The 109,743-nt window shown below is 27.2% G+C and carries 100 protein-coding genes and 1 tRNA gene; 52 read left to right on the top strand and 49 right to left on the bottom strand.

From position 1 onward, the window contains the following. Window positions 1-167: 167 nt before the first annotated feature. Complete coding sequence (gene mutS, locus A966_RS04815) at window positions 168-2,852, top strand: DNA mismatch repair protein MutS (protein WP_008723090.1); 2,685 nt, start codon at window positions 168-170, stop codon at window positions 2,850-2,852. A 90-nt stretch (window positions 2,853-2,942) separates the two neighbouring features. Further along, entirely contained in the window at window positions 2,943-3,266 is a 324-nt protein-coding gene (locus tag A966_RS04810) for a cupin domain-containing protein (protein ID WP_008723089.1), read from the top strand. 651 nt (window positions 3,267-3,917) lie between these two features. Here A966_RS04810 and dcd read toward each other — a convergent pair. After that, window positions 3,918-4,436: a dCTP deaminase gene (gene dcd / locus A966_RS04805; RefSeq protein WP_008723088.1), complete on the bottom strand. Its 519-nt coding sequence runs from the start codon at window positions 4,434-4,436 to the stop codon at window positions 3,918-3,920. A gap of 118 nt (window positions 4,437-4,554) precedes the next feature. Between dcd and A966_RS04800 the strand changes: the two genes are divergently transcribed. From A966_RS04800 to A966_RS04790, 3 genes are all read left to right on the top strand, one after another. Next, on the top strand, window positions 4,555-5,886 hold the full coding sequence (locus tag A966_RS04800) for a glucose-6-phosphate isomerase (protein WP_008723087.1): 1,332 nt from the start codon (window positions 4,555-4,557) through the stop codon (window positions 5,884-5,886). A 533-nt stretch (window positions 5,887-6,419) separates the two neighbouring features. Further along, complete coding sequence (locus tag A966_RS04795) at window positions 6,420-7,100, top strand: hypothetical protein (RefSeq protein WP_008723086.1); 681 nt, start codon at window positions 6,420-6,422, stop codon at window positions 7,098-7,100. A gap of 116 nt (window positions 7,101-7,216) precedes the next feature. Beyond that, on the top strand, window positions 7,217-8,911 hold the full coding sequence (locus A966_RS04790; protein WP_008723085.1) for a VWA domain-containing protein: 1,695 nt from the start codon (window positions 7,217-7,219) through the stop codon (window positions 8,909-8,911). Window positions 8,912-8,974: 63 nt separating this feature from the next. On the opposite strand, the gene A966_RS04785 is transcribed toward A966_RS04790, so the two are convergent. The 4 genes from A966_RS04785 to A966_RS04770 all read right to left on the bottom strand — a co-directional run bounded on the left by A966_RS04785 (window position 8,975) and on the right by A966_RS04770 (window position 14,124). Continuing rightward, complete coding sequence (locus A966_RS04785; RefSeq protein ID WP_008723084.1) at window positions 8,975-9,565, bottom strand: phosphatase PAP2 family protein; 591 nt, start codon at window positions 9,563-9,565, stop codon at window positions 8,975-8,977. 147 nt (window positions 9,566-9,712) lie between these two features. Beyond that, complete coding sequence (locus A966_RS04780; protein WP_008723083.1) at window positions 9,713-11,038, bottom strand: 6-phospho-alpha-glucosidase; 1,326 nt, start codon at window positions 11,036-11,038, stop codon at window positions 9,713-9,715. Between the two features lie 38 nt (window positions 11,039-11,076). Further along, complete coding sequence (locus A966_RS04775; protein ID WP_008723082.1) at window positions 11,077-12,660, bottom strand: alpha-glucoside-specific PTS transporter subunit IIBC; 1,584 nt, start codon at window positions 12,658-12,660, stop codon at window positions 11,077-11,079. A gap of 105 nt (window positions 12,661-12,765) precedes the next feature. Next, window positions 12,766-14,124 carry a family 4 glycosyl hydrolase gene (locus A966_RS04770; RefSeq protein WP_008723081.1) on the bottom strand — a complete coding sequence of 453 codons (1,359 nt, stop codon included), beginning with the start codon at window positions 14,122-14,124 and terminating at the stop codon, window positions 12,766-12,768. A 293-nt stretch (window positions 14,125-14,417) separates the two neighbouring features. Between A966_RS04770 and A966_RS04765 the strand changes: the two genes are divergently transcribed. Then, the gene (locus tag A966_RS04765) at window positions 14,418-15,392 is read left to right on the top strand and encodes a substrate-binding domain-containing protein (protein WP_008723080.1); all 975 of its coding nucleotides are present in this window, start codon (window positions 14,418-14,420) and stop codon (window positions 15,390-15,392) included. A gap of 6 nt (window positions 15,393-15,398) precedes the next feature. Here the strand turns inward: A966_RS04765 and A966_RS04760 are convergent, their stop codons facing one another. Together A966_RS04760 and A966_RS04755 are read right to left on the bottom strand one after the other, a co-directional pair. Beyond that, a complete protein-coding gene (locus A966_RS04760; protein WP_008723079.1) occupies window positions 15,399-16,064 on the bottom strand; it encodes an AAA family ATPase in 666 nt (221 codons plus the stop codon). Between the two features lie 17 nt (window positions 16,065-16,081). Beyond that, complete coding sequence (locus A966_RS04755; protein WP_008723078.1) at window positions 16,082-18,202, bottom strand: alpha-amylase/4-alpha-glucanotransferase domain-containing protein; 2,121 nt, start codon at window positions 18,200-18,202, stop codon at window positions 16,082-16,084. Between the two features lie 236 nt (window positions 18,203-18,438). Here A966_RS04755 and glmS point away from each other — a divergent pair, with 236 nt between their 5' ends. Continuing rightward, the gene (glmS, locus tag A966_RS04750) at window positions 18,439-20,268 is read left to right on the top strand and encodes a glutamine--fructose-6-phosphate transaminase (isomerizing) (RefSeq protein WP_008723077.1); all 1,830 of its coding nucleotides are present in this window, start codon (window positions 18,439-18,441) and stop codon (window positions 20,266-20,268) included. Between the two features lie 173 nt (window positions 20,269-20,441). After that, window positions 20,442-21,473 (top strand): deoxyguanosinetriphosphate triphosphohydrolase, encoded by a 1,032-nt coding sequence (locus tag A966_RS04745; RefSeq protein ID WP_008723076.1) that lies wholly within the window; start codon window positions 20,442-20,444, stop codon window positions 21,471-21,473. 162 nt (window positions 21,474-21,635) lie between these two features. On the opposite strand, the gene A966_RS13415 is transcribed toward A966_RS04745, so the two are convergent. Next, on the bottom strand, window positions 21,636-21,896 hold the full coding sequence (locus A966_RS13415; RefSeq protein ID WP_141709346.1) for a hypothetical protein: 261 nt from the start codon (window positions 21,894-21,896) through the stop codon (window positions 21,636-21,638). 219 nt (window positions 21,897-22,115) lie between these two features. Between A966_RS13415 and purF the strand changes: the two genes are divergently transcribed. Next, complete coding sequence (gene purF / locus A966_RS04740; RefSeq protein WP_008723075.1) at window positions 22,116-23,528, top strand: amidophosphoribosyltransferase; 1,413 nt, start codon at window positions 22,116-22,118, stop codon at window positions 23,526-23,528. A gap of 269 nt (window positions 23,529-23,797) precedes the next feature. Continuing rightward, on the top strand, window positions 23,798-24,283 hold the full coding sequence (locus A966_RS04735) for a hypothetical protein (RefSeq protein ID WP_008723074.1): 486 nt from the start codon (window positions 23,798-23,800) through the stop codon (window positions 24,281-24,283). A gap of 80 nt (window positions 24,284-24,363) precedes the next feature. Here A966_RS04735 and purC read toward each other — a convergent pair whose 3' ends face one another. Both purC and purE read right to left on the bottom strand, forming a co-directional pair. After that, window positions 24,364-25,080, bottom strand: coding sequence for a phosphoribosylaminoimidazolesuccinocarboxamide synthase (purC, locus tag A966_RS04730; RefSeq protein ID WP_008723073.1), 717 nt, complete (start codon window positions 25,078-25,080; stop codon window positions 24,364-24,366). A 109-nt stretch (window positions 25,081-25,189) separates the two neighbouring features. Then, window positions 25,190-25,678, bottom strand: a complete 489-nt coding sequence (gene purE, locus A966_RS04725; RefSeq protein ID WP_008723072.1) for a 5-(carboxyamino)imidazole ribonucleotide mutase — start codon at window positions 25,676-25,678, stop codon at window positions 25,190-25,192. Window positions 25,679-25,814: 136 nt separating this feature from the next. On the opposite strand from purE, the gene A966_RS04720 reads away from it, so the two are divergent. The 3 genes from A966_RS04720 to A966_RS04715 are packed head-to-tail and all read left to right on the top strand — an operon-like array spanning window position 25,815 to window position 27,423. After that, complete coding sequence (locus A966_RS04720) at window positions 25,815-26,549, top strand: AAA family ATPase (protein WP_232817746.1); 735 nt, start codon at window positions 25,815-25,817, stop codon at window positions 26,547-26,549. Then, window positions 26,530-26,847 carry an AAA family ATPase gene (locus tag A966_RS13745; protein ID WP_232817745.1) on the top strand — a complete coding sequence of 106 codons (318 nt, stop codon included), beginning with the start codon at window positions 26,530-26,532 and terminating at the stop codon, window positions 26,845-26,847. Before A966_RS04720 ends, A966_RS13745 begins: the two co-directional genes overlap by 20 nt. Window positions 26,848-26,850: 3 nt before the next feature. Then, complete coding sequence (locus tag A966_RS04715; protein WP_008723071.1) at window positions 26,851-27,423, top strand: DUF3226 domain-containing protein; 573 nt, start codon at window positions 26,851-26,853, stop codon at window positions 27,421-27,423. 9 nt (window positions 27,424-27,432) lie between these two features. Here A966_RS04715 and A966_RS13410 read toward each other — a convergent pair whose 3' ends face one another. Further along, the gene (locus A966_RS13410; RefSeq protein ID WP_232817744.1) at window positions 27,433-27,609 is read right to left on the bottom strand and encodes a zinc ribbon domain-containing protein; all 177 of its coding nucleotides are present in this window, start codon (window positions 27,607-27,609) and stop codon (window positions 27,433-27,435) included. 96 nt (window positions 27,610-27,705) lie between these two features. Continuing rightward, window positions 27,706-28,890, bottom strand: coding sequence for an ATP-binding protein (locus tag A966_RS04710; RefSeq protein WP_008723069.1), 1,185 nt, complete (start codon window positions 28,888-28,890; stop codon window positions 27,706-27,708). Between the two features lie 238 nt (window positions 28,891-29,128). Between A966_RS04710 and A966_RS04705 the strand changes: the two genes are divergently transcribed. From A966_RS04705 to A966_RS04690, 4 genes are all read left to right on the top strand, one after another. Then, a complete protein-coding gene (locus tag A966_RS04705; RefSeq protein ID WP_039955468.1) occupies window positions 29,129-30,790 on the top strand; it encodes a methyl-accepting chemotaxis protein in 1,662 nt (553 codons plus the stop codon). Window positions 30,791-30,989: 199 nt separating this feature from the next. Further along, window positions 30,990-31,862 carry a glycine--tRNA ligase subunit alpha gene (locus A966_RS04700; RefSeq protein ID WP_008723067.1) on the top strand — a complete coding sequence of 291 codons (873 nt, stop codon included), beginning with the start codon at window positions 30,990-30,992 and terminating at the stop codon, window positions 31,860-31,862. A gap of 173 nt (window positions 31,863-32,035) precedes the next feature. Further along, entirely contained in the window at window positions 32,036-32,389 is a 354-nt protein-coding gene (locus A966_RS04695; RefSeq protein ID WP_008723066.1) for a demethoxyubiquinone hydroxylase family protein, read from the top strand. A 24-nt stretch (window positions 32,390-32,413) separates the two neighbouring features. After that, window positions 32,414-33,223 carry a family 1 encapsulin nanocompartment shell protein gene (locus tag A966_RS04690; protein ID WP_008723064.1) on the top strand — a complete coding sequence of 270 codons (810 nt, stop codon included), beginning with the start codon at window positions 32,414-32,416 and terminating at the stop codon, window positions 33,221-33,223. Between the two features lie 61 nt (window positions 33,224-33,284). Here the strand turns inward: A966_RS04690 and A966_RS04685 are convergent, their stop codons facing one another. Further along, window positions 33,285-34,268: a DUF2157 domain-containing protein gene (locus A966_RS04685; protein ID WP_008723062.1), complete on the bottom strand. Its 984-nt coding sequence runs from the start codon at window positions 34,266-34,268 to the stop codon at window positions 33,285-33,287. 5 nt (window positions 34,269-34,273) lie between these two features. Beyond that, a complete protein-coding gene (locus A966_RS04680; protein WP_008723060.1) occupies window positions 34,274-34,594 on the bottom strand; it encodes a hypothetical protein in 321 nt (106 codons plus the stop codon). A gap of 290 nt (window positions 34,595-34,884) precedes the next feature. On the opposite strand from A966_RS04680, the gene A966_RS04675 reads away from it, so the two are divergent. Next, entirely contained in the window at window positions 34,885-35,316 is a 432-nt protein-coding gene (locus A966_RS04675) for a PepSY-like domain-containing protein (protein ID WP_008723058.1), read from the top strand. Window positions 35,317-35,437: 121 nt separating this feature from the next. Here A966_RS04675 and A966_RS04670 read toward each other — a convergent pair whose 3' ends face one another. Beyond that, a complete protein-coding gene (locus A966_RS04670; RefSeq protein ID WP_008723056.1) occupies window positions 35,438-37,435 on the bottom strand; it encodes an ATP-dependent helicase in 1,998 nt (665 codons plus the stop codon). Between the two features lie 170 nt (window positions 37,436-37,605). Between A966_RS04670 and A966_RS04665 the strand changes: the two genes are divergently transcribed. The 11 genes from A966_RS04665 (at window position 37,606) to A966_RS04620 (ending at window position 47,777) form a co-directional block, all read left to right on the top strand. Beyond that, window positions 37,606-38,412: a hypothetical protein gene (locus A966_RS04665; RefSeq protein WP_008723054.1), complete on the top strand. Its 807-nt coding sequence runs from the start codon at window positions 37,606-37,608 to the stop codon at window positions 38,410-38,412. A 637-nt stretch (window positions 38,413-39,049) separates the two neighbouring features. Beyond that, a complete protein-coding gene (gene ispG, locus A966_RS04660; RefSeq protein ID WP_008723052.1) occupies window positions 39,050-40,117 on the top strand; it encodes a flavodoxin-dependent (E)-4-hydroxy-3-methylbut-2-enyl-diphosphate synthase in 1,068 nt (355 codons plus the stop codon). 32 nt (window positions 40,118-40,149) lie between these two features. Continuing rightward, complete coding sequence (locus A966_RS04655) at window positions 40,150-41,502, top strand: tetratricopeptide repeat protein (RefSeq protein ID WP_008723050.1); 1,353 nt, start codon at window positions 40,150-40,152, stop codon at window positions 41,500-41,502. Continuing rightward, window positions 41,492-42,253 (top strand): hypothetical protein, encoded by a 762-nt coding sequence (locus A966_RS13740; protein ID WP_232817743.1) that lies wholly within the window; start codon window positions 41,492-41,494, stop codon window positions 42,251-42,253. Before A966_RS04655 ends, A966_RS13740 begins: the two co-directional genes overlap by 11 nt. A gap of 25 nt (window positions 42,254-42,278) precedes the next feature. Continuing rightward, on the top strand, window positions 42,279-42,782 hold the full coding sequence (locus tag A966_RS13735; RefSeq protein WP_232817742.1) for a hypothetical protein: 504 nt from the start codon (window positions 42,279-42,281) through the stop codon (window positions 42,780-42,782). A 223-nt stretch (window positions 42,783-43,005) separates the two neighbouring features. Then, the gene (locus A966_RS04645) at window positions 43,006-43,725 is read left to right on the top strand and encodes a hypothetical protein (protein WP_008723048.1); all 720 of its coding nucleotides are present in this window, start codon (window positions 43,006-43,008) and stop codon (window positions 43,723-43,725) included. A 186-nt stretch (window positions 43,726-43,911) separates the two neighbouring features. Then, window positions 43,912-44,973 carry a hypothetical protein gene (locus A966_RS04640; RefSeq protein WP_008723046.1) on the top strand — a complete coding sequence of 354 codons (1,062 nt, stop codon included), beginning with the start codon at window positions 43,912-43,914 and terminating at the stop codon, window positions 44,971-44,973. Between the two features lie 75 nt (window positions 44,974-45,048). Beyond that, window positions 45,049-45,831 carry a diadenylate cyclase CdaA gene (gene cdaA / locus A966_RS04635; protein WP_039955467.1) on the top strand — a complete coding sequence of 261 codons (783 nt, stop codon included), beginning with the start codon at window positions 45,049-45,051 and terminating at the stop codon, window positions 45,829-45,831. Further along, the gene (locus A966_RS04630) at window positions 45,828-46,859 is read left to right on the top strand and encodes a CdaR family protein (RefSeq protein WP_008723042.1); all 1,032 of its coding nucleotides are present in this window, start codon (window positions 45,828-45,830) and stop codon (window positions 46,857-46,859) included. The genes cdaA and A966_RS04630 overlap by 4 nt, the downstream gene beginning before the upstream one ends. Window positions 46,860-46,875: 16 nt before the next feature. Next, entirely contained in the window at window positions 46,876-47,238 is a 363-nt protein-coding gene (locus A966_RS04625; protein WP_008723040.1) for a NusG domain II-containing protein, read from the top strand. A gap of 8 nt (window positions 47,239-47,246) precedes the next feature. Next, on the top strand, window positions 47,247-47,777 hold the full coding sequence (locus tag A966_RS04620; protein ID WP_008723038.1) for a Gx transporter family protein: 531 nt from the start codon (window positions 47,247-47,249) through the stop codon (window positions 47,775-47,777). A gap of 54 nt (window positions 47,778-47,831) precedes the next feature. On the opposite strand, the gene A966_RS04615 is transcribed toward A966_RS04620, so the two are convergent. The 3 genes from A966_RS04615 to A966_RS04605 are packed head-to-tail and all read right to left on the bottom strand — an operon-like array spanning window position 47,832 to window position 50,283. Continuing rightward, window positions 47,832-48,677: a hypothetical protein gene (locus tag A966_RS04615; RefSeq protein ID WP_008723037.1), complete on the bottom strand. Its 846-nt coding sequence runs from the start codon at window positions 48,675-48,677 to the stop codon at window positions 47,832-47,834. Window positions 48,678-48,694: 17 nt separating this feature from the next. Next, window positions 48,695-49,465, bottom strand: coding sequence for an outer membrane beta-barrel protein (locus A966_RS04610; protein ID WP_008723036.1), 771 nt, complete (start codon window positions 49,463-49,465; stop codon window positions 48,695-48,697). A gap of 35 nt (window positions 49,466-49,500) precedes the next feature. Next, window positions 49,501-50,283, bottom strand: a complete 783-nt coding sequence (locus A966_RS04605) for a hypothetical protein (RefSeq protein WP_008723035.1) — start codon at window positions 50,281-50,283, stop codon at window positions 49,501-49,503. A gap of 135 nt (window positions 50,284-50,418) precedes the next feature. On the opposite strand from A966_RS04605, the gene A966_RS04600 reads away from it, so the two are divergent. Beyond that, the gene (locus A966_RS04600; protein WP_008723034.1) at window positions 50,419-51,363 is read left to right on the top strand and encodes an alpha/beta fold hydrolase; all 945 of its coding nucleotides are present in this window, start codon (window positions 50,419-50,421) and stop codon (window positions 51,361-51,363) included. Here the strand turns inward: A966_RS04600 and A966_RS04595 are convergent. The 7 genes from A966_RS04595 to A966_RS04560 all read right to left on the bottom strand — a co-directional run bounded on the left by A966_RS04595 (window position 51,360) and on the right by A966_RS04560 (window position 57,905). Beyond that, window positions 51,360-51,596 carry a hypothetical protein gene (locus tag A966_RS04595; RefSeq protein ID WP_008723033.1) on the bottom strand — a complete coding sequence of 79 codons (237 nt, stop codon included), beginning with the start codon at window positions 51,594-51,596 and terminating at the stop codon, window positions 51,360-51,362. The genes A966_RS04600 and A966_RS04595 overlap by 4 nt on opposite strands. A 62-nt stretch (window positions 51,597-51,658) precedes the next feature. After that, window positions 51,659-53,251 (bottom strand): tetratricopeptide repeat protein, encoded by a 1,593-nt coding sequence (locus A966_RS04590; RefSeq protein ID WP_039955535.1) that lies wholly within the window; start codon window positions 53,249-53,251, stop codon window positions 51,659-51,661. Between the two features lie 88 nt (window positions 53,252-53,339). After that, window positions 53,340-54,116, bottom strand: a complete 777-nt coding sequence (locus A966_RS04585) for an ankyrin repeat domain-containing protein (protein ID WP_008723031.1) — start codon at window positions 54,114-54,116, stop codon at window positions 53,340-53,342. Window positions 54,117-54,610: 494 nt separating this feature from the next. Next, the gene (locus A966_RS04575) at window positions 54,611-55,186 is read right to left on the bottom strand and encodes an ankyrin repeat domain-containing protein (RefSeq protein ID WP_008723029.1); all 576 of its coding nucleotides are present in this window, start codon (window positions 55,184-55,186) and stop codon (window positions 54,611-54,613) included. Window positions 55,187-55,211: 25 nt separating this feature from the next. Further along, a complete protein-coding gene (locus tag A966_RS04570) occupies window positions 55,212-55,919 on the bottom strand; it encodes an ABC transporter permease (protein ID WP_008723028.1) in 708 nt (235 codons plus the stop codon). Window positions 55,920-55,944: 25 nt separating this feature from the next. Continuing rightward, window positions 55,945-56,943: an ABC transporter ATP-binding protein gene (locus A966_RS04565; RefSeq protein ID WP_008723026.1), complete on the bottom strand. Its 999-nt coding sequence runs from the start codon at window positions 56,941-56,943 to the stop codon at window positions 55,945-55,947. 224 nt (window positions 56,944-57,167) lie between these two features. Next, window positions 57,168-57,905, bottom strand: a complete 738-nt coding sequence (locus A966_RS04560) for a HEAT repeat domain-containing protein (protein WP_008723024.1) — start codon at window positions 57,903-57,905, stop codon at window positions 57,168-57,170. Window positions 57,906-58,173: 268 nt separating this feature from the next. Between A966_RS04560 and dhaK the strand changes: the two genes are divergently transcribed. The 4 genes from dhaK (at window position 58,174) to A966_RS04540 (ending at window position 62,025) form a co-directional block, all read left to right on the top strand. Beyond that, entirely contained in the window at window positions 58,174-59,169 is a 996-nt protein-coding gene (gene dhaK / locus A966_RS04555) for a dihydroxyacetone kinase subunit DhaK (protein WP_008723022.1), read from the top strand. A 214-nt stretch (window positions 59,170-59,383) separates the two neighbouring features. Further along, on the top strand, window positions 59,384-59,998 hold the full coding sequence (gene dhaL / locus A966_RS04550) for a dihydroxyacetone kinase subunit DhaL (RefSeq protein ID WP_008723020.1): 615 nt from the start codon (window positions 59,384-59,386) through the stop codon (window positions 59,996-59,998). Between the two features lie 24 nt (window positions 59,999-60,022). Further along, window positions 60,023-61,471 carry a dihydroxyacetone kinase phosphoryl donor subunit DhaM gene (dhaM, locus tag A966_RS04545; protein WP_008723017.1) on the top strand — a complete coding sequence of 483 codons (1,449 nt, stop codon included), beginning with the start codon at window positions 60,023-60,025 and terminating at the stop codon, window positions 61,469-61,471. 80 nt (window positions 61,472-61,551) lie between these two features. Next, window positions 61,552-62,025 carry an ankyrin repeat domain-containing protein gene (locus A966_RS04540; protein ID WP_008723015.1) on the top strand — a complete coding sequence of 158 codons (474 nt, stop codon included), beginning with the start codon at window positions 61,552-61,554 and terminating at the stop codon, window positions 62,023-62,025. A gap of 41 nt (window positions 62,026-62,066) precedes the next feature. On the opposite strand, the gene A966_RS04535 is transcribed toward A966_RS04540, so the two are convergent. Next, window positions 62,067-62,303 (bottom strand): hypothetical protein, encoded by a 237-nt coding sequence (locus A966_RS04535; protein ID WP_008723013.1) that lies wholly within the window; start codon window positions 62,301-62,303, stop codon window positions 62,067-62,069. 540 nt (window positions 62,304-62,843) lie between these two features. Here A966_RS04535 and A966_RS04530 point away from each other — a divergent pair. Further along, window positions 62,844-63,281, top strand: coding sequence for a PepSY-like domain-containing protein (locus tag A966_RS04530; RefSeq protein ID WP_008723011.1), 438 nt, complete (start codon window positions 62,844-62,846; stop codon window positions 63,279-63,281). Window positions 63,282-63,481: 200 nt separating this feature from the next. Then, complete coding sequence (locus A966_RS04525; protein WP_008723009.1) at window positions 63,482-63,919, top strand: PepSY-like domain-containing protein; 438 nt, start codon at window positions 63,482-63,484, stop codon at window positions 63,917-63,919. Window positions 63,920-63,974: 55 nt separating this feature from the next. Here A966_RS04525 and A966_RS04520 read toward each other — a convergent pair whose 3' ends face one another. From A966_RS04520 to A966_RS04505, 4 genes are all read right to left on the bottom strand, one after another. Beyond that, window positions 63,975-65,717 (bottom strand): LTA synthase family protein, encoded by a 1,743-nt coding sequence (locus tag A966_RS04520; RefSeq protein ID WP_008723006.1) that lies wholly within the window; start codon window positions 65,715-65,717, stop codon window positions 63,975-63,977. 256 nt (window positions 65,718-65,973) lie between these two features. Beyond that, on the bottom strand, window positions 65,974-67,200 hold the full coding sequence (locus A966_RS04515; protein WP_008723004.1) for a M20 metallopeptidase family protein: 1,227 nt from the start codon (window positions 67,198-67,200) through the stop codon (window positions 65,974-65,976). Window positions 67,201-67,223: 23 nt separating this feature from the next. Continuing rightward, window positions 67,224-68,027, bottom strand: coding sequence for a Cof-type HAD-IIB family hydrolase (locus A966_RS04510; RefSeq protein ID WP_008723001.1), 804 nt, complete (start codon window positions 68,025-68,027; stop codon window positions 67,224-67,226). Between the two features lie 93 nt (window positions 68,028-68,120). Then, window positions 68,121-71,879, bottom strand: coding sequence for a phosphoribosylformylglycinamidine synthase (locus tag A966_RS04505; protein WP_008722999.1), 3,759 nt, complete (start codon window positions 71,877-71,879; stop codon window positions 68,121-68,123). A gap of 237 nt (window positions 71,880-72,116) precedes the next feature. On the opposite strand from A966_RS04505, the gene A966_RS04500 reads away from it, so the two are divergent. The 5 genes from A966_RS04500 to A966_RS04480 all read left to right on the top strand — a co-directional run bounded on the left by A966_RS04500 (window position 72,117) and on the right by A966_RS04480 (window position 78,275). After that, entirely contained in the window at window positions 72,117-72,500 is a 384-nt protein-coding gene (locus tag A966_RS04500; RefSeq protein WP_008722997.1) for a VOC family protein, read from the top strand. Window positions 72,501-72,510: 10 nt separating this feature from the next. Then, a complete protein-coding gene (locus tag A966_RS04495) occupies window positions 72,511-74,208 on the top strand; it encodes an amidohydrolase (RefSeq protein ID WP_008722995.1) in 1,698 nt (565 codons plus the stop codon). Between the two features lie 646 nt (window positions 74,209-74,854). After that, a complete protein-coding gene (fusA, locus tag A966_RS04490) occupies window positions 74,855-76,945 on the top strand; it encodes an elongation factor G (RefSeq protein ID WP_008722994.1) in 2,091 nt (696 codons plus the stop codon). Between the two features lie 89 nt (window positions 76,946-77,034). Continuing rightward, the gene (locus A966_RS04485) at window positions 77,035-77,853 is read left to right on the top strand and encodes a PTS sugar transporter subunit IIA (RefSeq protein WP_008722992.1); all 819 of its coding nucleotides are present in this window, start codon (window positions 77,035-77,037) and stop codon (window positions 77,851-77,853) included. 8 nt (window positions 77,854-77,861) lie between these two features. Beyond that, a complete protein-coding gene (locus A966_RS04480) occupies window positions 77,862-78,275 on the top strand; it encodes a hypothetical protein (protein WP_008722990.1) in 414 nt (137 codons plus the stop codon). 139 nt (window positions 78,276-78,414) lie between these two features. On the opposite strand, the gene A966_RS04475 is transcribed toward A966_RS04480, so the two are convergent. From A966_RS04475 to A966_RS04455, 5 genes are all read right to left on the bottom strand, one after another. After that, a complete protein-coding gene (locus tag A966_RS04475) occupies window positions 78,415-79,536 on the bottom strand; it encodes a hypothetical protein (protein ID WP_008722988.1) in 1,122 nt (373 codons plus the stop codon). Between the two features lie 34 nt (window positions 79,537-79,570). Beyond that, window positions 79,571-80,269 carry a DUF554 domain-containing protein gene (locus A966_RS04470; protein ID WP_008722986.1) on the bottom strand — a complete coding sequence of 233 codons (699 nt, stop codon included), beginning with the start codon at window positions 80,267-80,269 and terminating at the stop codon, window positions 79,571-79,573. Between the two features lie 75 nt (window positions 80,270-80,344). Further along, window positions 80,345-80,878, bottom strand: coding sequence for a shikimate kinase (locus A966_RS04465; protein ID WP_008722984.1), 534 nt, complete (start codon window positions 80,876-80,878; stop codon window positions 80,345-80,347). Then, window positions 80,871-81,995, bottom strand: coding sequence for a chorismate mutase (locus A966_RS04460; RefSeq protein WP_008722982.1), 1,125 nt, complete (start codon window positions 81,993-81,995; stop codon window positions 80,871-80,873). Before A966_RS04460 ends, A966_RS04465 begins: the two co-directional genes overlap by 8 nt. A gap of 408 nt (window positions 81,996-82,403) precedes the next feature. Then, a complete protein-coding gene (locus A966_RS04455) occupies window positions 82,404-82,856 on the bottom strand; it encodes a hypothetical protein (protein WP_008722980.1) in 453 nt (150 codons plus the stop codon). Window positions 82,857-83,461: 605 nt separating this feature from the next. Between A966_RS04455 and A966_RS04450 the strand changes: the two genes are divergently transcribed. The 4 genes from A966_RS04450 to A966_RS04435 all read left to right on the top strand — a co-directional run bounded on the left by A966_RS04450 (window position 83,462) and on the right by A966_RS04435 (window position 88,562). Continuing rightward, entirely contained in the window at window positions 83,462-84,346 is an 885-nt protein-coding gene (locus A966_RS04450; RefSeq protein ID WP_008722977.1) for a DUF4261 domain-containing protein, read from the top strand. Window positions 84,347-84,585: 239 nt separating this feature from the next. After that, window positions 84,586-85,086 carry an NADH-quinone oxidoreductase subunit NuoE family protein gene (locus A966_RS04445; RefSeq protein ID WP_008722974.1) on the top strand — a complete coding sequence of 167 codons (501 nt, stop codon included), beginning with the start codon at window positions 84,586-84,588 and terminating at the stop codon, window positions 85,084-85,086. Between the two features lie 16 nt (window positions 85,087-85,102). Further along, window positions 85,103-86,791 (top strand): NuoF family protein, encoded by a 1,689-nt coding sequence (locus A966_RS04440; protein ID WP_008722972.1) that lies wholly within the window; start codon window positions 85,103-85,105, stop codon window positions 86,789-86,791. A 22-nt stretch (window positions 86,792-86,813) separates the two neighbouring features. Continuing rightward, the gene (locus A966_RS04435; protein WP_008722970.1) at window positions 86,814-88,562 is read left to right on the top strand and encodes an NADH-dependent [FeFe] hydrogenase, group A6; all 1,749 of its coding nucleotides are present in this window, start codon (window positions 86,814-86,816) and stop codon (window positions 88,560-88,562) included. Window positions 88,563-88,648: 86 nt separating this feature from the next. Here A966_RS04435 and A966_RS04430 read toward each other — a convergent pair whose 3' ends face one another. After that, window positions 88,649-89,599 (bottom strand): flavodoxin family protein, encoded by a 951-nt coding sequence (locus A966_RS04430; protein ID WP_008722968.1) that lies wholly within the window; start codon window positions 89,597-89,599, stop codon window positions 88,649-88,651. A gap of 254 nt (window positions 89,600-89,853) precedes the next feature. Beyond that, window positions 89,854-90,318: a YhcH/YjgK/YiaL family protein gene (locus A966_RS04425; protein WP_008722967.1), complete on the bottom strand. Its 465-nt coding sequence runs from the start codon at window positions 90,316-90,318 to the stop codon at window positions 89,854-89,856. Between the two features lie 230 nt (window positions 90,319-90,548). On the opposite strand from A966_RS04425, the gene A966_RS04420 reads away from it, so the two are divergent. Continuing rightward, entirely contained in the window at window positions 90,549-91,640 is a 1,092-nt protein-coding gene (locus A966_RS04420; protein ID WP_008722965.1) for a PP2C family protein-serine/threonine phosphatase, read from the top strand. Between the two features lie 3 nt (window positions 91,641-91,643). On the opposite strand, the gene pth (A966_RS04415) is transcribed toward A966_RS04420, so the two are convergent. The 5 genes from pth (A966_RS04415) to A966_RS04395 all read right to left on the bottom strand — a co-directional run bounded on the left by pth (A966_RS04415) (window position 91,644) and on the right by A966_RS04395 (window position 94,814). Next, window positions 91,644-92,540 (bottom strand): aminoacyl-tRNA hydrolase, encoded by an 897-nt coding sequence (pth, locus tag A966_RS04415; RefSeq protein ID WP_008722963.1) that lies wholly within the window; start codon window positions 92,538-92,540, stop codon window positions 91,644-91,646. Next, a complete protein-coding gene (gene pth, locus A966_RS04410; protein ID WP_008722961.1) occupies window positions 92,537-93,127 on the bottom strand; it encodes an aminoacyl-tRNA hydrolase in 591 nt (196 codons plus the stop codon). The genes pth (A966_RS04415) and pth (A966_RS04410) overlap by 4 nt, the downstream gene beginning before the upstream one ends. Before the next feature lie 25 nt (window positions 93,128-93,152). Then, window positions 93,153-93,743, bottom strand: a complete 591-nt coding sequence (locus tag A966_RS04405; protein ID WP_008722958.1) for a 50S ribosomal protein L25 — start codon at window positions 93,741-93,743, stop codon at window positions 93,153-93,155. 17 nt (window positions 93,744-93,760) lie between these two features. Next, a complete protein-coding gene (locus A966_RS04400) occupies window positions 93,761-94,714 on the bottom strand; it encodes a ribose-phosphate diphosphokinase (protein WP_008722956.1) in 954 nt (317 codons plus the stop codon). Window positions 94,715-94,742: 28 nt separating this feature from the next. Continuing rightward, window positions 94,743-94,814, bottom strand: a tRNA-Gln gene (locus tag A966_RS04395). 196 nt (window positions 94,815-95,010) lie between these two features. Here A966_RS04395 and A966_RS04390 point away from each other — a divergent pair. Then, the gene (locus A966_RS04390; protein ID WP_008722954.1) at window positions 95,011-96,453 is read left to right on the top strand and encodes an HD-GYP domain-containing protein; all 1,443 of its coding nucleotides are present in this window, start codon (window positions 95,011-95,013) and stop codon (window positions 96,451-96,453) included. Window positions 96,454-96,462: 9 nt separating this feature from the next. Here A966_RS04390 and A966_RS04385 read toward each other — a convergent pair whose 3' ends face one another. Together A966_RS04385 and mtnK are read right to left on the bottom strand one after the other, a co-directional pair. Then, window positions 96,463-97,518: an S-methyl-5-thioribose-1-phosphate isomerase gene (locus tag A966_RS04385; protein ID WP_008722953.1), complete on the bottom strand. Its 1,056-nt coding sequence runs from the start codon at window positions 97,516-97,518 to the stop codon at window positions 96,463-96,465. A 41-nt stretch (window positions 97,519-97,559) separates the two neighbouring features. Next, window positions 97,560-98,774, bottom strand: a complete 1,215-nt coding sequence (mtnK, locus tag A966_RS04380) for an S-methyl-5-thioribose kinase (protein ID WP_008722951.1) — start codon at window positions 98,772-98,774, stop codon at window positions 97,560-97,562. A gap of 437 nt (window positions 98,775-99,211) precedes the next feature. Between mtnK and A966_RS04375 the strand changes: the two genes are divergently transcribed. From A966_RS04375 to A966_RS13935, 5 genes are all read left to right on the top strand, one after another. Then, on the top strand, window positions 99,212-100,570 hold the full coding sequence (locus A966_RS04375) for an FAD-dependent oxidoreductase (protein ID WP_008722948.1): 1,359 nt from the start codon (window positions 99,212-99,214) through the stop codon (window positions 100,568-100,570). A 247-nt stretch (window positions 100,571-100,817) separates the two neighbouring features. Next, window positions 100,818-101,417: an ECF transporter S component gene (locus tag A966_RS04370; RefSeq protein WP_008722946.1), complete on the top strand. Its 600-nt coding sequence runs from the start codon at window positions 100,818-100,820 to the stop codon at window positions 101,415-101,417. A gap of 25 nt (window positions 101,418-101,442) precedes the next feature. After that, window positions 101,443-102,393, top strand: coding sequence for a dipeptidase (locus tag A966_RS04365; RefSeq protein WP_039955529.1), 951 nt, complete (start codon window positions 101,443-101,445; stop codon window positions 102,391-102,393). Window positions 102,394-102,473: 80 nt separating this feature from the next. Then, entirely contained in the window at window positions 102,474-103,016 is a 543-nt protein-coding gene (locus tag A966_RS04360) for a hypothetical protein (RefSeq protein WP_008722942.1), read from the top strand. Between the two features lie 50 nt (window positions 103,017-103,066). Beyond that, window positions 103,067-103,192, top strand: a complete 126-nt coding sequence (locus A966_RS13935) for a hypothetical protein (RefSeq protein ID WP_008722940.1) — start codon at window positions 103,067-103,069, stop codon at window positions 103,190-103,192. Between the two features lie 4 nt (window positions 103,193-103,196). Here the strand turns inward: A966_RS13935 and queA are convergent, their stop codons facing one another. The 5 genes from queA to A966_RS04335 form a co-directional block, all read right to left on the bottom strand. Continuing rightward, on the bottom strand, window positions 103,197-104,276 hold the full coding sequence (gene queA / locus A966_RS04355; protein ID WP_008722937.1) for a tRNA preQ1(34) S-adenosylmethionine ribosyltransferase-isomerase QueA: 1,080 nt from the start codon (window positions 104,274-104,276) through the stop codon (window positions 103,197-103,199). A gap of 22 nt (window positions 104,277-104,298) precedes the next feature. Next, a complete protein-coding gene (locus tag A966_RS04350; RefSeq protein WP_008722935.1) occupies window positions 104,299-105,945 on the bottom strand; it encodes a hypothetical protein in 1,647 nt (548 codons plus the stop codon). A gap of 11 nt (window positions 105,946-105,956) precedes the next feature. Continuing rightward, window positions 105,957-107,006, bottom strand: a complete 1,050-nt coding sequence (lepB, locus tag A966_RS04345; RefSeq protein ID WP_008722932.1) for a signal peptidase I — start codon at window positions 107,004-107,006, stop codon at window positions 105,957-105,959. A 102-nt stretch (window positions 107,007-107,108) separates the two neighbouring features. Then, window positions 107,109-108,362, bottom strand: a complete 1,254-nt coding sequence (locus A966_RS04340; RefSeq protein WP_008722929.1) for a 5-methylcytosine restriction system specificity protein McrC — start codon at window positions 108,360-108,362, stop codon at window positions 107,109-107,111. Between the two features lie 5 nt (window positions 108,363-108,367). After that, window positions 108,368-109,743 (bottom strand): McrB family protein (locus A966_RS04335; protein WP_008722927.1); only part of this gene is annotated, 1,376 nt, incomplete at its 5' end.

The following is a 109,743-nucleotide window of genomic DNA, read 5'->3' as shown; positions in this document are numbered from 1 at the left end:
AAGCACATTAAAATTTTTATTATTTGATTTTAATTCCATAAAATTATTATAATGAATTTTTATTCTTTGTCAAATATTATAATTATATAAAGCATGTAAAATTCAAATTTGATTAAAGAATAAAAATATATTATACTAATCAAAAAAATTATAAACGGATAAATATAATGCAGGAAACATTTTTTGGAAGCGATAATAAAGAAGAAAATCAAAAGCTCACCCCTATGATGAGGCAGTATAAAGAAATTAAAGATAAATACAATGACAGCATACTTCTTTTTAGAATGGGTGATTTTTATGAGGTATTTTTCGATGATGCAAAAGTAGTGTCCGATATATTAGGTCTTACTCTCACCAAAAGAGCCAATGTTCCTATGGCTGGAGTTCCTTATCATGCGATAGACAATTATTTATCAAAATTAGTTAAATCTGGAATGAAGATTGCTATATGCGATCAAATGGAAGACCCAAAAACAGCAAAAGGCATTGTAAAAAGAGAAGTTACTCAGGTTATAACACCTGGTACTATCGCAGAAAATAAGTATTTAGAATCAAAAAGCAATAATTATCTGGCTTCTATAATAGTGTCAAAAAGTGAAAAAAATGCAGCTTTATCTATATGCGATATTTCTACGGGAGAGCTTTATGCTTCAGAAATTAATTCTAACTTAGAAAATCAAAATGAAGCAGTAAAAGAAATTATTGATGAACTTACAGAAGAGATTATAAGATTTTCACCCAAAGAGATTATGACTATAGAATCCGTTTCAGAAAGCATTATTATAAAAGAAATTCAAAGTAAATTTAATAGTATATTCTACAGCACTACTCCAAATTATACGGCAGAATATTCTTATGCATATAAAACTTTAACAAATCATTTTAAAACAGTATCGCTAAAAAGTTTCGGAATAGAAGAAAAACCTCTTTTAATATCACTTCTAGGTTCAACTATATTTTATATTCAAGAGCTTTCAAAAACTTCACTTGAACATATATCCAATATTACACTATATAATAGAAAAGATTCAATGACTTTAGACTATGCTACAATAGCAAGTTTAGAAATATTAGAAACAATAAGAAATGATAATAATAAGATGACATTGTTTGACACTATAGACAGAACAAAAACTTCTATGGGAGCAAGATATTTAAAAAGAATAATAGTAGAGCCTTTACTGAATATTGATGATATAAATAAAAGACTTGATAATGTAGAGTTTTTTTATAAAAATCAAAAGTTTATGTATAAAATAAGAGATTTGCTTCAGGATATTGGAGATATAGAAAGGCTTGCATCAAAATTAGCACTTTCAAGGATTAACCCTAAAGAGCTTGTATCATTAAAAAGATTTTTAGTAACTTCACTTGAGGTTATAACAGAACTTGCTATGAATAATTTTGAGGATGTAAACTTTGAAGAGGTTAATGATATAAAAATAATTACTGATTTGATAGAGCGTGCAATATTAGAAGAGCCTAAAATAGTTATAAATGAAGGCGACATTATAAAAGATGATTATGATGAAACATTAAAAAAATATAATGAAGCTAGAAGAGAGGGACGCTCTTGGATAGCAGAACTTGAACATAATTATAAATTGGATACTGGAATTAATAATTTAAAAATACGCTATAATAATGTTATAGGATATTATGTAGAAGTAACCAAAGCAAACGCATCATCAGTGCCAAGCGATTTTATAAAAAGACAAACATTAATAGGAAGCGAAAGATATACCACAAGTAAATTAATGGAGTATGAAACTATTATTAATGAAGCTAATGAAAAAAGCTATGCTTTGGAGTATGATATATTTATTGATGTAAGAAATAAAACTAATGAATATTTAAACTCAATATTAAAAATGGCAAAGGTAATTTCTATAATAGATGTTTATTCCGCCCTTGCATGCCTTGCTAAAGAGGATAATTATGTTAAGCCTATAATAACAGATGACGGAATAATAGATATAAAAGAAGGAAGACACCCTGTTGTAGAAGTTAATCTAAAAACAGAAAGTTTTATTCCAAACGACACATATTTAGACAGTAAAAATGAACATCTTCTTATAATTACAGGACCTAATATGAGTGGTAAAAGTACATATTTAAGACAAACTGCTTTAATAGTGCTTCTTGCCCAGATTGGCTCATTTGTACCTGCATCAAGTGCTAAGATATCTATAGTTGACCGCATATTTACTCGTGTTGGTGCAAGTGACAATATAGCAAGGGGTGAAAGTACATTCTTAGTAGAGATGAATGAAACAGCATACATACTTAATCATTGCACTGATAAAAGCCTTGTTATAATGGATGAGATAGGACGCGGAACTTCTACCTATGATGGGCTTTCTATTGCTTGGGCTATAGTGGAATATTTAGTTCATGAAGAAAATAAAAAAGCTAAAACCTTATTTGCTACACATTACCATGAACTTACTATGCTCGAAGATTTAGAAGGTGTTAAAAACTATAAAGTATTAGTTGAAGAATATAAAGATGAAATAATATTTATGAAAAAAGTTACAGAAGGAGCAGCACAGTCAAGCTACGGAATATATGCAGCAAAAATAGCAGGAGCTCCAAATAAGGTTATAAAAAGAGCGGGCGAAATACTAAAAAAACTTGAAGCAGAAGCAAGCATACAAGTTGAAAATATAGAACTAAATACTCAAAAATCAAAAGATATACTGCCATTTTATGACAATACAAATAATGATAATAAAATAGAAGAAAAAACAAAAGAAAGTGAAATAGAAAAAGAAATTAAAGAGTTAAACATAAATAATATAACTCCTCTTGATGCTATGAATTTAATTAATAAATGGAAGAACATGATATGAAAACATCATATTGATTTTTAGCTATTTTTTTTATAAATTCAATTTTAAGAGGATGCAAGCCGAAATTATAATATAATAATGAGGTGTACAATGACTGAACAATACTATTACAAATCAACAACTGAAAGAGAATTTGACTGTGTGAAAGATGATGAGAGATTGATAGAAACTTTATCTGATAAGGGTTATACTGTTTATGCCATTGCACAAAAGTCTAATCAATTAATACCATATCATGAACATCCTTCCGAAGAGATGGTAATAGTATTAAGCGGCAAAGTAAGATATATAGTAGAAGAAGAAATCGTAGATTTAGAAGAAGGTGATATTATAAGAGTAAGACCGCATTCTGTTCATTCTATGATAGGAATTTCTGAAAATGGTATATCAAATTTACTTTTGGTATTCATATAAATCAACATTCTATACTATATCTGTTTAAAAGTATAAATTAATAAATATTTATGATATTTAATTATTATAATTTATATAATTAAGTTTCAAGTCCACGCGTTAAACTAGCTATAAAAGATAAATCTAGTAAATAATTAAAATTTATACTATAAGTTTAAAATCTATTTACCGCGTGCTGTAAAGTACATAAAGTAAAAAAGAAATTGGGCAGGTATTATATTATATATTAAAAATAAAATATAAATAGAATTAAAAAATCAAACAAAGTATAAAGCGCCGATTATATAATTTAAATTTTAAAACTTCATTACACTCCCCACCCTATAGGCTATTTTGCTTTATATTATATTCAAAATATTATTATTATATAAGCTTTATTCTCTTATTATAACACCCACCCTAGTTTTATTTAAATTTTTAACTATAACAACGCACGCAGAATATAATTATAAGTATAAACAAAATCATCAATTCAAATTCAATTATATATAAAATTTAGTTAACCGTGCGTTAAATAAATCTTAAAATTTAATAAACGCTTGGGCGGGCATGCTTTTACTAAATAAGCAGTAAATACAAAAAAAGTTTTTATTGCAGAATAAAGTGTTAAACTTTAAAGGGCGGGAATTAAAATGAATTTTTAAATATAGTTTATTTAAAATCCTTATAAAGCATACTAGGCTGAACATCAGTATTATTCTGATATTTACTGCTTGTATACTCTTCATATTCTCCATCTATGGTGTGATAATAAAGCTGAGCTATTTCAACTTCAGGATATATTATTATAGGCTTTATACAAAATATCTCTAAAGTCCAATATCCAGCAAAACCTACATCTCCAAATCCTGCTGTGATATGAATAAATATTCCAAGTCTTCCTATAGATGATCTTCCCTCTATCATAGGAACAAAATTTTTGGTACTTGTATACTCTAAAGTTCTTCCTAAATATAATTCATTGGGTTTTAATTCATAACCGCTTTTTGGTATTATTATTTCATCTACATCATTAGCTTTTTTCATATCGAGAATTTTATCTTTATATACTAAAAGTTTATTATGAAGTTTCACATTATAGCTGTTTGAATTTAATTGTTTTCTATTAAATGGTTCTATTATTATATCTCTGCCAAGATTTTTTTCTATTTCAAGCCCAGACAAAATCATCTATTTGTATCCTATTTTTATAATATTTTTATTTAAGAAATTATCAATTATTTTTCTTTATTTTTCGGTATTATTATAGTATAATTTACACACTAAAATAAAATGATGGAGTTATTAAATGCTATCTATAAATTATAAAAATGTATTAGGATTTTTACAAGAGCATGAACTAGAATACCTTTCTGAACATGCTAAATATGCAAATGAACTTCTTGAAAACAAAAAAGGTGCTGGTAATGACTTTCTAGGCTGGGTTAATTTACCAACTGAAGCTTTGAAAATGGTTAAAGAAATTGATGAATTGGCTAAAGAAATAAGAGAAAATGCTGAAGTATTAGTATCAGTTGGTATAGGCGGATCTTATTTAGGCGGAAAAGCAGTAATTGAATCATTTTTAAATCCTTTCTCTCAGGCTAAAAAAGGAAATACTCAGATTGTATATGCCGGTCATAATATGAATGGCGAATATTTCAAAAATTTACTTGATTATTTGGAAGGAAAAGATTTTTATATCAATGTAATATCTAAAAGCGGTACTACAACAGAACCTGCTATAGCTTTTAGAATGCTTAAAGAATATGCTGAAAAAAGATACGGAAAAGAAGGGGCTGCTAAAAGAATAATAGCTACTACAGATAAGGCAAAAGGAGCTTTAAAAACATTATCTAATGAAAATAAATACAGAACTTTTGTTATACCTGATGATGTAGGCGGAAGATATTCTGTACTTACTCCTGTAGGACTTATACCTATTGCGGCTGCTGGCATAAATATAGAAGAGTTTGTTAAAGGTTTTGATGCTATGGCTAAATTAACTAAAGAGATGGATTATAAGAAAAACCCTTCTATGTTATATGCTATGCTTAGAAATGCACTTTACACTAAAGGATACAGCACAGAAATAATGGTTAATTATATACCTAGAATGCACTATATATCAGAATGGTGGAAACAATTATACGGAGAAAGCGAAGGTAAAGATAAAAAAGGAATATTCCCTGCTTCTGTTGATTTCTCTACTGATTTGCACTCTTTGGGTCAGTTTATACAGGACGGTAAAAGAGGATTATTTGAAACTGTTATAAGAGTTGATAAAGAAGATATAGATTTAAAGATACAAAAAGAAGCATCAGATTTAGACGGACTTAATTATTTAGACGGAAAAACTTTGCATGAAATAAATAAATCAGCATTAGAAGCTACAGTATTAGCTCATGTTGACGGAGGCGTACCAAATATAATAGTAGATATTGATAAAATTACTCCTTTCACTATTGGAGAGCTTTTATATTTCTTTGAAAAAGCATGCGGTATATCAGGTTATATGCTTGGAGTTAATCCATTTGATCAGCCTGGAGTTGAAGCATATAAGAAAAATATGTTTGCTATGCTTGGTAAAAAAGGATATGAAGAAATGGGTAAAACTCTAAGAGCTAGATTAGAAAAATAATTAGTTATAATAATTATTAATTAATAAAGCTGATAATAAGTATTATTTATTATCAGCTTTAACTTTTAAATATATATTAGACTTGTTTCAAAACTACTTGACAAAATTATATATAAAAAAATTAGTAATTATCAATTATAAAATAATGTTTTACATGTTTTATAACTTATTATTTTAGTATATAAATATGCAGTCTTTTTGCTTCTTTGTGTCAACAAAAGAAGTGGGGGTGTGGGGGCTAGTCCCCACAAAATTATAAAAAATTAGTTTTGAAACAAGTCTATTATTTCAAATTTATTTTTTACATTCTCTATAGATACAGCATCTTTATTTTCTCTATGACAATCTATGATTTCCATGATAAAAATCATTGAATTATAATAATTTTTAATAATATTGATATCTAATCATCTAAGATGAATTATTTTTTTTAATAAAATTATTTCATATCCTTTTCACATATTATTTTCACATTGTATTTATTTATATTTAGTGTATAAACTATATAATTAATAATTTTAAGGGAAAACATTATGAAAAAAATATTAATACTTTTTGCTGTTCTTATCTCAATAATATCATGCTCTGATAAAACGGCAAAGATATCAGACAATTCAAATCAAGATAATCAAAAAACATTAAAAACAGGAGAATGGTATATTGCTACTAAACAGATAAATGCTATAGATGAAGATATCAAAACAATTTTTGATGATACCGTACAAAATCTATTAGGAGTAAAAAGAGAGTTAATGCTTTATCTTGGCAAACAACAATTAAGCGATGGTATAAACTATGCTTTTATTTGCAGAAGTGAAATAACATATCCTTCAGCACTTCCATATTATGAAATTATTATATGCAATGTATCTGATTCAAATGAAATATCTATAGTAAAATTAGAAAAGATAATAGAAAGCAGTCAGAGCGGTATCGGCGGCATAGCATGCACATCCTCTGATGAAGCTAAAATTAATATATCAAATTCTAAAGAAGCTGATAATATTGTTAATGTATTTGAAAATGCAGTTAAAGACATTAAAGATATAAAATATACTCCTGAACTTTATGTTGCAAGTCAAGCTGTAAAAGGAATTAATTATTATTTTATATCATGTGCCGAGTTTGATGACGGCAGTAATTCAATAAAATTACTAACAATAAATAATTTCATGGAATCAAGCGAAGTTATTGAAGTAAAAAATATTTTGTAATATGTCTGATATAATAATTATGTAAACTCATTATTAAAAATATTGTATTTCAATTAACATAACAATGCAGGTTTATGATATCCTAAACCGATAATAACTTGTAAGAGGGTATCAACATGAAAAACATAAGATATAAATATTTATTTGTTATTTTATCGGTAGTATTCATTTCTACTTTAGAAAATTTATATAGTCAGATAGCTGTAAATACTTATTCTTTGGAAATCAGTACTAACGATATAGAAATAGTTAAATTTATAAATGGCTATCAGCTTTATTTAAAGAAAAAGCCGAATGTATATGGATATAGAATACAATTAAAAAGACAAGACGGATTTAATTCCTATATTTATATTGATAATAGCGGCAATTCTAATGCTATAGTTAGAATAAAAGAAAGCGATTATCATTATAAACTTGGGGAAGTATTTAAAATATTTATTCCTCAAAATATCTATTTAGATAATAGAAATAATAATTCTTTATTTACTTTAAGGGATAATATTAGTCTTATTTTAGAGGCTTATGATATCAATAATAATACTTTAATAAATAATGAAATAATATTAAAGGCAAATAATGCTGATATTTCAACACCTACTATAACACTTAGAAATGTAGAAAAAGAAGGAGATCTGTATGCATTTTATTTATACTACTCCGGAGGTGATAACGGAGAATATGCATTTTATGTAAGGGAAGGAAGAACAAATACAGCATATAAATTGATAGATACTTCTTATGGAAATACTGCTAATTATGATAAAAGCGGTATTATATTAGAAGATACATTTAACAGATCTTTAGGCAAAAAACTTTATATAAAAGCATATTTCAAACAGCTTCCTGAAGACAGATATTTATCTTTCAATGTATTTAATACTCAAGGTCAAAGTTTTACTTTTCCTATAGATTATGTTATAGAAACTACAAATGTAAAACAAGAAGCAACACCGCCTCAAATGCCTAGTGGAGGAAATGAAGGACCTGTAAAAATAAGACCTTCAGAGAAAATTATAGAAACTTCTACTAATACTATAATAGTAAAAAAAGATGCTCCGATTGAAAAAGAAAGCAATCAAATAAAAATCTTATCTTCTGCTAATATAGTTGAAAAGCCTATAGTTAATGAAAATCCTGTAATTAACGAAGAGCCTGCAATTGATAAAAAGCCTGCAGCAGATGAAAAATATAATTATAACTTGGAGGCTATGAATAACTTAAATAATGCAAGCAAATCATTTAATACTCCTAATAATTATGTAAAAGATGCTGAGGAATTAAGCGATAAATTTAAAAGCATTATTGAAAGATATAAAGATGAAGGAAGTATGGACTTAGTTGTAGTGTTGGATACTACAGAAAGTATGCATCCTTATTTGAAAGCTATAAAAAGAGATATAAGAGGTATGGTTACAGAATTATTTGATAATCATAAATATTCAAGAGTAGGTTTTTTGCTTTACAGAGATATTAAAGATACTTATCTGACAAAAAAAATAGAGTTTAGTGATAATATTAATTTTATCAATAGAGAAGTTAATTATTTCTATGCGGCAGGAGGCGGAGATAAGGCAGAACCTATGTATGAAGCTTTGCAGGAAGCATTAGAAACATTTGAGTATATAAATCAAAAAAGATTAATAGTAGTTATTACAGATGCTCCTGCTAAAGTAATAGGAAGAGCTGATTTAGATTTAAATTTATCTACAGCTAAAGAAAAGAATGTTTCTGTAGAATTTATATTAACTTCAGAGATGGAAAAAGAGGAAGATCTTTCTGATGATTACTTATACTTTTTTAATTTTTAAATAGGTATATTGATAATAATGAAAAAAAGCCCTTACCAAATAAGGTTTGGGCTTTTATTATATTTATGTATTATCAAATTTATTTATAATTGCAATTTGATTTAGCCTGTATTCAATATTTAATTTCTTAAAAATAAAATATGTTAAACAAGATACGGCTATTCCAATAAATGCCCCAAATACTACATCACTAGGATAATGAACTACTAAATAAATCCTTGAAAAACCTATTAATACAGCAATCAATACTGCTATAAAACTATATTTCTTATTAAAATAAAGAAAAATAGGAAAAAGAACAGCAAATGATGCAGTAGTATGAGAAGAAGGACAAGAAAAAGATGTTTCAATATGCTTACCCACTTCAATCCAATATTCTTGATAAATCGGCTCTGTAAAAGGTCTTTCTCTTGCTATTAATGGTTTTAATATAATAGCTCCTATAAGTACAGATATAAATAAACTTACAGCCATATTAATACCGCAAACTCTAGTTCTTTTTATAAATATTAATACGATTGTAAATATCATTAAAGGAATTGATTCTCCTAAATATGTTATTGATGAAAAAAACATATCTAGTATATTATAATTATTATGTAAACTATGAGCAAACTCTATTATGCTTTTATCAAATATATTTATTATATCCATTTATAATTCCTATAATTAATTTTTTAATAAAACAATTATATTGTAAATATGTAATAAATTTTTTTAGTAATGATATATATAAAAAAATAGGAAAGGAGTAATAATTCCCCTTCCCTATTCTAATATCATATAATTATTAAAAAATAATTATTTTAATTCAGGCCAATATTTTTTATTAGCTTCTATTAACTCATCTAATATTTTCTTAGCAACTTCAACGCTAGGAACAGTTCTTGACATAGTGATAGCCTGCCACATTTTCAAATATGAACCTTCTATCCAAGCATCAACAACTAATTTTTCTACTGCCACCTGCTGTTCCATTAATCCTTTATTGAATCTAGGAATTTCACCCATTACCAAAGGCTCAGGACCATTGCAGCCTACTATACAAGGTATTTCAACCATAGCTGTAGGATCAAAGTTTATTATAGAACCATTATTAGGAACTATTAATAACATTCTTTCTCCTGTATTATTACTTATAGCACAAGCTAAATCTACTATATAGGTAGCATGTCCTCCTACTTCAAAAGTAGAATCTTTAGCAGTACCAGCTTCTGTTATTCTTTTGCATTCTCCGAATACTCTTTTTTCTCTGCCGTCTCTAACCATATCAGTTCTAGTATAATTAATATCAGAATGACTTACAACATAATCAGGGAATAAATAGTATTTGAAATAAGTATTAGGCATAAAGTTTGGAGAAACTGCAAAAACATCTCTTGCCTTCTCATAAGTAGAATGCCAATCAGCATCCATATGTCCTTCGACACTAGGATGCAAATATCCATGTTTAGAGATATGCTCTTTTAATATAGGCATTAAATCTCTTCCTGTGCTTTTTTCTATTATGCTAGTCCACCAACCGAAATGGTTTAATCCGAAATATCTTACCTGCATTTCTTTTCTTGATTTCAAGCCGCATATAACAGCCATAAAATCCTCTATACCGACAGGCATATCGCAGATATTCAAAACTTTAGAATTAGGTTTTAATCTTCTGCAAGCTTCAGCAACTATAGCAGCAGGGTTTGAATAGTTAAGCATCCAAGCATTAGGAGAATATTTTTCCATATAATCTATAAGCTCCAAAACGCCTCCTATAGAACGCATACCATAAGCCATACCGCCGGCTCCGCAAGTTTCCTGTCCTACGCATCCGTATTTAAGAGGAATTTTTTCATCTAAAGAACGCATTTCATATTTACCAACTCTTATATGAGCCATAACAAAATCTACTCCAGTGAAAGCCTCTTTAGGATCTGTTGTGAAAGAAAATTTAACATGAGGAGCTCTCTCTTTCATAATGATAGCACAAGCATTTCCAACTATAGCCTGTCTTTCTGCATCATTATCATATAATTTCAATTCTGACAAAGGAAATCTTCCTTCTTCACTTAAAAGCATTAAAATAATTTCCGGCGTAAAAGTACTTCCGCCTCCGGCTATAACAACTGAATGTTTTTTCATTTTATTACTCCTTAAAAAATTTATTAAAATTAGTATTATTATTCGCTAGTTTTCAAAAGTTCTTCAAATTTAGCTTTTACTTGAGGAACTGATAAGCCTACTATTATCTGTATAGCATTTCCTTTTTTAACAAGACCATGAGCACCAGCAGCCTTGAAATCATCAGCATCTTTTACAAGATTAACATCTTTAACAGTTACTCTCAATCTAGTAGCACAATTAGTAACATGTTCTATATTGCTTCTTCCTCCTAATGCCTCTAAATAAATTGCAGCCTGCTCATCAAAACTTGATTTTTTAGCTTCTCTTTCTTTATAATCTTTTTTAGTATATAGCTTAGTCTTACTTTCGCCCCTTCCCGGAGTAGGAATATTAAATTTCAATATTAAAAATCTAAATACAAAGAACCATATAGCTGTGAATATAAGCCCTATAACAATATGTGCCACAACCATAGATGAATGATTTTTCATAGCAAAGATCCAGTTTTGTGTTATAAAACCTATTAATCCTGCCCCATAGTTTCCTACTACTCCACCAACTACATACAATACTGTAGCTAAGCTCGCAGCCAAAATAGAATGCACCAAGAATAAGAAAGGAGATATAAACAAGAATGTAAACTCTAAAGGCTCAGTAATACCAACAAGTATTGATGTTAATGTTACAGGTATAAGCAAAGCAGCCATCTTCTCACGATTCTCTTTATCAGCACAGAAATAAATAGCTAAAGCAAGTCCGGGAGCACCGAATACTTTAGAGTTTCCATGCAAAGCAAATCCGCCTTCTGGGAATAATTGTTTAAGAGGCTCCAGCATATTTGAAAATTCAGAAACATGGCTTATCCAATATGGTTCTATACCTTCAGGTACAACTGCAGGTCCGTAAATGAAAGGTCCGTAAATAAAATGATGAAGTCCTGTAGGTATTAATATTCTTTCTAAGAAAGTATATATAAATACTCCGACACCGCCTGCATTTGCCAAGAAATTCTGCATTGAAGCTATTAAATACTGTATTTTAGGCCATATCAAACAAGTTAAGAATGCTAAAACTAATACAACAAAGAAACCTATAATATGTACAAAAGATGTTCCTTGAAATACGCCCAAATAATCAGGAAGTTTTGTTTCATAAAATCTATTATGAATAATAGTAATAACTACTCCTATAAATATTGCACCTATGATGCTTGTATCTAAAGTTTTAATACCTGCTATCAGAGTTAAACCGCTTACGCCGCCTGCTTCCTGAGTGAAATCAACTCCAAACTGAGGACCCCAAAAATTAAGTATAGCAGCTATAAAATAATTATATGATAAGTAACATATCAAAGTTGCTAATATTGCTCTTTCAGGTGCCATCTTTGAAAGACCTATTGGAATACCTAAACAGAAAAATAAAGGCATATTTCTGAATATAGTCCATGCACCTTCTTCTATTATAAATATTAATTTGTAGAATACGCCATCAGGATTAGCTAAATTTCCTACTATAGACTGATCCTTAAAAATAATGGTTAATCCTACAACCAAACCGGAAAAAGAAAAAAGTAATACCGGTACAAACATAGCCGCCCCAAACTTTTGGAAACTAGCCCTTAAATCAATATTCGCAAACATTTTATATCCCCCTATGCAAATTTTTATATCATAATTTAGAGTTTTTATAAATCTCTAAAATATTTTGCATCATCCTTTTCAAACGCAAACGAAATAAAAAATAAATTATTTTAAATAATCCAAATATGGTCTCTGAGAATCTATCATTCTATCTACCATCTCTTCAATATTTTTACATACATTAACAACAGGGTTAGCGAGTATAGCCTGTATGGCATACTCTTTTTTATGATGTATAGCAGCTTCAGCAGTTAAATCGTATACGCTTACATAATTTCTTAAAAGTGATAAATAACCTTTAGGAACATTATTTAATTTTACACCCTTAACTCCGTCTTTGCTTATTTCAGCAGGTACTTCAACGGCTATCCAATTAGGCAAATCTTCTATTAATCCGTCATTCAAAATATTCACAGCTTCTTCTACATAACTTTCATTTGTAACTATACCGTTTATTATGCTTGAAGCTCTTTCTTTTACTCTTAATTCTATTTTAGGCTCTGCTTTAGAAAGTACAGTTCTGTATAATTCATAAAAATCTAATATTCCTCTATGATCAACCACATCCCAAGCCCAAGCTATATACTCTCCGAAATGGCTGTCTACTGTTATAGGTAATAATTTATATTTTTCTAATATTACTTTTAAAAGTCTTCTATCAGCCCATATAAACTCACCTTTTAATTTATCTTCTATAGAGTGATCAAAACTTTCTGTTTTTGAAAATGCATTATTTTCTTTAGCATATTTTAATAAATCACTATACCCTACTTCATGCTCAAAATATGCATGTGCATTTTTTAATACATCAGGATATAAATCTTTTCCTGTTTTTTTATCTTTGATTTCTAATAAGCAGCTGAAATGATTAAGTCCTCCTGCTTTAATATCTAATGCCTCATAATTCATTCTTAAAATTTTAGGAAGCCATTTATGAAGCCAGCCTATTTCATGGCACATACCTATAAATTTAGCATTAGGATAAACTCTTTTTACGGCTGTACATATTGCAGTCATAGGATTTGAAAAATTGAATATATAAGCATTAGGACATATATCCATAGCATCTTTTACTATATCCAAAATAGGCGGAATAATTCTTAAAGAGTGAAATACTCCTCCAGGTCCTCCGTTTTCTCCATAAACCTGATGAATACCATACTGCATAGGTATTTTCCAATCCTCATCCCATAATTGAAATCTATCACCTACCTCTATGGAACTTATAATAAAATCAGCATTCTTAAAAGCCTCTTTCCTATCTGTAGCAGCATCAACAGTAAAATTTAATTTATTTAATTCTATAAACTCTTTAACATAATCATATACTTTTTTTAAAGCAGTAGGATTAATATCCAATAATGTAACATGAGAACCTTCTAAAGATTTAGTAGAGAAAATATCTCCAAGCATATCACATCCGAATTGTGCACTTCCTGCACCAACCAAAACAAATTTAATCATTTCCATCTCCTTCTTTTTTATTTATCAAATTGAATACCAATCAAATAAATAATATCAACATATAACTATTATACACAAATAGCGTATAATATCAATAAAATGATACTAAAAAATCATTTTTTTATATATAAAAAATCATTTTTTAGTTGAAATCATACATTTTTTATATAAAACACTGTATTATTGAACAATAATTGATATTTTTATTAATATTTATTATATTTTTAACATCATTATTATGATATTATATATTTCAAGAAAACATAAATAAAAAATAATACAGGATTAATTTAATGGTACAAAAAGAGAAAGTAGAGCATATTGCTAAAATTTTGGATATTGCAGAAACAACTGTAAAAAGATTTTTTTATTCTCCGGAAAAGCTTCATAGTGATACTTTTAGATCAATAATGTCTGTTTTGGCACAATACTATCCCGAGGATTTAAGAACAATAGTAAAATCCGATTACAGAGATATACTATTTATATTAAGCGACCATAATCTAATGATAGTCTCTGATATAATTAAATATCTGCAGAAAATAACTTTAAAATATAATATTTCAATAAGACTATATGAAAATAGCCAAAATATACCTTTGAATATATTGATTAATAAAAACAAAAAAAAATGGAATGATATAAGAGGTATAATAAGTTTATCCACTGAAACTGAAGAAATTACAAATGACTTTTTAATACCTACAGTATTTATAAATATGCCGCAGCAGGAATACGGATTAAATATAGATGTTAATGATTATCTAGGAGGAAAACTAGCTATAGAACATTTATACGAAAATAATTGGAAAAAACCTGCTTTTGTTGGACATTATGAATTAAACGGTGATATAGTGGAAAGATATGAAGGCGTAAAAACAGCATGCGATAATCTAAACATAGAATGCAAACTATTTACTACATACAATTTTTCTATGGAAGAATCATACAATATAACAAAGAAAATTTTACAAGATAAAACAATAGATTCTATTTTTTACTTTTGCGATCAAATGGCTATAGGCGGAATAAAGGCTATAAATGAATACGGATACGAAATGGGAAAAGATATAGGAATAATAGGTTTTGATAATTTAGAAATATCAGAATTTCTAGGATTAAGCTCTATGGATCAGAAATTATATGAAAAGATTTTATACTCTATAGAATATATTTTATTTGGAAATGGAAAATCTTTTACAGAGAAATCTCCTATAATAAGTTATACTCCTGAGGTAGTAGCGAGAAAAAGCTCTTTAAGAATATAAAATATATTAAAATAAATCTTTAATTATATCAGGGTATTTAATATCATTAATTTTTGATATTCCTGCTTCATTATCAAATTCAGTTATATGAACTTTTATAGGATCTATTTGGCTTGCTATATATTTTATAACATTAGCTGACACAAATACATCTTTTTTAACATTAATAATAATAAAAGGTATTTTAAATCCCCTAGTATGAAATAATTCCACCTGCTCTAAAGATGAATGTATAACATTATAATCATATTCTATAACAGGTATTATATGAATTTCATTTTCTTTTTCTATATCAAGTATCAAATCCATAAAATTATAATTTTCTTTTATAGGTAAATATAAAGATAATGATTCAAATACCATATAATCATAAACATTATTATTTTCATCTATAAGATCCGTAATATCTCTTTCATCTATTTTTGTATTAATACTATGAAGAGGAGAAATATTCCCATTGGTAGCATACGATACAAATATTTCTGAAGCTTTTAGATATGTTGTATTTTTTATATATTCAGGATCAAATAATTTATTATCCCGTATTTCCATCACAAAAGGTTTATAATAGCATACAGTTTTATTGAGCATCTTTAAAGATGACACTATATGAGAAGAAATATAAGTCTTACCGACATGGCTTTTATCAGATATAATACAAAACAGCTTCATCTATACTACCTTTAAAATTAAATATACTGAACATCTAATTTTACTTTATATTTAACTTTTTCTCCGGATTTTAAGGATATATTTTTGCAGCACACTATAGTAGAGTTTTGATAATTCATTTCAAGTTTATCAACTGCATCGGATATAGTAAAATTAGGCATATATAAAAATACTGTTTCTTCTGCTGCTTCCATTAGAACTTTTATTTTTATATATGATTCATCAGCCATACCAAAAACTGTGCCTTTATATTCTCCGCAGTCTGATAGATTATTAGAAATTTTTTCATTGCCTCCTATATAGTATCTGTCTGCTTCATGTCCTGCAAGCAATGTGATATTATTTTCCAAAGCGTATACAAATTCTATATGTTCATTAGATTTATTTTCTATAATAGATTCAACAGAAAATTTTCCATCATTGTTTATAATATATCTTTTTATTAAATGTATATCTTTACCATCAACTTTTGAAGTTTTTTCAAAAGATACCGTAGCATAGTCTTTATTAATAAGATTTTCCAAAACATCATAATGAAGATTATAAAAATCTGAATTTTCCTCATATTTTAATAATTGGAATTCCTCAGCAGAAGGCATTTTACTTAAGAAATGATCAACTCCGAATACTTTTTCATTTTTATCAAATACCAAATACTTAGCAATTTTCTCATCAACTTTTTTTGCTATTTCATGTATAGAAACATGCTCATTATTATTTTGATTATTATTAGAATTTCTTACAGCAGCTATATGATAAGCCTCTTCTCTTCTTTTAAGACAATCTATTAAATTGATAGGATTTCCTTTTTTTAAATCCCATTCTATTAAAGATCCGCTTAAAGTATGGAAAACTAATCCGGCATTTTCACATGAAATCATAATCTCTTCTCTGCCGTCCATATCAAAATCTAAATTATGACTCAAGAAATATTTTCTTCCATAAATCTTTTCTAAAGATATAGAAGTAGCCTTAATTAAATTAGCATAAGTAGCATGTCTTAAATTATTTAAATAAAGTCCTCCAAATGTACCATGCCAATAAGGACAATTGCATTGACCTTTTAATAAATAACTTAAAGCCTCCTCTTTTTCTTTATAATTAGATTCTGTAATTTCTCCTATCATATTTGAAGTAAATATCATTCTTTTATTCATTCTGTTGCTTTCAGAATACTTACTAAAATAATTTCTCCAGAACCCGCCCCTCATAAATCTGCTTATAATCTCATTACCTTCAGATTTTTTTAATTCTTCCTGTTTTAAATGAAACTCATCTTGTATTTTTGCAGGAAGCACCCAAGTAAGCATCTCTTCATAAGAGCCTGTAGGTATATAAATTCTTGATGTAGGTGCATGACGCTCCATATATTCACTGTATGTAGTGGTGATTATTGTATCTTTTTCTTTTGTAAGAGCATCAAAAAACTTTTCAAGCCATTTATCTTCATATACCCATTTCTGAGTACCCGGCCAATCTCCGTATTTTTCTCCGTCATCATGAAGAACTACAACCCTGTCTCCTTCTTCCGTAGCTATTGATTTTAAATACTCAATGGACTTTTCAACATCTCTGAATGGTATCAAATAACGAAGTTCCTGTGATATTGGAAATATATTTAATTTATAATTTTCATTATCTGTTATAAAGTAGCCGAACATATTTTTAGTATCTATGCCTGTAGTTAAAAACTGAGAATCATCAAGCATTATATATTTTATCCCATTCATAGCTAAATTTTTAACCAATGTAGGCTCCCAAACTCTCTCAGCAATCCAAGCACCTTTGGGAGTAATACCAAAATTATCTTCTATATACTTATTTAATTTTTTTATTTGTATATCTTTATCTTTATCAGGTATTGAAGGCATTATAGGTTCATAAAAACCGCCGCTTTGAATTTCTATTCTTTTTTCTTCTGCAAGTTTTTTCAAAGCTTTAATATGCTCAGGATGATTCTTTTCAATCCATTCTAATAAACAGCCTGTATAATGAAAATTAAATTTTATATCTTTATATTTTTCTAATATATCTAAAAAAGGTTTATAAGCATTTTTATATGTATTTTCAAATACAAAGTCGAAATTCCCTACCGGCTGATGATTATGGTTACCCAATATTAAATTAATAGTTTTCATGATAATGCCCTGCTTAATTGAAATTTATTACTTATAATTTCGTAATAATAGAAAAATTAATTAACATAATTCTATAATAAATATGGCTTTTTGTAAAGTATTTGTTTATATATAGTATTACTTTGAGCAGTATTGACTTTTTTATTTTTTTATTTATCATGTTAGATTATCAAAAAAACGCATTTTTTAAAAATTACATTTTTTGATAAAATTTTGATTTAAGGACTTTTTTAATTATGTGCGGAATAGTAGGATATATAGGCTACGATAACAAAGCATCAGATATACTAATGCATGGACTCACTTCTTTAGAATATAGAGGATATGATTCTGCAGGTATATCTATAGTTGATTCTAAAAATAATATTATAACATTCAAATCAGAAGGAAAGCTTGAAAATTTAAAAAACATTTTAAAAAACGAAAAAAATATAGAGTCAAATATAGGTATAGGTCATACAAGATGGGCTACACATGGAGCTCCTTCTGATATTAATGCACACCCGCATTTCACAGAAAGGCTTACATTAGTACATAATGGTATTATAGAAAATTATAAAGATATAAAAAATGACTTGATAAAAAAAGGATATAAATTTTTATCAGAAACAGATACTGAAGCTGCTGCCAATTTAATAGATTCATTATACGATGGAGATCCTTTAAATGCTATAAAAAAGGCTTTGGAGATTATAGAAGGCTCTTATGCATTCGCTATTATTTTTAAAGATGATGTAAATAAATTATATGCTGTTAGAAAATCTGCTCCTTTAATAGCGGCTTTAGGTGAAAATGAAAATTTTTTAGCTTCAGATATACCGGCAATATTAAAATATACTAATAAATATATTTTAATAGATGATGGGGATATAGCTGTTTTAGAAAAAAATAAAATAACTATATATGATGAAAACTTAAAAGAAAAAGATTATGAAATACTTGAGGCAAATTGGACTGTAGAACAGGCTGAAAAATGCGGATATGAACACTTTATGCTTAAAGAAATTAATGAACAGCCTAAAGCTCTTCTTGATACAATAGAACCTAGAATAGTGCATGGTATTCCCGATTTTAAGAGAGACGGAATTGAAGATGAAAGTTTTTGGACATTTTTTGACAGGGTCTATATAATAGGCTGCGGTACAGCGATGCATGCTGCCATGATAGGAAAAAGACTCATAGAAGATAATTGCAGAATACCTGTAGAATGCGAAATAGCTTCTGAGTTCAGATATAAAAATCCTATACTTACAGAGAAAACTCTATCAATATTTATATCGCAATCCGGAGAAACTGCTGATACTTTAGCCGCTTTAAATTTAGTTAAAGAAAAAGGATATAAAACTTTAGCTATAGTAAATGTTCATAGTTCATCTATAGCTAGAAATGCTGATTATGTTATATATACTTATGCAGGACCTGAAATATCTGTGGCTTCTACAAAAGCATATTCCGTACAGATGGCTATAATGTATTTAATAACTTTTAAAATAATATCAGCAAGAAAAATTAAAGATAATGATTATATAAAAACTCTTATAAAAAATTTACTTAACACCATTGATTCTGTGAATAAAGTTCTTACTATGAATGATGAAATAAAATCATTATGCTATGACTATAAAGAAGCTAACAGTATATTCTTTATAGGCAGGGATTTAGATTATTATCAGGTAATGGAAGGAGCTTTAAAAATGAAAGAGATTAGCTATATTCATTGCGAGGCTTATGCGGGAGGAGAACTCAAACATGGTGCTATATCGCTTATAACTGATAATACTCCTGTAATAGCATTGGCAATACAGGAAAAAATTCTTAGTAAAATGATAAGCAATACAAAAGAAGTAATATCAAGAGGTGCTAATGTTTTGCTTTTTGTTAAAGAAGGTATTGATATAGATAAAGACACTTACACAAAAATAGTATATCTTCCTAAAGTTGAGGATATGTTTATGCCTATAGTTTCCATTGTAGCATTACAGCTATTAGCTTATTATACATCTGTGATAAGAGGCTGCAATGTTGATAAGCCTAGAAATTTGGCAAAAAGTGTTACAGTTGAATAATATAAAATAAAAATATTTTGTTCAATATTTACTTAATCTCATCTATATTTTTTATCAAAATAGAGATTTTTATTTCTTTAAATAAATTATAATTGTATTTTTTTATTAATTGATTTATTATTAACATAATTATTAGAGTATTAAAACTATTATTTTATTATAAGGAAAATATTTTGAGAACTATAAGACTTGATATAGAAACCAGAGAAAAAAGTTTTTTATCTCCTGCTGCATCTTTTTCAGCTGACAGCAAAGGAACAGTATACCCTAGAGAAAAAGACGATATAAGAACTATTTATATGCAAGACAGAGACAGAATAGTACATAGCGAATATTTCAGACGCCTTAAAGATAAAGCACAGGTAATAATGCTTTCAGTTGGAGATTTCAGAACCAGACTCACTCATACTCTTGAAGTTATGCAAATAGCAAGAAGCATAGCAAGGGCTTTAAGACTCAATGAAGATTTAACAGAGGCTATTGCATTCGGACATGATCTGGGGCATTCTCCATTCGGACATGCAGGAGAGAAGGCTATATCAAAATATTTTAAAGGTTTTCATCATTCTTCGCATTCTTTAAGAGTAGTAGAACATTTAGAAAAAGGAAAAGGACTTAATTTAAGTTTTGAAGTACGAGATGGTATTATAAAGCATACTAAAGGAAAAAACGGAAAACTCATCGCAGACTCATCAGGTCCTTCAACCAATGAGGGTATGATAGTTAGAATATCTGATACTATAGCTTATGCCAATCATGATGTTGATGATGCTATAAGATACGGACTTCTTAAATATGAAGATTTACCTAAAGATATAGTTAAAATTCTTGGCACTACTTATGGTGAGAGAGCTGACACTATGATTATGGGTGTTATAGAAGCCAGCATGGAAAAAATGGAAATTGATATCGATGAAAAAGTATTAAAAGCCATAAACGATTTAAGAGCTTTTATGTTTAAAACTGTATATGAAAGCAAAGCAATACTTGAAGATGTAGAAAGAGTAAATAGAATAATATCAACAATATTTGAATACTTATTAAAGCATAAAGACATCATAGAAGAAGATACTTTATTCAAAAAAGCAGATATACCATACAATAGTGATGAAGAATTAGTAAAAGATTATGTTGCTCATCTTACGGATTCTGAGGCAATATCTTTGCATAAAAAAATTACTTATGGAAAATTTAATTATATATAAGCCTAAAAATAAAGAAGAATTAAAAAAATTAGATGATAATTAGAATATAAATCTATACAATATTGATACAAGTCTTATAAAAGATATGAGAGCTTTATCCAGAATCTTTTATATGTGGAGGCAGCATGGCAATAATAAAGCGAGCCAAAGCAGATGACAGCTTCAGCCGGCATCTTTTATATGCGGAGGCAGCATAGCAATAATAAAGCGAGCCAAAGCAGATGACAGCTTCAGCTGGAATCTTTTATATGCGGAGGCGAGCATAGCAATAATAAAGCAAGCCAAAGCAGATAACGGCTTCAGCTGGCATCTTTTATATGCGGAGGCGAGCATAGCAATAATAAAGCAAGCCAAAGCAGATGACAGCTTCAGCTGGAATCTTTTATATGCGGAGGCGAGCATAGCAATAATAAAGCAAGCCAAAGCAGATGACAGCTTCAGCTGGAATCTTTTATATGTGGAGGCAGCATAGCAATAATAAAGCGAGCCGAAGCAGATGACAGCTTCAGCTGGCATCTTTTATATGCGGAGGCGAGCATAGCAATAATAAAAAAAAATATTCAATAAATCTATTGTGTAAAAATGCAATTAATTATAATATTGTCAAGTCAAAAATAAAAATAAAGTTGGTTATAATAATATATGAATAATATTACAATATATGATAAGCCTAGAGAAGAATGCGGTGTATTTGGTATTTATTCCAAAGATATTAAGAAAGATATATTAAAAACTCTAAATTATGCCCTCTATTCATTACAGCATAGAGGTCAGGAAAGTGCTGGTATTACAATATCAAATTATAAACATTTGTTCACATATAAAGCTATGGGACTTGTATCTGATTTGTTTACAAGTAATATTCCTAAAGACACAGAAGGAAATATTGCTATAGGGCATGTAAGATACTCTACTACAGGAGCTAGCAAAATAGAAAATGCTCAGCCTCTTGAAAATCTATTCAGACTAGGTCAGATTTCAATCGCACATAATGGAAACTTAACTAATGCAGAAGAATTGAGATACAAATTAGAAGAAGAAGGAGCTACATTTAATGCTACTTCTGATACAGAGGTCATTATTAAACTTATAGCTAGAAAAACTGTAAGTAATTTTATAGAAGGTATAAAAGAAACTATAAATATTATAAAAGGAGCTTTTGCTCTTGTTATAGTTGTTGATGGAAAACTTATTGGGGTAAGAGATCCTCATGGAATAAGACCATTATGTTTGGGTACTAATGCTAATGGAGATTATTTTTTAGCTTCTGAATCTTGTGCTTTGGATGCGGTAGGTTCTAAATTTATAAGAGATATAGAAGCTGGAGAAATGGTTATAATAGATGAAGAAGGTGTAAAATCTTTCAAATATATTAAAGAGGAAGTTAAACATTATCCTTGTGCTTTTGAACATATATACTTTGCCCGTCCGGAAAGTAATATAGACGGCATCAATGTTTATAATGTAAGATTTCAAACAGGTGTATTGCTTGCTAAAAAAAATAAAGTAGATGCGGATATAGTTATAGGTGTTCAGGACTCAGGAACTATAGCGGCATTAGGATTTGCTACAGAGAGTAAAATTCCATACAGCATAGGTTTAGTAAAAAACAGATATATAGGAAGAACATTTATTATGCCTGAACAATCTTCAAGAGAAGAAACTGTTAAACTAAAATTCAATCCTTTAAAACACTTAATAAATGGAAAAAGAGTTATATTAATAGATGATTCTCTAGTGAGAGGAACAACAAGTAAAATATTGATAGATATTGTAAGGAGAGCCGGTGCTAAGGAGGTGCATTTCAGATCTGCCTCCCCTGTTATAAATAGTCCTTGTTATTACGGAGTAGATATATCTTCTAAAAAAGAACTCATAGGAGCTAAACTCTCTGTAGAAGAAATCAGAAAGGAAATTAATGCTGATACTTTGGAATATCTAACTATAGAAGATATGCTTGAAGCTTTAGAAAATCACAATTACTGCATAGGCTGTTTCACAGGAAAATATCCTACTGAAATACCGAATAAGCCTTCAGCTGATAAAACTTGCTGATATAATAGACTTGTTTTTAAACTATTTTACAAAATTAAGTATGAATTATTATATAAATATGCAGTCTTTTGCTTTACTACGAAATGAATATATGTGCTTCAAAGCCCAATTATAATAAAAAAATATTAAAATTAAAAAAATATAATTATCAGCAAATTGAGTTTTTAAACAAGTCTAATAAAAATATTTATCTAGTAATTGACTTTTTTATCAATAACTTTATTATATAATCATCAAAAGATATAATAAAGCTGAGGTTAGAAATTATTATGAAAGAAGTTTCTTATAAAATTTGTATGAATGAAGAAGAGTTAGTAAATGCTCTTATGTCAGATGATGATGTTATTTACATAGAACATAAACTTGGAAATAAAGTTTCTAACATAAAAAATACAGGTAAAATTGCATGGGGTGTTCTTATAGGCGGTGTTCTAGTTGCTGTTACTGCTATAGTATCATCAAAAAAATTTGGCAAAGATAAAGCATTAATAGCTTCCTCAATAGCAACTATCCCTTCTGCAGGAGTGGCAATTATATATATAGGGCTTCCATCTACTATATCATTAATACAAATGCTCATTCAGGCATATAAAAAAAATGACGGTATTAATGGTGCTAAGGATATAATATTAAAATTAAGAAACAATTATTATATAGCTGAAAATGACAGAGAAAAATTAACATTGAAAAAAACAGCCGATGAAAAAGTAAAAGAAGTAAAAATAACAGAAATAAAAGAACCAGAACAAAAATAAAATTCAATTAATAAACATAAAAAAGACTTTGCAGGATATAATCTCAAGCAAAGTCTTTTATTTTATATTAACACTATAAATTATAGGTTATTAAGTCTATTTAAAACTTCTATATAAGCCTCTTCAATAGATCCTAAATCTCTTCTGAATCTGTCTTTATCTAATTTTTTACCTGTTTCCTTATCCCAGAATCTGCAAGTATCAGGTGTTATTTCATCAGCGAGAAGTATTTCACCTTTTGAATTTTTACCGAATTCCACTTTGAAATCAACCAAAGTAATTCCTATTTTATCCAAAGCATCTTTTAATAGATTATTAACTTTTGCTGTTACTTCATAGATATATTTTAATTCATCATAAGTAGCTAGTTTCAAAGCAACAGCATGATGATCATTAATTAAAGGATCTCCGTATTCATCATTTTTGTAGCAAATTTCAAATATAGTATTAGGAGGAACTGTCCCTTCCTCTATACCAAGTCTTTTAGCCATAGATCCTGCTATTAAATTTCTTACAATTACTTCTAATGGGAATATTTTTACTTTTTGACAAAGCTGTTCTCTGTCATTTAATTTTTCTATAAAGTGAGTTTTTACTCCGTTCTTTTCAAGCATTTTAAAAAGCAATGAAGTAATCTCATTATTCATAACACCTTTATCTTTGATAGAACCTTTTTTTTCTCCATTAAAAGCAGTAGCATCATCTTTATAATACACAATTATTTCATCTGGATTATCAGTAGCATAAACTTTTTTAGCTTTACCTTCATATATCATTTCTTTTTTTTCTTTAGACATAGATAACTCCTATATAAGTAAAAACTTTTTTGTATTCCATATATTATATACTTTTTTTGAGAATTTTTCTATATAGTAATGTTATAAAATTATAAAATTATAAAATTAATTATATGTCAAATTCTATAGGCTTTTCATTATCAGAAATAAAATCTTCTTTCATTTTTTTTCTGTATTCAATTAATTTATTTTTTATATCATTATATTTTAAAGCAAGCATCTCAACAGCAAGCATTCCAGCATTATAAGAATTATTAATACCAACAGTTGCAACAGTTATAGGTTTAGGCATTTGAACTATAGAAAGTAAAGCGTCCATTCCGTCAAGATTGCTTGCACTTATAGGTACTCCTATTACAGGAAGAATTGTTTTTGATGCTATAACACCAGGCAAATGTGCAGCAAGTCCTGCCCCTGCTATGATTACTTCATATCCATTTTCTTCTATATGTTTTATAGTTTTTTCAAGATGTTCCGGTACTCTGTGAGCAGAAAGAACAAAGGCTTTGTATTCAATTGCAAATTCTTTTAAGCAAGAAGCAGCTCCTCTCATTTTATCAGTATCAGATCTGCTTCCAAATATTATAGCTACTTTCATGTTTTTCTCCTAATAAAAAATATATTATAAGTTTGATTAATTCTAATATAATAAATCAATTAATACAATAATGATAATATCTATTTTATTAAAAAAATTCCGATATTCTATAAAAATTAGAATATAGGTTTTAGTTATGCTTCAAAATATATCAATTAAAAATTTTAGAGGATTTGATAAACTAAAAATAAATAATTTAAATAAAATTAATCTATTAGTTGGTCAAAATAATTGCGGAAAAACAAGCATACTTGAAGCCATAGCTATAATATCAGGTATGCCTGACTGTTCAATAGCTTATCATATCAATTCTATAAGAAGAATAAATGAAAATTCAGAATTAAAAAATTTGTTTTATAATTTTGATTATAAAAATAACAGCATAGAATTTGATTATAAATTTGATGATATAAATCATAATTTAATTATATCGCCCATATTAAGAAAAGATATTTCATTTGAAAATAAAACTGATGAGCTTAACGAATTAGAATATAAACTTAATGTAGAATTAGAAAATAAAATAGAAGAATATAAATATATTTTTAGAAATGGAAGTATTAGAAAAACAATAAAAAAAATTGGTGCAAAAGAATACATTAATAATATATCAGAATTATATTTGTATAATGTTGTAGAATGCCGTGATTTATTGGATTCTCTTGCAAATATTATAAAAAACAAAGATGAAGAATTATTAATAAATTTGCTATCATTTTTCAATAAAAAGATAAAATCTATAAAAATAATAAAAAATGATATATATTTGGATATAGAAGAAATGAATGAACTAATACTGTTAAATCTTATGGGAGATGGGCTAAAAAAAATATTTGTCAATTATAATTCCTATGGTAGTAAACCAATATAATATGATATTAGTTGATGAGATAGAAAATGGTTTGCATCATAAAACTATTAAGCATTTATTAAGAAGTATATTAAATTTAAGTAAGAATAATAACAATATACAAATATTTTTTACGACTCATAGTTATGAAGTATTAAAATTTTTATCAGAAATATCAGATAAAGAATTTGATGATATGAAAGATATGATAAATATTATTAATATAGTTAATACGGAAAATAAAGGTTTTCAATCATATAATTATAGCATTGATGGAGTGAAAGAATTATTAGAAAATGATTCGGATATAAGGTATTAATTTATGGATAATAATAAAAAATATATGATACTTGTTGAAGGTATAGCTGATAAAAAATTCATAAAAGACTATATTAAATTTCAATATAAAATAGATACTGATATAAATGATAATATCATCATAGAAGAAAATGGAGGAAACAGTTTTAATGATTATAATATTAACAATATAAAAAAATATATTGATAATAATTATAAATTAGCTGTAATATTTGATGCTGATGATAATTTTGAAGAATCTAAAAATAATATAAAAAGAAATTTGAATATAGATGATAATAACATATTTTTATTTCCAAATAATAATTCTTTAGGTACTTTAGAAGATCTATTAAGCAATATCGCTGTTATAAAAGATATTATTAATTGTTTTGATGAATATACAAATTGTATAACTTCAATACCTGAAACTGTAAATCCAGCTAAAAAAGCAAAAATATATGCATATTTAGAATCTATAAAATCATATGATAAAAAAACAATAAAAGAAGATAAAAGAGATTATACTAATAACAATTTCTGGAATTTAAATGATGAATATTTAAATTCTTTAAAAGAGTTTTTTGACAGTATATAAATAATAATTTCATTTTTTTATAATATTATCAATAGATTTAGTATCCTTGCTTCCGCATTTAGGACATTTAGGTTTGTTTAAAATTGAAAATATAGTATTTCCTAAAATAGGCTTTTTAGATTTAGTAAAAATTTTACTGCATGAATTACATCTATACATAAAAGGCGGATTAAAGGGAAGCATCATAAACTCCTAAATTAATTTTGATATAATAGTATTATAGTATATATGCATGACAGTTTTTGACATGATATTAAAAAAATAATTTTATTTAATAAAAAATCATAATATTGATTCTATAAATTGTTTTGCAACTCTCGGACTTCTTCCGGCACTTCTTATAGCATAACTTTCAGCCTGTTTTATAAGTTCTTCTTTGTCAATTTTTATATTATTTTCTTTGGCATAAGATAGCACTATATCTACAAATAAATCTTTGTCTGGTCTTTGAAATGTTATTATTATACCAAAACGGTTAGTTAAACTCATTATCTGCTGAATAGTATCTTCTATATGTATATCATCGCCTTGTCTGTCATTAAAATTCTCTTTTATTAAGTGTCTGTAATTTGAAGTAGCATAAACAACAACATTTGAAGGGAAAGAGTTAACTCCGCCTTCAAGTATGGCTTTTAAATATGAAAAAGTATCATCATTATAAGAAAATGTTAAATCATCTATAAATATTATAAATTTAAGCGGACTTAAACTTAAATCTTCTATTATATCAGTTATGAATGATAATTGACTTTTCTTAACCTCTATAAGTCTTAATCCTTCATCTTTGAACATATTAGCTATTGCTTTTATAGTACTGCTTTTTCCAGTTCCCGCATCACCATAAAGAAGTATATTATTAGCCTTTTTACCCTCAAGAAGACTTTTAGTATTTGATATAACCTTGCTTCTCTCCCTTTCATAACCGTATAATTGTTTAATATCCTGCATATCCTTATGCTTTGCCGGTATAATATTTTTTTTGTCATCAAGAGTAAACATGTTATTATAAAAAAATATTCCATGACCTTTCTTAGGCATTTCTTCTATATGTTTTTTATATAATTCATAAAAATTTATTTTCTTTACTTCTAACTTTGATATTTGATTGGAATATCCCTCTGAAAATAATGTATTAAAATCAAGTGAAGATAAAACTTCAAAGAAATTTAATTCATTTTTTAGTGCATTTTTTAATGTATCATTTATATGTTCATTTCTTATATATTTATTTATATATATATTATTATCCTGGAATATTTGTTCTAATATATAATCGCCTATTGTATCGCTATATTTTAAAAGTTCATATAAAAAATCTGAATAATAATCTATCACTCTTATTTTGTCATTATCATTATAAATTTCCAAAAATTTTAATAACTTTTTTATAACTTTAGTTTTTATAATATTTCTGAATATTACTATATTAGAGAAACCGATTCTGATTTGTGTTATTTTATTATCCATTTATCATTATTCCGTAATTATTTTTTATAGTGATATATTTTAAGTTTATTATTAATAATATTCAAGCACTTTTTATGTAATTTTTTTTTAAATTTTATGTATAAAATGTAATTTTTTTGTTATATTTAATATATAATGTATAGTTTATATAGGAAAAATACTTAATTTTTTTAAATAAATAGTTAAGTAATTCCGAAATCATTATAAAAAATAAAAGCTTTACTGGAGATATTTTACTATGAAGATAAGGACTCGATTTATTATATTTGGCGTATATACTTTTGTCATGACTCTGCTTTTGATATATCTTCAGATTAGGATAGTAAGAAGTGTAACAGAATACAGCCGCATTTATCAGCATACTATAAAATCTTCTGCTATAGCAAGACAGTATCAGCAAAACTCAGCCTTTTTAACTCAGTTTGTAAGAAGTTATGTAGCTACAGGAGATGCTAAATATGAACAAGCTTATAATGACTGTATAGCTATATCAGGCGGTACAAAACCAACACCGATAAATTATGACAGAGGAATATACTGGTCTATTTATTTAGGAAGCGGTCAAAAGCCTTCTTATGATGGAGAAACTAAATCTTATTCAAATGTAATGAAAGATTTGAATTTCTCTAAAGAAATGTTTGATTATTTAACTCTATCAAAAAGCCGCTCAGAAGAATTAGTAAAATTAGAAGTTCAGGCTATGGAAATAATAAAAAGTATTCCTAGAAATCCAGACGGAAGCATACCTGATGAATATAAAGCAAGACAGTTAGAAGCTATAGAGCTTGTTAATGGAAAATCTTATGAACAAAGTGTTTCGCAAATAATGACTCCTATTAATCAGTTTTTTGATAAACTTGATTCTGATAATAATTTAAATTTACAAAATGCTGCAAAAGAAGTTAAAAAAGATACTATATTGTTTTTCATATTTTTATTTATAGTAGGATTTTCTGTTGTAATTTTCTTGGCTTCTTTAGGAAGAAAAATAGGAAAAAATTTGAGATTATGTGTTCATTTAGCTTCAGAAATATCTAACGGTAATTTAACTGTAAAAATAGATTCAAGCAAATACAGAGGCAATAGCGAATTTGATTCACTTCTAAGTAGTTTCGATAACATGATATCTCATTTAAGAGAAATTATTACAAGAGTTTTAGAAAGCTCAAGAGAGATTTCAGAGGCAGCTACAGAAATAGCTCATGGTAATACAGATTTGTCAAGCCGAACAGAAACTCAGGCTTCACATTTGGAAGAGACAGCTTCTTCTATGGAACAAATTGCCTCTACAATAAAATCATCTGCTGATAATTCTTTAAGAGGTAATCAGATGATGCAGGATTCTGAAAAATCAGTTCAGGAAGCCGGTGAAATAATTGAAGCTACAACTAATAATATTGAACTTGTATTTGAAGCAAGTAATAAAATTACAGACATAACTAAAATAATAGAAAATATAGCTTTCCAAACTAATATATTAGCACTTAATGCTGCCGTAGAAGCTGCCCGTGCTGGTGAACAGGGTAAAGGATTTGCGGTAGTAGCAAGCGAGGTAAGAAACTTAGCTCAAACTAGTCAGTCTTCTGTTAAAGATATTACTTCTTTAATTGCTGATTCTAATGATAAAATTAGAATAGCTACTGAAACAGCTAGAAAATCTAAAGAAATATTTATGGATATAGAACAAAAAATTGAAGATACTTCTAAGATTATGCAAGATATTAGTGCTATGGCAGTAGAACAGCAGGCTGGTGTAGATCAGGTAAATATGGCAGTTTCACAAATGGATCAGTCTACTCAGCAAAATGCTACTTTGGTAGAACAGGCTACAGCTTCTTCTGAGGCATTAATGGGACAGGCTAAAGAATTAGTTGATTTGATGCATTTCTTTAAAGTTTAATATTTATAAAATATATTTTATATAAACAATAACAGTGAACTATACTGTTATTGTTTTTTTATTATGTAAAAAATTAATATTAGTTTATTAAAATAAAACTTCAATATTTTAATAATAATTATATAGCATTTTAATCAATGATATTATATAATTATTATCATTATTTTATCAAATAAAAAAGAGCGGAGATATATCTATTATGACCTTTACAGACTTAATTATGACTTTAAATAAATTTTGGAGCGAAAACGGATGCATAATACAGCAGGGCTATGATTTAGAAGTAGGAGCAGGAACATTTAACCCAGCAACTGCATTAAGAGCATTAGGACCAGAGCCTTTTAGCGTAGCCTATGTAGAACCATCAAGAAGACCAACTGATGGAAGATACGGAGAAAATCCTAACAGACTTCAGCATTATTATCAGTACCAAGTTATAATGAAACCATCTCCAGAAAATATTCAGGATTTATACATACAAAGCTTAGAAGCATTGGGTATAAGTTTTAAAGATCATGACATAAGATTCGTTCATGATGACTGGGAATCCCCTACCCTTGGTGCTTGGGGATTAGGCTGGGAAGTTTGGCTTGATGGTATGGAAATAACTCAATTTACATATTTCCAAGCTGTAGGCGGAATCAACTTAAAACCTATTACAGGTGAAATTACTTACGGACTTGAAAGAATATGTATGTATTTGCAAAATATAGATAATGTTTATGACTTGGAATGGGGACATGGAATAAAATACGGAGATGTACATTTACAGGGAGAAAAAGAATTCTCTAAATATAATTTTGAAGTTGCTGATACTGATATGTATTTCAGACATTTCAAGGAATATGAAAATGAATGTGATAGATGCTTGGCTAATGGCTGCGTTCTTCCTGCTTATGACATGGTTATGAAAAGCTCCCATGTATTCAATATGCTTGATGCTAGAAATGCTATAAGTGTAACTGAAAGGGCTGGATACATAGCAAGAGTAAGAGAGCTTATGAAAAAAGTTTCCGCTGCTTATATAGAATCAAGAGAAAAATTAGGTTATCCATTAATAAAAAATAAATAAAGTTATTTTTTAAACTTATTAATTTAAAAGCTGTCATTTTATATAATGGCGGCTTTTTTATTTAAAAAATACTTAATTTTTTCATAATGATATTGACTTTATTTTTTAATTGTATATACTATTTATTAGTAATTAATACTATTAAGTAATTAAATAAAAAGGAGACTAATATTATGCCTAGTTTTGCAAATCCATTTAATGCAAATGTGAATAGAAAAGTAACTAAAGAAGAATTAATACAAGCTGTAAGACTTGATATTGCCGGAGAATTGGAAGCTATATATTTATATGATGCTCATGTTATGGCTACAGATGATCCTGTTGCAAAGGCAGTATTAGCCGATATAAGGGACGAAGAAAAAGCACATGTAGGAGAGCTTATGGCTTTGCTTAGACATTTAGATCCTAAGGAAGCAGAACATTTTGAATCCGGACAATTAGAGGTTAAAGAGATGATGGAAGAGCTTGGAATAAAAGAGCCTAATTTATCTGGACTTACAGTTGGAAGTTTGAAAAAAGACAATTAATAATAAAATTAAAGGAGGATATATATGGATTATTTAGCTAGAGAAAGTTCGCCTTTTGAAGAAAATTTTTGGCAGAATATAGATAAAGTTGTTGTAGAAACAGCAAGCAGAACACTTATAGGAAGAAGATTTTTATCTATTTACGGACCTCTTGGAGCAGGTGCTATAAGCGTTCAGTATGATAAAAGCGACAGAGAAGAAGTTTTTGAAGATGGTTTTGTAAAGACTTCAGGAAGAAAATCTGTTGAGCTTCCTCAGATTTATCAGGATTTTACTCTACTATGGAGAGATTTGGAAAATAATATTTCAAATAAACTTCCTTTAGATTTATCTATTGTATCTCAGGCAGCTCAGACACTTGCTAACAAAGAAGATAATTTAATATTCAATGGAAATGATTTTCTTGAATTAAAAGGAATACTCAATGCTGAAGGAGTACAAAAATTAAAAATCTCTGATTGGGGACAGGGTGAGAACCCTTATACTGATATAGTAAAAGCTATAAATATGATTAGAGAAAAAGGCATTGTAGGAAGATTTGTATTATGTTTAAGTCAATCATTATATTTTGATTTACAGAGAATACAGCAAGGCACAGGAATGACAGAGGCACAGAGAATATCCAGCATGATTGGAAATCTTTATAATGTACCTGTCATCAAAGGAAAGAAAGCAGCATTGATTTGTTCAGAGCCTCAGTATATGGATTTGGCTGTTGGAATAGATATGTCTACTGCATATTTAGAACAGAAAGATTTAAATCATAGTTTTAGAATAATGGAAACTATTATACCTAGGATAAAAGACTCTAATGCAATAGTTGTTTTAGAATAGTTTGATTTCATAATAACTCTTTAAAAATTATAAGCCTGCAGGTTATATAAAATCTGCAGGTTTATTTATATTTTATTATTCTCTCTATTATTACACCTATTAATATGGTTGATAAACCTAATATTATAAAAAATATCCAAGCATTCATTTTCAAATAGAAATATTCAAAATATCTTATATAAAGATTAAGAATAATAAAAAATATTGAATATCCCACTATTAAAGAATTTTTTAATTTATAGCCTATTACAAAAATAATTATATCTATAAATAAAAATAATAAACTATATATTAACAATTCAGATGAACCGTATTCAAATATTATAGGATCTGCATTATTTCCAAATATTGACATTATTGAAAGTATCATATTTAAATATAATATTCCAACCGTGTAATATATGATTGAAAAATTAGAATATCTATCTCCGATTTTTTTATTGATATCAGTTATTCCTATTAAAAACATTAATATGCTTGTTATAATAAATCTTATATAATTATTAAGTGTGAAATCAATTCCAGATATATCAAAACCTTCAAAACCATACCAAGTTATTAAACCTATTATCGCAATAGATAATACAGCATAGTTTTTCTTTATATATGCTATTATAAAAAATAATATTATACTTATAAGAGATAATAAAATAAAATTATCTTTATTATGAGTGATAATGTATGATAAAGTAAAAATAAATGCTGATAAAAATATAGAAGAAATGGCTATTATTGCAGAAGAAGTTTTTGGTAAGTAAATATCTTTTCTTTTAAGTATTTCATCAATTATAAATCCTAATAAAAAAAGAAAAGCAAATAAAAATGCTATAAAATAAAGAGAAAAAATATAGAAACTTATAAAAGCAATAAATCCAATAGCAACCATTATAATACCTGTTATCATTATAGCTTTTATAATAGGCTGCCAATCTATATAATTATCTCTATACATTTTAGATAATATTTCAAACTGTTCATTAGTTATAATATTATCTTTATTCCACTTTTTTAGCTCTTTAAGTAAAAATCTGTTTTTGCTTCCCATGATATTTAATAGTCTTTGAATATTTGTGTTTTTATAAATTTCATATTATCCAATGTATATCTAGTATAATCATTATCATTATGATTCATAGTTCTTAAAGCTTTCATATATTTAATAAAATTTATAAAAGTATTCATCAAATTTAAAGGAACAATATTTTCGATATCAAGTTTTATATTATCATTAACACTGTCAGCATTTTCTAATATTATCAAATTGCAAAATTCATCTTTATGTTTGAAAAAATTATCCAAATCATTATTTTCCAAATATGAAATGAGTTCATTTAATTTATCAGATATTAATTGTAAATCTTTACTGCTCATATATATAATTAAATATTATAATCAAATAATTGCAATAGCTAAATATAAATATTTGTATAACATTTCAATAAATGTAATTAAATTTTACATTTATTGAGTTTTTATATATATTTAGAAAAGACTATGTATAATATGTATTATTATATCTATTAAAACCTATATTTTATGTAAATTTTTTGTAAATTACATGTAAACTATATTGACAAAATCTGTATTTAGGCTATACTTATAATTGTAAAGATAATTTACATGTGATAAAAAATAAAAATAAAAACAAAAGGAGATTTACTATGACTAAAAAATTATTCGCTTTATTAATAACTTTAACTATAATTTCTACTTCAAGTGCTTTTGCTGATTGGGTAGTACCAGCTTCTTCGCTTCCTCAAAATGCTAGAAGTTTTATACAGCAAATTTATCCAAATACACAAATATGGAAAGTAGAGAGAGATGACGGAAAATTTGAGGTAAAATTATCTAACGGTGCTAAAATAGACTTCTTATACAATGGTGATTGGCATAGCATAGACGGTGAGTATAATGCTGTACCTTTCAAAGCTTTACCTGCTAATATAGCAAACACTATAAGAAATACTTATCCTCAGGCTGCTGTGATAGATGTTGAAAAAGAATGGGGAAATTACAAAGTAAAACTAAATAACTTTATGGAATTGTTCATATCAAGCAATGGTCAGTTAATGGGACAGAAATTCGATGACTGATAAATACTGATTAAATACAAATATTTATTTATAGAAAGATAATAAACTAAATAAAAAGAGGGCTAAAAAATAGCTCTCTTTTTTATATTCTTATAAATTTTATTACTAACAAAAAAATAAATTATTTATTTTCAGGTTTTAAAGAAGCCTTTAAATTAGAGAAAAACTCCTCTTCATTCATAGCCATTTCTTCAGGCAAATTCTCGCTCATTTCCTCTAAAAATACAGAAGGCGTGCATTCAATTTTTCTTCCCATCTTAGTTCTGCTTCTGCAGTATGTAAGCGTTAAATGCTTTTTAGCCCTAGTCATAGCAACATAACAAAGTCTTCTCTCCTCTTCCAATCCATTTTCATCTAAACTTTTCTGATGAGGCATAATACCGTCCTCCATTCCGCATATATAAACATAAGGAAACTCAAGTCCTTTAGCAGCATGTATACTCATAAGCATAATACCTTTCTTTTTATCCTCCTCATCATTTTGCTCCTCTATGCTCATAAGTAAAATTCTATCTAAATAATTTTTTAAAGTAGCATTTTTATTAGACTTTTCATATTCAAGTATGCCGTTCATTAGAGATTCTACATTCTCAATTTTCTTAGCACCCTGCTCTTTTGTATCGCTTGAATTTAAAATCTCATTATGATAAGCAATAACATCTAAAAACTTATTTATGTTCTCATATAGTTTAGGACGCTCTAAATCATTTTTATCAACAGTAAATAAATTATGATAATGCTCTATAACTTCAAGAAAATCTTTTATACCTGCTTTAGCCTTAGGAGAAATTTCTTCCATACTCTCATAATTGAGTAATGTCTCATATAGTGAAACTCCATTTTTTATACTAGCTTCATTAAGATTATTTATAGCAACCGCCCCTATTCCCCTTTTAGGTATATTTATAACCCTAAGCAGAGAAACTTCATCTTCAGGATTAACAAATAAATTAAGATAGGCTAATATATCTTTAATCTCCTTTCTTTCATAAAATTGAAAAGCTCCGACAACCGTATATGGAAGTCCTCTAAGTCTGAAAGCCTCTTCAAAAAGTCTTGACTGAGCATTCATTCTAAAAAGTACAGCAAAATCTTCATAATTTAATCTTTTGCTTATAGAATAATTTATTATAGAATCAGCAACAAACTGAGCTTCCTCCCTCTCATCTTCGCAAGGCATTATAGTAGGAGGTATTCCTTCCTCACCTTCTGCTACAACCTTTTTATCCTTTCTTTGTGTATTATTGCTTATTACGGAATGTGCTGCCTCAAGTATTGCTTTTGTACTTCTATAATTTCTCGTAAGCGTTACTATTTTAGCATCCGGATACTCATTTTCAAAAGAAAGTATATTTGATACATCAGCACCTCTGAATGCATATATACTTTGATCATCATCTCCTACAACGGCAATATTTCTATATTTTGAAGCAAGCAAAGTTGTAAGTTTGTATTGTGCAAAATTAGTATCCTGATATTCATCTACCATTATATATCTGAATCTCTCCTGATATTTATCAAGAACTTCCGGAAACTCTATATATAAATCTATTGTAAGATTAATAAGATCATTAAAATCAACGGCATTATATCCTTTTAAATAGCTTTGATAAACTTCATAGACTCTCTTAGCAATTTTTTCTAAATCATCATGAGGCTCTACCTCATAAGGCTTCATCAAATTATTTTTAAATCTGTCAATATACCAAGCAAATAAGTTTTCATCATAATTAAGAGTATTAATCTTTATTTCTCTTAAAATATTTCGTATTAAAGTTCTGCTGTCAGATGAAGAATATATACTAAAATTATTTTTATACCCTAATTTATCAATATCGCCTTTCAGCACTCTCACACAAAATGAATGAAATGTACTTACAACTAATTGTTTTGGTTTTTCTTTTAATAATTTTGTTATACGCTCACGCATTTCAGCGGCTGCTTTATTAGTAAAAGTAACTGCAAGTATCTGACTAGGAAGCACTCCATGTTTTATTAAGTATGCTATTCTCTCTGTAATAACTCTAGTCTTTCCAGATCCTGCTCCAGCCAATGCAAGTAAAGGTCCGTCAATATGTTCTACTGCTTGTCTTTGTTCTTCATTTAACATTAATGCCATAGTTAAAATACCTCTCATTTTGAAAAGCTATTATATATTATATTTAAATAATGTAAAATTTATAATTAATATATTTTTATATAGTTAAATATTAATAAATTAAAACTTTAGATATTGATTTTTATTGTTTAATATTTATAATATGTAAAAATATTAGGAGAAATATCATAATGAGAAATATTATATTATCACTTATTTTTTTAATATTATCACTATTTATAATAGGATGCGGAAATGAAGCAACGAATCCTACTACACAAACACTGAAAGAATATTCAGCCATTGGTATATCCTCTTATTATATTGATAAGGGATTAAAATTTTTTAGTGTAGATGGTAAAGCTTATACCCTTAATTTTAACAATGGAGGAATAACAGGATTAGCTAAATCAAATGATTCCAGCCCTGTAAATTTTGATAGATCAACTATATATAGCAGACAAGTAGATGGAGAATATATTTATAAGGATTCAAGAATATATATTATATACGGAAATGGTTATGAAGGCACTATAATATTACCATATAATACATCTTCTATAGGACATGTAAGAATTATTAATAGTTCTGATAATACATTAGCAATAGAAGGTTTAATAGGAGTAGACCGTACTGAAAGAAAAATAATAAATCAAGTTCAAGGAAGTTGGACAGGAAAATCTGGAAGCGATAGTGTTACATTAACTATTGATGCTGATTTTGTTACTATGCTCATAGGAACTGAAACATATAAGATACCTGGAAATTTTTTCCTATCATCTACTACTGCAGATAATAATACTGAACATAAAATATATGGAAATTATTATACATTAACTACTATATCTACTGTTAATGGAGGAGTTAATCAATATAAAGTTTTATTTGATAGCTTTCATACTGTCTATGATGTTTTAATAGAAAATAATAAAGTAAAAGGCTTAGAACGTTATTATTCATCTGATACCACGCTTGAAGTTACCCTAACTAAACAGTAACTCAATAATTATTTAATTTGTATATATTACTGTGCTGGTATATCCTGCACAGTTTTTTATATTTAAAATCATACTAATATAAAAAATTCATATATATTTTTATATATTAATAAAAAGTAAAAAAATTATATAAGTAATGAAAAACATTAATAAAAAACTTGATTTCAAATATATTAGACTTGTTTCAAAACTACTTGACAAGATTAATTATAAAAATTATTTAATTTTAAAATTATAAACATGATGTTTTCCATGTTGCATAATTTAGTATTTTAGTATATAAATATGCAGTCTTTTTGCTTCTTTGTGCCAACAAAAGAAGTGGGGTTTGGGGCAAAGCCCCAACTATAATTTAAAAAATATTAAATTAAAAATTTATAAATTTAGTTTTGAAACAAGTCTATTATAGAATATTGTTAATTAAAAATATTAATTCATTATATAATCTGCTTATAAGCATTATTATTTAAATTAAATGTAATATTCATTACTTTATATTTTCATAACAAATTTCTATATATAGATAAAACATATTTGATAAATTGAATATAAACTATTAAAATACATTTGCAAAAATATTTTAAAATGATACTATAAACTATATAATTTTTTAAAAAGTAATTACTAAGGAAACAAAATGAATATAGATAATATTAATGATATAAGAAAAAAAGTAAAAACTGTAAAAATTGGAAATGTTTTAATAGGCGGAAACAATCCTATTAGTATTCAGTCTATGACAAATACAGATACTAGAAATATAAAAGATACTGTTGAACAGATAAAATCGCTTGAAGATGCAGGAGTTGATATAGTAAGGCTTGCCGTTTTGGATATGGATGCTGCAAAAGCTATTAAAGAAATAAAAAATCAAACGAAAGTACCTTTAATTGCTGATATACATTTTGATCATAGATTGGCATTAGAAAGTATGAAAAGCGGTATTGATTCTTTAAGACTTAATCCGGGAAATATAAAAGACAAAGAAAAAGTAAAAGAGGTTATAAAAGAAGCTAAAGAAAGGAACCTTACAATAAGGGTTGGAGTAAATGGAGGAAGTTTGGACAGAAGCGTATATAAAGAAGTAACTCCTGAAAACATGGTGAAAAGTGCCGCTGAACATATAAAACTTATGGAAGATTTAGATTTTACTAATATAAAAGTATCTTTAAAATCTTCAGATATAAAAACTACAATAGAAGCTAATACTCTATTTAGAGAAAAATTCAATTATCCTATACATTTAGGAGTAACAGAGGCAGGAACTTTAAGAAGCTCACTAATAAAAAGTACAAGTGCTTTATCATATTTAATAATGCATGGTATTGGCGATACTATAAGATACTCTATAACAGGAGATCCTATGGAAGAAGTAATGGCAGGAAGAATGCTCCTTAAATTTCTAGGCATAAGAAATGAACCTTCTATAGAAATAATATCATGTCCTACCTGCGGAAGATGTCAGGTAAATGTTGAAGAGGTAGCTAGCTTTATAGAAAAACATGTTCAGAATATCAAAAAGAATATCACTATAGCTATTATGGGCTGCGTTGTAAATGGTCCGGGAGAAGCAAGGCATGCTGATTTTGGAGTGGCTGGAACAGGAGACGGCAATTTTATATTTTTTGAAAAGGAAAATGAACCTATAAAAGTAGATAAAAATAATATTATAAATTTCCTTACAAAAAAAATAGAAGAGTTCTAATAAATCTATTTATATATTAAATAATTTGTATAATGGATAAAAAAATAAAAGATATCATAATAAACATAAGAGAATCATACAAAAATAATCTATATTTATTATCCGAAAAATTATTATCTGATATAGTAAAAGAAGATTTAAAATACTATAAATTATATATTTTATTTGCATATTTAATGCAGTTAGAAAACGATGAAGATAAATTAAAAATATCTATTGAATACTTTTCAAAAGCAATAAAATCAAATAAATATTATTTATTGGCATATTGCTATAGATATAAAACCTGCAAAAAATTATTAGAAATATATAAATCAAAAAATAATGAATATACAAAAGAATTAGAACAATTAATGAAGCAGGATATAGAATATTTAAAAAATATATCTAATAATTTTATAATAAAAAAACATATAAAAAATTTCATTAAAAATCCGCTATCCTATTATGATAAGGAACAACTTATATTAAAAACTTCCTCTCAAATAAAAAACTATATAAAGTATTTTAATAGAGAAAAAGTAAAATATGATTATATAGACATAATGGAAAATTATAACTTTTTTATTAATAAAAATAATGATGATTATAAAGCCTATAATCTAAGAGGATTTTTGAAATATAATCTTAAAATATATGATGAAGCATTAGAAGATTTCAATAAATCAATCAGCATTAATTCAATACAGGCTGAAAGTTATTATAACAGAGCAAAACTTTATTATACATTAAAAAATTATGAAGAAGCTTTAAAAGATTTCAGAAAGGCAAAGAAAATATTTTTAAGAAATCAATTTTATTCTCCTTTAGATAGAATAAAATGCGATCATTACATAGCTTGGTGCAATTATAATTTAGAGAGAGATGAAGAAATATTTTTGGATATTGAAGTAGATAATGATATTAATGATTTTTCTGAAGGCTACTACAATAGCGGCAAATTAAAATTCAATAAAAAAAATTATGAAGAAGCTTTAAAAATATTTTCTAAAGTGGATAGAGACAATAAAAATTATACAAAAGTAAAATATTATAAAAATATATGCAAACATAAAGTTAATAATAATATCAATATAAATTTAATAATTAATACTTTAAGATTATCTGATATTTATAAATATGAAAATGATTTTCATGTTGCAGAAAAATTATGCGATGAAGCTTTAGAATATATTGAATGTTTAAAAGAGAAAAATGATTTTTGGTATTTCTATCTTAAAGGAATTGCTGTATATGAATTATATGATATATCTTTTTTGGATTATAAATTAAAAGAAGAAGCATTGTATTATCTTAATAAAGCCAAAGATAATATTGACGAAGAAAACAAATATTATAAGAGAATAGAAAAAATAATAATGGAAATTACAGAATATGGTATTTGATATAAATACAAAAAATATAGAATTCAATTATAAAGATTCAAAAAAACATATTTCTTCTTTGAAGGAGATAATAAATACTAGTAAAAATATTTATATAATTGAAAGTGTATCCGGAAGAGAAAAAGATACTAATAAAGATTATAAAGTAAGAAAAGTAATAATAAAAAATCATGGTATATTTGATTATGACAGTTCTGAAAAAATAAAATATATAAATAAAAATGAGATAAAAAGCATAATAAATAAATCATATACATATTTTTTAAGCCGAGATGCCTTTGTAGAATATTATAATATATTGTATAACAATAAAATAGACAGCGAAGAATATATAAAAAGAATAAAAGAAAGAATAAAGCAAAGTCAATATATAAAATCAGTATTTCCGGCATATAAATTGAAAAGCGAAGAAAAAGGAAAAGAAGGTTATTTTTATTCTTTAGAAGAAATTGAATTATTTGACATAATAGTAGAATATTTTGAACTTGAGAGAAGTAAATTAAAGGATATTTTATACAGCAAAGATAATAATTATTATAATATAATAAATGCCAAAATAAAATGCTTATATAATAATATTAAAAATTACGAGTTAAAAGATAATGATAAAATGATATATTATGATTATAAATTATACTTCATACCTTTTTATATTTTTGACAATTTCAAACAAGAAAAAATAACAGAAGATGAACATAATAAACTTTTAAAATCATACAGAAAACTTTATAAATCATTCAAAAAAAGATAAGAAAGAAAAAAAAGAATATTTATATATGGAATTCAAACTAGAAAATAAAGAAACATTTTATAAAAAAAATCTTATAAAAATGTTTGAAGTATTTTCGTATGAAGATTATAACAATGATTCATATCTGAAAGAATATATTTACTTCAATAAAAAATTAATCGAATATCAGAAAGAGCATAATAGATATATAAAAAATTATACTGAGTTTTTCAATAATAAAATATTAATTTTTTTATACTTTACAGATAGGATTTCTAATGATGATTTTTCCTTCTTCAAAAGAAAGATAGAAGAACTAAAAAAAATCAATAGTGAAAATAATAATGAATACAAACCAATAAAGCTAACAAAAAAAGATGAAGATTTAATTTATAAAATAATAATAAAAAATAACTATCAAAAAACAGACATAGGATATATAGAGCTTTATAATTTCACCAAATATTATTACAAAAATTTTAAAGAACAATATAAACGCCATATAGAATTAATTTCAAAATACAGCATATTCAAAAAAATTTTAAAATAATTTTTGAAGTATTTAAAAAAGTGCATACTTCAAATGCAATATTCACTTTTTATCATATAGTAAATGTAAATATATTTTATAAAAATAATTGTACTTTGAAGTATTTAAAAAACTTAATACTTCAAATGCAATTAACAAAATATAGTTTATATTAACCAAGCATAAATTATTAAAGGAAAATAATCTTTAATAGTTATAAATAAAAAATATATAGGAGTTTTTTATGAAACACTTGAAAAAAATTATTTTCACAGCTGTATTAGCAACAGCATTAAGCACATCAGCATTCGCAGCAAGCGGATTCGAGTTCATACTCAATGTACCATTAGGATTAAGCATAGGTATTCCTGAATTACCTGCAGGAGCACCAAAAGATGTTATTAAAGGAGGAGTTGGTTTTGACGCTGGAGTTACCGCTCAATTAGGTTATATGATTGGTATAACTGAAGGAGTAGGTATTAGTATATTAGGAGAAATAGGATACGCACATGATACTTCTGCTTATTCTATAGACGGTTATGCTATAACAGGAATAGATGGAGCACCTAGAATAAATTTATCACAATCTTTTGAAAGCATACAAATAGGATTGCTTCCTAAAGTAAATATTGGGGCATTTGCAATAGGTATAGGCGGAGGGATAAAAATTCCTATGGCTTCAACTATTAATCTTAAATATGGAGATACTGATGCAGGAAGTCTTAAATTAAATATGAATGATATAGGTACTATGTATTCTACAGCATTAATAGGTTATATTAAAGGTACTTTCGACTATTCTATATTCTTTACTGATAAAATAGCTATGAATATAGGTTTATATTTGGGTTATGATTTTATGCCTAAAATTGCTACAGATGGAAGTGTAAGCGCTCCTTTTCTTGATGGAGGTACTTTTGATATAGGTTTACAGTTAGGATTTAAATTCGGACCTAAAGCATAATTTATCTATTAAAGAAAACAATCATATTTAAAAAGCCTGTCTTATATTTTAAGTTGTAAGGCAGGTTTTTTATTATTTTTTATATAATAATTTATTATTTTTATATTTACAAATTAAATTTATCAATATAAAAACCGAATTTTCTTTAACAAGAATATGAAATTTTTATAATTAAAGGTATTTATTATGAAAAAAATTTATATATTAATATTATTATTTATGATGACTATTAATATATACCCTAATATTTCAGACAATACTTATATTGATAAATACCTGCTTCTTACACTTAACGGCACTATAGATAACTCCCCTATAACTATGCATATAAAAATAAAAAATCCTGATTCTATTATGGAAGGTAAAATCAGCACAATAAAAGGGCATTATAAATATGTAATCAAGAATAATACTGTACAATTAGAAGGCAGTATTGATAAAAAAGGCATGACTATAAATACTCCTAATAATGAAATTTTTGTTTTTACTTTTAAGGAAAATCAATTATACGATATTATCAATTCAAAAAATGAAGTATATGTTAATTTAAATGGTAAATGGAGAAACAAAGATAAATCATCAGAATGCAGCATAAAAACTATAAAATTTATTCATTGTATTCATGAAATATATATGGAAAAAGAGTATAAAGGAAATGCCTGTGCTATAGGGAGCATATACATAGATAATAAATCTTTAGCCATATATAAAGGAAAAGTAACAAATATCACATTAAATGAATTAATCTCTGATATGAATGATAATCTCGATAAAAACATGCAAACCCATAATCAAAATGATAATTTAAACCATACTGAATTTTCTTATATTTCAGATTACTTTGATAATAATATATTTTCTATTATCAACTATTATGATGTATATTATTTAGAAAATGATATGATTTATAAATCTTATGTAAATATATTTGATATAGATTCATTGGTAAAAATAAATAATTATTTAGGAAATTTAGTATATGATACTGAAGAGTTCAGAACTTTTTTGAAAAATAAAATAAAAGAACAAACTGATAATTATGAGAATGATAATTTCTCGGAATATTTTGATGAATATATAACCTCGCTTAATTATGCTGAAATATATTTTAATACTGATGGTTCTTTAACTATTCATTTCTTTTTTACAAGAGAAAAGATAGAATATAGTTTTATAAATATAAGTATTGAGGAATTAAAACCTTATATAAGGCCTGACAGCTTTTATAAATACTTATTTTCTAATTAGATACTTATAATTTTATTATCATACATAATAATAAAATATTTACAAATTATATATTTGTGATATAATTAGAAAGCGATGCTTTATGTAATAAATAATTTTATATCAACTTCAAATTGGCGATATTTCTTTTATGGTCTGGATATAATATTGGTTGCTGTATTATTCTATATTATATATATGCTTATGTATAATACAAGAGCTTACAGCATAGCAATAGGTTTTATAATATTATTTTTTATAACATTAATAGCAAAAGTATTCGGACTTTCTACATTATCTTGGATATTTGATCAATTCTTTCAAGTAGGACTTATAGCCGTTGTAGTGATATTCCAAGCAGAAATAAAACATGCTTTGAGAATATTAGGCGGAAGAGCATTTTTAAAAAAGTCATTTAGATATGATGAAGATCAAATACAAAAGATATTAAGTGCCACATTTAATTTATCATATAAAGGATATGGTGCTTTAATAGTCTTTCAAAGAAATATATCTCTTCATTCTCTAGTTGATAGAGCAGTAAAGCTTAATGCTGATATATCCATAGAGCTTATTGAAGCTATATTTTTTAAAAACAACCCTATTCATGATGGTGCTGCCATAATAATGGAAAATAGAATAGCAGCTGCAAGTGCATATCTGCCGCTTACAGAAATAGAGCCTCAAATAAAAAATAGAAGATTAGGAACTAGACATAGAGCAGCATTAGGTATTTCAGAACAAACAGATGCAGTTGTAGTTGTAGTTTCAGAGGAAACTCAATGCGTATCTATTGTTCATAATGGTATATTAGAATATAATTTAAATAGAGAAGAATTATATAAAAGGCTTGGGGAACTTTTAGAGATAAAAAAATGAAAAGTAAAAAAACATCAAATTTAAGTAAATTTAATTTTAAAAAAATATTAGTCCGTATAACTAATAGATTAGGTATTAAATTATTATGTCTTTTAATGTCATTTTTATTGTTTCTATTTGTAAGATATCAAAAAGAATATACTAAAGACTATGTTGCAAAAATAGAAATAAAAAACACCCCTTCAAGATTATTAATAGCGAATGATGTGCCTGAAGATATTACAGTAACTTTAACAGGATTCAAAGATAATATTTATGAACTTCCTACAGAATTTAGTGCTTATATAGATCTTACAAATGCTGTTATAGGCAGCAATATGTATGAGGTTCTTTTAGATGGAGACATAGATTACTCAAAAATGAATATTACTGTTAATCCTAGAGAAATACCTATAATACTAGATGAACTATCATATAAAACTGTACCTATAAAAGTACCTGTAGTAGGAAAGACTTCTTACGGACTTACAATTGAAAATATAAGAGTAAATCCTTCTAACACTATAATATCGGGCCCTAAAACTTTAGTATCATCTATGAATGAAATTAAAACTTATAATGTAGATGTAACAGGCAAATATTTGGATTATTCTACAATATCAAGGGTAAATTCACCTGTAAATATCAAATCAGATGTTTCAAGGGTAAATATTAATATCATCTTTGATAGAAATCTTGACAGAAAAGAATTTAATAATATTGCAATAAGAATAGACAATCTAAGCGGTAAATTCAAAATAAACAATACTAATTCGCTTATAATAAATAAAGTAATTTTAGAAGCAAATAAAGTAATGCTGTCAAATTTATCGCCTGATGATATTAAATTATATATAGATCTGAAAAAATTAACTAATGCCGGTATTTATTCTAATATATCAGTAGAAGCCAATATACCCGAACATACCAGACTCCTAGAAATAGAACCTTCATTCTTTGATATTGAAATAACAGAAAGAGATAATAATATCATCAATACTAATGAAAATACAAATGAAAATAATTTAAATAATGCATCTAATGAATAAGGTAAATTTGTAAATAATGAAAAGATTAAAATACGGCGATGTGCTAATATTTTTATTTATAATTATTTTCTCATTTTTTTATGCTAAGAATCTAATTTCAAATAAAAGCAGTAAAATAATAATAGATACTCATGACAAATCTTTAAGATATGATTTAAATACCGACAGAGAAATTGCTGTTAATGGTTTATTAGGTGAATCAAAAATTGTTATAAGTAATGGGCAAATTATGTTTGAAAGCTCTCCTTGCAGGGATAAATTATGCATTAAGGAAGGTGTACTAAAAAATGCCCCTATAATATGCATGCCAAATGGTATATCTATAAGATTTGAAAAAAATATGGAGAACAATATAGAAATAGATTCTATAGTTCAATAGGAATATTTATGTTATTTTTAGAAAATATAAAATCTCATACAGGAAAAAGAAGAATATATGATATAATATTTTTTGCTTTTTTATCATCATTTATTGCCGCTGTTGAAAATATGTTTCCAAGACCTATACCATATTTCAGAATAGGATTTTCTTTTGTTATTGTATTAATGGTTGTAGATGTATTTACTTTCAGAGAACTTATACTTCTTATATTTATAAAAAATGTTTCTGTTGCTTTGGCTTTTGCTTATATATTAACGCCTCCTTTTTATTTAGGATTATGCGGAGGTATAACATCAATCATAGTAATGAAATTAATGAGTTATTTTAAAAATATATTTTCTATATTTGGAGTAAGTTTAGCTGGTGCTTTAATAAGTAATTTATCTCAGGCTATTCTATCTAAATATTTATTTAAATTGCCGGATATAAGATTTTTAATAATACCTGTATTTATATTATCACTTATTACAGGAAGTATAGTTGGTATTATCACTATGATATTATGCAATGATGATTATAAAAAAAGACTTCAATAATAAAAATAATTATCAAAGCCTTTTATATTTTTAAATTATAATTAATTAACTTTATTATTTTTGACTAGGATCAAAAACAGTATCTTCATTCAATAAATGTTTATATTCTGTAAGATAATAAGCTATAAGTTCATTAACCTGATCTTTATATTTCTCTTTTAAACTTGGATTAGTACCATATATTGCATCTTTCCATAATATTTTATTTAAAATATCAGTTACTACGCCCTGAAGAGTATAAGGAACTGCATATTGACCCACATGGTGGAAACCTATATTATGCATATGTTCATGAAACATTAAACCCGCTAAATTTGCGTATGCCTGACTCTCCATATAAGTAGAATAGTCTCCAAATAAAGTAGAGTCTATACTGCCCCAATTACCGCTGCTGAATCCTACCCATCCGCCTGTAGGTATTTCATTTTCAGGCTGAAGACCATGACGAAGATATCTTGATTTTCCCATTTCACCTGTACCAACCCCAGCTGCTGTATTCATTTTTCTATATACAAAATCATATTTAAGAGAACGAACAGTATCTATAACTTTTTGAGCATCATATTTATCTCCTACTTTAAGTACTTGTCCGTCATAACTGTCATTTACAGAAGAACCCAATTCAGCATCTGCAGCCTTTATACCGCTTACAAACTCCTCAGTATTAACTGCCAATCTGATAAGTGCCATACATATTAACATATATTTTTTTTCATCTACTGTGATAGTTGTATATTTTGTTAATTCGCTGGCTATCTCAAAACTTTCTATACCAACCTGCCAATATGGATATTTTGCATCAATACTTTCTTTACTAAAATCATCAGGCTTTAATACATTATTATTACATCCTAATACAGTAAGCAGCAACAAACTAAATACAAATAATTTTTTTACCATATTTTTCTCCTTATAAATTAATTATTCGGCAGTATTCTTATGCCAACTTGAAAACCTATGTCAAAACTAGATATAGTTTGTTTTGTTATTTTAGCTATGCTCTGATTATTTAATATCGTATTTTTAAAAGACATACCAAAATCTCCTCCTATATAACCGCCCAATACTAATGCGAATTTTTTATCAGTATAAACTTCATAATCTACAGAAACTCTAAGATATGGTATTATAGGCACATCAAATAAATCCTTTATCTGAAATGCATTATAATTTTCTATATTTCTATCAATATTCTTAGCATCATAATTTATATAAGATGACATAGCTCTGGCATATAAAGGAACCTTAATTCCTACATTCACTCCGAAGGAAAATTTCTTCCAATTAAATTTAGGGTATATTCCAAAAGACATACTCTCAAACATATAAACATAACTATTTTCATTTTTTTTATCTCCGCTTATGCTATAAAATGAAAACTCATCATGATTATATCCTAATTCACCTAGAAGACTTATACTAAAATCTTTATTTATATCAAACCTGTATCCTATATGAAATAAAAAACCTGCATCGAATCCAGCTGATGATTTTCTATTCACCTGTTTTACAGCTGATTCAAATTGAGTTTTCTGCTGTGATGTTGGATTTTTATTCGTTAAACTATACTGATTTATTCCAATACTTAAACCCAATGGAACAAATATTCCTAATTCTATACCGCTTTTAGCAAAAACAGTAAGGCAGCTTAAAAACATTATTATAAATATATTCAATACTTTTTTCATAATTTTCTCTTTATAATTTTTTTACATACTTAATATTAATTCATAGGTCTTATTTTAACGCCTACTTGTATACCTAAATCTACACTTGATATATTTTCTATAGGAGTATCAATTTGATTATTAATTTTTGAACCTTTTATCTGATATCTTAAAGCAAAGTCATAATCAATATATGCTCCTAAAACTATATCAAATTTCTTAGATGTATATACTGAATAATCTAAAGTTAATTTTAAATATGCTATTATATTTGAAGTAAAATAGTCTTTGTAATTTTTCATATCTATCATTTTTATAGTTTCAGCTGTATAGCCTAATGTCTGATTATATCCTGAATTATTGATTGTGCCGGATAAAAATATTTTCATTCCTACACCTACACCAAAAGAAAATCTTTTATAATTAATTTTTGGTAAAATACCAATAACAAGGCTGTCAAAAGTATAGTAACGATAATTCTGCTGTTTAAGTGCCGGAACATCTGTTTTACTGTCTTTTAATCTGTAATTAAAAGTATCTCTGCTGTATCCAAGCTCTCCCATAAAACTAAAACTAATTTCTTCATTTAATTCTAATCTATAGCCTGCCTGAAATAAAGCACCCGCATCAAACCCAATATGAGAAGTCCTTGTATTATTTGTAACATAAGTATTGTATGTAGTTGCCTGCTGATTATTTAAACTTGATGGAGCTTTGTCATAATAATGAATACCAACATTAAAACCTAAAGGAACAAAAACTCCAAGCTCTAAACCGCTTTTAGCGAATACCGAATAAGAAAGAACAAATAATACCGCTAATATTTTACATAATTTCATTGTAACCCTTAATTTTTATATTCTATACTTTTATAATAACACATATTGTCATATTAATCAAACGGTATTATTATAAAATTAATTAGTTATTTTTATCATTGTAATAATAACTATTATTCTATATAATAATGAATTATGGATATATTTTTTGAAGAATATGTAAATATAAATGGTATAGAACAATATTTTATACATTACCCAAAAAAATCAGATACTACTTTATTGTTTCTGCATGGAGGACCAGGAGAAAGCGAAGCATATTTTTTATATAAAATGCATTCAAAAACTCAAAACTATAATTTAGTGTACTATGATCAAAGGGGAACAGGAAAAACTCAGGCAAGAAATAAATCAAAAGATAAAGATATCACTATAGAAAAACTGCTTATAGATTTGAAAGAAACAATTAATTATATTAAATTAAGATATAATTCTAAATATATTATTTTGCTTGGGCATTCTTGGGGAAGTGTTTTGGGAATTGAATTTATAAAAAAATTTCCTAATTTAGTTTCTGCCTATATTGGTATGGGGCAAGTTGTAAATTTTCAAATAGGAGAGAAAACCGGATTTGATTATTGTTATAATATTGTGCAAAAAAGCGGTAATCAGAAATATATAAAAAAAATAGAAAAATTAAAAAATTATCCCTATATTATAAATAAAAATAATGTATTTGAAATATTTAAAAATTTTAGAGAAATACAAGTAAAATATAAATTAGCCGGGTATTATGAAGGCAATGATAAATTAAATAAAATAATTAAACAAAGTCCTATATACTCATTTAAAGATATGTTTAATCATAATTCATTAATATTAAATAAAAATCTTATATATTATATAATTGATTATGACACAAGTAAATTTACAAACTTCAGTATACCTATATTTTTTATATGCGGTGCTAATGATTGGCAGGTACCTACTGTTATTGTAAAAGAATACTATAAAACTATAACAGCTCCTGATAAAGATTTATTTGTAGCTGAAAATTCAGGACATCTTCTTAATATAGAAAATACAAAAGATTATAACACTATAGTAGAAGGTATATGCAGCAGGGTAAGCGGACATTAATCTTCTAAATTCCAATATTCAAAATCTATAGATTTTAAAGTTCCGTACTGTGCATAATGAGCAAAAATAATATTTAATTGTTTATCAACATGACTGCAGAATTTATTATTTATCCAAGTATTAGGAATACTCTGTACTATAGTGGCATAATCAAACATAAGGAAATTTACTATATCTTTTGTATTATTATAATTATTAATAATATTTATCCTAACCTCTAAATAAACCAGCATCAATGTAAAAGTCATTAAATATGTAGAATAAGGTTCTTTAGAAAATATGATAAAATTTGAACTTATTTAGATATCGGCTCAGGAGAATATCCTAATTTCCTTGATTCTTCAAAATAATACTTACTTTTTTCAGTGTATTCCTTCATCTTTTCAGCTGTAATGGTAGTAAGTTTGGCGTATTCATCATAAACTAATGACAAATAATAATAACTTTCAGCCAGAACAGAATTTGATTTATTATTCTTAATAGATTTTAAAAAGCTATATTCAGACTCTTTTAAATCTTTTACCTGTTTTTCTAATTTGTATTTATAAAGGGATGTTATACCGCCATTATTCAAAAGATAAAAATTATCCTTTTCTAAAGTAAGTCCATGCTTTATATCTTTTTCAGCATTATCTAAACTTTCTATATCTTTACAAATTTTATAATCTGTTAAATAGAGCCAGCCTCTGTTTATATATATAGAAGTATTACTATTATCTATAGCAAGAGCCTTATTATAATTATCTAAAGACATTTGAAAATATTTTTTATCATGAGTATTTTTATATTTTTCATTATAAAGATCTGAATATATAAGCAATGTGCTTAAATCATCTTTATCATTATTATCACTAACTATCCTGTTATAATCATTTAAAGCTAAATTAAAGTAATTCTCATTAGATGTATAATGATATTTTTTAGTATAAAGAACTGCTCTGTCTTTCAAAGTGTCTGTACTGCTGTATTCATTAAAACTATTAATATCTATTATTTTATTATAATCTTTTAAAGCAGCATCAAAATATTTATCTTCAGAAGTTTCTTCATATTTTTTATTAAAGAGCAATGCCCTGCTTTTTAATACCGCCGTATTGTTATCATCAAAACTCAATATTTTTGTATATATATTTATGGCATTATCATCATTTCCATTTTCAACCTCTCTTAAAGCCATAAGAGATAATTCATTTATATCTAAATTTTCATCATTCTTATTTTTCTTTATAACATTCCAAAATAAATTATCTCCCTTCTTATTGTATTTATAATAATCATTTTTCAAAACTAATTTATCCCCATCATTATTTGTATCAATAATTTTTTGCTCATTATCTAAACCTATTGAATTAACAACTCCTGATGTATCCAATTTATTAATACTTTCATCTTTTTTACCTTCATTATTATCATTGTTATCTTTATTAAAAAAACTAACATCTGAATCAGCACTTTCTAATGCTTCAGAATTACTCCCTCTAAATAAAAACATAGATGCAATAATAGTAAATACCGTGCCTGCAAATATAATAGCTATAGTTCTAGTATCTACATTTAATAATCCGCTTTTATCTATAATTGAATTAAAACTATTAACATGAGGGGCGATATATTCTTTATATTTTATTTCTAGTAAATAATCTAAATTTTTCTTTATATTATTTCTATTTAGAATATCATTTTTATTACTTAACTGAGTATTAGTCTGTATATTACTTTTATATGAATAGAATTTAGTGTATGTATTTGAATTATATATCCAAAAGCATATTCCGGCGATTAATAAAACAAGGAACAAAATTGTTAACATAACAACATTTGAAGAAGACTTTTCTATTTCAGGTTCATAATTTTCTTCATTTTTTATAAAATTATGCTCTTCTTCCATTTCCATGCAAAAATCCCGATATTAATTAAGATATTTATCGGATTGCATTTCATAAAAAGAAATAAATATGATAACTTGATCGTATTTTTTAAATATTATTATTTTCGTAATATTCTCTAATCATATTAATAATTTTTTCATTGCCTGTATCATAAGCATAATCTAAAGCTGTATTTGAATCATTATCTTCAATATTAATATTAGGATTATATTTAAGTAAAATATCAATTATATCAGTATTTTCTCTAATAACGGCAAACATCAATGCACTTTTACCATCATCACTAATAATATCAATATCAGCGTTATTCTCTAGTAAAATACTAACAGCATCTTCATAATCATTTATAACCGCCTGTATCAATGCAGTATATCCCATATTATTCTGATGATTAATACAAATGTCAAGCTCTAATATTTTTTTAATTATATCCATATTTTCAGAAAAACAAGCCTCTATCAATACATTGTTTCCGTCATTATTTACTTGATTAATACTTGCACCATTATCTAATAACACATTAAAAATATCATAATGTCCTCCGGCAGCCGCTGCCATCATAGCACTGTATCCGCAATTATTGACTATATTTACATCAGCATTATTTTTTATAAGTAAATCAACTATACCATTAAATCCGTTAAAAGAAGCAATCATTAAAGGAGATACTTTATCAATGTCAAGTATATTGACATCAATTCCATTATATAATAAATTTTCTACTCCTTCATAATTATTCGCCTCAGCATATATAAAAATCTTATCTTCATCTCTATTTATATCATATTTACCAGCACTGATTATATACTCTGGATATAAAAAAACATTAAATATGATAAATATTAAAATTAAATATTTTTGCATAATATAATATCCGCAATAAATTTATAAATATATAAAACTGATTATATAGAATTATGTTAAATTTTTATAATTGAAAAAATACAAATATGATGTACAATAAAAATATGAGTACCGCTATGTTTGAAATATTAATGTTTAGCCCAATGCTAATCGCCCAAAGCCTAATAATTTTACTATTATTTATTCTATTATACTATTTTATAAAAATGATAAATGTTTTTTTAACTAAATTACTTCACATAGACGAAAAACTATTAGACAAACTTCATGTTATTTCATTCGTATCTATTAACATATTAATTAGTGCTTATTTCTTTATTAGACTTTTATACAATATAAATACTTACGGAACAAATTTAAATACATTTATAGATAAAGATAATCAAGTGTATCTTGGAAATATAATATTTACTTTTATTTTAATATTAGAAAGCATAATTATTTCTAGTATTTGTATATTTAAAAATCATTTAAATGAATATATTGTAAAAAAATTATTTAGAAACAGTTTTTAAATACTCTTCTGCTTCTTTCTGCTCTTTACGAATAGCAAATTCTAAAGCTCTTTCACCGTCTCTATTTTTATGCTCTATATCTGCCCCATTTTCTATTAATAACTTCATTGTTTCTATATCATTAATACCAGCAGCAAACATTAATGGTGTTACAAGTTTGAAATTCTTAGCATTAACATCAGCACCCGCCTCAACTAATGCTTTTATTATATCATGCTCCTTTGTCAGAGATGCATAAAGAAGAGCTGAAAATAATGGTCTGTCTCTCAAATTAACATCAGCACCAGAATCTATTAAATACTCAGCTATTTTCACTTGTTTCTCAGCACATGCAAACATTAAAGCAGTTATACCTGTTTTACTTCTTGCATTTAAATTAGCTCCTTCTTCTACTAAAAGTTTAGCTATATCAAAATATCCCTTCTTAGCACAAATCATAAGCAATGTGAACCTAGACTCTTCATCTCTTGCATCCGCTAAAGAATTATCAGACTCCAAACATTTTTTTACATTTTCTATATCATTATTTTTCACATACTCAACTATATCAGACATTTTAATAAACCCCTCTTAGATAAGATTACTGCCACTTATAAGATTCTACAAACATAGTAGATATTGATATACATGCAACAGCCCAAATAAGAAAGAATATAACATTCTGTATATCTATCATGCCTTTAGTAAAATCAGAAAAATATGTTGTTATAGAAATAGCATTCAATATCTTGCTAGCCCCTGTAAACATTTCACTAAGCCAATTTATTATGTATGCAAATATTCCCATAGATACCCCTAATATAGCAGCTACTAACTGACTTTTAGATATACTTGTTGCAATAAGTCCAAGACCAAGTATAGCAGTACCTAAAAGGAATAATCCCAAATATCCGCTGAATATTACTCCAATATCAGGCTTTCCAAAAATCATAAGAAGTATAGGATAAACAAAAGTCATCACCAGAAGTGAAGCATATACAACCAATACAGATAAATATTTTCCTAAAACATATTGTAATGAAGTGATTGGTGCTGTCATTATAAGTTCAAAAGTTCCAGAAGCCCTTTCTTCAGCTATAAGTTTCATACAAAGAATAGAAAGGAATAATATTGTAAAAAATCCAATATTATACATGGTGTTTTCCATAACAGCAAGTCTGCTATAATAGATTTCTATGGTAAAAAAGTATCCTGTCAAAGCAAGATATATAAATCCTAATATATAATATAATGGCGATACATAAAAAGATTGAATTTCTCTTGAAAATACAACATATATATTTCTCATTTATCTTAACCTCTTAATTAATTATTTATTCTTCATTATTTTCTGCATTCAATACAGCATCTCTGATATATTTAGATTTATCAAAATCTTCATTTTTCTTCTTATCTGTAAAGTAAATGAATACTTCTTCTAATGATCTTTCTTTAGCCCTTATCTCCAGAACATCAAAATTGTTATTAACTAAATGCTTAACTATTTGTGCTCTAGAATCATTTCCTCTCTCGCACTCAATAAGAATATCCCCATAAGAGTTAGCTTCTGCCTGAACAACTCCATTAACTTCCCTAACACATAAAAGAGCATCATTATATCTGTCAGCTACTTTAAGTTCTATATTACCTCCCAATATTTCTCTATCCATAGCCATTTTCAAACCTTCTATTGTGTCTTCAGCAATAAGCTCTCCGCTGTCTATGATTAAAGCCCTCTCACAAGTATCTTCTACTTCGCTTAATATATGAGTAGAAAGTATAACAGTTCTTGTTCCGCCTAAACTTTTTATTAAAGATCTTACCTCTATTAATTGATTAGGATCTAAACCACTTGTAGGTTCATCTAATATCAGAACTTCAGGATCATGTATTATTGCCTGTGCTATTCCCGTACGCTGCTTATAACCTTTTGATAAATGCCCTATTATTCTATTTCTATATTTTGTGAGTCCTGTTATTTCTATAGTATTTTCCAAAGCAGTTTTTATATGTTTTCTTGGTATGCCTTTAAGTTTTGCACAAAATCTAAGATAATCTATAACTGTCATTTCAGTATATAGCGAAACATTTTCAGGCATATACCCTATTCTCTTTTTAATTTCTATGGGATTGTCGTAAACCTCATAATCATCTAAATAAACATATCCGCTTGTAGCCGGAAGATAACCTGTAATTATACGCATCATGGTACTTTTACCAGCTCCATTCGGACCTAAAAAACCTACTATTTCGCCCTTGTTTATAGTGTAGGATACCCCTTTTAATGCTATATGTTCTCCATAATACTTAACTATATTATCAACTTTGATCATTAAAAATCCTTTAAATATTAATTACAACAAAAGAATGTTATATTCTACAGTAAAATTATAATTTATCAATATATATATTTTAATTATATATTATCGCAAAATAATATTTTTTCAGTAATAAAAAATTATCATCAATACTTAAAAATTATATAAATAAAAAAGTCTGCCTACTTAGACAGACTTTTTTTATTCAAAATTAAATTAATGTTTTTTATTAACTAATATTACTGAGCTTCAGTTTCAGTAGTAGTAGTTGTTGTTGTATTGTTATTTCCGCTATCTGATGAAGGTTTAATATTTTTTATAGCATCAACAGCAGCTTGTCTAACAACTACGAAGTATTGATCATTTTGAGCTAAATCTATCAAATCACTTAAAGCAGCCTGATCACCTATTTTACCTAAAGCAACAGCAACTTCATAAACTATAGCCTGAGTTTTAGCTAATCTTAATTGGAAAAGCAAAGCAGCTACACCTTTAGGACTTCCTATTTCACCCAATGCCTGAGCAGCAGCTATAATATTAGAAGTTTCTTGTTCAGAATATAACATTTGTGATATATATTCTACAGAAGTTTCTGACTTAGCAGCTTTAGCAGCCTGTAAAGCCTGATAACGAACCATAGAATCAGAATTCTGACTAGAAGGTGCATTTAAACCATAGCTTACATATCTGTTAATTGCTTCTAATAAAGTTTCAGAACTAGCACCTTTTTCACTTAGAGCTTTGAAACACATAGCTTTAACTTGAGGACTGCCGCCTTCTATAGCTGATATTAAAAGTTTTTCATCTTGAGCAGCCAATGCATCCACAAAATTTTGAGCTAATTGTTCTCTTGGCTTATTGCCTGTAGTTTCTGTATCAGTAGTAGTTGTGGTGGTAGTAGTAGTAGTATCTTGAGCAAAAACAGATGATAAAGAAAATGCAAACATTAATGTTACGATAAATATTTTCTTGAGCATTATACAACCCCTTAATATATTAACTTCTATTAATAATACTATTATTATTCAATAATTGCAAGCAAATTTACAAAATTTATAAAAAAATAATCATATATAAAAATACTCTATTTATCATATATACTAAATTCTTATTAATTGCTAATTTTTAAATTAATTATTAATAAATTCCATATATATCTATTGCAAAAAGATGTATGTGTTTTATAATATAAATATATTAAGTAACATAATATATACAAAATAAAAAAATATAGGAGCGGAAATTATGAAAAAAATAATTAATGATGTAAATAATATAATATTAGAAGAACTTCAAGGCATGGAAAAAGCATATTCTAATATTTTAAAAGTTAATTATGATCCTATATATGTAATAAGAGCCAATAAAAATAATAAAGTATCATTAATTTCAGGCGGAGGTTCAGGGCATGAACCTTTACATGCCGGATTTGTAGGATATGGTATGCTTGATGCGGCTTGTCCGGGTGAGATATTTACTTCGCCTACTCCGGATCAAATGGAAGAAGCTGCTAAATCAATAAACAATGATAAAGGAATTATATTTCTAGTAAAAAATTATACCGGAGATGTTATGAATTTTCAAATGGCTGAAGAATTATGCAAAGCTGAGGGTATTGATGCTAGAAGTATTATCATAGATGATGATGTGTCTGTGAAAGACAGTTTATATACCACAGGAAGAAGAGGAGTCGGAGCTACTGTATTTTTTGAAAAGATATGCGGAGCTTCTGCTGAGAGAGGCGATGATATAAATAAAGTTTTGGAATATGCAAATTATTGTAAAGAAAATGGCAGATCTATGGGAATGGCTTTAACTTCATGTACAGTTCCGGCAGTTGGAAAACCTACATTTGATATATCTGATAATGAAATAGAAATGGGTATAGGAATTCATGGAGAACCTGGAAGAGAAAGAACAAAACTGAAAACATCTTCTGAAATAGCAGAAATAATGATGGAAGCTATATGTTCTGATATACCATATAAAAATGGAGATGAGGTTATATGTATGGTTAATGGTATGGGGGCTACTCCTCTAATGGAACTTTACATATTGTATAATGATGCTGTTAAAATAGCTGAAAAAAAAGGAATAAAAATAGTAAGAAACTTAATAGGTAATTATGTTACTTCTATAGACATGGCAGGTGCTTCTATTAGTTTAATGAAAACTAATGATGATATATTAAAACTTTGGGATTATCCTGTACATACAGCTGCTTTAAGATGGGGTATATAATTAATTTATTATTGCTAAAAATACAGGCAGTTAATTATTATAGAATGATTGTTTGCCGAATTAAAAAATTAATAGTTTTATTATTAATAATATTAGCAGAAATAAATATAGTTTTGAAATACAAAAAAGATAAATATAAAAATTGTGTGCTTCTATAAAGTTTATTTGGCATAACATTTTAGCAAACAATTTTTATTTTATAAAGGATATATTTATGTGTAATAATACAAAAATAAAAGAATGGCTTATTAATCTCTCTCTTATATATGATGAAAATAAAGATTATCTTACAAAATTGGATGCTGATATAGGAGATGCTGATCATGGAATAAATATGAGCAGGGGTTTTGGTTTTGTTAGAGACGCTTTAAATAAAGATGAGAATTCTCAAATATCTGCTATATTCAAACAAACAGCAACACTTCTTATAAAAAATGTAGGCGGAGCTTCAGGACCTTTATACGGTACTTTCTTTCTTAATGCTAGTATAGTTTCTGCTAATAAAGAGGAATTAACATTGAAAGATATAACAGAAATATTTAATAAAGGAATAAATGCCATATCAGCATTAGGAAAATCTAAAGAAGGTGAAAAAACTATGCTTGATACTCTATTTCCAGCCTTTAATGCTATGAAAGAAAATAATGAAAATATAGAGGATTTTAAAAGCAAAGTATTAATATCAGCTGAAAATGGAATGAAATCTACTATAGATATGATTGCTACTAAAGGAAGAGCTAGCTATTTAGGAGAAAGAAGTGCAGGTCATCAGGATCCGGGAGCCACTTCTTCATTTATGATGATAAAAGAATTAATAAATATTTTATAAAAAATTATATTAAAAGGAATTAATGTGGTTAGTTTAATATTTGTTTCACATAGTTATAAACTTGCTAAAATTGCGGCAGAATACATAAAGGAAGTTACTAATATTAATAATGTTGATATATCATTTTCGGGAGGAACAGGAGAAAATCACCAAGAAATTGGTACAGATGCTGTTGATGTCTTTAATGCAATAGAGAGTGTATATTCAGATGACGGAGTTATCATATTTTGTGATTTGGGAAGTGCTTTGATAAGTTCTGAACTTGCAATATCTATGCTTGATGAAAAAAAATCAGCGAATGTCAGAATGACTTCAGCTCCTTTTATAGAAGGAGGAATAAATGCAGCTATACAGTCTTCATTAGGTAAGAGTATAGATGAAGTTATTAATGAATCTCTTGAAAGCCTTACACCTAAAATATCTTATGTTAAAGATAAAGTTGATTACAATGAGAATAATAATGAAGTATTAGATAATATAGAATTTAAAGATTATGTGAAAGGAGAATATAAGATATTATTAGAAAATGGTTTTCATGCGAGACCTGTGTTTATGTTTATTAATTTGATAGCTAATTCTAAAAGCGAAGTATATATTTCCAATAAGACTAAACATAAGCCGCCTGTATCTGCTGATAGTATCACTAAAGTAACTTTATTAAATATAGAATATGGTGATGTGATGGAAATATATGCTAAAGGACCAGATGCTGATCAGGTTTTGGAGAGATTTGAACATTTGGTAAATGGTAAAATTGAAACCAAAAAGAAAAGCCTTCATCAAAACTCTATAAATAATAATATTATTGTAGTATCTGACGGATATGTAGTTGGAAAAGCAATTTATATGTATTTTGGTATAGATGTAAAAAAAGAATATATAAAAGATACCAAAGCTGAAAAAGATAAATTCAATACAGCAATTGAAAATGTAAAAAAGGATCTTATAGAGCAAAAAACAATCATAGAAGAAAAAAATCTTCAAAATAATGAATATCTAATCTTTGAAACTTATATATCTATGCTTTTTGATGATTATGCTTTAAAAGAAGTATACGATTTAATAGATAATAAAAAATATTCTGCTGCTTATTCATACAATAAAGTAATGAGAAATATATTTAAAAGTTTTGATTCTTTAGATGACGGATACATAAAAGAAAGAAAATATGATATAGAAGATATACTATATCAAGTTTTAAAATATTTATTAGATATAAAAATTAATATGCCTAGCGAAGATGATACTATATTAATAGTAGATAATGTATATGCTTCTATTATAACTGAATTAGGACAAAATATAAAAGGTGTGATTTCTATAAATGGAAGTGCGGTGTCTCATGCGGCTATACTTTTAAAATCATTGAATATACCTTATGTTATATATGACTCTGCTATGGAGTTAAAGGGAAAAGAGATAGTAATAGATACTAAAAATAAAGAGGGAAAATTTATTTATTTAAAAAAATAATAGCTTTTACTATAATAATTTTATATTGTTTTATAAACATATTACCCGTATATGAATTTATATAAAATTTGGAAAATACAATGAATTTCAATACTATCATTATAGTTGTAATAGTTGCTGTAGTAATATTATGGCCTATTATGAAAAAAATAACTAAAAATATTAAAATAGAAAGTTCAGAAAATATACATATAGCTTGTTTGTATGGAGATCTTTCAAAAATTAAGAGATTAATAGCCTCTGGGGTTAATATCAATTCAAAAGATTTCAGCAATAAAACTCCTTTGATGTATGCTGCAGAAGACGGGGCTTTAGACACTATAGAATACCTTATAAAAAATGGTGCTAATATTAATGATATGGATGTAAGAGGTGATACTGCTTTAATAATAGCTATAAAAAACAATAATATAAAAGCTACTCAGATGCTTATAGAAAACGGGGCTGATTTAAGAGTAAAAAATGAAGACAACAAAGATGCACTCAATATAGCTAAAGATATGGGATGCAAAGAAATTGTTGATTTTATAGAAAATAAAAGGGAAAATATATAAAATACATTTTCCCTTTTTAATTACTTCTTTCTTTTTATTTGTTAATTATTATTACTTCTTGTTATATTTGTGGATCCGCATATTGGACAATGAGACACTGAATCTTCAATGATATCATCAATTTGAGAAATATCATCATCTTCTGATATATTAATTTCTTTATCATCTACTGCCCAAAAATTAGAACAATCTTTACAATAGAAATGTATTAGATATTCTCTATAAGTTGGATAATTACCTTCTATTTTTCTATATCCATCTATAATGTTATGAGCCATACTCCCTCCTATTTTTAGTTCATATTAGAATAATTTAAGATTTTTTTATAAAAAGTCAATATTTTTTTGTAAATTATTTTTAATAAAGAGTTTTTTTATGTACAAAATTTATATGAAAAGTCATAGAATATTACTGAAATATAATATTTAAAAAAATTGTAAAAAAATGATATTAAACTTGTTTCAAAACTCAAATTTTTAATATTTATAGTTTTTTAATTTAATATTTTTTTTGATTATAGTTGGGGCTTTGCTGCGAAGCACACAGTCGTGCCAACCCCCACTTCTTTTGTGACGCCTGTCCGCCTTCGGTGTGGCACATACGAAGTACGCCTTCGGCGAGAAGCAAAAAGACTGCATATTTATATACTAAAATAATAATTTATAAAACATGTCAAACATTATTTTATAAATTATAAAATTACGAAATTTTCATATATAATCTTGTCAAGTAGTTTTGAAACAAGTCTATTATTTATAAACAATATTTTACATAAAAAAAATGTACAAGTTTTAATTACTGCTAAATAGGAGAAGCGTATGAAGAAAAAATTAAAACTTTTCATCTCTATAGTATCTTTAATGATGCTTTCAAACCTAATTTTAACAGCAGAGGATATGCTTATACAAGCTAATCAATTACCTCAAAATGCTCAAACCTTTGTAAAAACTAATTTCCCAAATGATCAAATAGTTTATGCTGAACAGGACAGACAATCATATAAAGTTGAATTAGAAAGCGGAACAGAAATTGACTTTGACAAATCTGGAAATTGGACTGATGTATCTGGAAATAATAGACCTATACCTACTCAATTTATACCTGCTGCAATATTAAATGCCGTAAAAACAAAATACCATCAGATTGAAGTTCTAGATATAAGTAAAGAATATAATAGTTATAAATTAAAACTATCAAATAATAGAGAAGTTTATGTATCTAATAATGGACAGATAACAGGAGATAAATTAGATTAATAATTAAAAATTAATAAAAGAGCCGGCATATTTTATTAATGCCGTATTTTTTTATTTAAAATATATTTACATTTTTTTACTTTTTATTTACTTTTTTATAATTTAAGTAAAAATTTTTAAAAAATATTGTAAAATAACTTGACATTTAGAGGTTTATGTATTATCATATAAGTATAACAAAAAACAAAAGGAGTTATCTTATGATAAAACATTTAAAACAAATCATCTTAGTCTCATCTGTAATGATGCTGTTTGCTGTTAGTGCTTTTTCTGCTGACATAGCCATACAGGCAAATCAGCTTCCTAAAAAAGCACAGGATTTTGTGAAAGCTAATTTTGCAAATGATCAAATAGTTTATGCTGAACAGGACAGACAATCATATAAAGTAGAATTAGCAAGCGGTGTAGAAATTGATTTTGATAAAAATGGAGATTGGACTGATGTAGCTGGAAATAATCAGCCTATAACTACAAAATTTGTACCTGCTAATATAATTAAAGCAATAGAAGCTAAATATCCTCAAGTTCCTGTATTAGAAATAAGCAAAGAATATTTAAGCTTTAAATTAAAATTAGGAAACAACAGAGAAGTTTATGTTGATAACAATGGCAAAATTGTAGGAGATAAATTAGACTAATAATCTAAACAATAAGGGCTGGCAATTAATTGTCAGTCCTTATCTTTATAAAAAATTAATTATTTATACATTTATAAAAATACTTTTGTCCTCTAAATAAATCTTGAGATAATATTCTCTGAGCATTATTCTGCTTATATGACAAACTATTTTTATCTATTTCTATTCTGACTATTTTTCCATTATCATTTGTATAAAATGAATTATAAAATCTTATAATTCCGTCAGTTTTATCTTTATATAATAATGATATTATAGAATTGGTATAATCAGCTCCTGTATTTACTGCAACAAACATAGGTATATTTTCAGGAGGAAATCCATTCTCTTCAAATTTATAATATCCATTAGTACCATTCCATATTAATATAGGAGAAATGTCATAAGAGTAAAAGAAATCCTCTTTGATTGAATCATCTATAGTTGAATTATGTATTATAGTTTTTAAATACGGATATAAGTGATCATGTTTAAATATTATAAGAGCGTCTGGATACTTTTCTAATATAGTATTTTTTGTATCTATTATATCTTTGGCAGTTAATGCAGAATTCTCCATTGTTTCAACTAAAACAGGTATATCTCTTTTATCTATCTTATCCATAAATCTCTTATTATTTTCATATACATCTAAATCATTTTCAACATGGCTTCCGGCATGTCCCATAAATGTGAATCCCGTTAGAAACACAGGCTTATCAAAATCATTAGTATTTATATAATTCTTTATATTTGTAAGTCCCAAATTAAACACAACTTCATCTAAACCTATATTAGGAAATAATGTATCAAGATAATATGTTACATCTGATTCCTCTAAAGCTATAGTATAATATCCATTTTCTTTCATCAAATAAGGCAAAGCTGTGTATATAGGTGTCTTTTGTTTTTTAGGAAATATAGGAGAAGTTCCTGTAAGCCCTGAAATTCTAGCGAATAAACTTCCATATCCGTCATTAGGTCCTACTTTAGTTGAATTACTTGCCCATTCTCTGTATTCCTCAGGAAAAGGATCTTTATCCATCAAAGGAAGAAAATGTTCATAATCATAAAAAGATTCTAAAAATATTAAAAATACATCTCTCTTTTTATCCGAGTCATAAGATAGTATTAAATGGGATATATCTCTTTTATTCTGTGCATCTTTTAATATGTTAACTGCCTCTTGCACATTTTCCATATTTGCATTTACTTTCATAAATTTATCATAAGAAATTCTATAACTTATAGTATTTATAATACCGTATTCATTAGCTATATTAATATAATCAACATATATAGAATCCATTTTGATATTTCTAAAAAATGATATATAAGTTACAGCTGCCACTATTAAAGTCATTATAACAGCTTTTTTAATATTTATTTTGTACATTTTAATCAATCTATATATAAAATATAAGGCATAAGCAAGTAAAAGTCCAAAATACAAAATAGTAGCAGATACTGTTATAATTTTCATGTATAATGGAAGAACCTCTATAAGAGAAGGATATAAATCCGGCATATCAGTAAAAAATAAAGGTTTAGCTTCTATAGTAATTCCAAGCGGTTCTATAGCAAAAAAAGAAAATACAGCAACTATTATAAAGAAATAAGATATATAATTATTCTTATCAGAAAGTATATATGATATTATAGAAAACAAATAAATATACAATATATCAGTAATGCTAAAATTCATTTTCATCACTGAAAACATTGGAAATAAAATTTGAGTTATAGAATAATACAGTAATAATATTAATAATAAAGAAATCAAATAAAAACTATTATCTTTAAATTGTTTATTTTTCATATATGAGTCCATAAAAATTAAAATATTTAAATATATATTATATAATATATATTTTTTTATACAATTATTTATTATTTTTTATTTATACAAAAAATAGAATTATTTCAAAGGTACTTTACAAGATTATGTATAAATATGCAATATTTCAACTACCGTAGGCATATTTATCTAGGTGTAATTAGTCTATAACGAATGTGTACTTAGTATGGCTAGTAGCCGCAATTATAAAAATTAGTTTTTAAACAAGTCTAATATATTAATTTCTTTCTTTTCCAATATAAAATAAATCTTTTTCTAAATAGCTTTTATATAGATTCATTATTTGAAGCATTAATCCTATTTCTATACAGTTTTCATCTACATCAAATAATCCATTATGTGCTTTATATACTATCCCCTTCTTTTCATTCCTAGCACCTAAATAAAAAAATGCTCCAGGTTTATTCTGAACAAAAAAAGAAAAATCTTCAGAACCTAAAGAAGGACTTAATTCTAATACTTTATTTTCACCCAACAAACTAGAAGCATTCTCCCTTACAATATTTGAAGCATCCTTCCAATTTACAAGACTTGCAAAATAAACAGTTTCTATAAACTCCGCATCTCCATCAAATGAATTTGCTACAAACTTTATCATCTTTTTTATTCTTAATTTTACTTTCTCCATAATGCTTTCTTTTAAAGCTCTTATAGTACCTGTCATTTCAACATAATCGCATATTATATTTGTAGCAGTACCTCCATTAATAGTACCAACTGTAATAACTGCACTATCCTCTGCTGCAATATTTCTGCTTATTACTGTTTGTAAATCATTTATTATTTTTGATGCAATAACTATAGCATCAACTCCTCCCGAAGGGTTAGCACCATGACTGCTTCTTCCATAAACTTTTATTATAAAATCCAAACAGCTGGCATTAACTATATTATCGTTTATCTGTATATATCCAATATCAGCATTAGATGAAACATGAAGACCATAAATAACATTAACATTTTCTAGTGCATTATCTTTTATCATACGAAAAGCACCGCCTGTAGTTTCTTCTGCAGGCTGAAATATTAAACGAACATTGCAAGGAGGAATAATTTTTTCTTTATTGTCAGCACTGTTTGAAAATATATTTGCTATACCCATATTAATAGCAGTATGCACATCATGTCCGCATGCATGACAAACCCCTTTATTCTTGGAGACATAATCGCAATATTTTAAATCCTCTATTGGAAGAGCATCAATATCAGCCCTAAAAGCAACTGTAAATTTTTTATCAATACCATCAATATCAGCTATAATGCCTGTACCTGCCACTTTTGATGTATGTTTTATATTATGAAAAGTTAAATATTCTGATATTAATTCCATAGTTCTAAACTCTTCATTTGATAATTCAGGATTGGAATGTATATCTCTTCTTATGCTTATTAATTCTTTTTTTATGCTTTTTATTTTATTTTTTATTAAATCTAATTCTTCCATAAAATAACTATCTTGTAAATTTATTATATTGAAAAAATATCACTTAAAAACTTTCCGACACCATCTTCATCATTAGAAAGAGTAATATAATCAGCTTTTTGTTTTACATTTTCTTCAGCATTTCCCATAGCAACACCCATACCAGCATATTCTATCATCTCTATATCATTAAAATTATCACCAAAAGCAATTGTATTTTTTATATCTATACCCTTTTTATTACATATCCATTTCAAAGCATTACCTTTGCTCACATCTTTGCATATTACTTCTAATAATGTTTCTCCAGAAAAACAAGAATTAACATCAAAATTAGAATCTATATCAATTTTTAATTTATTTAAAATTCCTCTATTTCCAAAAATAATTATCTTATCAAATCTGTAATCTTCTATGTTCTCTATACCAACAGTAATTTCTCTTGTTTTTTCAATTTGTATATATGATTTTATAGGGAAGTCTTCTTTTGACACTATATATTTTAAATCATCAAAAAAATGCAAACATACATCATAATTTTCTGCTAATTTAATAATGCCTTTTGATATATTTTCATCTAGTCTTTTTCTGTATAAAACATTCCCATTAAAATCTATAATATTAGAGCCATTCATAACAATAGAATAATTACTATTATCCAAAATATCATTATACTTTTTTACTCCGTCAAATCCTCTTCCGCTCGATAATATAAAATCAATATTATATTCATTAATGAGTTTTTTAATGATTTTTTGATTATATTCTGAAATTTCTTTATTACTGTTAAGTAAAGTACCGTCTAAATCAGAAGCTATTAATTTTATTTTTTCTTTTGAAATATTCATTAATATATCCTTATACATTTAAAAAATATAACAGGTATAGTTAAAATATTTATATATACTTGTTTATAATATTATTTATTTTATTACAAATTTTTATTTAAAATAATTCACACCATTTTCAAAAATATTATAAATATCTTTTATGATGATATTTTTGTATAAATTATTTGCGTATCTTTCACTATGTCCCATTTTACCTAATACTTTTCCATCTTCTGAAATTATACCCTCTATAGCATAAGCTGAACCATTAGGATTAAATCTAAACTCATTAGTAGGCTCTGATTCAAAGTTAACATACTGAGTAGCAACTTGTCCTTTTTTGATGAGTTCCTTTATAATATTTTCATCAGCAAAGAATCTGCCCTCTCCATGAGACACAGGAACAACTAATTCGCTTCCAACAGGTATATTATAAAGCCAAGGAGAATTATTTGATACTACTTTCGTTGTAACCATTTGAGAAATATGCCTTCCTATTTTATTGAATGTAAGAGTAGGGGAGTTTTCTGTGATGTTTCCTATTTTTCCGTAAGGAAGAAGTCCAGATTTTATTAATGCCTGAAAACCGTTGCATATACCCAAAACAAGTCCGCCGCGTTCTAATAATTTATGTATAGAAGTTTTTATCTTTTCATTTGTAAGTATTGCAGAAATAAACTTTCCAGAACCGTCTGGCTCATCAGCTGCACTAAATCCACCCGGTATCATAAATATTTGAGAGTTATCTATTTTTTTTGACATCTCTTCAATGGACTCTTTTATGTACTCTGGTTTTATATTTCTAAATACAAATATGTCGGTTGAAGCTCCTGCATCAGAGAATGCTTTTTGAGTGTCATATTCACAGTTTGTACCTAAGAATGAAGCTATTAAAACATTAGGCTTAGCTTTTTTATTTTTACATATAAAACGAGTTTTTCTCTCATAAATAGCTAGAGGGTAAGTTTCTATTTCTTCATTAGTTTTGTAAGGAAATACTGTTGATAATTTGTCAAGCCATGATTTTTCTATTTCTTCTAAGTTTACAATTTCACCGCATACTTTTATTTTATATTCATTTATAGTTTTTCCTATTAGAATAGCATTTTTATAATTAATCTCTTCTTTAGTTTCTACTATAAATGAGGCAGGCATAAGATTAAAGAAGTAAAGCTCATCTTTTATATCGACACCTATTCTGTTGCCGAAAGACATTTTTGTAATGGCTTCAGCAATACCTCCGAATTTGATAGTGTATGCGGATAATATTTTTTTGTCTTTTATATTTTGATGTAAGAAGTCAAAGTTTTCTTTTATCTCTTCTATATTAGGCATGTAGTTTTCTTTCATGTTATGCTTTATCAAGTAAACATAATTATTAGCAGATTTGAACTCTGGAGAAATTACATCATTGCTGTCAATAGCTGCTACTGCAAATGATATTAAAGTAGAAGGCACAGATATATTATTAAAAGTTCCGCTCATAGAGTCCTTACCGCCTATTGCTGGTATATCAAACTCTGTCTGAGCATATATTGTACCAAGTAATGCCGAATAAACCTTTCCCCATTTTTTAGCGTCTTGTCCTAGTTTTTCAAAATATTCTTGAAATGATAATCTTATATTTTTATAATCCACTCCAACAGAAACCAGTTTTGACATAGATTCTATTACAGAGTATATTCCTCCATGAAACTCTGACCATTTCATAATAGAAGGATTATACCCCCAAGTAATAGCGGAAGCCGTATTTATTTCTTTGGCATTGTTATCGAATATTGGTATTTTCTGAATGCTTACATCGCTTGGAGTCATTTGGTATTTTCCTCCGAAAGGCATTAACACTGTAGAAGCTCCTATTGATGAGTCAAACATTTCAATTAAACCTTTTTGAGAGGCAACATTTAAATCCTCTATCATATTAAACCAATGCGATTTTAAAGAGCATGCATTTTTTGTGCTGAAAGGATTATTTTCAAAATCAATATTTTTTAATACTGCATTAGTTTCCTGTTTAGCTCCGTTGGTATCCAAAAACTTACGGCTTATATCTACAATTTTTTTGCCTTTCAAGTACATTACAAGTCTGTTAGTATCAGTTATTACAGCCACCTTTGTAGCTTCAATATTTTCATCATTGGCTAATTTTATAAAGTTATCAGCGTCCTTACTTTCAACTACAACAGCCATTCTCTCCTGAGATTCTGATATTGCTAATTCAGTACCATTTAATCCTAAATATTTTACAGGAAGCACATCAAGATTAATATCTATTCCATCAGACAATTCTCCAATAGCAACTGAAACTCCTCCTGCACCAAAGTCATTACATTTTTTTATTAATTTTGTAACTTCTTTATTTCTAAATAGTCTCTGTATTTTTCTCTCTTCTGGGGCATTACCTTTCTGCACCTCAGCACCGCAAAGTCTTAAAGATGTGTCAGTATGGCTTTTTGATGAACCTGTAGCTCCGCCGCATCCGTCTCTTCCTGTTCTTCCTCCAAGCACTATAACAATGTCGCCTGCTTTTGGCTTTTCTCTTCTCACATAACTTACTGGAACAGCCCCTACAACTGCACCTACTTCAAGCCTTTTTGCCTTATATCCTTCATCGTATATTTCATTAACCAAACAAGTTGTAAGTCCTATCTGATTTCCGTAAGAAGAATATCCTGCTGCTGCTGTAGTTGTAATTTTCTTTTGAGGAAGTTTTCCAGCCAAAGTATCTTCTAATTTTTCTAAAGGGTTTGCACTTCCTGTAACTCTTATAGCCTGATATACATAGCTTCTTCCAGATAGAGGATCTCTTATAGCTCCGCCCAAACAAGTAGAAGCCCCACCGAAAGGCTCAATCTCTGTTGGGTGATTATGAGTTTCATTTTTAAACATTAATAAATATTTTTCTGTTTTATTTTTTCTGTTTTCATCTACAGCATCAACATCTATATAAATAGAACATGCATTTATCTCATCTGAAATCTCTAAATCTTCAAGTTTGCCTTTTTTCTTTATATATTTTGCTGATACCGTAGCCATATCCATTAAGTTAATATCTCTTTTACTGTCAACATCTTCACCGTAAAGCTCTTTTCTCATGTCATAGTATCTATTAATGGCATTAAGCACAATTTCTGCAAAATTACTTTTATTTTCTTTTAATGCGTCCTCTAATTCTACATTATTAATTTTTGTCATAAATGTTGTGTGTCGGCAGTGATCTGACCAATATGTATCAAGAACTTTTATTTCTGTTTCTGTAGGGTTTCTTTTCTCTTCGTTTTTAAAATAATTCTGTACGAACTCTATATCTTTATATGTCATAGCCAAATCAAGATTATTTCTATACTCTGCTAATTCACCCTCGTTAAAATTAATAAAGTTTTCTACTTCTTTTATATCATCAGCTTTTTGAGATTCTTCTATTTCTAATTTGCTTAAATCTTTTTCTCTGCTTTCTACAGGGTTAATATAGAATTTTTTTATTTTCTCTATAGTGCTTTCATCAATATCTCCGTCAAAAACTATTACCTTACCGCTTACTATAGAAACATTTTCAATATTATTATATATTAATTTAAGGCATTGAACTGCTGAATCTGCCCTTTGATCAAACTGCCCTGGTAAATATTCTACTGCAAAATGTTTTAAGTTTTCAAAATCTTTCTTTTCAACAATTTTATCAGTAGGAGGCTCTGAAAATATTACTTTAATAGAGTTCTGTAACTGACTTTCTTCTATATTAAATATATCATAAACATTAAGAAGTCTTACACTTGATTTTATTTTGAAATTTTCTTTTAATTGATTTTCTAATCTTTTAGCTTCCAAATTAAAGCCGTCTTTTTTTTCTATAAAGATACGATAATTCATTGATACTATTTTCCTAATTAATTTTTTAATATAATGATTATATATGCAATGCTTATTATATCAATAGTTTTGAAAAGTGATTTTAATTATAATTATTTTATTGAAGTAAATTATGCATAATTTTTAATCGATAGTTCATTATTTTTTACCTAATTACTCATATAAAAAGAAAATAACTATTTTTAATTTTGATATTAATGTTATAATAATATAAGTATTTTATTATGAGGCTATAACATGAAAATATCTCATATTGCTGTTTGGGTTAAAGATTTAGAAAGTATTAAAAATTTTTATATTAAGTATTTTAACTGTAAATGCAATGATAAATATGTTAATGAGAAGAAAGGTTTTGAATCATATTTTCTCACATTTGAAGATAACTGCCGATTGGAAATAATGACTAGAAAGGATATAAAGGATAGAAACACTAATGATGATATATACGGATTTGCTCATATTGCAGTATCTGTCGGAAGCAAAGAAAAAGTTGACAGCCTCACAAAAGAATTAGAAAGTGACGGATTTAGAATAGCATCATATCCAAGAACTACAGGCGACGGATATTATGAGAGCGTAATACTAGACAATGAAAATAATAAAATAGAAATAACAATATAAGGGGATAAAAATGAAAAATACACACTTCTTCATATTTTGCTTACTAATAGGACTTATTATAAACTCATGCCATGATAAAATAACTCATAAAATAAAAGTTTATCATAATGGTAATATAATCACTATGAAAGGAGATGAGGCTGAATATGCTAAGGCTATTGAGGTGAGAGACAATACTATTATGAAAGTAGCTTATACAGAAGAAGATGAAAAAAGTTTAGTAAATAATGTATATGCTGAAGTGGTAGACTTAAAAGGAAAAACTTTAATGCCTTCTTTTATAGATTCTCATAGTCATTTAGTGCGATTTGCTCAGTCGCTTACTACAGTAGATTTGACAGGCTCTACCAATATGCTTGAGATTGCTCAAAAAATTACTAACTATATAGAAATTAATAAATTAAAACCAGATGCTTGGGTAGTTGGTTTCGGATATGATAATAATTTACTTCCAGACAAAAAAAATCCAGACAGAGATGATTTAGATAAAATTTCAACTACTCACCCAATATTTATAACTCATGCTTCTGGGCATGTAGGAGCTATGAACTCAAAGGCATTAGAAGAGTTCGGAGTTAATGAAAATACTCCAGATATACCAGGAGGTGTGATAGCAAGATATCCTAACAGCAGAAAACCTACAGGATATATGGAAGAGGCAGCATTTATGCATTATGCACAGAGTATCAAATTTTCTTTTACAGATGAGGATTTGATGAACTTTATCAATCAGGCAGAAGATGTTTATTTGGGATATGGTATTACAACAGCACAGGATGCATTAATTTCTACGGCAGAATTTCCTCTTATAAATAATATGATAACTAATAACAGATTTAGAATAGATATTATAGGTTTTATAGATTTGAAAAATTCTTATTCATTAGCTAAAACAAATGCTGATATGATAGAAAATTATAAAAACAGATTTAAAATAGGAGGATATAAAATATTTTTAGACGGTTCTCCTCAGGCAAAAACAGCATGGTTAGAACAGCCTTATGTAAGCGGTCCTGCAAGATACAGAGGATATGGAATATATAGTAACAGCGATGTAGAAAAATTTGTAGAAACTGCATTAGATGATAAAATGCAGCTTCAGGCTCATTGCAATGGAGACGCCGCAGCAGATCAGTATATCAATGCATTCAGTAATGTTATGATAAAAAGAAATACAACAAATAATTACAGAGCAGTTTTAGTACATAGTCAGATAATAAGAGAAGAACAGTATACTTCTATGTCAAATCTTAATATTATACCTTCTATATTTGTGGCACATGTATATTATTGGGGAGATGTTCATTTAGCAAATTTAGGCATGGAAAGAGCTTCTCAGATTAGTGCTTCAAAGACAGCATTAAATAATAATTTAGCTTTCACATATCATCAGGACACACCTGTTATAAAACCTAATATGCTTGAAACTATTTGGTGTGCGGTTAATAGGGTTACAAGAGACGGAGTATTATTAGGAGAAAATCAGAAAGTTACTCCTTATGAGGCTTTAAAGGCTATAACTATTAATGCCGCCTATCAAAATAAAGAAGAGAATATAAAAGGAACTATTGAAGAAGGAAAATTAGCTGATTTAGTGATATTAAGTGATAATCCTTTGACATGCGATCCTATGAATATAAAAGATATAGAAGTGCTTGAAACTATCAAAGAAGGAAAAACTTTGTATACAAAAAAATCGGAATTATAAATTGATTAAACAAAATAAAATTATAAATTACTGCATCTATTATAAAATACTGAATGCAGTAATTTTTTTATATATTATGTTTTTCTAATTCTATAATTTTTCTAATCTTAGCAAAATAAATTATATATATAATCACTGTAGATATTAAAATGGCTATTCCAAACCTTAAAGTTATGTTCAAAAGTGTAATATCATATACTCCTTTTAAATACAAGATGAAATATCGTATATTAAAAAAGTATTAACTATAAAAGACTGAAAAAGCATATATTTAATTTGTCCTATAGCGTACAATAAATTAGATATGATATTATAATATGCATAGAATATATAAACATAACAGATTCAAGATTTTGAGCATTCATTATATAGTTAATAAAATATTAACTATATATTTACATCAATATTTTTATTGATAATATTTTTCTAAATAAAAACTAATATTTACTAATTATAACTTAATAATAAAAATAGAATATAAAATTTGATTTTTGAGATTTTTTTTACTATACTTGAGTTATCATGCATTACTTAGTTTTCTATGAATCAGCTTATTCTTTAAGCTTCTTTAGAAACAAGTCAAATCATATAACAAATAATAATCTATTACATCAAAATAATTTCTGTTACCAAAGGAGGAATGTTTATGGGAAAAATTTATAACCCAGAAAGTATTCGTAATGTTGCACTTTTAGGACATGTGGGAAGCGGTAAAACTAGTTTGAATGAAGCCTTACTCTATAGAGCTAAATCTATAGATAAAAAAGGCGAAATCGAAAGAGGAACTACAGTCAGTGATTATACAGACGAAGAAATCAAGCAAAAAATGTCCATAAGAACTTCTTTAAGTTTGATAGAATGGAAGGATCATAAAATTAACTTGCTGGACATTCCTGGGTCGGGTGATTTCAGCGGTGAGATTAACCCTGCTTTAAGAGTAGCTGAATCATGTATTGTTGTTATAGATGCAGAATTCGGAATACAAATAGAAACAGAAAAACATTGGCAGATGGCTAATAATTTCAGAAGACCTAGAATAGTATTTATCAATAAAATAGATAAAGAAATGGTTGATCATAAAGCTTTATTAGAAAAAATTGAAAATAACTTTAAAGAACCTCCTGTAGTTCCTATACAAATTCCTATGGGTAATGGTAAAGATTTTAAAGGTATAATAGATGTTATTTATCATAAAGCATATTTCAGAGATGATCATGGAAAAATTGTAGAGGCAGAAATACCTGAAGAATATTATGAAGAGTACAGAGCAACCCGCGACAGATTAAAAGAATTAGTATGCGAAGTTGATGACGGACTTATGGAAAGATACTTAGACGGCGGCAAATTTACAGATGAAGAATATATAGAAGCTCTAACAAAATCTATACTTCAATATAAAGTAGTACCTATTCTATTTGGTACTTCTATAAGAGATATAGGTATGGGAGCAGTTCTTGATACCATAATAAGATATATGCCTTCGCCTTCTTATGTACCTGTTACAGACGGCACAGACCTTCTCACTAATGAACCTGCAACAAGAAGCATATTGGGTGATAATAATCCTTTCGCTGCCTTTGTATTCAAAACTACTATAGATCAATATGCAGGAAGAATATCTTTCTTTAAAGTTCGTTCCGGCAGTATAAAAAGCGGCGATGAAATATATAATTCCAGAACAGCTAAAAAAGAAAAAGTATCTCATATATATATGGCTAGAGGAAAAAAACAAATAGAAAGCGATACTATTACAGCAGGAGATATAGGAGTATTAGCAAAACTTTCAGACTGCAGAACAGGCGATACTATAAGTTCTCCGTCTGCTCCATTCCAATTCTTACCGCTTAAAGTACCTCAGCCTATTTATTTTACAGCTATTAAAATACTTAAAAACGATATAAAAGCTCTTGAAGTTCTTGATACTATTGCTCAGGAAGATTTAACTTTCCATGTAGAGTTTGACAGCGAAACTAAAGAAACTATCATTAAAGCTATGGGTGCTTTACAGGTAAAATTAGCACTTGACAGAGTAGTATCTCTTACTAAGGCTGAAATAGAACAAAGTGTTCCTAGAGTAGCCTACAGAGAAACTATAAGAAAGAAAGCTCAGGCACAATACAGACATAAAAAACAATCAGGCGGAAGCGGACAGTTCGGAGAAGTTCATTTAGAAGTAGAGCCTCTTCCAAGAGACGGCGGTTATGAATTTGTTAATGATATATTCGGAGGGGCTATACCTAAACAGTATATACCAGGAGTAGAAAAAGGTATACAAGATGCTATGGCACAGGGACCTTTGGGTAAATATCCTATGGTTGATATAAAAGTTAGGCTTTTTGACGGTAAATATCATGATGTAGACTCTAATGAATTGTCATTTAGAATAGCAGGTTCTATGGCTGCAAAAGAAGCATTCAAAAATGCAAGTCCTGTATTATTAGAGCCTGTTATGAAAGTTACAGTTTATGTACCGGAGGAGTTTACAGGCGCTATAATGAATGAACTTACAGGTAAAAGAGGAAAAATTTTGGGTATGGAGGCAGCATCAAATACTATACAGATGATTAGAGCTGAAGTTCCGTTATCTGAAATGCTTACCTACTCTATAGAAATGAAAGCATCTACTTCAGGAAGGGGTACTTTTGAAATGGAACATTCCCACTATCAAGAGCTTACAGGTCCTTTAGCCGATAAGGTTATAGAGGAAAGAAAAGCATTGCTTGGCAGCGGAGAGTAATAATTAGAGGTAATGTATATAAAAATAAAGTTGATATTTTTTATATACTATCATATAATATTAGAATATGTATAAAACTAGGAGATTGTATGCTCAAAATAATTGACAAAATCACAAAAGAACATGTATTTGAAGATTTGGAATCAAAAGACAAAGAATCACTTTTTAGAGCGTTAAGTGAAAAAATTGCACCAGTTGCTTCTGCTTCTGCAGATGCTATATTCGATGCATTCAAAAAACGTGAAGATGAATACACTACTAACATTGGAAATGGGGTTGCTGTTCCTCATGGAAGAATACAAGGTTATGGAAAAACTGATATATTTGTTGGTTTCTTAAAAGATGAAATTAACTATGATTCAGATTCTGATGAAAAAAGCCCTGTTAAACTTGTATTTGCAATACTTTCTGATCTTGATAACCCTCAGGATTACCTTCTTAACCTTTCTCAAATTTTCTTCTTGGTAAATCAAAAAGAAATACTTGATAAAGTTATGGCTACTAAAAGCTATGATGAACTTGCTTCTGTTTTAGAATCATTCAAAAAATTAGATGAAAAATTTGAAGCTGAAAAACAAATTAAATTCTTAATCGAACTTGAAAGAGCTGAAATACAAATTAAAGCTTATGAACTTTACAGTTCTACCCACTCTCAGCAAAAATCTGATGTTGTTTTAGAAGAGTATAAAAAATACAAAGACACTATATTAAGTAAAATTGATGTTGCTGTATTAGAAAATTACAAAAGAATTAAAGAAAATAAAGGTGAAGCTTTAGCTAAAATAGAAAATTATAAATGCAGTGCTTGTAATGTTGCTATACCTAAAATGACTGTTAATGAAGTTAGAAGACAAAATCAAATTATCATGTGTTTCCACTGCGGAAGAATCTTATTCACTACTGACTGATAACATTAATGATAAGTAATTTATTAAAAATATGGACAGCTAAAAGAAATATTTTTATAATACTTCTTTTAGCTTTCCTTTATATTTCATGCTCGCCTAATAAACCTAGCTCTCTTCTTTCTGAGTTTTATAACTACCCTAATCCTTTTTCTCCTTCTAATGGTGAAAATACTACATATAAAGTATCCATTGAAAGCGGTGAAATTATAAGTGCTAAAGTGGAAATATATTCTCAAAACGGTGATTTAATGGATTCAAAAGATTTAATTATCGATGCTTCAAAAAAAACAGCTGCTTGTATATGGTCTGGACTTGACAAAAATGGTAAATATCTTCCTTCTGCAGTTTATAATGCTAAGGCAACAGTGAAAGATAATCAGGATTCCACATTTACAGCCGAATTCAAAACTTCTATAAGATAATAATACAAAACTAGTATATTAAAATCTAAACTATAAAAAATAAACTTCATATTATTTATAGCAATAAACTTTTATTTATGCATTCTTAAAAAAACAGCTGACAACTTTATTCATAAGTTATCAGCTGATCTTTATCATTTTAATTAGAATTCTTTATTTTTTCTATCCAAGTATTATATTCTTCATCTGATATTTCATCTAATATCTTCACATAAGGTTTTAATTTCTGATGCGGTTTTGTGAAATAGCTTATATCCCATTTTACAGGTTTTGTCCACATTCCTTCGCTATCCATAATCAATATATGAGTGCCGTCCAAATCAGGAATTTCTTCCGGAGACATATCGCTATATAATATTTTATAACAATCCAATTCGCCATTCTCATCTTCAATATTGTAACTGCCGTCTTTTTGAAGTGCATATATTGTGTAATACTGCTGATGTGCCTCTGTTTCCATTAATTCCTGAGGATGTTCATCTCCAATGGCTATATTATAAATAGTTTCATTAAACTCATAATTATCTATACCGTATTTTTTTAATAATCCTTTTTTATATAATTCTGCTTCTAATAATGTTATAAGATAGTATCCATTACTCATATCTGAAGCCTCTATATAAAAACCTCCCTGTACTTTAGGAGAAAGAACAAGGATTTTTGTCTTACAGCATGCCTCTATACCAATATGTATATATGATAAAGCATTAATATAAGGCTCTAAATATTCTATATGATCTTCAAGCCCTAAATTAATAAAATACTTTCTTAAATCCTGATTGGAACATATAACAGTCATAACAGGAGGAATCATCATATCTATTCCAATAAATGCCTCTAACGGTTTATAATCTAGTCTGTACATAATATCTATATTAATGCGGGCTATATCATCATCTGTAAGATCATCTTCATCTACATTATAAAGCTGAGCAGCATTCTCTATAAAACGGCAGGCATTATCTATATTTCTAAAAAATAAATTAATAATATTTTTACCTATTTCATCATCTATTATATCTTCATGATGAAGCGAATGTCCTACAAAATTGGCTGCATAGTATGATTTTAATATATCCATATTTTCAAATTCTGATGCTATTTGTCTGCATATATCCAATTCTTTATCATGATTTTCTTTTACATACTCTTTTAATTTTAAAAATTTCTCATTTTGAGATACAAGTTTTTTATTTGCAACTTCTTCAACATGTGATTTTTGCTTAGTATAGTCAATATACTCTTTTAATATGTCTTCCATTGATAATATCTCCTAACATTTTTTATATATTATATCATAAAAATTGAATATAAGGTATAAGTAAAACAAGTAAAATAGAATAAATTAAAGCAGGAAGAAAATCCCCTGTTTTTATTTTGGCTAATTTTAATAAATTTATCCCTATCATCATAACGGTAGCACCGCCCACAGCAGAAACTTCATTAAGCATTGTCTCAGAAACATAAGGCTCTAAAAAAGATGAAAGTATAGTTAAAGCACCTTGATATACAAATATGCTTATTATAGAAAAAGCAACCCCTATACCATAAACTGTAGACATAAATACTGCCACAAATCCGTCTATTACACTTTTAGTAAATATTAAATCATATATACCTTGAGTTCCTGCCTGAAATGATCCTAATATGGACATAGAGCCTGAACAGAAAAGTATTGAAGAAGTTAAAAATCCTAAAGCAAAATTACCTGAATTTTCCTTAAAAGCAAATCTATTTTTTAAAAACTCGCCGAAAGACTCTATTTTTTCTTCTATCCTAAAGAATGTGCCTGTAACTCCTCCAAGCATTATTGACACAGCAAATATCAATATATGCTTTGTAATTATAGCCATAGTTATACCGATAGTAAGAGATATTATACCTGCTGCTATAAAAACAGGTTCTTCATATCTTTTTGATAATTTATTTTTAAATGCAAAACCTATAACAGAACCTACAAGAACTGCTATCATATTAACGAAAACAGCTATCATACTTTAATCCTAACATTACTATAATATATAATTTGCTATATAAATTAAATAATATAATACTTCTTTTAAATTTTATCAACAGTAATTTTTAATGCTTTCATAAAATTTTTTAAAAGTATTATCAATACTATCTTCCCAACTGTTATGAGTGAATATAATGTGTGATGATTCTCTGTATAAGCTGTCTCTTTGCTTGGATAATTCCAATAATTTATTTTTATCCTTTGCAAGAAGAGGTCTTTGAGCAGGGTCTATATTTTCAAGTATGATGTCAGGATTTCTATCTACAAAAATAGTTAATCCTTTATCCCTCATAATATTTCTGTTTTTTTCAGAGAGAACTATACCTCCGCCTGTAGATATAACAGCATTACTTAAAAGGCTTAATTCATGCAATACTTCACTTTCAATATTTCTAAAATAATCCTCTCCATTATTAGCAAAAATATCTGTTATAGTTCTGCCCTCTTTATTTTCTATAAAAGAATCCATATCATACAAATTATAATTTAATTTTTCAGCAAGCATCTTTGATAATGCACTTTTTCCGCATCCGGGCAAACCTATAATAAATATAATTTTATTATTTCTTATGTCTTTATTATTCATTATAAACACCTAAAATAATTAAATTTTCAACACTTTTTCTAAACTCTTCAAACTCTAACTTATTCTTTTTAAAATCACCTGTCATATCAATATAAAAATAATACTGCCATTTTCTCTCAACATGCGGACGGCTTACTATAGAAGTTAAATTAAAACTTTTTAATTTCTCCAAAGAATCCGCCAAACTTCCCTCTTCATGCGGCAAAAGAAATCTGATAGTCATTTTATTGCCTGTGCTTAAAGCATTATCATAATTAGCAACTATAATGAAACGAGTGGTATTGCCTTTAATATTTTCAATATTTTCTTCAAGCATTTCCAAATCATAAATTTGGCAGGCATGCTTATTAGAAATGGAAGCCATTGTTTTATCATCTCCATTAGAAACTATGAATGCCGCCTCTGCTGTATTAGATGCTGTTAACTCTTTAAAATTATTTTCTTTTATAAAATTAGAGCATTGCTTTAAAGCCTGATGATGAGATATTACTTTTTTAATATCTTTTATACTAGTGCCTTTTTTTGCCATAAGTCCGTATTCTATAGGAAGATAAACTTCTCCGACTATTTTACAATTATAATCAGCAAGTATATCCAAAACTTCATTAACCATTCCTGTGGAAGAATTTTCTAAAGGTAAAACTCCATAATAACATTCTCCGCTTCTTATACTCTCAAGTACATCATCAAAATGTTCCTTCTTTACTAGTTTAGCATTCTCTCCGAAAAATTTTAAAGCAGCTTCATGTCCGTTTCCGCCTTCTCTGCCCTGATATACTATTTTTTCATCGTATTTTATCTTTTCTTTATTATCATCTATTTTATCTTCTGCTGAATTATATCCGTCAATTAAATGTTTCTGCAGCTGTTTTGATGTATACATTATATCATTATAAATAGTAGTAATTAATCCTGATAATTCTTTATTTTCAAGCAATTCTATTTTTTTTGCTATTACTTCTTTTTCTCTTTTAGGATCAAATATGGGGGCATTATATTTCTTTTTTGTCTCACCTACTTCCAAACTTATTTTCATTCTTTCATCTATCAAATTTACTATCTGCTTATCTATTCTATCAATTTCTTTTCTTAATTGCTGTAATTCATCATTGAGCATAATTATATTATCCCTTTTATAAATTTAGATATTTAAGATTATACTAAATAGATCTCAAATTGTAAAGGATTTTATTTTTTATAAGTTAGAATTGTTTTAAAAGTATTTGACAAGATTGTATGTAAAAATTTTGTAATTTATCAACTATAAAATAATGTTTTATATATTGTATAAATTATTGTTTTAGTATATAGATATGCAAGTGATGGTACTTAGTCGGCACTCAGAAAGCGGCACACGGAATAGCCCCAACTATAATTTAAAAATATTAAATTAAAAATTTATAAATTGAGTTTTGAAACAAGTCTATTATTATATTATTTTATCAATTAAATAAAATTAATTTAAAAACAAAAAAGGAGCTTTTTTATAAAGCCCCTTAATAATTTTTATATTAAGATTTTATAATTATTGTTTAATAAAAGTACCTTTATAATAAGTTCCATCAGTTTCATTTCCTTCATTATAAGTTACTTCTACTGTATTAGGTGTTACAGTAGTATTGAAAGTCATATTAAGTGAATATTTTACTTCTTGAGAAGAAGATGTGGAAGTAACTGTCTCTTTATGTGTAGCCACATACATATTTCCAATTTTTAATATCTCAGATGATGCGAAAGTAATGTTTTTCTTTCCCACTACATAATTAAAAACCATAGAGCCATCATTATTTATTGTAATAGTAGAGCTAGCTAATTGTGAAGCACTATTATTTAGATCTAGATTCCAAGTTCCTGCATAAGTGCTTTCTATTCCAGTAACTGATCCTGTAACTGTGCCTGCTGCTTCTTTTAATTTTTCACAGCTTAAAGTAAATAAAGCTGTAAATAATAAGGATGTGATTAATAATTTTTTTAACATATTTATCTCCATTTGTATTTATAACTTCATATTATTTATAAATTAATTTTTTGTCAATAGTAAAATTTAATTTATTATGTATACTTTTTAGCATAGAAAATTTAAGAATATACATCTTATGTAAAAGCATTTTATAATAAAAAATAAACCTAAAAATTTTAAATCTTTAAAAGTATTATGGACTCATAAACAAGTGCAGTAATATTGTTTATATGTTATAGGTTAAATATTAGACTTGTTTCAAAACTACTTGACAAGATTATATATAAAAATTTCGTAATTTTATAATTTATAAAATAATGTTTTACATGTTTTATAAATTATTATTTTAGTATATAAATATGCAGTCTTTTTGCTTCTTTGTGCCAACAAAAGAAGTGGGGTTTGGGGCAAAGCCCCAACTATAATCAAAAAAATATTAAATTAAAAAAATATAAATATTAAAAATTTGAGTTTTGAAACAAGTCTATTATAGTAGGCATATTAAAGAAAATTATCTTCATTATTTATAATACACATTTTTAATGATTGATACAATTCTTTATTCCTACATTGCTTTTATTAAAAAATATAGTAATATTTATGGATATAGGAGTTTTTTAAATATGAAAGATAAAAAAGAAGTTAATCCAAATACTAATCATAAAAGTATAAATCATGATGAGGCTAATTTCTCACATGTATATTTTTATAAACTGTTATTTGAAGAAAAACCCAAGCTGCCTAATATAGAATTAGTCAAACAGAAAATAAAAAAATTCTATGATGATATAGAAGTCATATCCTCAGAAGATGGTATTTACAGCATAGCAATAAATGATTTAAAAGTAAAATACAAAGATGATAAAGAAGTTCCAGCACAAATATTGATGCCTAATGCTTTTGAATTTGATTATACCACTATAAGCGATTATTATTATAGCCAGATGTGGGATATAAAAGAGCCTAAAGAACTAATAAAAAACTGTAATTATGAAATAATGCTAAGCGACTTTTTGGCGGCAGGACTTGATTATAAAGATAGAACAACACTTCTCAATAATTGGCTTTATACTGCATTACAGCTTTTCAATAATTGCATAGCCGTATATAATGAGCAAAGTGGCAAACTCCTTCTTCCAGAACAAATACTCAATAATAATTATCCTAAAGATTTTAGATTTATGCTTTCAGGTGTTAATATAAGACTTTTTAATGTTCAGGATTCCAATGATATTATAGTTGATACTTTAGGAATGTATGCAATAGGACTACCGGATATACAGTATCATTTTCATGATCTAAATCCTAATGATATAATATCACATGCTTTAAATATAGCCGCTTATATATTTGATAAAGGCGATATTATAAAAAGCGGTGATACCATACAAAGCATATTTGAAAATATACAATGGAAATGTCAGTATGAAAAATCTCTTCTAAAACCGCATAGAGAAATTTTGGATATTAATATGCTTGAATATGCTTCAGGAAAGAGACAGAATTAACTATTAAAGTGAAAATATCTATATAATTTGACAAAAACAAACAAAAACAAAGAAAATTAAAATATTATAACCATATTACTATAATATAAAATACCATCTAGTAGTATTATACCATTTAGTTTATATAAATATATACAAAAAAATCACATATATATCATAATAATATTGAATTTGAATATATTTTTTCCTATACTATAAGAATATGATTTGAATTTTTATTGTATAAATGGAGGTATATAATGAGTGAAGATGTTTCTCTATTGACTAAAGAAGATATTGCTGATGAAATAAAATCATTAGTTGAAAAGTGGAAAAATTCTGAAGGAAATCTTATCATGATTTGCCATGGTATTCAAAAGCATTATGGTTATGTTCCTAGAAATGTTGCAAAATATGTATCAGAAGAAGTAAATATACCGCTTGCTAGAATCTATGAAATTCTCACATTTTATAACTATTTCTCACTAGAACCGCCTGCTGAAAATAGTATAGGTGTTTGTATGGGTACAGCATGTTATTTAAAAGGCGGCGGACAATTAGTAGAAGAGATTAAAAGAAAATTAAATCTAAAAGGAGATCAAAAATATTCAGCTGATAGAAAGTATAAATTGGAAGAAGTAAGGTGTATAGGCTGCTGCGGTTTAGCACCTGTAATAACATTCAATGAAGAAGTTTCCGGAAGGGTAACTGTTGATGATATAGCAAATTTTATCAGCAATAATCAGGATAAAAAAGAGTAAAATATGGAGTATAAAAATGGCAGGAAAATTAGATAGAAAAAAATTAGAAGAACATAGACTTAACAAAGAAAAAGAAATAGGTTTAAGAAAAGGAGGAGAATCATCTACATCTCATAAACATCATATACTTGTATGCGGAGGTACAGCCTGCGAATCAGGTAAAAGTGATGAAATTGTAAGGTTATTAAGAGAGTATGCGGAAAAAAATGGTATTGCTGATGAAGTATTAGTTGTAAAAACAGGCTGTTTTGGTTTCTGCAGTCAGGGTCCTGTTGTAAAAATTATGCCGGGCAGAGTTTTTTATACGCATGTAGGACCTGAACATGCTCAAGATATCATAGAAAAACATATAATGAAAGGCGAATTATTATTGAAAATACTATATAAAGAACAAAGAGAACATAGGGATTTCTCAAAAGAGATTAACTTTTATCAAAAACAAAGAAGAATAGTATTAAAAAACTGCGGTATAATAGATCCTGAAAATATAGATGAATATATAGGAAATGACGGTTATAAAGCCTTATCTAAAGTATTATTTGAAATGACTCCTGATGAAGTTCTTAAAGAGATGGAAATATCTGGGCTTAGAGGACGCGGCGGAGCAGGATTTCCTACTTGGAAAAAATGGAGCTTTACAAAAGAAGTTGAATCGGATCAAAAATATATAGTATGCAATGCTGATGAAGGAGACCCTGGTGCTTATATGGATAGAAGTATACTTGAAGGGGATCCTCATTCTGTAATAGAAGCTATGACTATAGCAGCCTATACTATAGGAGCAAATAAAGGCTACTTATATATAAGAGCTGAATACGGACTTGCTGTTGATAGGGTGCAAATAGCTTTGAAACAGGCTTATGATTATGGTTTATTAGGTGAGAAAATTTTAGGAAGTGATTTCTCATTTGATTTGGATATAAGACTTGGAGCTGGTGCTTTTGTATGCGGTGAAGAAACTGCACTTATAGCTTCTATAGAAGGAAATAGAGGAACACCAAGACCAAGACCTCCTTTCCCTGCCGTAAAAGGACTTTTTGAAAAACCTACAGTTATTAATAATGTTGAAACTTTTGCAAATGTTACTGCTATTATTAATAATGGCGGTAATTGGTTCTCTTCTATTGGTACAGAAAATTCAAAAGGAACTAAAGTATTCGCTTTAACAGGAAATGTCAATGTGTCCGGACTTGTAGAAGTACCTATGGGAACAACAATAAGAGAAATAGTATTCGATATAGGAGGAGGAATACCTAATGACAAGTTTGTTAAAGGTGTTCAGACAGGAGGACCTTCCGGAGGTATAATACCTGAATCATTATTCGGCACTCATATAGATTTTGATAATTTAGTGGAATTAGGTTCTATGATGGGTTCCGGAGGTATGATAGTAATAGATGAAGATACTAGTATGGTTGATTTCTCTAAATTCTATCTTGGATTCTGCGTAGATGAAAGCTGCGGTAAATGTGTACCTTGCAGAGTAGGCGGTATGCAAATGCTTAAAATATTAGAAAAATTTACGAAAAAAAGAGCTAAAGAAGAAGATATACAAAAATTAAAAGATATAGCTCTTACTATGAGAAAAGCATCGCTATGTGCTTTGGGTTCTACTGCCCCTAATCCTGTAATGTCAACTTTAAAGCATTTTGAAGATGAATACAAAGCAGGTATATTTAGTCCGCCTGTACCTAAGAAGAATTAAATTAAATAAGGAGCGTAAATTTATGGTTAAAATAAAAATAAATGGAAAACAAATAGAAGTTGAAGAAGGTCTTACTATATTAAAAGCTGCCAAAAAATTAGGAATAAAAATACCTTCATTATGCTATCACCCAGACATACCACCTACATCGGCTTGCGGTATATGTGTTGTAAAATTAGCAAATCAAGGCAATAAATATACTAGAGCATGCTCTACTTTAGTAGAAAATGGTATGGATATAATTACTCATGATGCAGAAATTAATACAGTTAGAAAAGGAGTATTGGAATTAGTATTATCAGCTCACCCTAATGACTGTTTAAACTGCATAAGAAACGGAGAATGCGAACTTCAAACTGCTGCTGCTGACTTTGGTGTTAGAAACTCCAAATATGATAATATTAAACAAAATCACCCTAGAGATGAATCTGCAGGAAGTATAGTTCTTAACCCAGAGAAATGTATTAAATGCGGAAGATGTGTTGTTGTTTGTCAGGAAATGCAGAAGGTTCATGCTTTGGGTTTTGTTAATAGAGGTTTTGATACTTATTTTGCTCCTGGTGCTGTATCATTAAAAGATTCGCCTTGTGTAGACTGCGGACAATGTGCTTCTCACTGCCCTGTAGCTGCTATTTATGAAACAGATCAAACTCATGAAGTTCAGGCTGCTATTGATGATCCTAATACTTATGTTACAGTTCAAATGGCTCCTTCTGTAAGGGTTGCTTTAGGAGAATATTTCGGACTTAAACCAGGAGATAATATCACTGGAAAAATATATGCTGCTTTGCGTTTAATGGGATTCGATGCTATATTTGATACTAATTTTGGAGCTGATATGACTATAATGGAAGAAGCTCATGAATTCGTTAAAAGATTTACAGAAAGCAATGGTACAGCTGCTATGACTACTTCCTGCTGTCCTGCTTGGGTTAAATATGCAGAAGAATATTATCCAGACTTGCTTGATAATGTTTCAAGTGCAAAATCGCCTCATATGATGCTTGCACCTATGACAAAAACTTATTACTCAGAAAAAGCAAATGTAGATCCTTTTACTATTTTCAATGTATCTATCATGCCTTGTACTGCTAAGAAAAATGAAATAAGAAAAAATGAAACTATGTATTCAAGCGGATACAAAGATGTTGATGTAGTAATTACAACAAGAGAATTTGCAAGAATGATTAAACACTATGGTATAGATATTGCAGGAATTGAGCCTGAAGAAGCTGACAGCATATTGGGTGAATATTCCGGAGCTGGTACTATATTCGGTGCTACAGGCGGTGTTATGGAGGCAGCTTTGAGAACTGCTTATAATATAATAGCTGGAAGTAATTTAAGCAATGTTGATTTTGAAGATGTAAGAGGACTTGAAGGCGTAAAAAGAGCAACTATAAAAGTTATGGATAAAGATGTTAAACTTGCAGTTGTTAATGGACTTCATAATGTTGATCCTGTAATGCAGGAAATGAGAGAAGCTAAAGAAAAAGGTGAAAATCCTCCTTACAACTTTATAGAAGTTATGGCTTGTCAGGGCGGATGTGTAGGCGGAGGCGGTCAGCCTTATGGTACTACAAATGAAACTAGAACAGATAGGGCTAAAGGTTTGTATGATGAAGATAAAAATGTTGTTAAACATAGATGTTCTCATGAAAATGAAAATCTTAAAAAACTTTATGATGACTTCCTTGGAAAACCTCTTGGAGAAAGAGCTCATCACTTCTTGCATACTGAATACCAAGCTGATGAAAAATATAGAAAATAATCTCTAAAAATTATAATTAAAAAGCACTATGATAATAAAATATCATAGTGCTATTTTTATATTATTGAAAAAAGTTTTATTAACGGCTATTTTATAGTTTCAAATTTCATCTCTCTAAATCTTTTATATTCTTCTTCTACTTCGCTCTTTTTTGACATAAAATTATTTCTTGTTTCCATTATTTCCTGTAAATGAACAGCCCTTGCTTCATTAATATTTCTATCTCTTATAAGTCCGTTTTCTGCAATTACAAATTTATATTCTCCATTTTCATCTTTAACTAAATCTCCGCCTGCACCGCAAACAGCACATTCAAAATTAAATTTTACTCCGTCCCAATGTTCTTCTCCCGGATATACTAAAGATGAATGGCATCTAGGACATAATCCTAAATTCGGATCTCCTAGCCATTTTCTTTCATTAACAGGAGTATTTATTGCCTGAACAATATTTTTACCCATATGATATGCCCTATCTAAATAATCTTTATGTATAAGAACATTTCCGGGTCTTCCAACACTCTCAGCTAAATACATATCTACCACGGTAATAGACTGAGTAAACATTGTAGCAGCAAGCCCCTCCAAACTCATAGTCTGCCAATCATGTTTAGAGCCTCCCACTCCTATAAGCCCAGCAACTGTATGAGGATCTTCTTTTACCTGACCTATTTTTATTCTAAATGATAATTCATAAGCCAAAAATCTTTGAGCAAATGATAAATATAAAGAAGAAGGAAGTAAATCATAAGTAGGACATCCTACTATTATTCCCTGACATTGATTCATAACTTCCACTATCTTGTCCATGTCATCTTTTTCTTTATAGATGCATCCTTTATATTCTTTTCCTTCTTTGAATGACTTTTCCATACCTATTGTACAAGATTCGCAGCCTGAACAAGGCTTTATATTATAATCAAATAAATTAATAAGTACTGCTTCTCCGCCTGCATCTTTTACTGCTGTTAAAGCTTGTTTTACTAAAATTTCACTGTTTCCGTTATGTCTTCCGGCAACTATTCCCATAACTTTCATAGAATATAATTCTCCTTTTTTATTGAAATTATAATTACTAGACAGGCAGCTAGTCTTCGTTTTTGAATATAAAAAGAGTAAATTATCGAAGTTTATCGGAAATCTTATATCTTAGAAAGAAGTATAAGCCCTACCTTATAATATATAGCATACAATATATTTTTAATATTGTCAATAGCCAATTATGATACAAAAAAGACTGATACTAAAAATAAGCATCAGTCTTTAATATTTAAATTATTGATTATTAATGATTAACCTTTATAAGGAACTTTAACTATAGCTTTTCTAACATGATTTTTTCCTGATTTTGGAGGAAGTCCTACTCTATGAGCATCATAAGGAAGAAGTATAAGCATATCTCCCTGAGATAAAGTTAAACGAACAGTTCCCTCTCCTTCCCAATCATGATAATCACTAGCTTCATCATAAGTTTTAGGTTTTAATGAAGAAGTATTTGCTATTATAAAATCTTCAGATCCTTCAAATATTATCTGAACATCAACATATTTTAAATGTGATTCCCAAGGCGGATTATCTTTATTATCATACTCTGTAACATTGATAAAAGCACCTTCGCAAATTTCTTTGTCCAGCAAATGCTTGCCGTTAGGAAGTTTTTTTAATTCTTCATAATGATCCCTTATATAATTTTTTGCCTTCCAAATAGAATTATGAAAATCCTGATTGAACTCACTTTTTATTGGTTTTAATATCATAATGATTCCTCCGTTTTTTAATATATAATCAAATGCTGTTATGCACTCGAGAACAAAGATAAAAATAAAATAATTAAAAATCCTTTTAACAATTACTAATATATTTATATTCTATAAAGTATGTATAATTTTTGCAATATCTATAATTATTATTTTATAAAAAATATTTGCAAACTACAATCTTTTTGATATAATCTATAACATAATTTTTAATCCTAAGCAAAATTAACATGAAAAATGAACGAATTTTAATATTTTTTAAATTTATTTCTATGGTATTTCTTATACTCTTTTTACTTTTGAATATAGCATGCATTTCATATTATGAAAATAAATTTATTTTTATACTTTTATTAATATTATTTCTTTCATTTTTTATTCCCGGTATCATTTTATATAAAAACATTATAAATTTATATCTAATTAAAGATTATAAGCAAGTAGAAGAAAAATCATCAGACGGAAAAATATACAGATTTTCAAAAATCAACAGCACAATAATAAATGATTATCAAACAGCAATAAAAGATTTAAAAGAAAAAAACAGTTATATATTGGGCAGATATGATGTTTTAGAAGATATAAAAAAACAATATAAAAAAGATATGAAAAAGGCTAGAAAACTTCAGGAAAATATGATGCCCAAAAAAATGCCTAACAATAATAAGATAAATTCTGCTTCATTATATAAACCTTTTGAAACTATAGGCGGAGATTTTTTTGATTATATATATCTTGATGAAGATAGAATACTTTTTATAATTTCGGATATCAGTGGACATGGTGTTGAGGCTGCAATAATAACTGCTATGTTCAAAACTGTTTTTAGAAATTTTGCTCAGTCATTCAAATCCCCTTCTTCTTTTTTATATGATATTAATAATTATATAATTAAAATTCTGCCTATCAATTACTATCTTACAATGATAGCTGCAGAAATAGATTTAAAAAATAAAACTCTAAAATACTCCAATGCCTCCCATACTCCAATCCTTATATTACAAAACTCTAAAATAAAAGAATACAATAAAGGAGGAACTATTATAGGACTTTTCCCTCAGGCATATTATGAGGAAGAAACTGTAAATATAAAAAAAGATGATGTATTAATATTTTATACTGATGGAGTAACAGAAGCATCAAGGTCTAAAAATAAATATGATTTTTATGGAATAGATAGATTTAAAAAAGTTATATTTAACAATAGGAATAATTCAGCTGAAAATATAATCATCAACATAGAAAAAGATTTTTATGATTATCTTTCATATATGTCTCCTGATGATGATTTTACCATTGCAGCATTTAAAATAAAAATTTAAATATTATTTTATTTCTTTATATAAAATAACATCTTTATCGCCTGAAGTTAATTCTCCCAATTTAGGAACTATCGCTTTGAAATGCTCTGAATTATTATGACTTTCTATGGCTTTCTCATCTTTCCATTCTTCTATAAAAGTAAGATATTTTCCGTCTACACTTTCATATAAATTGTAAGAAATGCATCCTTTTTCTTTTCTGCTTTTATCAATAAGTTCTTTAGCTGTTTCTATAAATTTTGATTTATTTTCATGGCTTACAGGATTTCTGGCTACTATTTTAATCATATTTTTATTACCTTTATTTTTATCTGAATTTTCTTTGCCTATTTTTTTATTGTATTTATTTTGAGCTATCACAGGAGATTCAAATAAAGCTATTTTTACAGCATCTATTATATCATCTGCAATTGCAGTATCTAATTCTTCTCTCTCTTTCTTGCTAAAATTTGAAAGGACATAATCATTAACTTTTTTACCGGCACTAGGTCTTCCTATACCGATTCTTATTCTTGTAAAATCGTCACTTTGTAAATGAGAAATAAGGCTTTTTATACCATTATGTCCGCCTGAACTTCCGCCTTTTTTGATTTTAAAAGTACCAAAAGGTATATCCATATCATCGTATATGACTATTACATCTTCTGGTTTTATATTAAAAAATTTTGATATAAAAATTGCAGATTCGCCGGAAAGATTCATGAAAGTCTGCGGTTTAAGAAGTATATATTCTATATTATTTTCTTTGGATCTTGCATATAATGATTTCTTTTTATTATTATCAAAATTGATATTAAAATTTTCAGCTATTTTATCAATGAGTATAAAACCTACATTATGCCTATTATTTTTATACTCATCTCCAGGATTTCCCAGCCCTATAATTAATTTAGTTATCATGGATATTTCTTTTTAGCAGCCTGAGGAGATTCAAATAAAGCAATACAAGCAGCATCTACAACATTATCAGATATATCTCTTATTTTTTTTCTTTCATCTTTAGTAAAAGGAGCTAAAAGAAAATCAGCTTTTTCTTCGTCTTCCGGACATGCTCCTATACCAACACCTATTTTAGTAAAATTGTAGCTTTTTAAGGAATCTCTTATGCTTTTTACACCATTATGATCTATTTCAATATCATCGACTTCGGCTTCGGAATCATCATTTTTAGAAGGTATAACCCTAAATTCACCTATAGGTATATCCATATCATCATATATAACTATAATGTTTTCAACAGTGATTTTCATAAAACTTGCCATATAAAGAGCAGCTTCACCAGAAAGATTCATGAAAGTCTGAGGCTTAAGGAGCAAATACTCCATCTTACCAGATTTACCCTTTCCAAAAACTGTTTTTTTCTTTTTTATGTCAAGTTCTACATTAAGTTTCTTGGCAATTCTATCCAAAATCATGTATCCGACATTATGTCTATGATTTTTATACTGTTCTCCCGGATTGCCTAGTCCCATTACTAATTTCATCATATAATAGTAACCCTAGAACTATATTTTATGCTTCTGCGGCACCTTTGTTAGCATCTTCGTCTTGAGTAGTAACAACAGTAACAATAGCTTTAGAAGCATCACCAACAGGATCAACACCTTCTGGGAATTTTATATCGCTGATATGCAAACTGTCTCCTACTTTTAATTCACTAACATCAACAACCAATTCTCTAGGTATAGAACCCGGAAAAGCTTTAATATTCAAACCGTATTCAACCTGCTCTAAAGTACCTCCACCTAAGCGAACACCTTCAGGAGTACCTTCAATGTGAATAGGAACATAAGTCTTGATTTTTTTATTTCTATCTATTTCATAAAAATCTATATGTCTGATACTTCTCTTTATACCATCTATTTGATAATCTTTTACCAATACTTCTCTTGCTTTATCATTCTGTATATCTAAAGTGATTATATCATGCTGACCTGCTAAAGAAAAAACTTTAACAAATTCTTTTAGCTCTACAGCAATAGAATATTGATTTTCTCTTCCATAAAGAGTAGCCAAAGCATAACCTTCATTTCTTAATTTACGGCCAACACTTTTAAATTTAGTATCTCTTTGCAAAGCTTTAATAGTATAATTCTCACTCATTTTTCTTTCCTTTAATTTTACTTATCAAATAGAACACTTATAGAAAGCTCCATATGTATATGTCTGATAGCATCTGCAATAACAGGAGCAACTGAAAGAACTTCTATTTTACTGCCTAATCTATCTTTCATCACTTTTAAGCTGTCTGTTATATAAAGCTTTTCTATATCACTGGCATTAATTCTCTCATAAACATCGCCTGAGCATACGGCATGAGTTATAAACACATATATTTTTCTCATACCAGCCTTTTTAAGTGCCTGCATACTTTTTATCAGAGTTCCGCCTGTATCTATTATATCATCTATAATAATAGCATCTTTACCATGAACATCACCTATGATATTCATTACTTCACATTCATTAGCTCTGTCTCTTCTCTTATCTATTATAGCTATATCTAGATTAAGCTGTTTGGCTATAGCTCTTGCTCTTCCTACTCCCCCTATATCTGGAGAAACTATAATAGAATTAGACATATCAAGGTCTTTTTTTATTTTGTCTAGAAAGACATTTTTTGAAAGCATATGATCAACAGGTATATCAAAAAAACCTTGTATTTGAGCTGCATGCAAATCTAAAGCTAATACTCTATGAGCACCTGCTTCAGATAAAAGATTAGCTACTAATTTGGCAGTTATAGGTACTCTAGGTTCATTTTTTCTATCCTGTCTAGAATACCCATAATAAGGTATAACAGCCGTAATTCTTTTAGCACTAGCTCTTTTCAAAGCATCTATAATACAGTAAAGCTCCATCCAATTTTCACTGCTTGAAGGACGGCCTGTAGGCTGTATTATATAAGTATCTTTATTTCTGACAGTTTCTTCTATTTGAACAAAAGTTTCACCATCAGCAAATTTACGAATTTCCATATTACCTAATTTAAGCCCAAGATTCTTAACGACATCTTCTGACAATTGAGGATTTGCTGTGCCGCTTAAAATTAATATTTCGTCTTCTATACCCATTTAAAATACCATTTTAATAACTAGAAAATTGGGGTGGAAGGATTCGAACCCTCGAATAATTGGACCAAAACCAATTGTCTTACCGCTTGACGACACCCCATTATTAATAAATGAACTTTAAGTTCTATGAGTTTCATATTCTACTATATAAAAAAAAATTGTCAATACCCTAAAATGATTTTTTACATTATTTTTTACAAATAAAAAATTAATTTAATCATATAAAATTATTGAATAAAAAATAAAAAAAGTATATTATTGCAATAGCTATCAGTATTTAATTTTGAAGGCTGAATATGGATATTGATTTAGAAAAATATACAGCAATAGATATAAACTTTATAAAAGAAAATATAGACACTATTAAATTTAACTCTCCTGAAATTATATGTACCAGCAATGATAATTTATACTTATCAATACCAAACTACAAAATAGATATACTTTTTGATAAAAGTTCTATAAATAGCGATATATTTAATAATTTCTATATAACAAAAAATTCAAAATCAATTATAGATTTAGTGCTTGAAAAGAATGAAAAAAATGAATTCAAACATATTGAAAATATTAATCAGTTTATAAAAGTATACAAAGACTGTATGCCGGATTCTGAAAATACAAAAATTTTTGAATATAAAATGCTGGAGATGATATTAGAAGAAAGCCCTAAAGAAAGATTTATATCTATAAAAAATTATATTGATATATTAAATCAATACTACAATGAGGAATTATATGCTGATGCTATAAAATATATATTAGAAATAATAACTAGACTCGCATTTATAGAAAGAATTAATTTAATACATCTGGTAAATGCATCTAAAGATAAAATGAATCAAATATATTTCGATGATTTAGAATACTATGATACGCAAATAGCGGCAAATGATTTGATACTGTCTATTACTAAGTTAGTAGAAAAAATATATCCTAATATAAGTTTATTTTACGGATTTGATAATTTTGACTGCAGAAATGTTATAGGACATGGAAATAGAGTTTTTATAATATTTATAGAATTTATGCTTTATTATAATGAGCAAATAGATAATCATTTAAATCTGAGAACTATTATTAATTTTAATAAAAAATTTCAAAGATTTTATGAAAATGTTTTTAAAAAATATAAGATAAATAAAACTAATATAAAATTCAATGATATATTCAAAAACGGACTTAAAAAAATATCAATAGAAAATATAGCATCATTTGCTGCAGGAGCATTTTGGCATGATGTTGTTAAGGTAAAGGAATTAGACTATTTAAATATTAATAAATCAAAAGAGTATACCAAAGAAGCAACTTCACATGCTATTAAAGGATATCAGTTTTTAAAACTGTTTAGAAATTATAATGATAATATATCATTGATTGTTGGAATGCACCATGAATATTATGGTTACGGAAATAATGTGATAAAAATGATAAATAAATTCAATGAAAACAAAGCTTTGGATCCTTCTTCACTTATGTCAGACAATTCTGATGATATTCAAACACTTCAAAGCCTAGCATTTTTCCCTGCTAAAGTATTAGAAATAATAGACTTATTTGATACAACTGTAATGCCTCAAAAGAATTATAACAGAAAAGATATGAATACTGAAGATGCTGTAAAATTAATATATGATAATTACATAGTTAAAAAAACACAATTAGACCCTATATTATTTGAATTATTTGTAGATTTTTTAATAGATATAAAAAAAGAAAATATAAAAAATCCGATGTAAAGAGAATTATTAATACTCCCCTTCATCATTGCCTATATAATATTTAAAAACATCATAAGGACTGTAAATACCCAAATCTGTTACAACAGCACTTACTAAATGCGGCGGAGTATAGTCAAATGCAGGATAAAATCCCTTAACACCCTCTTTAGATGTCTTTACCCCCATAGCCTCAGTTACAAGTTTTTCATCTCTAAACTCAAAATGCACATCTTCAAGTCCATGATATCCTTTGTCCGGAGCCCCTGTTACAAAATAAGGAATACCCAAATATTTTGCTACTATTGCTATTTGGAATGTTCCTATTTTATTTACAACCGCCCCATTGAGACATATTAAATCGGCTGCAGAAGTAAATACATCAATTTTTTTCTCCTGCATAGTGTATGCAACCATATTATCAGTAATAACTGTAACATCTGCTCCCTGATCATAAGCAACTGTTGCTGTAAGCCTAGCACCCTGAAAATAAGGTCTAGTTTCAGCGCATACTACCTTTATATCCTTATTCTTTTTTTGAAACTCCTGTATCATAAATCCAACAACAGATTCTCCAAAGCATTGAGTAAGTATAGTTCCTTTATCCGGAAACATTGATACAAGATTTTCTGCTATTTTTTTTATTTTGGAATATCTTTTAGTAGAAAGCTCTATACCTCTGTTAAACATAGCTTCTATTGGGTCTTTGCCTGATTTTATAGCCTCAGTACCAGCTTCTAAACATGATTTTGTTATTGACATCATTCTAGCACTTGTTGTAGGTCTTGAATTAGACAAAGTATTACATGCATGAGTTAGAAAATCTATTCTGTCATTTCCATCTAAATGCTTTGATTCATATCCGGCTAATGCCATACCCATAGCAACTGCCAAATAAGGACCGGCACTTTGAGTTACCATATCTGCTATAGCTTTTGAAACTTCTTTATGAGTTTTACATTCAACAAAATTAACTTTATTAGGGTAAACTCTCCTATCTAATATTTTAACGCATCCGTCATCATACCAAGCTATATTTTCAAACTGAAGCATAAAAGCTAATTCTTTATCTATTCTATTAATCATAAAAAAACTCCAAAAAATTATTAAAAACAGAAATTTAAAAATTATAAATTTATATTATCAATTACATTATCAACAAATTTCATAAACTTTTCTTCTTCAGAAAGCCTCTCCCTATATGATAAGCATTCAATACCTATATTTAAAAGAGTATACTCTATATCTCTTCTTATATCATCATCAGAAACCGACTCTATTTCTTTTACTCTCGCACAGCCTGTAGTTCTTCTTAGTAATTCAAGTCCGCATATACCAAATCCTGTTTTCAAGACCTCAAGAAGATAATATTCTACAAAATAATCATTTTGTACTGATATATCAGTACATTCATTTAAGAATTTACTAATAAACTTATCTTTAAAAAGTTTTAGAATGTTATCAATAACATTAAAAAGAAATGATGTATAATTTTTATCTTTGGTAACATACAAATGATAAACATAAGAAAATATAAAATTAGCTATAATAGTACCTAAATCATAGCCTATAGGACCATAAAAGGCAAATTCGCAGTCCATAACTTTTATATAATCTTCATTAACAAATATAGAACCTGTATGTAAATCTCCATGTATTAAAGCCTGAGGATTATTCATAAATTCATACTTTAATTTTGCCGCTTCTAATTGCAGCTGCTTATTGTTATAAAGATTATCCTCAACAAATTTATTTAATGATTTAGAAAAAACATTTTCTTTAAGAACATTAAAAAATGGTTCTCTGAATACTAGTTCTTCGCTTATCTTACAAAGTTCTTTATTGGTATATTTTATAACATTTTCTTTCTTGGCAAACGGATCTATAAAAAAATCAGCTGTAGACAATGTTGTTTCAACTAAAAAATCTGTTATCTGTTCTTGCAAATGATGATATATCTGCCCTTTCATCAAAGCATCTCTAAGCACAAGAAAAGATTTTAAATCCTCCATTACAAATAAATTCATAACTCTGTCTATAGAAATGATTTTCGGAGCCAAATCAGGAAGTATGCTGCCGTAAAAAGATAAAATATCCGCTTCTCTTGAATTTCTATTAATATCAAGTATTCTTCCTGATGAATTGCTTCTAGTGTGAACTCCTGCCTGTTTAAGTATTATTGAATCTTTACCATTGCTTATTCTATATACATAATTAATATTGCCGTCGCCTATTTCTTTACAAATTATATTATCATCCTGAGAAAAATATTTTAATTTATTCTTTACATAAAGCAAAACATCTTTCTCTTCCATCAAAAAATATTCATTAAAATTTGACATAATATTAAACCTATAATTTCAGTTTTTTAATAATATAGCATAAAAAGTATAAATATCAATATTAATAATAATGATATTTATATAATAAATACTATACCATACTATACTACATATCGCATAAATTTTATTTATTTAATTAATATAATTTAAATAAATATCAAATATATTTTTCATAATGTTTAATTTTTTGTAAAATTATTATGTTTTTATTACAAAAATTTTACACATAATTTTTAATGCTAAGCATAATAAAAATTAAAAATCATATTATTTATAGTAATTTCCTAATAATTAGTGAAATTATTATATAAAAAAAATACTAAAATTATTAAAATTTACTAATATAAACATAATATAACTTGACTAAGTCCTTTTTTTGTACTATAATAAGCAAAAAATTTTAATACAATTTATTTTTAATAAGGGGTTAAAATATTATGAAAGTTATCGTAATCGGCTGCAACCATGCAGGTACATGGGCAGCAAAAACTTTAAAAGCTACAGATCCTAATTGTCAAGTTGTAACTTATGACAGAAATGATAATATATCTTTCTTAGCCTGCGGTATCGCTCTTTGGGTTGGCGGCGTAGTAAAAGATCCTAAAGGTTTATTCTATGCTAGTCCTGAAGGTTTGAAATCTGAAGGCATCGATGTTTATATGGGACATGAAGTAACAAAAATAGACTGGGCTAACAAAAAATTACATATCAAAGAATTAAAAACAGGTAAAGAGTTTGAAGACAATTATGATAAACTTATACTTGCTACTGGTTCTTGGCCTGTAACTCCTCCTATAGAAGGATTAAAACAAGAAGGTACTGAATACGGTCTTAAAAAAGGTATTTTCTTCGCTAAATTATTCCAACAAGGACAGGATATCATTAATGAAATAGCTAAACCTGAAGTAAAAAAAGTTATGGTTGTTGGTGCTGGTTATATAGGTGTTGAGCTTATAGAAGCATTCAAAAACCATGGTAAAGAAGTTATCTTAATGGAATCTATGCCTAGAGTTATGGCTAACTATTTTGATAAAGAAATCACTGATGAAGCTGAAAAAAGAATCATAGATGCTGGAATAGAAATGCGTTTAGGTGAAACTGTTAAAAAGTTTGAAGGTGATGACAGAGTTAAAAAAGTTGTTACCGATAAAGGTTCTTATGATGTAGATATGGTAGTTATGTCTGTTGGTTTCAGACCTAATAGCGAACTTTATAAAGACTATTTGGAAACTTTACCTAACGGTGCTATTGTAGTAGATACTACTATGAGATCAAGCAAAGATCCTGATGTTTATGCTATAGGAGACTGTGCTACTGTATATTCAAGAGCTTCTGAAAAACAAGAGTATATTGCTTTAGCTACTAATGCTGTAAGAATGGGTATTGTTGCTGCTAATAATGCTTTAGGAAAACATGTTGAATACTGCGGTACTCAAGGTTCTAATGCTATATGTGTATTCGGATATAGTATGGCTTCTACTGGTTGGTCTGAAGAAACTGCTAAGAAAAAAGGATTAAAAGCAAAATCTAACTTCTTTAAAGATTCTGAAAGACCTGAATTTATGCCTGGCAACGAAGATGTATTAGTAAAAATCGTTTATGAAGAAGGTACAGGCCGTTTATTAGGTGCTCAAATTGCTTCTAAACATAATCATGCTGAAGCTATACATGCATTCTCTTTAGCTATACAAAGAGGTATGACTGTTCAGGAATTTGCTTTATCTGACTTCTTCTTCCTACCTCATTACAACAAACCATTATCTTGGATGACTATGGTTGCTTATACTGCTAAATAATAAATAATAATTAAAGAATAAATTAACTCCTAGTAAATAATATATATTTACTAGGAGTTTTTTATATGTAAAAATAATATTGAAAATAAATTTTATTTCGTTATAATATTTTATTATATTATAATAGATTATATATTTCAAAAATCTGGAAAATTATGAAGATACTAATATTGCAGCAATAAAAACATAATTTAATGCTGAATATTACTTAAATAATTATATTTTACTGAATTATTTGGAAAAGAAAATGAATAATGATTTAAAATACAATATATTAATAGCTTTTATAGCAATAGTAATAAATTTTGCTTTAACATTTATAGTATTATTATTTAAAATACCATTTTTATTTTTAGATTCTGTAGGCACTATTTTGTCGGCTGTTTTGCTAGGACCTATTTACGGTGCTATTGTAGGGATATTAACAAATATTATAATATCATTGTTTATAAACTATTCGCATTTAAATTTTGCAGTAATAAATGCATTAATAGGGATAATAATTGGGCTTATAGCGAGAAAAATTAATTTTAATATAATACCAGCCATTATATCAGGAATTATCATTGGTATAATATCATCTTTAATAGGAACTCCAATATCTGTAGTTTTATCTGACGGATTTACAGGGGCAAAAATAGACAGCTTTATCAAAATTTTAAATGAAAACGGAGTAGATATTTTTCATGCCTCTTTCATAATAAGATTATTAACGAATATATTTGATAAAATACTATCATGCATTATTGTATATATAGCAATAAAAAAAATCATTCTATTTCAAAAAAATGAATGTATAAATGATTCAAATAATGACCGCAATGATGATAATAGTAATAAAAATTAATCAATTAAAAAGAAGGCGAATAAATATGATTTTTGATGCTCATTCTGATATATGGACTGATGTTGCTGTAAAAACTTTAAAAGGTGAAAACAATATTATAAAAAAGTATCATTATGAAAATATGATAAAGGGTAAGATAGGAGGCGCTATATTTGTTATATGGACTGAGCCGAAAAATTATAATAGAGCATTAGAAAGAGTAAGAGAAATTCAGTATTCTATAAATAAAGAACTTGAATATATAAATGATATTATATTAATAGCAAAGAATTATAATGATATTATCAATGCACAAAAAGAAAACAAATTATATATATTTATAGGATTTGAAGGACTTATATCCATAGATGATAATATTGATTTGATAGACGAGTTTTATGAGTATGGGGCAAGACATGCTAGTCTTACTTGGAATGAAGAAAATAAATTAGCTACGGGAGTGAGAGGAAATTCATCAAGAGGATTAACTGATTTAGGAAAAAAGGCTGTAAAAAAAATGCAGGATATAGGCATGATAGTTGATGTATCGCATTTGAATGATAAATCTTTCTTTAATGTTATGGATATTACTTCCTGCCCTGTTATAGCCTCACATTCTAATTCCAGAGCATTATGCAATAGCATGAGAAATCTTACAGATGAACAATTAAAAGCAATAAGAGATGTTAATGGCGTTATAGGATTTAATTCTTATAAAGGCTTCATTGATGAAAACAAAGAAAAACAAAATATAGACAGAGGAATAGATCATATAAAATATATAGCTGATAAAATAGGAATAGATCATGTGGGGCTTGGTTTTGATTATAATGAATATTTTGAAGATGAAGATGCTCCTTATATAAAAGGGTTAGAAAATGCATCAAAGTCTTATGATATTATAATCAAATTAAAAGAAGCCGGATTTAATAATGAAGAAATAGAGAAAATAGAATATAAAAATTTCCATAGAATTATAAAAGAAGTAGTAAAATAATTATTTAATAATTGATATTTTTCATTTTTATTGTATCATATAAAAGTAAATATTTTTTACATTTATATGGAGACATTATTATGAAAAAATATACAAATTTATTTTCAAGTAATATTAATTTTATTATATCAATATCACTATTAGTATTTTCAGGATTAGTATTTTGGGCAATATCTTTTAAATTGATTTCAATTATTATATTTGTATTCTTATTGTTAATTTTATTTTTTACATTGCAAGATAAATTACAAAGCTATATAAAAAATATTAAGTTTTATAAAACTAATAAAGCAGATAAAAAAGAAACTCCATACTATAATAATCATAACACAGAATCAAATAATAATAATAATAATAATAATAATAATGAAAATAAAACAAATAGTTTTGACAAGAATATAAAAACAAACATATCTCAAATAGATGATTCTGATTTAAGACTGATTATAAATGATGTGCTTTTCAAACTTAATTTTATTTTAGAAAAAACCAGCAATAATAAATCATATAAAAGAACTTATAATTCTGTAATTGATTATTATATACCGACGATTGAAAAATTCATGAATAGATATATAGAATTAGATGAAAGCTATATGGATAATAGTAAAAAACAAAAATAAAAAAAGATATAAAAAACTCTATATGCATTATAAATTTGGGATTTAAAAAAATGATTGATGAATTTAATAATGATTCTTTGATAGATATTTATAGTGATATAGATGTATTAAGGGCTATTTTAATTAAAGATGGATTAATCAATGAAAAAGATTTCCCAAAAATATATTTAGCATAGAAATCTATTCAAACATAAACATAGCATCGCCGTAAGAAAAAAATCTATAATTATTTTCTACTGCTGTTTTATATGCATTCATTATATTATCATATCCGGCAAAAGCACTAACCATAGCAAGAAGTGTAGAGTGCGGGGTATGAAAATTAGTAATTAAAGCATCAACGCATTTAAACTTATAAGGCGGATAAATAAATATATTAGTGGAGCCTTCCATTCTTTTAAAATCATAATTATCATATTCGCTTTCCAATACTCTTGCCACTGTAGTTCCGCATGATACAACTCTTCTCCCCTCTTTTTTGGCATTTATTATAATATCATAGCTTTCTTTTGGTATAATAAACTTTTCTTCATGCATAATATGATTTCTTAAATCATCTTCTTTTAGAGGATTAAAAGTTGAGAAACCTACATGCAATGTAACATAGCATACAGTAACTCCAATAGATTTTATTTTCTCTAAAAGCTCTTTTGTAAAATGAAGTCCGGAAGTAGGAGAAGCTATACTGCCCTCATTTTTGGCATATACATTTTGATAAAACTCTTTATCATGACTATTGTATTCTTCCTCACCTTTTCTTTTTCTGCTTTGAATTATATACGGAGGAAGCGGAATCTTTCCTATAGCATCTAAAATATCGCTTGTCAATGATTTTGAAAATTTTATTATTTTAGTTGATATATTATCTTTTTCTATTAATGCCTCAATACCTCCTGCATTTTCTAAATGACTGTAATTCAAATATAATATATCTTTCTCTTTGATATTCTTACCTCTTATAATGCACTCCCAAATACTATCGTCATTATTAACTTTATTAAGAAGAAGAATCTCTGAATTTCCTCCTGTATTTTTCTTTGCATATATTCTAGCAGGTATTACTTTGCTGTCATTTAAAACTAATACATCATCTTTATTTAAATAATTAATAATATCTGCAAATATCTTATGTTCTAATTTACCCGTATTCTTATTTAAAGTCATTAATTTACAATGATCTCTTTCATAATTAGGATTAGTTGCTATTAAGTTCTCAGGTAAATAAAAATTATAGGTTTCTTTATTAAAATAATCTGTCATAACTTTTACCGCTCATTGTTATTTAGAATGTTACTATTATCTTTCTTTGTCTTAAAAATTTGGTAAGGCTTTTTTTAGTTGCAGAACTAGATTTTACGATAGCATATTCATCATTAATTTTTGTTATAATTATGCCTTTTCTTTTAGCCTCATAAATTATTTCTTCTAATTTATTGGCATCTTTTATTATAACAAGAGTAACATTGTCATATACATAAGAAATAATACCTCTTTCATACCATCTCTTTATACTAGTTTCTATATGCTTAGGAATATCTACATTATTGTCTAATAATGTATTTTTTAATACTGCCAAAAATTTATTAAATGAATACTCAGATTCTTCATCGCTTATAATAGTTTTTCCTTTTAATATGTTTTCTTCTGTCATAGTATAAGTGTATACTGTTTCCTGCTTATCAAGTTCAAAATACAAATTACACATATAAATAAAATTATTAGAAAACAAATAATGATTTATCAATGTAAGTTCAAAATTTCCATTAATAAATGATCTTTTTAAATTACTTTCTTCTGAATAAGTATTGATATTCCTAACTGCAAGCACAGCATTCTCATAAAAAGATGCTTCAGCAATTCCTAAAATAAACATAGAATAAATAATACTATTATATGTTTCAGCAGTTATAGAAATATTATATTTTTCTTTCAATTTCATAAACAGTACTGATTTTGATATGCTTTCTTTCTCCATAATGGCAAAAATATGCTTATAATAATCAGAATAATTTTTATAAACTTTTTTTGTTATATTATCCATTCTTTCTTCTATGGAAGATGAAAGATATTTTTTTATATTATCATATTCCAATGATATAAAATTTTTATTATCTAATTTAATCAAATCCAATTTTAAACATATATTTATTATAACAGAAGAATCCAAATTATTAGTTAAAAAATTTACATTAATATCATCAGAAGATAATTTCTGAACATCGCATTCATATATAAAAGTTTCAATATCATTCAATATATTAAAATGATTATAAATAAAAACTGAACTTTCAATATTCTCTTTTAAACTCTTCTCTAAATTCTCTAAAACATTTTTATTATTGACAGCAACATAAACCTTAAGATCATTTTGATAAAAATAAACAGCAAGAATATTAGATTTGCATAAAGTAAATAATTCATCATCATCTATTTTTGCCTTACTATATTCTATAATGTTTCCATTTTCATATATATGTATAATTTTTTGAAGATATTTTTTATAAGTATTAGCAGTATACGGCAGATCTGTATAATATGATATTTTAATATCATCTTTTAAAATTATACTTTCTATTATTGATTTTACATTTGGAAGAAAATACAAAGTATCGTCATGAGAATTTAATCTTCTTCTTTTTATTTTTAAGTATAAAAGCCCTGATTTTTTTATTTCATTAATATAGTCAAAAAATGCAGGTACTTGCTTCTGACTATACTTTAATGAGTATGCTATATCTATAGAATTTAATTCTCTGCTTTCATTTTTAAGTACATAAAGAACAATATCTTTAGCTTCTTTAGATAAAGCATAAAATTTAAAAGAAACTAAGGAAACATTAGAGGATTTAATTTCTAAATCCTCTATATTTTTAGCTTTCCAAATTTTGAATAATTCTTTTAAAGTATCTTTAGAAATTTGATCGTACATATTTTAATTCTTTATTTTATTATAAAGTATTTAAAGAAACCCTGAGGCACATCATCAGGTCTTTTTGATTGTATCCAAGCAACCATAGGTTGACCTTTTATATGTCTGTAAGGAACAAGTCCCCACATTCTGCTGTCGCAGCTTTGATCTCTATTATCACCCATTACAAAGAAATAATCTTCAGGTACATTGTATATATATTCATCAGGTCTGTCTTTAGTATTAGGTACATATATATTCATCCAATACCATAATTTAATATCATCGCTTACCACTTTATCATTAATATAAACTTCAAAAGAACTAAGATCATTATAATAATCAGCCCTATCAACCAGCTTTTTAAATATTATAACATCTCCTTTTTTAGGCACATATATAGGACCATAAATATCTATAATAGGTACAAATTCTCTGTCATCACCATAGAAAAAATATCCCCATTTATCTTCTATTTCACTTCCATTGATAATTATTTTTTTGTTTCTAATCTCTACGGTTTCTCCAGCTGTAGCTATAACCCGTTTTACAAACTCTTTTCTAGGATCCAAATCTACAGTTTTAAGTCCCAAAAATAAATTAGCAGGTGCTAAATGAGTACCCCCTGTAAGTTTCTCTCCTATATAGTCTGCAAGTAAAAATCTAGGGTCCCAAGTAAAAGGAGTTAAAGCAAATATCATAACAGGTAATTTAAGCATCTGAACTAAAGGCGAAGGTTCATAATAAGGCATAGCAGACTCGCATCCGAAAGAAGCAGAAGGAGGAGCTCTGAATACTACTAAATCTCCTCTTTGAGGTGATTTTATCTTCGGAAGTCTGTATCCTAAAAGTCCGTCTGTAAAAGGCAATTTAACTCCGTAAACGAATCTATTTGCAAAGAGTCTGTCTCCGGGCATTATAATAGGTATCATAGAGCCTGTTGGTATTTGATAATTCTGTATTAAAAATGTATTTATAAGAAGAACAATAACTATTGCATATAATATTTCTTTTAATGTATGTTTAAAATTACGGCATTCGCCTATTATTGTTTCTGTAATATTTTTTATAGGATTCTCCATTAATTTAACCCCTTGCAATAATAAATATTGATGTAAAAGTATATAATAAAACTATTAAAATAGCAATTGTATAAAATGAATTTACTAGAAAATATAAAATTATTAATTTGAAATAAATCTTGGTATATATATTCCTAACTTATAAAATTTTACAAAATCATCAATATTTTTTATATTTTCTAAATTTATTTTTATATCATCAATATTATTTGAAGGATATATTATTAAACATTTTGCTACATAATTATCATCGTTATAATACTCTTTATCATTTTTTAAATGTTCAACTACTTTTCTAATTCTAGAATAAGCTGAAAGCTGTTTAATATCATCTTTTTCATAACCATTGTCATTATTATAAATTTCCTTATATTTTGTATCTGCTATATAATTATATTCACTACCTTTAATTATAAAGTCTAATATAAATTTATTATTTAAAACACTTTTCTGATATAATATTTCTGACTTATCTTTTAATGAATCAATAAGTAAAGCATAAACATATTTCTCAAATAATAATGACATATCGATATAAAAAGGAGGAGCTTCATTTTCATTGCATGAGTCCTTATATCTTTTTAATTTGATTATATTAATAGCTAATTTTATAAGAAGTTTATATTTTTTATATAGGGGATTTAATTTTATATTATGAAGTTCATAAAAATGAAGCTCATCAGATACTTCAGAAAAAAAGCTCATACAAGAAAAAGAATTATAAATACTTCCTATATTGGAATAGCATATTTTTAATGCCTTTTTTAATATTCTATTTTCCAAACAGTTTATATCATAATCAAAATAAGAACAGTATACCCTGTCATTTCTGGCAGCCATAATATTTTTCTTTATATGATTTGAAAAGTTTATTTTACCTTTTATTTTTGAATTAAGATTTTCTTCTTTTCTTATAAAATTTCTTTTAAGCCCATTATGAAGTTCTAATTCAAGCATTCTCAAAAAATGTATACTCGTTAATACATCAAGTCCTTTTTTTAATATATTTCCTTTATAATCTATAGGAGGCTCTTCAAAATTAATGCTGTATATTTTATCAAAATCTTTTATTATACTTGAATAGGACAAGCATTTTGAAAACATTTTCATAAAATCAATATTATATATTTTAGGATTAATTATAATATTTTTTGTATATTCATTATCAAGCCAGAAAGCACCTATATAATATGAAAGAGTTTTGCCGTATGAATTTTCTCCAAATATGTATTCTCTGTATTTTGAATTATTTATATATTCAATAAGTAAATCACACTTTATATCCTTATGCTCATTAAATGAAGCAGAATTATTTTTACAAAATTTACATTCGCATTGATTATTTAAATTATCCATAAGAATTATATTGCCAAATCTTTAATAGATTTTTTTATATTGTCATCACTTTTTAATATACCGTCTTTATAATACTCTAATAATAAAGGCTTTATTTCATAATCTAATTTTCTTTTTAGCTCTTCTTCATCTTTAGCCATAAAATAGCTATGCCCTATCATAATATCATCAATCTCGAATTCTTCATTTAATTTTTCTTTAATAATGTTTTCTATATTATTAAATAGTGCAGAAGCTTTTGTTTTTAATTCTTCATTATCATTATAATAATTTTCAATTTTTTCTTTATCTGCTTTAATAGTTATAAATGCAAATCTTCTTCTTAAAGCATAATCAATATATCCTATGCTTCTGTCAGTTGTATTCATAGTACCTATTATATATAAATTGCCAGGCACAGAAAATATTTCTTTGGAATAAGGCAGTTTAACTTCTATTTCATTGTCAGCATTTTTTCTTTTATCAGCTTCCAATAATGTAATAAGCTCTCCGAATATTTTTGCTATATTACCGCGGTTAATTTCATCTATTATAAGCACAACTTTATTTTCATTATTTTCAATAGGCTCTGATAAATGATATTCTTTTTTTAAATATTCTAATAGAGGCTTAACATAAGATATAGAACCTATATTTTTTTCATTTTTTAATGAGTAATAAAATTCTTTTACTCTATTATTTAAATGTACCCATTTCTCAGTTTTATTATTTTCAGGAAGATACCTAACTATATTGTTATCATCTATAGACAAATAAAATGTATTATTATTTACTAATGTTTTTAATTCCAAATAACCTGTATTTTTATCTATTCCTTTAATATCTCTATTAGAAAAATCATACGTAAAATTATTCCATGCCTCTTCTAATCCTATTTTACCAACTTCTTTTGATTTATTACAAGCCTCTTTAAAAATTCCGTCTGTTATTTCATAAGATATATTTCCGTCATTAGAAATAGGTTTATATCCTTCAACAAACTCTTCATAATCCATTGACTGATGAAAAGTTGTGAAAAATATCTGATTATTTTTTATAAGCTCTTTATATCTTTTCATAACTTCTTTTCTGTCATCTGGTACTTTTTCATCAATTAGATTAACAGCAATTTCTGCAGTAGAATAAGTTTTTCCAGTACCCGGAGCCCCTTGAAGTATGATCTGCTTTTTTTGACTTAGTATATTAATAATCTCTTCTTTTTCCATTTTTTTTAGTTCCTCATAATAAACTTTGTTGCATTTGTAAAGTACTTCATATTTTTTTATTAAACCTGCACCTCTATTCTCATAGATGATAGCTTCTTCTAGTTCTATCCATCTATTAACTTCAATTATATCAACTTCATCTTCTAAAGATACACCGTAATAATTGGCTTTTTCCT

The sequence above is a fragment of the Brachyspira hampsonii 30446 genome (assembly GCF_000316195.1).
GTDB classification, from domain to species: Bacteria; Spirochaetota; Brachyspiria; order Brachyspirales; family Brachyspiraceae; genus Brachyspira; species Brachyspira hampsonii_C.
This window is presented reverse-complemented; position numbering and strand designations above follow the sequence as displayed.

Excerpts from the sequence above, each read along its gene's own strand:
- A966_RS04670 (WP_008723056.1), bottom strand. The coding sequence starts at position 37,435 with ATGGCATTAATGTTAAATGAAGAACAAAGACAAGCAGTAGAACATATT.
- A966_RS04480 (WP_008722990.1), top strand. The coding sequence starts at position 77,862 with ATGATAAGTAATTTATTAAAAATATGGACAGCTAAAAGAAATATTTTT.
- A966_RS04375 (WP_008722948.1), top strand. The coding sequence starts at position 99,212 with ATGAAAGTTATCGTAATCGGCTGCAACCATGCAGGTACATGGGCAGCA.
- A966_RS04755 (WP_008723078.1), bottom strand. The coding sequence starts at position 18,202 with ATGAAAACTATTAATTTAATATTGGGTAACCATAATCATCAGCCGGTA.
- A966_RS04505 (WP_008722999.1), bottom strand. The coding sequence starts at position 71,879 with ATGAATTATCGTATCTTTATAGAAAAAAAAGACGGCTTTAATTTGGAA.
- queA (WP_008722937.1), bottom strand. The coding sequence starts at position 104,276 with ATGACAGATTATTTTAATAAAGAAACCTATAATTTTTATTTACCTGAG.
- A966_RS04520 (WP_008723006.1), bottom strand. The coding sequence starts at position 65,717 with ATGAAAAATAAACAATTTAAAGATAATAGTTTTTATTTGATTTCTTTA.
- A966_RS04425 (WP_008722967.1), bottom strand. The coding sequence starts at position 90,318 with ATGATATTAAAACCAATAAAAAGTGAGTTCAATCAGGATTTTCATAAT.
- A966_RS04530 (WP_008723011.1), top strand. The coding sequence starts at position 62,844 with ATGAAGAAAAAATTAAAACTTTTCATCTCTATAGTATCTTTAATGATG.
- A966_RS04775 (WP_008723082.1), bottom strand. The coding sequence starts at position 12,660 with ATGTTTGCGAATATTGATTTAAGGGCTAGTTTCCAAAAGTTTGGGGCG.
- A966_RS04390 (WP_008722954.1), top strand. The coding sequence starts at position 95,011 with ATGGATATTGATTTAGAAAAATATACAGCAATAGATATAAACTTTATA.
- purF (WP_008723075.1), top strand. The coding sequence starts at position 22,116 with ATGAATAATATTACAATATATGATAAGCCTAGAGAAGAATGCGGTGTA.
- A966_RS13740 (WP_232817743.1), top strand. The coding sequence starts at position 41,492 with ATGGTATTTGATATAAATACAAAAAATATAGAATTCAATTATAAAGAT.
- dcd (WP_008723088.1), bottom strand. The coding sequence starts at position 4,436 with ATGATTTTGTCTGGGCTTGAAATAGAAAAAAATCTTGGCAGAGATATA.
- dhaK (WP_008723022.1), top strand. The coding sequence starts at position 58,174 with ATGAAAAAAATAATTAATGATGTAAATAATATAATATTAGAAGAACTT.
- A966_RS13410 (WP_232817744.1), bottom strand. The coding sequence starts at position 27,609 with ATGATGCTTCCCTTTAATCCGCCTTTTATGTATAGATGTAATTCATGC.
- A966_RS04615 (WP_008723037.1), bottom strand. The coding sequence starts at position 48,677 with ATGGTAAAAAAATTATTTGTATTTAGTTTGTTGCTGCTTACTGTATTA.
- lepB (WP_008722932.1), bottom strand. The coding sequence starts at position 107,006 with ATGGAGAATCCTATAAAAAATATTACAGAAACAATAATAGGCGAATGC.
- A966_RS04765 (WP_008723080.1), top strand. The coding sequence starts at position 14,418 with ATGGTACAAAAAGAGAAAGTAGAGCATATTGCTAAAATTTTGGATATT.
- A966_RS04655 (WP_008723050.1), top strand. The coding sequence starts at position 40,150 with ATGGATAAAAAAATAAAAGATATCATAATAAACATAAGAGAATCATAC.
- A966_RS04780 (WP_008723083.1), bottom strand. The coding sequence starts at position 11,038 with ATGAAAAAACATTCAGTTGTTATAGCCGGAGGCGGAAGTACTTTTACG.
- cdaA (WP_039955467.1), top strand. The coding sequence starts at position 45,049 with ATGCTTTATGTAATAAATAATTTTATATCAACTTCAAATTGGCGATAT.
- A966_RS13735 (WP_232817742.1), top strand. The coding sequence starts at position 42,279 with ATGGAATTCAAACTAGAAAATAAAGAAACATTTTATAAAAAAAATCTT.
- pth (WP_008722963.1), bottom strand. The coding sequence starts at position 92,540 with ATGATAACTAAATTAATTATAGGGCTGGGAAATCCTGGAGATGAGTAT.
- A966_RS04705 (WP_039955468.1), top strand. The coding sequence starts at position 29,129 with ATGAAGATAAGGACTCGATTTATTATATTTGGCGTATATACTTTTGTC.
- A966_RS04685 (WP_008723062.1), bottom strand. The coding sequence starts at position 34,268 with ATGGGAAGCAAAAACAGATTTTTACTTAAAGAGCTAAAAAAGTGGAAT.
- A966_RS04340 (WP_008722929.1), bottom strand. The coding sequence starts at position 108,362 with ATGGATAATTTAAATAATCAATGCGAATGTAAATTTTGTAAAAATAAT.
- A966_RS04605 (WP_008723035.1), bottom strand. The coding sequence starts at position 50,283 with ATGAAATTATGTAAAATATTAGCGGTATTATTTGTTCTTTCTTATTCG.
- A966_RS04610 (WP_008723036.1), bottom strand. The coding sequence starts at position 49,465 with ATGAAAAAAGTATTGAATATATTTATAATAATGTTTTTAAGCTGCCTT.
- A966_RS04575 (WP_008723029.1), bottom strand. The coding sequence starts at position 55,186 with ATGTCTGATATAGTTGAGTATGTGAAAAATAATGATATAGAAAATGTA.
- A966_RS04535 (WP_008723013.1), bottom strand. The coding sequence starts at position 62,303 with ATGGCTCATAACATTATAGATGGATATAGAAAAATAGAAGGTAATTAT.
- A966_RS04430 (WP_008722968.1), bottom strand. The coding sequence starts at position 89,599 with ATGAAAGTTATGGGAATAGTTGCCGGAAGACATAACGGAAACAGTGAA.
- A966_RS04365 (WP_039955529.1), top strand. The coding sequence starts at position 101,443 with ATGATTTTTGATGCTCATTCTGATATATGGACTGATGTTGCTGTAAAA.
- A966_RS04450 (WP_008722977.1), top strand. The coding sequence starts at position 83,462 with ATGAAAGATAAAAAAGAAGTTAATCCAAATACTAATCATAAAAGTATA.
- A966_RS04620 (WP_008723038.1), top strand. The coding sequence starts at position 47,247 with ATGTTATTTTTAGAAAATATAAAATCTCATACAGGAAAAAGAAGAATA.
- A966_RS04460 (WP_008722982.1), bottom strand. The coding sequence starts at position 81,995 with ATGCTCAATGATGAATTACAGCAATTAAGAAAAGAAATTGATAGAATA.
- A966_RS04625 (WP_008723040.1), top strand. The coding sequence starts at position 46,876 with ATGAAAAGATTAAAATACGGCGATGTGCTAATATTTTTATTTATAATT.
- A966_RS04500 (WP_008722997.1), top strand. The coding sequence starts at position 72,117 with ATGAAAATATCTCATATTGCTGTTTGGGTTAAAGATTTAGAAAGTATT.
- A966_RS04640 (WP_008723046.1), top strand. The coding sequence starts at position 43,912 with ATGAAAAAAATTTATATATTAATATTATTATTTATGATGACTATTAAT.
- A966_RS04455 (WP_008722980.1), bottom strand. The coding sequence starts at position 82,856 with ATGTTAAAAAAATTATTAATCACATCCTTATTATTTACAGCTTTATTT.
- A966_RS04475 (WP_008722988.1), bottom strand. The coding sequence starts at position 79,536 with ATGGAAGACATATTAAAAGAGTATATTGACTATACTAAGCAAAAATCA.
- A966_RS04565 (WP_008723026.1), bottom strand. The coding sequence starts at position 56,943 with ATGATCAAAGTTGATAATATAGTTAAGTATTATGGAGAACATATAGCA.
- A966_RS04525 (WP_008723009.1), top strand. The coding sequence starts at position 63,482 with ATGATAAAACATTTAAAACAAATCATCTTAGTCTCATCTGTAATGATG.
- A966_RS04510 (WP_008723001.1), bottom strand. The coding sequence starts at position 68,027 with ATGAATATTTCAAAAGAAAAAATAAAATTAATAGCTTCTGATTTAGAC.
- A966_RS04585 (WP_008723031.1), bottom strand. The coding sequence starts at position 54,116 with ATGCAAAAATATTTAATTTTAATATTTATCATATTTAATGTTTTTTTA.
- A966_RS04760 (WP_008723079.1), bottom strand. The coding sequence starts at position 16,064 with ATGAAGCTGTTTTGTATTATATCTGATAAAAGCCATGTCGGTAAGACT.
- A966_RS04495 (WP_008722995.1), top strand. The coding sequence starts at position 72,511 with ATGAAAAATACACACTTCTTCATATTTTGCTTACTAATAGGACTTATT.
- A966_RS04810 (WP_008723089.1), top strand. The coding sequence starts at position 2,943 with ATGACTGAACAATACTATTACAAATCAACAACTGAAAGAGAATTTGAC.
- A966_RS04695 (WP_008723066.1), top strand. The coding sequence starts at position 32,036 with ATGCCTAGTTTTGCAAATCCATTTAATGCAAATGTGAATAGAAAAGTA.
- A966_RS04645 (WP_008723048.1), top strand. The coding sequence starts at position 43,006 with ATGAAACACTTGAAAAAAATTATTTTCACAGCTGTATTAGCAACAGCA.
- A966_RS04600 (WP_008723034.1), top strand. The coding sequence starts at position 50,419 with ATGGATATATTTTTTGAAGAATATGTAAATATAAATGGTATAGAACAA.
- pth (WP_008722961.1), bottom strand. The coding sequence starts at position 93,127 with ATGATGAAATTAGTAATGGGACTAGGCAATCCGGGAGAACAGTATAAA.
- A966_RS04360 (WP_008722942.1), top strand. The coding sequence starts at position 102,474 with ATGAAAAAATATACAAATTTATTTTCAAGTAATATTAATTTTATTATA.
- dhaL (WP_008723020.1), top strand. The coding sequence starts at position 59,384 with ATGTGTAATAATACAAAAATAAAAGAATGGCTTATTAATCTCTCTCTT.
- A966_RS13745 (WP_232817745.1), top strand. The coding sequence starts at position 26,530 with ATGGTAGTAAACCAATATAATATGATATTAGTTGATGAGATAGAAAAT.
- A966_RS04690 (WP_008723064.1), top strand. The coding sequence starts at position 32,414 with ATGGATTATTTAGCTAGAGAAAGTTCGCCTTTTGAAGAAAATTTTTGG.
- A966_RS04790 (WP_008723085.1), top strand. The coding sequence starts at position 7,217 with ATGAAAAACATAAGATATAAATATTTATTTGTTATTTTATCGGTAGTA.
- A966_RS04405 (WP_008722958.1), bottom strand. The coding sequence starts at position 93,743 with ATGAGTGAGAATTATACTATTAAAGCTTTGCAAAGAGATACTAAATTT.
- A966_RS04785 (WP_008723084.1), bottom strand. The coding sequence starts at position 9,565 with ATGGATATAATAAATATATTTGATAAAAGCATAATAGAGTTTGCTCAT.
- A966_RS04440 (WP_008722972.1), top strand. The coding sequence starts at position 85,103 with ATGGCAGGAAAATTAGATAGAAAAAAATTAGAAGAACATAGACTTAAC.
- A966_RS04675 (WP_008723058.1), top strand. The coding sequence starts at position 34,885 with ATGACTAAAAAATTATTCGCTTTATTAATAACTTTAACTATAATTTCT.
- A966_RS04595 (WP_008723033.1), bottom strand. The coding sequence starts at position 51,596 with ATGCTGGTTTATTTAGAGGTTAGGATAAATATTATTAATAATTATAAT.
- A966_RS04630 (WP_008723042.1), top strand. The coding sequence starts at position 45,828 with ATGAAAAGTAAAAAAACATCAAATTTAAGTAAATTTAATTTTAAAAAA.
- A966_RS04385 (WP_008722953.1), bottom strand. The coding sequence starts at position 97,518 with ATGATTAATAGAATAGATAAAGAATTAGCTTTTATGCTTCAGTTTGAA.
- purE (WP_008723072.1), bottom strand. The coding sequence starts at position 25,678 with ATGAAAGTAGCTATAATATTTGGAAGCAGATCTGATACTGATAAAATG.
- A966_RS04715 (WP_008723071.1), top strand. The coding sequence starts at position 26,851 with ATGGATAATAATAAAAAATATATGATACTTGTTGAAGGTATAGCTGAT.
- A966_RS04435 (WP_008722970.1), top strand. The coding sequence starts at position 86,814 with ATGGTTAAAATAAAAATAAATGGAAAACAAATAGAAGTTGAAGAAGGT.
- A966_RS04795 (WP_008723086.1), top strand. The coding sequence starts at position 6,420 with ATGAAAAAAATATTAATACTTTTTGCTGTTCTTATCTCAATAATATCA.
- A966_RS04465 (WP_008722984.1), bottom strand. The coding sequence starts at position 80,878 with ATGAATAATAAAGACATAAGAAATAATAAAATTATATTTATTATAGGT.
- A966_RS04540 (WP_008723015.1), top strand. The coding sequence starts at position 61,552 with ATGAATTTCAATACTATCATTATAGTTGTAATAGTTGCTGTAGTAATA.
- purC (WP_008723073.1), bottom strand. The coding sequence starts at position 25,080 with ATGTCTAAAGAAAAAAAAGAAATGATATATGAAGGTAAAGCTAAAAAA.
- A966_RS04400 (WP_008722956.1), bottom strand. The coding sequence starts at position 94,714 with ATGGGTATAGAAGACGAAATATTAATTTTAAGCGGCACAGCAAATCCT.
- A966_RS04770 (WP_008723081.1), bottom strand. The coding sequence starts at position 14,124 with ATGATTAAATTTGTTTTGGTTGGTGCAGGAAGTGCACAATTCGGATGT.
- A966_RS04735 (WP_008723074.1), top strand. The coding sequence starts at position 23,798 with ATGAAAGAAGTTTCTTATAAAATTTGTATGAATGAAGAAGAGTTAGTA.
- ispG (WP_008723052.1), top strand. The coding sequence starts at position 39,050 with ATGAATATAGATAATATTAATGATATAAGAAAAAAAGTAAAAACTGTA.
- A966_RS04560 (WP_008723024.1), bottom strand. The coding sequence starts at position 57,905 with ATGCTCAAGAAAATATTTATCGTAACATTAATGTTTGCATTTTCTTTA.
- A966_RS04445 (WP_008722974.1), top strand. The coding sequence starts at position 84,586 with ATGAGTGAAGATGTTTCTCTATTGACTAAAGAAGATATTGCTGATGAA.
- fusA (WP_008722994.1), top strand. The coding sequence starts at position 74,855 with ATGGGAAAAATTTATAACCCAGAAAGTATTCGTAATGTTGCACTTTTA.
- mtnK (WP_008722951.1), bottom strand. The coding sequence starts at position 98,774 with ATGTCAAATTTTAATGAATATTTTTTGATGGAAGAGAAAGATGTTTTG.
- A966_RS04700 (WP_008723067.1), top strand. The coding sequence starts at position 30,990 with ATGACCTTTACAGACTTAATTATGACTTTAAATAAATTTTGGAGCGAA.
- A966_RS04680 (WP_008723060.1), bottom strand. The coding sequence starts at position 34,594 with ATGAGCAGTAAAGATTTACAATTAATATCTGATAAATTAAATGAACTC.
- A966_RS04515 (WP_008723004.1), bottom strand. The coding sequence starts at position 67,200 with ATGGAAGAATTAGATTTAATAAAAAATAAAATAAAAAGCATAAAAAAA.
- A966_RS04350 (WP_008722935.1), bottom strand. The coding sequence starts at position 105,945 with ATGTACGATCAAATTTCTAAAGATACTTTAAAAGAATTATTCAAAATT.
- A966_RS13935 (WP_008722940.1), top strand. The coding sequence starts at position 103,067 with ATGATTGATGAATTTAATAATGATTCTTTGATAGATATTTATAGTGAT.
- A966_RS04665 (WP_008723054.1), top strand. The coding sequence starts at position 37,606 with ATGAGAAATATTATATTATCACTTATTTTTTTAATATTATCACTATTT.
- A966_RS04370 (WP_008722946.1), top strand. The coding sequence starts at position 100,818 with ATGAATAATGATTTAAAATACAATATATTAATAGCTTTTATAGCAATA.
- A966_RS04485 (WP_008722992.1), top strand. The coding sequence starts at position 77,035 with ATGCTCAAAATAATTGACAAAATCACAAAAGAACATGTATTTGAAGAT.
- A966_RS04710 (WP_008723069.1), bottom strand. The coding sequence starts at position 28,890 with ATGGATAATAAAATAACACAAATCAGAATCGGTTTCTCTAATATAGTA.
- A966_RS04720 (WP_232817746.1), top strand. The coding sequence starts at position 25,815 with ATGCTTCAAAATATATCAATTAAAAATTTTAGAGGATTTGATAAACTA.
- A966_RS04420 (WP_008722965.1), top strand. The coding sequence starts at position 90,549 with ATGAAAAATGAACGAATTTTAATATTTTTTAAATTTATTTCTATGGTA.
- mutS (WP_008723090.1), top strand. The coding sequence starts at position 168 with ATGCAGGAAACATTTTTTGGAAGCGATAATAAAGAAGAAAATCAAAAG.
- A966_RS04800 (WP_008723087.1), top strand. The coding sequence starts at position 4,555 with ATGCTATCTATAAATTATAAAAATGTATTAGGATTTTTACAAGAGCAT.
- A966_RS04590 (WP_039955535.1), bottom strand. The coding sequence starts at position 53,251 with ATGGAAGAAGAGCATAATTTTATAAAAAATGAAGAAAATTATGAACCT.
- A966_RS04470 (WP_008722986.1), bottom strand. The coding sequence starts at position 80,269 with ATGATAGCTGTTTTCGTTAATATGATAGCAGTTCTTGTAGGTTCTGTT.
- A966_RS04570 (WP_008723028.1), bottom strand. The coding sequence starts at position 55,919 with ATGAGAAATATATATGTTGTATTTTCAAGAGAAATTCAATCTTTTTAT.
- glmS (WP_008723077.1), top strand. The coding sequence starts at position 18,439 with ATGTGCGGAATAGTAGGATATATAGGCTACGATAACAAAGCATCAGAT.